92 protein-coding genes and 4 tRNA genes are annotated in these 100759 nt (G+C 58.7%); 55 read left to right on the top strand and 41 right to left on the bottom strand.

Translation table 11 applies throughout. The features are described from left to right. A partial coding sequence (locus tag GH784_RS20145; protein WP_246670473.1) for an energy transducer TonB occupies positions 1-613 on the top strand: 613 nt, incomplete at its 5' end. Between the two features lie 133 nt (positions 614-746). Here GH784_RS20145 and GH784_RS20140 read toward each other — a convergent pair. Further along, positions 747-822: transfer RNA gene (locus GH784_RS20140), tRNA-Lys, on the bottom strand. 155 nt (positions 823-977) lie between these two features. Next, positions 978-1232, bottom strand: coding sequence for a GlsB/YeaQ/YmgE family stress response membrane protein (locus GH784_RS20135; protein ID WP_003515453.1), 255 nt, complete (start codon positions 1230-1232; stop codon positions 978-980). A 123-nt stretch (positions 1233-1355) separates the two neighbouring features. Between GH784_RS20135 and GH784_RS20130 the strand changes: the two genes are divergently transcribed. From GH784_RS20130 to GH784_RS20110, 5 genes are all read left to right on the top strand, one after another. After that, complete coding sequence (locus tag GH784_RS20130; RefSeq protein ID WP_065660903.1) at positions 1356-4025, top strand: mechanosensitive ion channel family protein; 2670 nt, start codon at positions 1356-1358, stop codon at positions 4023-4025. Positions 4026-4115: 90 nt separating this feature from the next. Further along, positions 4116-4439: a hypothetical protein gene (locus GH784_RS20125; RefSeq protein WP_233283645.1), complete on the top strand. Its 324-nt coding sequence runs from the start codon at positions 4116-4118 to the stop codon at positions 4437-4439. Beyond that, complete coding sequence (locus tag GH784_RS20120; protein WP_065702474.1) at positions 4436-4678, top strand: hypothetical protein; 243 nt, start codon at positions 4436-4438, stop codon at positions 4676-4678. The genes GH784_RS20125 and GH784_RS20120 overlap by 4 nt, the downstream gene beginning before the upstream one ends. 11 nt (positions 4679-4689) lie before the next feature. Continuing rightward, positions 4690-7203: a GcvT family protein gene (locus GH784_RS20115; RefSeq protein ID WP_003515448.1), complete on the top strand. Its 2514-nt coding sequence runs from the start codon at positions 4690-4692 to the stop codon at positions 7201-7203. 162 nt (positions 7204-7365) lie between these two features. After that, positions 7366-8199 (top strand): response regulator, encoded by an 834-nt coding sequence (locus GH784_RS20110; RefSeq protein WP_003515447.1) that lies wholly within the window; start codon positions 7366-7368, stop codon positions 8197-8199. 31 nt (positions 8200-8230) lie between these two features. Here GH784_RS20110 and GH784_RS20105 read toward each other — a convergent pair whose 3' ends face one another. From GH784_RS20105 to parE, 3 genes are all read right to left on the bottom strand, one after another. After that, a complete protein-coding gene (locus GH784_RS20105) occupies positions 8231-9787 on the bottom strand; it encodes a phospholipase D family protein (protein ID WP_065702475.1) in 1557 nt (518 codons plus the stop codon). A gap of 90 nt (positions 9788-9877) precedes the next feature. Further along, positions 9878-10768 (bottom strand): NAD-dependent epimerase/dehydratase family protein, encoded by an 891-nt coding sequence (locus tag GH784_RS20100; RefSeq protein ID WP_065702476.1) that lies wholly within the window; start codon positions 10766-10768, stop codon positions 9878-9880. A gap of 64 nt (positions 10769-10832) precedes the next feature. Further along, complete coding sequence (gene parE / locus GH784_RS20095) at positions 10833-12953, bottom strand: DNA topoisomerase IV subunit B (RefSeq protein WP_013636223.1); 2121 nt, start codon at positions 12951-12953, stop codon at positions 10833-10835. Positions 12954-13162: 209 nt separating this feature from the next. Here parE and GH784_RS20090 point away from each other — a divergent pair, with 209 nt between their 5' ends. The 4 genes from GH784_RS20090 (at position 13163) to GH784_RS20075 (ending at position 17394) form a co-directional block, all read left to right on the top strand. Next, positions 13163-14047 carry an alpha/beta hydrolase gene (locus GH784_RS20090; protein WP_065702477.1) on the top strand — a complete coding sequence of 295 codons (885 nt, stop codon included), beginning with the start codon at positions 13163-13165 and terminating at the stop codon, positions 14045-14047. A gap of 214 nt (positions 14048-14261) precedes the next feature. After that, positions 14262-15032: a triose-phosphate isomerase gene (tpiA, locus tag GH784_RS20085; protein WP_003515430.1), complete on the top strand. Its 771-nt coding sequence runs from the start codon at positions 14262-14264 to the stop codon at positions 15030-15032. A 115-nt stretch (positions 15033-15147) separates the two neighbouring features. Continuing rightward, a complete protein-coding gene (gene secG / locus GH784_RS20080; RefSeq protein WP_065702549.1) occupies positions 15148-15606 on the top strand; it encodes a preprotein translocase subunit SecG in 459 nt (152 codons plus the stop codon). 150 nt (positions 15607-15756) lie between these two features. Further along, the gene (locus tag GH784_RS20075; protein ID WP_035198927.1) at positions 15757-17394 is read left to right on the top strand and encodes a CTP synthase; all 1638 of its coding nucleotides are present in this window, start codon (positions 15757-15759) and stop codon (positions 17392-17394) included. 66 nt (positions 17395-17460) lie between these two features. Here GH784_RS20075 and GH784_RS20070 read toward each other — a convergent pair whose 3' ends face one another. Both GH784_RS20070 and fumC read right to left on the bottom strand, forming a co-directional pair. Beyond that, positions 17461-18393, bottom strand: a complete 933-nt coding sequence (locus GH784_RS20070) for an alpha/beta hydrolase (protein ID WP_065702478.1) — start codon at positions 18391-18393, stop codon at positions 17461-17463. 208 nt (positions 18394-18601) lie between these two features. Beyond that, the gene (gene fumC / locus GH784_RS20065; protein ID WP_026330925.1) at positions 18602-19993 is read right to left on the bottom strand and encodes a class II fumarate hydratase; all 1392 of its coding nucleotides are present in this window, start codon (positions 19991-19993) and stop codon (positions 18602-18604) included. Positions 19994-20401: 408 nt separating this feature from the next. Here fumC and GH784_RS20060 point away from each other — a divergent pair, with 408 nt between their 5' ends. Then, positions 20402-22339 (top strand): L,D-transpeptidase family protein, encoded by a 1938-nt coding sequence (locus tag GH784_RS20060; RefSeq protein ID WP_083211496.1) that lies wholly within the window; start codon positions 20402-20404, stop codon positions 22337-22339. Between the two features lie 235 nt (positions 22340-22574). On the opposite strand, the gene GH784_RS20055 is transcribed toward GH784_RS20060, so the two are convergent. Continuing rightward, a complete protein-coding gene (locus GH784_RS20055; protein ID WP_065702480.1) occupies positions 22575-23276 on the bottom strand; it encodes an HAD family hydrolase in 702 nt (233 codons plus the stop codon). A 192-nt stretch (positions 23277-23468) separates the two neighbouring features. On the opposite strand from GH784_RS20055, the gene rpiA reads away from it, so the two are divergent. The 4 genes from rpiA to GH784_RS20035 all read left to right on the top strand — a co-directional run bounded on the left by rpiA (position 23469) and on the right by GH784_RS20035 (position 27931). Further along, positions 23469-24164 carry a ribose-5-phosphate isomerase RpiA gene (gene rpiA / locus GH784_RS20050; protein WP_003515412.1) on the top strand — a complete coding sequence of 232 codons (696 nt, stop codon included), beginning with the start codon at positions 23469-23471 and terminating at the stop codon, positions 24162-24164. A 16-nt stretch (positions 24165-24180) separates the two neighbouring features. Beyond that, entirely contained in the window at positions 24181-24747 is a 567-nt protein-coding gene (locus tag GH784_RS20045; protein ID WP_013636215.1) for a DUF2059 domain-containing protein, read from the top strand. A gap of 168 nt (positions 24748-24915) precedes the next feature. Continuing rightward, complete coding sequence (gor, locus tag GH784_RS20040) at positions 24916-26304, top strand: glutathione-disulfide reductase (RefSeq protein WP_065702481.1); 1389 nt, start codon at positions 24916-24918, stop codon at positions 26302-26304. Between the two features lie 250 nt (positions 26305-26554). Next, positions 26555-27931 (top strand): class II 3-deoxy-7-phosphoheptulonate synthase, encoded by a 1377-nt coding sequence (locus tag GH784_RS20035; RefSeq protein ID WP_003515403.1) that lies wholly within the window; start codon positions 26555-26557, stop codon positions 27929-27931. A 67-nt stretch (positions 27932-27998) separates the two neighbouring features. Here the strand turns inward: GH784_RS20035 and GH784_RS20030 are convergent, their stop codons facing one another. From GH784_RS20030 to GH784_RS20005, 6 genes are all read right to left on the bottom strand, one after another. Next, positions 27999-29738 (bottom strand): TadG family pilus assembly protein, encoded by a 1740-nt coding sequence (locus tag GH784_RS20030; RefSeq protein WP_065702482.1) that lies wholly within the window; start codon positions 29736-29738, stop codon positions 27999-28001. 1 nt (position 29739) lies between these two features. Further along, positions 29740-30162, bottom strand: coding sequence for a TadE/TadG family type IV pilus assembly protein (locus tag GH784_RS20025; protein ID WP_003515401.1), 423 nt, complete (start codon positions 30160-30162; stop codon positions 29740-29742). A gap of 146 nt (positions 30163-30308) precedes the next feature. Beyond that, positions 30309-31154 (bottom strand): RadC family protein, encoded by an 846-nt coding sequence (gene radC, locus GH784_RS20020; protein ID WP_065702483.1) that lies wholly within the window; start codon positions 31152-31154, stop codon positions 30309-30311. Between the two features lie 12 nt (positions 31155-31166). Next, complete coding sequence (gene map, locus GH784_RS20015) at positions 31167-32000, bottom strand: type I methionyl aminopeptidase (RefSeq protein WP_025593534.1); 834 nt, start codon at positions 31998-32000, stop codon at positions 31167-31169. Between the two features lie 31 nt (positions 32001-32031). Then, a complete protein-coding gene (gene sfsA, locus GH784_RS20010) occupies positions 32032-32751 on the bottom strand; it encodes a DNA/RNA nuclease SfsA (RefSeq protein ID WP_065702484.1) in 720 nt (239 codons plus the stop codon). Between the two features lie 30 nt (positions 32752-32781). Next, entirely contained in the window at positions 32782-34641 is a 1860-nt protein-coding gene (locus tag GH784_RS20005) for a PHA/PHB synthase family protein (RefSeq protein ID WP_065702485.1), read from the bottom strand. A 138-nt stretch (positions 34642-34779) separates the two neighbouring features. Between GH784_RS20005 and GH784_RS20000 the strand changes: the two genes are divergently transcribed. Then, positions 34780-35202 (top strand): hypothetical protein, encoded by a 423-nt coding sequence (locus tag GH784_RS20000; protein WP_080863740.1) that lies wholly within the window; start codon positions 34780-34782, stop codon positions 35200-35202. Positions 35203-35587: 385 nt separating this feature from the next. Here the strand turns inward: GH784_RS20000 and fnrN are convergent, their stop codons facing one another. Continuing rightward, positions 35588-36313 carry a transcriptional regulator FnrN gene (gene fnrN / locus GH784_RS19995; protein WP_003515395.1) on the bottom strand — a complete coding sequence of 242 codons (726 nt, stop codon included), beginning with the start codon at positions 36311-36313 and terminating at the stop codon, positions 35588-35590. 212 nt (positions 36314-36525) lie between these two features. Between fnrN and hemN the strand changes: the two genes are divergently transcribed. The 8 genes from hemN (at position 36526) to GH784_RS19950 (ending at position 44638) form a co-directional block, all read left to right on the top strand. After that, positions 36526-37875, top strand: a complete 1350-nt coding sequence (hemN, locus tag GH784_RS19990; protein ID WP_065702486.1) for an oxygen-independent coproporphyrinogen III oxidase — start codon at positions 36526-36528, stop codon at positions 37873-37875. A gap of 114 nt (positions 37876-37989) precedes the next feature. Further along, positions 37990-38274, top strand: coding sequence for an acyl carrier protein (locus tag GH784_RS19985; RefSeq protein WP_019566223.1), 285 nt, complete (start codon positions 37990-37992; stop codon positions 38272-38274). Positions 38275-38363: 89 nt separating this feature from the next. Then, positions 38364-38843: a hotdog family protein gene (locus tag GH784_RS19980; protein ID WP_003515392.1), complete on the top strand. Its 480-nt coding sequence runs from the start codon at positions 38364-38366 to the stop codon at positions 38841-38843. A gap of 209 nt (positions 38844-39052) precedes the next feature. Next, positions 39053-40249, top strand: a complete 1197-nt coding sequence (locus tag GH784_RS19970) for a beta-ketoacyl-ACP synthase (RefSeq protein ID WP_003515391.1) — start codon at positions 39053-39055, stop codon at positions 40247-40249. Positions 40250-40261: 12 nt separating this feature from the next. Beyond that, positions 40262-41545, top strand: coding sequence for a beta-ketoacyl-ACP synthase (locus GH784_RS19965; protein WP_003515389.1), 1284 nt, complete (start codon positions 40262-40264; stop codon positions 41543-41545). Positions 41546-41697: 152 nt separating this feature from the next. Then, entirely contained in the window at positions 41698-42726 is a 1029-nt protein-coding gene (locus GH784_RS19960; protein ID WP_065702487.1) for a zinc-binding dehydrogenase, read from the top strand. A gap of 4 nt (positions 42727-42730) precedes the next feature. Beyond that, positions 42731-43660 carry a lipid A biosynthesis lauroyl acyltransferase gene (locus tag GH784_RS19955; protein ID WP_019566226.1) on the top strand — a complete coding sequence of 310 codons (930 nt, stop codon included), beginning with the start codon at positions 42731-42733 and terminating at the stop codon, positions 43658-43660. A 279-nt stretch (positions 43661-43939) separates the two neighbouring features. Then, positions 43940-44638 (top strand): hypothetical protein, encoded by a 699-nt coding sequence (locus GH784_RS19950; RefSeq protein WP_013636202.1) that lies wholly within the window; start codon positions 43940-43942, stop codon positions 44636-44638. Between the two features lie 43 nt (positions 44639-44681). Here GH784_RS19950 and GH784_RS19945 read toward each other — a convergent pair whose 3' ends face one another. Next, on the bottom strand, positions 44682-45485 hold the full coding sequence (locus GH784_RS19945) for a TSUP family transporter (RefSeq protein ID WP_065702550.1): 804 nt from the start codon (positions 45483-45485) through the stop codon (positions 44682-44684). Between the two features lie 179 nt (positions 45486-45664). Here GH784_RS19945 and GH784_RS19940 point away from each other — a divergent pair, with 179 nt between their 5' ends. The 5 genes from GH784_RS19940 to recJ all read left to right on the top strand — a co-directional run bounded on the left by GH784_RS19940 (position 45665) and on the right by recJ (position 51840). After that, positions 45665-46624, top strand: a complete 960-nt coding sequence (locus GH784_RS19940; RefSeq protein WP_065687344.1) for a nucleoside hydrolase — start codon at positions 45665-45667, stop codon at positions 46622-46624. A 300-nt stretch (positions 46625-46924) separates the two neighbouring features. Then, positions 46925-48145, top strand: coding sequence for an LL-diaminopimelate aminotransferase (locus GH784_RS19935; protein WP_003515379.1), 1221 nt, complete (start codon positions 46925-46927; stop codon positions 48143-48145). Between the two features lie 61 nt (positions 48146-48206). Further along, positions 48207-49517 carry a homoserine dehydrogenase gene (locus tag GH784_RS19930; RefSeq protein WP_003515377.1) on the top strand — a complete coding sequence of 437 codons (1311 nt, stop codon included), beginning with the start codon at positions 48207-48209 and terminating at the stop codon, positions 49515-49517. A gap of 186 nt (positions 49518-49703) precedes the next feature. Beyond that, on the top strand, positions 49704-49928 hold the full coding sequence (locus GH784_RS19925; RefSeq protein WP_025593517.1) for a hypothetical protein: 225 nt from the start codon (positions 49704-49706) through the stop codon (positions 49926-49928). 103 nt (positions 49929-50031) lie between these two features. Next, positions 50032-51840, top strand: coding sequence for a single-stranded-DNA-specific exonuclease RecJ (gene recJ / locus GH784_RS19920; protein ID WP_083211497.1), 1809 nt, complete (start codon positions 50032-50034; stop codon positions 51838-51840). 129 nt (positions 51841-51969) lie between these two features. On the opposite strand, the gene GH784_RS19915 is transcribed toward recJ, so the two are convergent. From GH784_RS19915 to GH784_RS19890, 6 genes are all read right to left on the bottom strand, one after another. Continuing rightward, positions 51970-52044: transfer RNA gene (locus GH784_RS19915), tRNA-Glu, on the bottom strand. Positions 52045-52495: 451 nt separating this feature from the next. Next, a tRNA-Glu gene (locus tag GH784_RS19910) sits at positions 52496-52570 on the bottom strand. Positions 52571-53017: 447 nt separating this feature from the next. Continuing rightward, a complete protein-coding gene (locus GH784_RS19905; RefSeq protein WP_003515372.1) occupies positions 53018-53791 on the bottom strand; it encodes an amino acid ABC transporter ATP-binding protein in 774 nt (257 codons plus the stop codon). 12 nt (positions 53792-53803) lie between these two features. Next, a complete protein-coding gene (locus GH784_RS19900; protein WP_013636194.1) occupies positions 53804-54961 on the bottom strand; it encodes an amino acid ABC transporter permease in 1158 nt (385 codons plus the stop codon). Between the two features lie 3 nt (positions 54962-54964). Beyond that, positions 54965-56161, bottom strand: coding sequence for an amino acid ABC transporter permease (locus GH784_RS19895; RefSeq protein WP_065702488.1), 1197 nt, complete (start codon positions 56159-56161; stop codon positions 54965-54967). A gap of 107 nt (positions 56162-56268) precedes the next feature. Then, positions 56269-57291: an amino acid ABC transporter substrate-binding protein gene (locus tag GH784_RS19890; protein ID WP_003515366.1), complete on the bottom strand. Its 1023-nt coding sequence runs from the start codon at positions 57289-57291 to the stop codon at positions 56269-56271. Between the two features lie 376 nt (positions 57292-57667). Between GH784_RS19890 and GH784_RS19885 the strand changes: the two genes are divergently transcribed. Continuing rightward, positions 57668-58855, top strand: coding sequence for a cystathionine beta-lyase (locus GH784_RS19885; protein ID WP_065660920.1), 1188 nt, complete (start codon positions 57668-57670; stop codon positions 58853-58855). Between the two features lie 2 nt (positions 58856-58857). Here GH784_RS19885 and GH784_RS19880 read toward each other — a convergent pair whose 3' ends face one another. Together GH784_RS19880 and GH784_RS19875 are read right to left on the bottom strand one after the other, a co-directional pair. Beyond that, complete coding sequence (locus GH784_RS19880) at positions 58858-60027, bottom strand: FAD-dependent monooxygenase (RefSeq protein WP_065702489.1); 1170 nt, start codon at positions 60025-60027, stop codon at positions 58858-58860. 29 nt (positions 60028-60056) lie between these two features. Further along, positions 60057-60302, bottom strand: coding sequence for a zinc-finger domain-containing protein (locus GH784_RS19875; protein ID WP_003495891.1), 246 nt, complete (start codon positions 60300-60302; stop codon positions 60057-60059). A 170-nt stretch (positions 60303-60472) separates the two neighbouring features. On the opposite strand from GH784_RS19875, the gene GH784_RS19870 reads away from it, so the two are divergent. The 3 genes from GH784_RS19870 to GH784_RS19860 all read left to right on the top strand — a co-directional run bounded on the left by GH784_RS19870 (position 60473) and on the right by GH784_RS19860 (position 62572). Then, positions 60473-61249, top strand: a complete 777-nt coding sequence (locus GH784_RS19870; RefSeq protein ID WP_025593509.1) for an alpha/beta fold hydrolase — start codon at positions 60473-60475, stop codon at positions 61247-61249. 143 nt (positions 61250-61392) lie between these two features. Continuing rightward, entirely contained in the window at positions 61393-62217 is an 825-nt protein-coding gene (gene cysE, locus GH784_RS19865; RefSeq protein ID WP_003515358.1) for a serine O-acetyltransferase, read from the top strand. Between the two features lie 151 nt (positions 62218-62368). Continuing rightward, a complete protein-coding gene (locus GH784_RS19860) occupies positions 62369-62572 on the top strand; it encodes a DUF3126 family protein (protein ID WP_003515356.1) in 204 nt (67 codons plus the stop codon). 54 nt (positions 62573-62626) lie between these two features. Here GH784_RS19860 and GH784_RS19855 read toward each other — a convergent pair whose 3' ends face one another. After that, positions 62627-64021 (bottom strand): cytochrome P450, encoded by a 1395-nt coding sequence (locus GH784_RS19855; protein ID WP_065702490.1) that lies wholly within the window; start codon positions 64019-64021, stop codon positions 62627-62629. 111 nt (positions 64022-64132) lie between these two features. On the opposite strand from GH784_RS19855, the gene GH784_RS19850 reads away from it, so the two are divergent. Beyond that, positions 64133-64798, top strand: coding sequence for a TetR/AcrR family transcriptional regulator (locus GH784_RS19850; protein ID WP_065702491.1), 666 nt, complete (start codon positions 64133-64135; stop codon positions 64796-64798). Positions 64799-64894: 96 nt separating this feature from the next. Here the strand turns inward: GH784_RS19850 and fdhA are convergent, their stop codons facing one another. After that, positions 64895-66085 carry a formaldehyde dehydrogenase, glutathione-independent gene (fdhA, locus tag GH784_RS19845; protein WP_025593503.1) on the bottom strand — a complete coding sequence of 397 codons (1191 nt, stop codon included), beginning with the start codon at positions 66083-66085 and terminating at the stop codon, positions 64895-64897. 304 nt (positions 66086-66389) lie between these two features. Continuing rightward, positions 66390-67262: an ATP-binding protein gene (locus GH784_RS19840; RefSeq protein ID WP_065702492.1), complete on the bottom strand. Its 873-nt coding sequence runs from the start codon at positions 67260-67262 to the stop codon at positions 66390-66392. Positions 67263-67469: 207 nt separating this feature from the next. Here GH784_RS19840 and yajC point away from each other — a divergent pair, with 207 nt between their 5' ends. The 5 genes from yajC to GH784_RS19815 all read left to right on the top strand — a co-directional run bounded on the left by yajC (position 67470) and on the right by GH784_RS19815 (position 72317). Beyond that, positions 67470-67817, top strand: coding sequence for a preprotein translocase subunit YajC (gene yajC, locus GH784_RS19835; protein WP_003515350.1), 348 nt, complete (start codon positions 67470-67472; stop codon positions 67815-67817). Positions 67818-67896: 79 nt separating this feature from the next. Continuing rightward, positions 67897-70461 (top strand): protein translocase subunit SecDF, encoded by a 2565-nt coding sequence (gene secDF, locus GH784_RS19830; RefSeq protein ID WP_065702493.1) that lies wholly within the window; start codon positions 67897-67899, stop codon positions 70459-70461. Next, entirely contained in the window at positions 70461-70853 is a 393-nt protein-coding gene (locus GH784_RS19825) for an Mth938-like domain-containing protein (protein WP_003515346.1), read from the top strand. Before secDF ends, GH784_RS19825 begins: the two co-directional genes overlap by 1 nt. 23 nt (positions 70854-70876) lie before the next feature. Further along, the gene (locus GH784_RS19820; RefSeq protein WP_019566236.1) at positions 70877-71722 is read left to right on the top strand and encodes a phytoene/squalene synthase family protein; all 846 of its coding nucleotides are present in this window, start codon (positions 70877-70879) and stop codon (positions 71720-71722) included. A 160-nt stretch (positions 71723-71882) separates the two neighbouring features. Then, the gene (locus tag GH784_RS19815) at positions 71883-72317 is read left to right on the top strand and encodes a hypothetical protein (RefSeq protein ID WP_065702494.1); all 435 of its coding nucleotides are present in this window, start codon (positions 71883-71885) and stop codon (positions 72315-72317) included. A 38-nt stretch (positions 72318-72355) separates the two neighbouring features. On the opposite strand, the gene GH784_RS19810 is transcribed toward GH784_RS19815, so the two are convergent. The 3 genes from GH784_RS19810 to lipB all read right to left on the bottom strand — a co-directional run bounded on the left by GH784_RS19810 (position 72356) and on the right by lipB (position 75235). Then, positions 72356-73291 carry a DMT family transporter gene (locus tag GH784_RS19810; RefSeq protein ID WP_038491061.1) on the bottom strand — a complete coding sequence of 312 codons (936 nt, stop codon included), beginning with the start codon at positions 73289-73291 and terminating at the stop codon, positions 72356-72358. A 75-nt stretch (positions 73292-73366) separates the two neighbouring features. Then, a complete protein-coding gene (locus tag GH784_RS19805) occupies positions 73367-74434 on the bottom strand; it encodes an NAD(P)-dependent alcohol dehydrogenase (RefSeq protein WP_003515339.1) in 1068 nt (355 codons plus the stop codon). 69 nt (positions 74435-74503) lie between these two features. Beyond that, positions 74504-75235, bottom strand: a complete 732-nt coding sequence (lipB, locus tag GH784_RS19800) for a lipoyl(octanoyl) transferase LipB (RefSeq protein ID WP_065702552.1) — start codon at positions 75233-75235, stop codon at positions 74504-74506. A gap of 189 nt (positions 75236-75424) precedes the next feature. Between lipB and GH784_RS19795 the strand changes: the two genes are divergently transcribed. Both GH784_RS19795 and GH784_RS19790 read left to right on the top strand, forming a co-directional pair. Continuing rightward, positions 75425-75509 (top strand) — tRNA-Leu (locus tag GH784_RS19795). A gap of 558 nt (positions 75510-76067) precedes the next feature. Further along, complete coding sequence (locus tag GH784_RS19790; protein ID WP_003515332.1) at positions 76068-76493, top strand: PAS domain-containing protein; 426 nt, start codon at positions 76068-76070, stop codon at positions 76491-76493. Positions 76494-76570: 77 nt separating this feature from the next. Here GH784_RS19790 and GH784_RS19785 read toward each other — a convergent pair whose 3' ends face one another. Next, a complete protein-coding gene (locus tag GH784_RS19785; RefSeq protein ID WP_003502827.1) occupies positions 76571-76738 on the bottom strand; it encodes a Thivi_2564 family membrane protein in 168 nt (55 codons plus the stop codon). A gap of 121 nt (positions 76739-76859) precedes the next feature. Between GH784_RS19785 and GH784_RS19780 the strand changes: the two genes are divergently transcribed. Beyond that, a complete protein-coding gene (locus tag GH784_RS19780; RefSeq protein ID WP_003515329.1) occupies positions 76860-77288 on the top strand; it encodes an OsmC family protein in 429 nt (142 codons plus the stop codon). A gap of 3 nt (positions 77289-77291) precedes the next feature. Here GH784_RS19780 and GH784_RS19775 read toward each other — a convergent pair whose 3' ends face one another. The 3 genes from GH784_RS19775 to GH784_RS19765 are packed head-to-tail and all read right to left on the bottom strand — an operon-like array spanning position 77292 to position 80423. Further along, on the bottom strand, positions 77292-77786 hold the full coding sequence (locus tag GH784_RS19775) for a peptide deformylase (protein ID WP_065702495.1): 495 nt from the start codon (positions 77784-77786) through the stop codon (positions 77292-77294). A 17-nt stretch (positions 77787-77803) separates the two neighbouring features. Next, on the bottom strand, positions 77804-78106 hold the full coding sequence (locus GH784_RS19770) for a hypothetical protein (protein ID WP_013636181.1): 303 nt from the start codon (positions 78104-78106) through the stop codon (positions 77804-77806). 13 nt (positions 78107-78119) lie between these two features. Then, positions 78120-80423 (bottom strand): FdhF/YdeP family oxidoreductase, encoded by a 2304-nt coding sequence (locus tag GH784_RS19765; RefSeq protein WP_065702496.1) that lies wholly within the window; start codon positions 80421-80423, stop codon positions 78120-78122. Between the two features lie 370 nt (positions 80424-80793). Here GH784_RS19765 and mgtE point away from each other — a divergent pair, with 370 nt between their 5' ends. Together mgtE and GH784_RS19755 are read left to right on the top strand one after the other, a co-directional pair. Next, the gene (gene mgtE, locus GH784_RS19760; RefSeq protein WP_013636179.1) at positions 80794-82221 is read left to right on the top strand and encodes a magnesium transporter; all 1428 of its coding nucleotides are present in this window, start codon (positions 80794-80796) and stop codon (positions 82219-82221) included. A gap of 85 nt (positions 82222-82306) precedes the next feature. After that, a complete protein-coding gene (locus tag GH784_RS19755; protein ID WP_003515319.1) occupies positions 82307-82693 on the top strand; it encodes a MerR family transcriptional regulator in 387 nt (128 codons plus the stop codon). A 159-nt stretch (positions 82694-82852) separates the two neighbouring features. On the opposite strand, the gene GH784_RS19750 is transcribed toward GH784_RS19755, so the two are convergent. Together GH784_RS19750 and GH784_RS19745 are read right to left on the bottom strand one after the other, a co-directional pair. Continuing rightward, positions 82853-83818, bottom strand: coding sequence for a heparan-alpha-glucosaminide N-acetyltransferase (locus GH784_RS19750; protein WP_065687350.1), 966 nt, complete (start codon positions 83816-83818; stop codon positions 82853-82855). A 69-nt stretch (positions 83819-83887) separates the two neighbouring features. After that, positions 83888-84580: a DUF599 domain-containing protein gene (locus GH784_RS19745; protein WP_013636176.1), complete on the bottom strand. Its 693-nt coding sequence runs from the start codon at positions 84578-84580 to the stop codon at positions 83888-83890. Positions 84581-85086: 506 nt separating this feature from the next. Here GH784_RS19745 and cobU point away from each other — a divergent pair. The 5 genes from cobU to ccoP all read left to right on the top strand — a co-directional run bounded on the left by cobU (position 85087) and on the right by ccoP (position 89248). Beyond that, positions 85087-85608, top strand: a complete 522-nt coding sequence (gene cobU, locus GH784_RS19740) for a bifunctional adenosylcobinamide kinase/adenosylcobinamide-phosphate guanylyltransferase (protein ID WP_065702497.1) — start codon at positions 85087-85089, stop codon at positions 85606-85608. Positions 85609-85851: 243 nt separating this feature from the next. Further along, complete coding sequence (gene ccoN, locus GH784_RS19735) at positions 85852-87474, top strand: cytochrome-c oxidase, cbb3-type subunit I (protein WP_003515308.1); 1623 nt, start codon at positions 85852-85854, stop codon at positions 87472-87474. 10 nt (positions 87475-87484) lie between these two features. Continuing rightward, on the top strand, positions 87485-88216 hold the full coding sequence (gene ccoO, locus GH784_RS19730) for a cytochrome-c oxidase, cbb3-type subunit II (protein WP_003515307.1): 732 nt from the start codon (positions 87485-87487) through the stop codon (positions 88214-88216). 12 nt (positions 88217-88228) lie between these two features. Then, on the top strand, positions 88229-88381 hold the full coding sequence (locus GH784_RS19725; RefSeq protein ID WP_003502810.1) for a CcoQ/FixQ family Cbb3-type cytochrome c oxidase assembly chaperone: 153 nt from the start codon (positions 88229-88231) through the stop codon (positions 88379-88381). 3 nt (positions 88382-88384) lie between these two features. After that, the gene (gene ccoP / locus GH784_RS19720) at positions 88385-89248 is read left to right on the top strand and encodes a cytochrome-c oxidase, cbb3-type subunit III (protein ID WP_003515305.1); all 864 of its coding nucleotides are present in this window, start codon (positions 88385-88387) and stop codon (positions 89246-89248) included. A gap of 48 nt (positions 89249-89296) precedes the next feature. Here ccoP and GH784_RS19715 read toward each other — a convergent pair whose 3' ends face one another. Both GH784_RS19715 and GH784_RS19710 read right to left on the bottom strand, forming a co-directional pair. After that, positions 89297-89653 (bottom strand): VOC family protein, encoded by a 357-nt coding sequence (locus GH784_RS19715; RefSeq protein WP_003515303.1) that lies wholly within the window; start codon positions 89651-89653, stop codon positions 89297-89299. Positions 89654-89664: 11 nt separating this feature from the next. Next, on the bottom strand, positions 89665-90069 hold the full coding sequence (locus tag GH784_RS19710; RefSeq protein ID WP_065702499.1) for an SRPBCC family protein: 405 nt from the start codon (positions 90067-90069) through the stop codon (positions 89665-89667). 120 nt (positions 90070-90189) lie between these two features. Here GH784_RS19710 and ccoG point away from each other — a divergent pair, with 120 nt between their 5' ends. The 5 genes from ccoG (at position 90190) to gndA (ending at position 96302) form a co-directional block, all read left to right on the top strand. Next, a complete protein-coding gene (gene ccoG, locus GH784_RS19705) occupies positions 90190-91773 on the top strand; it encodes a cytochrome c oxidase accessory protein CcoG (RefSeq protein ID WP_065702500.1) in 1584 nt (527 codons plus the stop codon). Continuing rightward, positions 91770-92270, top strand: coding sequence for a FixH family protein (locus GH784_RS19700; protein ID WP_003515295.1), 501 nt, complete (start codon positions 91770-91772; stop codon positions 92268-92270). The genes ccoG and GH784_RS19700 overlap by 4 nt, the downstream gene beginning before the upstream one ends. Further along, entirely contained in the window at positions 92267-94558 is a 2292-nt protein-coding gene (locus GH784_RS19695; protein ID WP_083211499.1) for a cation-translocating P-type ATPase, read from the top strand. Before GH784_RS19700 ends, GH784_RS19695 begins: the two co-directional genes overlap by 4 nt. After that, positions 94555-94713 (top strand): cbb3-type cytochrome oxidase assembly protein CcoS, encoded by a 159-nt coding sequence (gene ccoS / locus GH784_RS19690; RefSeq protein WP_003515291.1) that lies wholly within the window; start codon positions 94555-94557, stop codon positions 94711-94713. The genes GH784_RS19695 and ccoS overlap by 4 nt, the downstream gene beginning before the upstream one ends. A 158-nt stretch (positions 94714-94871) precedes the next feature. Continuing rightward, the gene (gene gndA / locus GH784_RS19685) at positions 94872-96302 is read left to right on the top strand and encodes an NADP-dependent phosphogluconate dehydrogenase (protein WP_003515289.1); all 1431 of its coding nucleotides are present in this window, start codon (positions 94872-94874) and stop codon (positions 96300-96302) included. A gap of 68 nt (positions 96303-96370) precedes the next feature. Here the strand turns inward: gndA and GH784_RS19680 are convergent, their stop codons facing one another. The 3 genes from GH784_RS19680 to GH784_RS19670 form a co-directional block, all read right to left on the bottom strand. Continuing rightward, positions 96371-96697, bottom strand: coding sequence for an RcnB family protein (locus GH784_RS19680; RefSeq protein ID WP_003515287.1), 327 nt, complete (start codon positions 96695-96697; stop codon positions 96371-96373). Positions 96698-96889: 192 nt separating this feature from the next. Continuing rightward, positions 96890-97921, bottom strand: a complete 1032-nt coding sequence (gene mgrA / locus GH784_RS19675) for an L-glyceraldehyde 3-phosphate reductase (protein ID WP_013636166.1) — start codon at positions 97919-97921, stop codon at positions 96890-96892. A gap of 123 nt (positions 97922-98044) precedes the next feature. Further along, complete coding sequence (locus tag GH784_RS19670; protein ID WP_065702553.1) at positions 98045-100510, bottom strand: beta-mannosidase; 2466 nt, start codon at positions 100508-100510, stop codon at positions 98045-98047. Positions 100511-100577: 67 nt separating this feature from the next. On the opposite strand from GH784_RS19670, the gene GH784_RS27295 reads away from it, so the two are divergent. After that, positions 100578-100759 (top strand): hypothetical protein (locus GH784_RS27295; protein WP_210251783.1); only part of this gene is annotated, 182 nt, incomplete at its 3' end.

Here is a 100759-nt window from a genome sequence, read left to right as displayed (position 1 = left end):
TTTTTATTTTGATGTATTTATGATTTTTCTGTGTGTATCGTGGACTTTATTATTTTGTATATATCGATTGCTGAATCAGCGAAGAGTTTTTACTGACAAAAATATTTTTTCAAAAAATGACGTTAATTGGTGGATGGGCTGGCTGATCGCTTTCCGACATAGGATAATGGATTTGATCAAGCGTTCGTTTTTATTCTTCTGCGGCCTCAAGCTGCCGGGTATCGTGGCACTGGCCACCCTGTACGCGGGTTTTCTGACGCAGGCTTTGGGCCAGTCGCGGGTCTGCAACGATCCGACTCCGACCAGCAACCTCAACGAAATGTTCGATGCGATTTACGCATGCTGGGTGCCGCCGGAAGACACGGAGGGGCTTGTCGTGACGCTTCAGTTCATTCTGCATAAGGATGGGCAGATAAGGGGCAAGGTGGTCGTCACAGCCGCGCGCCCGCAGGAAGACAGTCCAAGACGGCAAGCCTTTATCGATTCCGCCATCGACGCGGTGAAGCGGGCAGCGCCTGTTCCTTTCACCGAGGAATTCGCAAGCCGTATTGCCGGGCGGCCCTTGGGGCCACGTTTTATCGGGACAAAAATCATACCCGAAACGAAGTTGTAGGTTGTCTTGGGAGCTAGGTCCGCTGTCGCGGCCGCATGTTTGGGGCGCCGAATGCGAACTGTTTTTTCAGTCCCCGGCGCCGAAGGCGATGCTTTAACTTAGCACCGCAACGTCTTGTCATTTTTGAAGAATTTGGTGGGTGATGTAGGGCTCGAACCTACGACCCGCTGATTAAGAGTCAGCTGCTCTACCAACTGAGCTAATCACCCGACCGACACCGTGTGGCGGTGTGAGGGGGGCTATAAAGGGGAAGTTTCGGCTTGTCCAGCGCGGAAATGAAATTTCTTCGATTTTTGTGACGAAAAAATTTCAGTCGCGCTGGAAAAGGCTGGAAATCCGGGATTTTACGGATTTTTGTCTTTTGCTATCCTCGCCGGAAGGCTCTGCCGATGACGATGAGGATGCAGGCGCCGATGAAGCCGGCGATGAGATAACCGATCCATCCGGTCAAAACGATTCCGAATACCGAGAGAATGGCGTTGGCGACGATCGCGCCGACGATTCCAAGTAGGATGTTCATGAAAACACCCATATTGCTTTTCATGAATTGTTCGGCGAGCCACCCGGCGACACCACCGATGATGATAGCTGCGATCCAGCCAATACCAGCAGATTCCATGATTTCCTCCCATGATTGCTGCACTATTGAAGGTGATGATTCTCCGGGTGAAAAGCAAGGTAAACTCCCGAAAACCTCGCTTTTTGCGGGTGGTTTTCCGCGCGGCAGGCGATAAATAGCCTGATGCTGGGTGAAGATATGAAAGGCATGGATGTGCGGTTGATGTTTGGCGGAATGATTGACGGTAGGCGGATGTTCGGCGGGCCTTTATCCGGCCGGCGGCGAAAGGCCGCCCTGGCTGCAATAATGGTCGCGGTATTCACCCTCCTTGGCAGCTTTCTGTCGTCCGCAACCTTGGCGTCGGCGCAGGATGCGCCAGCGGCCGCACCAGTCGCTATCCAGGCTTCCATCGTCGAGCAGGCGCGCACGGATCTGGAAAAATGGAAGGCCGATATTTCGGCAATCGCCAAACAGGTTGAGGCGGGCGGCAGCGATGACGTGCAGCTGGTGGACCTGAAGGGACGCGCCGATACAATTGCAGCCGATGCTGCCGCCGCCAACACCAAGTTGCGGACCCGCCTGGACCAGATCAAGACGCGTCTCGACGCGCTTGGTGCTGCCCCGGCGGAAGGACAGCCGCCCGAAGCGAGCATGGTGACGGAGGAGCGCTCCCGGCTGACGGCGGAGCGTGCCGAGGTGAATGCCATTGCCGGCGAGGTGGAGAGCACTGCCACCAACGCCGCGCAGATTTCCAACAACATTACGGCGGTTCGGCGGGCGCTTTTTGCCGCGACCTTGTTCAAGCGCACCGAAGTCTCTTCCCAGACGCTGGGCGACGCCTCTTCCGCCTTCGTGAGCGAGCTGACCAATCTCAACAACGCCTTCAGCAGCTGGGCGGGTTTCGTCTGGAACTACAAACGCCTGCCGATGTTCGGGGCGGTGATGCTGTCGATCATGGCGGCGCTGTTGTTTCTGGTGGGCGGTTATCGCTTTTTCGGCAGCCGCATGGAAAGGCGGGCCTTTTCCGGCGAGCCTTCCTATCTGCGGCGGCTTTCGGTGGCCTTCTGGTCAACCATGGTGCAGTCGCTGTCGCTTTTCCTGTTTCTGGTAACCTCGGCGTTTTTCCTCGATAATTTCAACGTTCTTCGTTCTGATATCGCGCCGATCCTGTTCGGGGCCATGGCAGTTACTGGTTTCGTCTATTTCGTGTCGCGGCTGAGCTACGCTATCTTTGCGCCGACGCAGCCGGAATGGCGTCTGTTGCAGGTTTCCAATCGCGGAGCGCACACGCTGTCCTCGGCCGTGCTTTTGATGGCGCTCGTCAACGGTCTCGATTATCTGTTTGGCACGATCAGCGAGACGCTCTATTCGCCGCTGATCGTCACCGTTGCCAAGAGCTTCATTGCCTCCATCATCATTGGCATCATCCTGCTCACCGTGTCGTTCCTGCGCCCGGTGATCGGTGAGGGGCAGGACTACGAGACCGGCAACCAGCGCCTGCCGCGCTGGCTGGTCATTCTGCTCAGGGTCGGCGGGCTTGTTCTGATCGGTGCCTGTCTGACGGGTTATGTGGGGCTGGCGCGGTTCCTTGCCACGCAGATCGTCGCCACCGGTGCGGTGCTCGCAACGATGTATATCGGCATTCTTTCCGGCAAGGCGATTTCGCGACAGGGCGCCTTTTCCGAATCCCTGGCCGGGCGTTATCTCGGGCGGCGCTACGGTCTCGGCCCGGTTGCGCTGGATCAGGCCGGTCTTGCGGCGGGGCTCGGCATCTATGTCATCGCACTCGCCTTCGGCGTGCCGCTCATCCTGTTTTCCTGGGGGTTCCAGCCGGGCGATATCGAAAGCTGGGCCTATCGTCTGCTGACCGGCATCACCGTCGGCAATGCCTCCATCTCACTGATCGGCCTGTTCGGCGGCGTCCTTGTCTTTGCCATCGGCTATATCATCACACGCTGGTTCCAGAAGTGGCTGGACAACAACGTCATGGCGCGCGGGCAGGTGGATGCGGGCGTGCGCAACTCGGTCAAGACCGGCATCGGTTATCTCGGTATCGCGGTTGCGGCCATTTTCGGCGTCTCTTCCGCCGGTCTTAACCTCTCCAGCCTGGCGCTGGTGGCGTCTGCCCTTTCGGTCGGTATCGGTTTCGGCCTTCAGAACATCGTCTCGAACTTCGTCTCCGGCCTCATCCTGCTGGTCGAGCGTCCCTTCAAGGTGGGTGACTGGGTGGTGACAGGCACGACGGAAGGCACCGTCAAGCGGCTTTCGGTGCGCGCGACCGAGATTGAAACCTTCCGCGGTCAGTCGATCATCGTACCGAACTCGGAATTCATCAATTCCTCGGTCGGCAACTGGACACACCGCAACCGTATTATGCGTGCGGAAATTCCGGTCTCCGTTGCCTATGAATCCGATCCGCAGCAGGTGATGGATATTCTGCTGGAACTGGTGCGCACCCAGCCGCCCGTACTGCGCAACCCCGAACCGCACGTGGAATTCCTCCGTTTCGGCGACTTCTCGCTGGATTTCGAATTGCGTTTCCACCTCGCCGATCTTTCGAATGGGCTTGGCGTGAAAAACGCGCTGAGGATCGCGATCCTGAAACGCTTCCGCGAAGAGGGGATCGCCATCCCGTTCCCGCAGCGTAACCTCAACATCCACGTGGAAGGCGATGCAAATCCGCAAATGCTGGCGGCGCTGCTTTCGGAAGAGGGTGACAAGGCGGTGGCGGCGCATACGGGCGCGGCGGCGCCTGCCGCGGCAACTGCACCGGAAAAGGATGCGGGCAAGGCGGGTGACAAAACCGTGGTGGAGCCGAAGGCGACGTTGAAGGCGGCCGGCAAGGACAGTTAATCTGCGGCTACCGCGGCTGCGGCGACGCAGCCGATACGGGCGTTGACGGGCGCGGGGAGTTATCCTCGCGCCCTATTTGCATAGTGGCGGATGAGACGCCCGGGGGGAAACAAAGGCGACGTCCAGAAGACTGTGGATGGCGCGGACGTTGCCGCGACCACAGGCCCGCAGGGCCAGCAGCCGGCGGCCGAAAACATGGCCGGCAATGACAACACCATTCGCAGCACGAACAGTTCCGGCCTTTTTTCCGATAGCCAGTTTGCGAGGCCGCTCGTCATAGGCATCAACAGCGTTTCCATCGGTATGCGCAACAGCACGCCCGCATGGCTGGACGCCACGGCAAAAGCTGCCTCTGGGAAGGACCTAAAAGACCGCGCCAAGATTTGTGCATCTTCGCAGGTGGTTGCGAAATGAGACTGGCTATTTTTCTCTTCGGTATGTTTTTCCGTTTCTGGCAAATGCGCAGGATATGTGCGCCACCGTCGTCTTCAAAAGGCGACGGTGGTTTGAAACCCGCCTCCAGCGACGGCATTTTCTCCCCTGTCGCAGCACCCTATGGCCATGTCGCAATCAGGCGGCTGAACGGCCGCCGGGCGCTTCATATTCCATCCCATCGATTTGGCAGCACGACAGGCAATGCCGGCGCTTTTTAGGGGTTCTGTAAATGAAGACACATGCACGGGCGGTGGTGATCGGTGGCGGCGTCGTCGGCGTTTCGACGCTTTATCATCTTGCCAAGAAGGGCTGGAGCGACAGCGTCCTTATCGAGCGCAAGGAACTGACCTCCGGTTCCACCTGGCACGCAGCCGGTCTTTTGCCGCTGTTCAACATGAGCTACTCGGTCGGCCAGATCCACAAGTATTCGGTGAAGTTCTACGAGGAGCTTCAGGAAGAGACCGGCATGAATGTCGGTTTCTCCAAGGTCTCGAACATTCGTCTCGCCCGCACCAAGGATCGCTGGGACGAATATATGTATTATGCCGGCATTGCCGAGACCATCGGTGTGCGGGTCAACATGCTGACGCCTGAGCAGGTGAAGGAAATCTGGCCGCTTTGCGAGACGGACGGCCTGCTGGGAGCCATCCAGCACCCCGATGATGGATATATCCAGCCCGCCGACCTGACGCAGGCGCTGGCGAAGGGCGCGCGAGACCGTGGCGCCACCATCTATCGCAACACCACCGTCACCGCCATCGAGCAGCTGGAAGACGGTCACTGGAAGGTGACGACGGATAAGGGCGAGATCATCGCCGAACATATCATCTCCTGCACCGGCTCCTTTGCCCGCAAGACCGGCGAGATGGTCGGCATCAATATTCCGGTCATCCCGGTTGAGCACCAATATATCGTCACCGAGCCGCATCCGGCCATTCTGGAGCGCCGCCGTCAGGGTCTGCCGGAAATGGGCGTTCTGCGTGAATCGGATTCGGCCTGGTACATGCGCGAGGAGGCCGGCGGTCTGATCCTCGGCCCTTACGAAGTCGGCGCTCCGGTCTGTTATGTCGACGGTCCCTCTGACGATAGCGAATATGAGCTGTTCCAGGAGGAACTCGACCGGCTTATGCCGCATATCGAAACGGCGATGGTGCGCGTTCCGGCTTTCGGTGAAGTCGGTATCAAGAAGGTCTATAACGGCGCTATCGCCTATACGCCTGATGGCAACCCGATCGTCGGTCCGGCACCGGGCCTGAAGAATTTCTGGCTGAATGAAGGCCACTCGTTCGGCATCACCGCTGCTGGTGGTGCTGGCTGGCAGCTTGCCGAATGGATCGTTGATGGTGAGCCTACACTCGATCTGATGGGTGTCGATCCGCGCCGCTTCGGCCCTCACGCAACGGAAGGTTACCTCATTGCCAAGAATGAGGAAGCCTATGCCAACGTCTTCACCATGCATTACCCTGATGAAGAACGTTCCGCTGCCCGTCCGCTGAAGACGACGCCGGTTTACGACCGTCTGAAGAAGCTTGGCGGCGTGTTCGGTTCCGTTTACGGCTGGGAGCGTGCCAACTGGTATGCGCCGGAAGGTTATGCGCTGCGCGAAGAGGACCTCGGCGTCGGTGCGGATGTCATCACCAGCCACAACTATGCGCCGCCACTGGATGATGGCCGTATCGTTGAGAAGTGGTCGTTCCGCCGCTCGAACTATTTCGAACATGTCGGCAACGAGGTGAAGAACGTCACCCAGAATGTCGGCGTGCTTGACATGTCGGCCTTCGCCAAGATGGAAGTTTCCGGTCCCGGCGCGCGCGCCTGGCTGGACAGCATTCTCGCCAATATCGTGCCGAAGAAGCGCGGCCGTATTGCGCTGACGCACCTTCTGACGCCGAATGGCGGCGTGAAGGTGGAGTTCACCGTCTATGAATGGGCGCCGGGCCGGTTCTATCTGGTGTCCGCCGGTGGTCTTGAAGCGCACGATCATGACGTGCTTCAGCGCCTTGCGCCCACCGACGGTTCCGTCGTGCTGCAGCCCATCACCCAGAAATACGGCGTGCTGGTGCTTGCCGGTCCGAAGTCGCGCGATCTCCTGAAGAAGCTGACCCGTACCAGCCTCGAGAACAAGGATTTCCCGTGGCTGACGGCGAAGCAGATCTCCGTGGGTGTGGCGACGGCGCATGCGTTGCGCGTCAACTTCGTCGGTGAACTGGGTTGGGAGCTGCACCATCCTATCGAAATGCAGAACTACATCTTCGACCGGCTGATGGAAGCGGGCGCCGAATTTGGCATCAAGCCATTCGGTATTCGTGCGATGGTGTCGATGTCGCTTGAAAAGTCGTATCGCAACATGGGCCGCGAGCTTTCGGTCGAATATAACGCCTATGAATCAGGTCTCGACCGTTTCCTGCGTCCGGAGAAAAACTTCATCGGCCGCGATGCGCTGGTGGCATACAAGGAAGCCGGCTTGAAATCGGTGTTCTCGACGCTGACCGTTTCGGGCAATACGGATGTGGATGCGCGTGGTTCTGAAGCCATCTTCGATGCAGATGGCGCACTTGCCGGCCGTGTGACGAGCGGCGGCTTTGGCTGGCGTATCGGCAAATCGATTGCGCTTGCCATGCTGAAACCCGAATATGCCACGATTGGCACAAAGCTGAAAATCCGCATTCTCGGCACGCTTTATGATGCCGAGGTGGTGGAAGAAAGCCCCTTCGATACGGAAAACGCGCTGCTGCGCGCCTGAGGGATTTTCCTGGAAGCATTCGAAACACGGCCCTCCCTCGGGGGCCGTGTTTTCTTTTGGGTAAGCATGTATGCCGACTGTTTTCGGGCAAAAGTGTTATTAATCATTCTGAAAAATACGCCTGCTAATTTCCCGTGAAAGACGACGGGGGACTGGGACAAAATGAATTTTCTGGGCATTACGGGCATGCAATATTCGGGTGTGCCATTTACCAATTGCCGCATTTTGCTTGCGGAAGATACCAATGTGTTCACCCAGATGGTGAGCATGCGCCTGAAGGAATTGCTGGGCGTTTCCGTGGAGGTGTGCCGTAACTTCGAGGAGTTGCAGGCGTGCTACGAACACTCGGCCGAACCCGTGACGCTTGCGATTTCCAACATCAATCTTCCGGGGGCGGAGAACGGCGAGGCGCTGGAATATCTGATCGATCTTTCGATCCCTACCATCGTTTTCACCAGCACGTTTCATGAGGCGACCCGCGAGACGCTGATCGCCAAGAATGTGGTCGACTACATTCTGAAAGACAATATCTTTGCCGTGGACATGCTGACGGAATCCATCTGTCGGTTCCTCACCAACCACCGCCACCATGTGCTGATCGTGGATGACAGCCCAACGGCGCGGGCGCTGCTTTCCAGCCGCCTCAAGCGTTATAATTTCCGCGTCAGCCTTGCCGATAGCGGTGCGAAGGCGCTCGAAATCCTGAAGGCCAATCCCGATATCGGGCTGGTGGTGACCGACTACAATATGCCCGATATTGACGGTTTCGAACTGACACGGCGCATCCGCACCGTGCGCGGTTCGCACGAGTTGCGCATCATCGGCGTTTCCTCTTCCACCAACCGGCTTTTGTCGGCGCGGTTCCTGAAGGCGGGTGGCAACGATTTCATGCTGCGGCCCTTCATCGACGAGGAATTTTATTGCCGCGTCAACCAGAACCTCGACACGCTGGTGCAGATACAGCTGGCCAAGGCTGGCGTGAGACCGGCGGCCTGACCGGACTTTTCGTTATCAAAGCCGCGATAAGTCAAAGCTGAGACTCGAGCGGCAGGAAACGCATGATGCCCGCGACGATCCGGCGGCTGATGGCAGCGTCCGGTTCGCGTCGGTATGTCTTCGGCTGGCCGTGTTCTTCGGTCATCCAGACGATGCGATTGCCGTTGTCTATATCCAGCTCGAAGCTCATCGAGCGGCGGATCTCTTCGCTGAATATCTCGTCCATGCGCGCAACCAGCGGGGCTGAGGTGAAAACGACGCCCATTTCCGTGTTGAGAGAAGCAGAGCGCGGATCGAAATTGAGCGAGCCGATATAGCCGGTCTTGCCGTCGCGGGAGAAAGCCTTGGTGTGGAGGCTCGCCTGTCCTGAACCTCGAAGCGTAAAGCTTGGCTGGTCCGCCTGTGCACGCAGTTCATGCAGTCGCACCCCGCCCAGTAGAAGCGGCTTTCGATACCGTGCGTAACCGGCGTGAACGGCGGCAACATCTGTTGCAGCCAGCGAGTTGGTGAGGATGGCAACCGAGACGCCGCGCTCGGCAAGGTTTGCGAAAATGTCCAAGCCCTGTTTGCCGGGAATGAAATAAGGGGAGGTGATGTGCAGGCTGTCATTTGCCGCCTGCATCAGCGGCAGCAGGCTCTCCATCAGGAAGTTGTGGCCGTTGCGGCGTTTTCCCGCTGCTTTTTCCGGCGGGTCGGCAAGCACGTCGGCTTCATCGACCCAGTGCAGGCGGTCCGACATCAGGAAATGACCGCTGCCATATTGGTTTTCGACGCGCTCGAGATAGGGTTTGGCAGCCTCGCTTTTCGGCAGCGCAGCAAGCTCGCGTCTTAACCTGGCAAGCTTGCTCGGCCTGCGAGCCAAAAGCGAGCGCACGGGAACGGAAACGGCGCTGTTCCAGTAGTCGTCGAAGATTTCGGTGGCATCCGCAACGATCCTGCCGAAACCGAGAATGTCGAAATCATGGAAATTGGCTCGTTCGGCGGCGTCGAAATAGGCGTCGCCAATATTACGGCCGCCAACGATCGCGGCGCGTCCGTCGGCAATCCACGCCTTGTTGTGCATGCGCCGGTTGACGCTTCGGAACCGGAGGACCAGTTCCATGCTTCGATACAGGATGTTTTCCCGCGCCCTGGTTGGGTTGAAGAGCCGCAGTTCGATATTGGGATGGCTGTCGATGGCGTGGAAGATGCGGTCGGACATCGAGACGCCGAGATCGTCCAGAAGCAGCCTCACGCGCACGCCGCGATCAGCCGCTGCAATGACCTCGCGCATCATCAGCCGACCGGTCAGGTCGGCATTCCACATGTAATACATCAGATCAAGGCTGCGGCCGGCCGCCCGCGTCGCCGCCATGCGCACTGCAAAGGCATCCAGATTGGAATGCAGCAGGCAGAGCGCGTTTTTCTCGTTCCAGCCATTCCTTATCGACTGCCAGTGGCGGTCGAGCCCGGTCGCATCCTCGGCAACGGGCAGGGCAGTTGAGGGGCGTTTGGGAATGGCCTTTTCCCGCTGCTTGCCGATCACGACAACCACGCTGGTTCCTATGACCAGGAAAAGGATGATGATGAAGACCCAAAATGCAGTCACTTGTTTTGATCGCTCCCGCCCCGAAGAGTATCAGGCGCCGTGAAAACGCGCGAGGGGGGAAAGCGTTCACGCAGGCCGTGCCTTGGTACGCTATTCGGATTTCCTGTTGATAGCCGCACCCACAGGCAGCACCTCCATGCTGCGGCGGCTAAGTTGGGCGAGCACCTCTTCGAAGCTATAATGGGAGGTCCAGCCGAGCGATTTTTTGGCCTGCAAAGGCGAATAGATGCGGTCGATGGTTGCAGGCAGCGCCCATGCCCTCTGCGCAAAAGCGTCGGCTAGGGCAGGCACCCGCTGCCGCAGGATTGAGGCTGCGTCGCTTGCGAGGTCGCTGCAATCGCAAGCGGAAAACGGCGTTGCACCCGATATGATATAACGCTGGAAATCGTCGCCCGTATTGGTGAGTGCCAGTAGATGGGCGTCGGCCACGTCGCGGATATCGACGCCGCGATGCAGCCTGTAACTTGCCATCACATCAGCAGGCTCCGGGAAGCTTCTGGACATCCGCAGAACGCGTACGGCGAGATGCGGACCAGCGATTTTCTCCGGCGCCTGCTCGGCTTCTAGCTTGCTGCGGTGGTAGATGCTCCTTGGCCGGGGCGGCGTGTCTTCGTTTATGAAGGTGCAGGTTCCGGCAAAAACGGCCTCGCCATAAAGCGCGGTGGTGCTGGTGAAGACGAGACGTGGTACGCCTGCATCTATCGCCGCTGCCGCCAGCAGGCGGGTGCCTTCGACATTGATGCGCCGGAACTCCGCGTCGGGAACGACGCCGACATGCGGCGCGTGCAGCGCTGCGGTATGGATCACCGCATCCGCCCGCGTCATAGCCGAACGCAACAGTCCCATGTCGGCGAAATCGCTGACAATGTGGGTGGTGGAAAAGGGAGAGCGGTCGATACCGATCACCTCATGTCTGCTGGCAAGAGCGCTGAAAATCGCGCGGCCGACCCGACCTGAGCTACCCGTCAGCACGATCCGCACGATGTTGCCTCCACATCACCCCTGAAGGCGGCGCCGGGCGCCGCTTTTCACGGTTCTTTCGAGCTTAGATATCCAAATTATCCGCGAAGGCAGCGCGTTCCTGAATGAAGCGGAAGCGGGCATCCGCCTTGGTGCCCATCAGATTGTCGACCGCCTCGCGGGTGCCTTCGAAATCCACGTCGTCGATCTCGACGCGCAGCAGGGTGCGCTTTTCGGGATCCATGGTGGTTTCCTTCAACTGTGCCGCCATCATTTCGCCAAGGCCTTTGAAGCGGCCGATTTCGACCTTCTTGCCCTTGAAGACGGTTTCCATCAATTCGGCGCGGTGGGCGTCGTCGCGTGCATAGGCGCTCTTGGCACCCTGACGGATGACGTAGAGCGGCGGCACCGCGAGATAGAGGTGGTTGCCACGAATGAGTTCCGGCATTTCCTGATAAAAGAAGGTGATGAGCAGCGAGGCGATGTGAGCGCCATCGACGTCGGCATCCGTCATGATGATGATGCGTTCGTAACGCAGATCCTCTTCGCGGTACTTGGTGCGCGTGCCGCAGCCCAGCGCCTGGATGAGATCGGCGATCTGCTGGTTGGCGGAGAGTTTTTCACGGCTGGCGCTGCCGACGTTGAGGATCTTGCCGCGCAGCGGCAGGATGGCCTGATTGGCGCGGTTGCGCGCCTGCTTGGCCGAGCCGCCAGCCGAGTCACCCTCGACGATGAAAAGCTCGGCATTCTCAGCCGTGTTCTGCGAGCAGTCCGCCAGCTTACCGGGCAGGCGCAGCTTGCGCACCGCGGTCTTGCGGTTGACTTCCTTTTCCTTGCGGCGGCGCAGGCGTTCTTCGGCGCGCTCGATCACCCAGTCCAGCAGCTTCGCCGCTTCGCCCGGATTGCCGGTGAGATAATGGTCGAAGGGGTCGCGTAGCGCGTTTTCGACGATGCGCTGGGCCTCGACGGTCGCGAGCTTGTCCTTGGTCTGGCCGACGAATTCCGGCTCGCGGATGAAGACGGAGAGCATGCCCGCTGCCGAGATCATCACGTCATCGGTGGTGATTTCCCTGGCTCGCTTGTTCTGGGTCAGCTCCGCATAGTTCTTCAGGCCCTTGGTGAGTGCGATGCGGAAACCGGCCTCATGCGTACCGCCTTCAGGCGTCGGGATGGTGTTGCAATAGGAATGGATCTGCGTGTCGCCGCCATACCAGGTCACAGCCCATTCCAGCGCGCCGTGGCCACCGGTCTTTTCGGTGCGGCCGGAGAAAATCTCGCGGGTGACAGTGAATTCCTTGCCGAGCGTGGCGGCCAGATAGTCCTTCAGACCACCGGGGAAATGGAACACGGCCTTTTCGGGGATTTCGCCACCGGCGGGCACCATGCCGGGATCGCAGCTCCAGCGGATCTCGACGCCGCCGAAGAGATAGGCCTTGGAGCGGGCCATGCGGAAAATACGGGCCGGTTCGAATTTTGCGTGATCGCCAAAGATCTGCGGGTCCGGATGGAAACGCACGCGGGTGCCGCGTCGGTTGTGCACGTCACCCAGTTCTTCGAGACCGCCAATCGGCGCGCCGCGCGAAAAGCGCTGGCGGTAAAGCTTGCGGTTACGGGCGACTTCCACTTCCAGAAGATCGGACAGCGCATTGACCACGGAAACGCCGACGCCATGCAGGCCGCCGGAGGTCTCATAGGCCTTGCCATCGAACTTGCCGCCGGCATGCAGCTTGGTCATGATGACTTCGAGCGTCGACTTGCCCGGAACCTGCGGATGGTTTTCCACGGGAATGCCGCGTCCGTTATCGGTGACGGTGAGGAAACCCTCGGTATCGAGATGGACCTCGATGAAATTGGCGTGGCCTGCGACGGCCTCGTCCATGGAGTTGTCGATGACTTCGGCAAAGAGGTGGTGCAGCGCCTTCTCGTCGGTGCCGCCAATATACATGCCGGGCCGCATGCGCACCGGTTCCAGCCCTTCGAGCACGCGGATCGACGAGGCACCGTAATCGTCACCGGACGGGGACACGGGCGCTGGGGGCGGGGGCGTCGTGACGGCCGCAACGGCTGCTGGTTTCGGCTGCACGTTCACGTTCGCGGCTGCGGACACCGGGGCCTTCACGGGTTTTGCCGTGTCCTCGTTCTTTTCCGTTTCGCTGTTTGGTGCCACCGGAAGACCGGAGAAGAGATCGTTGCTATCGTCCATCATGTCCAAGGTTCAAAAAAGCGTGTCGTCAGAATTTCGCCAAGCGAATCAGTATGCCAATAGGGGCGAGTATAGCGCCAAACGTGCAGGGCGTGTGGCCTAACGCGGCGCACCCTATGCCACGACTATGTCAGGGTTTCGCAACAGGAGGATTGCGCTGCCGCCCTGGCAATGGCAAGTCTCGCAGCCACGAATGAACGGTTAACCAAGTCATGTCCACAGCTCATTTCACGTTTTGTACTCTTTTCTGCCTGACTGTTGCGGCGATGCCGGGCGGCGCCGGGGCGGCGGACGGGCCGCTGCGGCCGTTCAAGGACGAGCTGTTTTCCAGCCAGACAGTGCTTTCCACGGCCGATGGCGGCGCATCTGAGGTGATCGATTATCAGGAGATGCGCGATATCAACGGCCGCGACGAGGTACCGGAACGCCGGGTGAAGCGGCAATATGTGGATATGGCGCCCAAGACAGCGCAGGCGATGGAATCCGTGGCGGTTGAGGGCAGGGCGCTTGAGGTGGGCCGCGTCGGGCCATCATCCGGGCAGGCCTTCACCGTGATCTTCATTCACGGGCGCGGCGGCGACCGGCGGCTTGGCATGAACGACTATACGTTCGGTGGCAATTTCAACCGGCTGAAAAATCTGGCTGTCGCCAATGGCGGCACCTATTATGTGCCGAGCGTACGATCCTTCGATGCCAATGGCGTTGCCGACGTTTCCGCGCTGATCGCCTATGCTGCTAGCAAATCCGGCGGCAAGCCGGTGGTGTTGGCCTGCGCCTCCATGGGCAGCTTCATCTGCTACGGCATCAGCCGCGACAAGGCGACGGTCGGCAATCTCAAGGGCATGGCGATCCTTGGCGGCGCGGTCGATCCCGACTTTCCGAAGAGCGCCTTTGCGAAAGCCAAAAAGCCGGTGTGGTTCACCCATGGCAGCGCCGACAAGGTCTATTCCGCCGACAGTCAGGCGACCATCATCTTCCGCACCTTGCTGAAGGCGGGAGAGCCGGCGCGCTTCACGCTTTTTGAGACAGGCACGCATGGAACGCCGGTGCGCATGACCGACTGGCGGGCGGTTTTGAACTGGATTTTGAGCCGATGAGGTCCAGTTTTGGTTCGACAGGCGCGAATTTCGGCAAATTGACCGACGTTTTGAAGCTTATGACTGCTTTTTTGTACCAATTGTCATCAGCTGCGTTTAAGGAAATATTCCGGGATTTCCGGCAGGGTTTCTGTCGCGATTAGGGGCCGCCTGGCGGCTGAGGTAAGGGGTGTTCGCGCAAGCGGCTCTCCGAGACAAAGGGAATGGGATACGCATGACGCCGAATGTTCGACCGCTTGTAGCCGGAAACTGGAAGATGAACGGCACCCGTTCGTCGCTCGATCAGATCAAGGCCATGGCAGAGGGCGTCAAGGGCGCGCTTTCCGAAAAGGTGGATGCGCTGATCTGCCCGCCATCGACGCTTCTTTATGTGGCAACCGCGCTCTGCGACGACAGCCCGCTGATGATTGGCGGACAGGATTGCCACCAGAATGTTTCCGGCGCGCATACGGGTGACATTTCCGCCGAGATGATTGCCGATTGCTTCGGCACCCATGTCATCGTCGGCCACTCCGAGCGCCGCACCGACCATGCCGAGACGGATCATCTGGTCCGTGCCAAGGCCGTTGCCGCCCACCAGGCCGATCTTATCGCGATCGTCTGCATTGGCGAGACGGCGGATGAGCGCAAGGCGGGCCAGACGCTCGATATCCTCAAGCGCCAGCTCGCCGGATCGCTTCCGGACGAGGCAACCGCCGAAAACACCGTCATCGCTTATGAGCCGGTCTGGGCCATCGGCACGGGTCTGACGCCGACCACGCAGGATGTACGCGAGGCCCATGCCTTCATGCGCGACGAGCTGGTCAAGCGCTTTGGCGATGAAGGCAAGACCATGCGGATTCTTTACGGCGGCTCGGTGAAGCCTGCCAATGCGCTGGAACTGATGGGTGTCGAGAATGTCGACGGCGCACTGATTGGCGGCGCGAGCTTGAAAGCCTCCGACTTCCTTTCCATCTATGCGGCATACGAGCAACTGACGGCTTGAGACACGCTTTCCTGCCACAGTGGCGGGAAAGGGACTTGGAATAAGCCTTCGCCTCATGTAAAGAGCCGCGAAACCTTCTTTGTAGTGCTCCGCGCGGGGCATGGAATGGATTGTCATGCAGACCGTTTTGATTGTTATTCACCTCATGATCGTGCTGGCGCTTGTCGGCGTGGTTCTGATCCAGCGTTCCGAAGGCGGCGGCCTCGGCATCGGCGGCGGTTCGGGCTTCATGTCCGCGCGCGGAACGGCCAATGCGCTGACCCGCACGACGGGTATCCTTGCCGCGCTGTTCTTCGTGACGTCGCTCGGACTTGGTCTTCTGACCCGGTACGAATCGCGCCCGACGGATATTCTGAACCGTATTCCGGCCACGCAGGGTCAGGGCAACGGCATTCTCGACACGCTCGGCCCGGCACAGACGCCGGCAACGCCGGCTCCGGCTGAGAATGGCGTTCCGACCAACAGCGGCGCTGCAGCACCTGCGCAGACCGGGCCTGCGCCGGCCACTGCTGGTGAAGCCGCTCCGGCACCGGCCAAGCCCGCCGATCCGAACGCAGTTCCGACCGGTCAATAAGCCCGGTTATGATTTAACGCTCCGGCAGGCCAAAAGCCTGCCGGTTTTCTTTTGTTCGCATTTCGCCACATCCCATTGCCAATTCGTCAACAGCGAATTTGCAACAGCATGAAATTTGGGCTGGCGGAATCAGAGGTAAAAAGGTATCCGGTGAATCCCATGGCGCGATATGTATTCATCACAGGCGGCGTGGTCTCCTCTCTCGGTAAGGGCATCGCAGCTGCGGCACTCGGAGCATTGCTGCAATCCCGTGGTTATCGGGTGCGGCTTCGCAAACTTGACCCCTATTTGAACGTCGATCCCGGCACGATGAGCCCGACACAGCACGGCGAAGTGTTTGTGACGGACGACGGTGCCGAGACGGACCTCGACCTTGGCCACTATGAACGCTTTACGGGGCGTTCGGCGACCAAGACCGACAACATCACCACTGGTCGCATCTACAAGAACATCATCGACAAGGAACGCCGCGGCGACTATCTCGGCGCGACCGTTCAGGTCATTCCGCATGTCACCAACGAGATCAAGGATTTCGTGACCGAAGGTAATGACGAGTACGACTTCGTCATCTGCGAAATCGGCGGCACAGTGGGTGATATCGAGGCGATGCCGTTCATGGAGGCGATCCGCCAGCTCGGCAACGACCTGCCGCGCGGCACCGCAATCTATGTTCACCTGACGCTGATGCCTTACATTCCGGCGGCCGGCGAATTGAAGACCAAGCCGACCCAGCATTCCGTGAAGGAGCTGCAGGCGCTTGGCATTCATCCCGATATCCTGCTGGTGCGCGCCGACCGGGAAATCCCGGAAGCGGAACGCCGCAAGCTTTCGCTGTTCTGCAACGTGCGTCCTTCCGCCGTCATTCAGGCGCTGGATGTTGCCAACATCTATGACGTTCCGATCGCCTACCACAATGAAGGTCTCGATTCGGAAGTGCTGGCCGCTTTCGGTATCGAACCGGCGCCGAAGCCGCGTCTGGAACAGTGGGAAGAGGTCTGCAACCGTATCCGCACGCCGGAAGGCGAGGTAACGATTGCGATCGTCGGCAAATATACCGGCCTCAAGGACGCCTACAAGTCGCTGATCGAGGCGCTGCATCACGGTGGTTTTGCCAACCGCGTCAAGGTCAAGCTGGAGTGGATCGAGTCGGAAGTCTTCGAAAAGGAAGATCCGACGCCCTATCTCGAAAAGGTCAACGGCATTCTGGTGCCGGGCGGTTTCGGCGAGCGCGGTTCGGAAGGCAAGATCATGGCGGCGCAGTTCGCCCGTGAGCGCAACGTGCCCTATTTCGGGATCTGCTTTGGCATGCAGATGGCAGTCGTGGAAGCGGCGCGTCATCTGGCCGGCATCGAGAATGCCTCCTCCACCGAATTCGGTCCGACGGCTGAGCCCGTCGTTGGCCTGATGACCGAGTGGGTAAAGGGCAACGAGCTGGAGAAGCGCTCCACCAAGGGCGATCTAGGCGGCACCATGCGTCTCGGCGCTTACAAGGCAGCGCTGAAGAAGGACACGAAGATCGCCGAAATCTACGGTTCCACGGATATTTCCGAGCGCCACCGCCACCGTTACGAGGTGAATGTGGACTATAAGGACCGGCTGGAAGAGTGCGGCCTCGTCTTCTCGGGCATGTCTCCTGATGGTGTGCTGCCGGAAACGGTGGAATATCCTGACCATCCCTGGTTCATCGGTGTGCAATACCACCCGGAACTCAAGAGCCGCCCGCTCGACCCGCATCCGCTGTTTGCCAGCTTCGTTGAAGCGGCGGTGGAGCAGAGCCGGCTGGTTTGATGGTTTGAATGATACGGAGAGGGCCGCTTTTGCGGCCCTTTTTTATTGGGGTGCGCACAGAAGGCGTCAGGCCAGAAGGTTGTGCTTCCTCAGCCATGCCTCATACCATCCAGGCCATTCTTGCGTGGGGGTTCCGGGCTTGCCCATGCCGAAGCCGTGGCCGCCAGAAATGATTGGGTGAAATTCGACATCCACATCCGCCTTCTCGCACGCCTGCTGCATGATACGGCTATTGGCGGGATTGGAAATCCGGTCGTCATCCGCCTGCGTGAGGAAGACCGGAGGGCAATCTTTGCTCACATGGCTTTCCACTGACCACTCTCGTGTTGCCTCGTCTGTCGGGTGCCTGCCGATAAGTGACCTCCGGGTCGATGTATGGTCATAGGGCGCTGCAAGCGTGATGACCGGATAGATCAGGGCCGCAACATCCGGCCGGGCTGATTGCCTGTCGATGTCATCGACTGCTTCGTAAGACGCAAAAGCCGAGCGGGCGGCGGCCAACCCCATCAAGTGCCCACCCGCAGAAAACCCAAGTGCGCCGATCCTGTACGGATCGATCTGCCGGTCCGAAGCGCGTGCACGCACCAGACGAAATGCGCGCTGCGCATCCTGAAGCGGTGCCAGCGGTCCAGCAGCCCATCCTTCAATCGGCAGACGGTAGGTGAGGACAAAAGCATAAATGCCTCTGGCCGCGAGCCAGCGTGCGGCGGGATAGGACTCCTTGCCTTCCTCGATGCGTTTATATCCACCGCCACCTGCAATGATCATTGCGGAACCATTTGGCTTTGCGGGAGCGAACACCTCCAGGCTCGGTACGGCAATGTTGGTGACAGCGCCTTTTTTGCTTATATCCGGGACGCCGTTCGGACCACTGCCTCCCGGAGGCGGGCCGGGCCAAAGCGAGATCCATTGCCGATCGCCTTGCGCAAACAGACTTGGGACTTTCATGGCCGTGGCGAGGAAGGCACCACCAAGAAGCAGGCTGCGGCGGCAGATCATGATGTCATCCTCAATCGTGCACCTGGTTTCGGCATTCTCTGCGGAAGAACAGCTTACGGGGACGATTTAAAAACACCAAGAGTGGTCAGTACAGGGACATCCCAATGCTTTGACCCTACACCACGGTCTCATCGCTCATCCGTCAATCGAACAAACAAAAAACGGGCCCGAAGGCCCGTTCTCTATGCCAGCGATAATCCCGACCGGCTTACTTCGGGCCGATCATGTTTTCCGGGCGCACATACTGGTCGAATTCCTCGTTCGTGAGGTATCCGCCGCCGACGGCCTCGTCGCGCAGTGTCGTGCCGTTCTTGTGCGCGGTCTTGGCGATCTTGGCGCAGATGTCGTAGCCGAGCTTGCTGTTGAGAGCCGTGACGAGCATCAGCGAGTTCTCGACGCCCTTCCTGATGTTGTCTTCGCGGGCTTCGATGCCGACGACGCAGTTGTCGGTGAAGGAGACGGCGGCATCGCCCAGAAGCTGGACCGACTGCAGGAAGTTGTAGGCCATCATCGGATTATAGACGTTCAGTTCGAAGTGCCCCTGCGAGCCTGCGAAGGAGAGCGCGGCATTGTTGCCGAAGATGTGGGCGCAAACCTGCGTCAGCGCTTCCGACTGCGTCGGGTTGACCTTGCCCGGCATGATCGATGAGCCGGGTTCGTTTTCCGGCAGCGACAATTCGCCAAGACCGGCGCGCGGGCCGGAGCCGAGGAAGCGGATGTCGTTGGCGATCTTGAACAGGGCTGCTGCTGCGGCATTGATCGCGCCATGCGAGAACACCATGGAATCGTGCGAGGCAAGCGCTTCGAACTTGTTCGGCGCCGTCACGAACGGCAGGCCGGTGATCTTGGAAATCTCTTCGGCAACCTTTTCAGCGAAACCGACGGGGGCGTTCAGGCCCGTGCCGACCGCCGTGCCGCCCTGGGCAAGCTTGGAAAGTGCGGGCAGGGTGAGTTCGATATTGGCAATCGCCGAGGCGACCTGCGCGGCATAACCGGAAAACTCCTGGCCGAGCGTCAGCGGCGTGGCATCCTGCGTGTGGGTGCGGCCGATCTTGATGATCTTTTCGAACTGCTTGACCTTGGCTTCCAGCGCCGTGTGCAGGTGCTTGAGGGCCGGCAGCAGGTGGTGAACGATCTCTTCCACGCAGGCGATGTGCATCGCCGTCGGATAGGTGTCGTTCGAGGACTGGCTCATATTGACGTGGTCGTTGGGGTGAACCGGCTTCTTGGTGCCCATTTCGCCGCCGAGCATCTCGATTGCGCGGTTGGAAATCACCTCATTGGCATTCATGTTGGATTGCGTGCCGGAGCCGGTCTGCCAGACGACCAGCGGGAAATGTTCAGTCAGCTTGCCGTCGATGACTTCCTGTGCGGCTGCGATGATGGCGTCGCCTACCTTGGGGTCGAGGCCTGCAAGCGCCATGTTTGCACGGGCGGCGGCCTGCTTGACGATGCCGAGCGCGCGAACGACAGAGGCGGGCTGCTTTTCCCAGCCGATCTTGAAGTTGCCGAGCGAGCGCTGCGCCTGCGCGCCCCAATAGCGATCGGCCTGAACTTCAATGGGTCCAAATGTATCGGTTTCCGTCCGTGTGGCTGTCATCAATCTTGCCTTTTTACTCGTTTTCCTCCGCCAAAACGGCACTTCGCCCGCCTTGCGCGCGCCGATATATAGAATCATCGCGCTGGCAATGAAAGCGTTGCGAGGCATGCCTGGCAGATATTTCCCTTGGGACAGGGCGATTTTGGCGCTCATCCTGCCCGGTTAAGAAAAAGACCTTGGCGTGTCATTTTTACTACGTCGATAAAAGCCCGGAAAACCGGGGTTTCACCGGCTTGGAACGGCTTGGCCAACCACGGCAAAGTGAATGAAATAAATAGAAATTTAACCATTCTCGCCAATTCTGGAAATTACGTTTTTATGGTTTTGGCCGTAATATGAGGTTCATTTCGGGTGCGTTCTGGACTTCGGCGTTTTCTTTTCAACGGGCCGTCTATCGGCTAGACAAGCATGAAACTGGATGCTCCGTCTTCGTTGGCGGCGCTGGGTGCTACGAGGATCAAATTGCAAGTCACATCTGGAAAAACATCGGCAGCGCTGGTGCTGGCTCTCGGTCTTTCCGTTTCCACCGCTCTTCCCGGCAGCGCCGGCGCGGTAACGCTGATGGACCTTTTGCGTGGCGGGCCTGGCAAGGTTGCGCGCGATCGCGGTGAAATGCCGCCAGCCGGTATCGTCACCTCGCCGCCGACGGTCGGACCGAGCGCCGATGCATCCGATCCCGAGCCTCTGCCGCGTGTTTCCGGTCCACGTTATTACGATTACAAGGCCGATACCGCACGCGCTGTGAACACCGCCAATTTCGGCGATGGTCTTGCCAATGTGAAGTTCAGCGCCACCCCCGAAATTGGCAAGGCTCTGGAAGCCTATTACGGTGCCGGCGGCAAGGCGCTCTGGGTTTCGGAAGGCGAGCTGACTGCCCGCGCGAACGCCGTCATGGCGTTTTTGGAGACTGTTGGCGAAAGCGGCCTCGATCCGGCCGATTACAGCATTTCAGTACCCGCAAAGGACGTAACCGCCAGCATCAGCGCAGGCGCGAACGCATCCGGCACGCCGGTGGAAGTGGCTTCCGCATCGACCTCCGACGCCTATCAGCGCGCGCAGATGCAGTTCGAGCTTGCGCTTTCCGCCAAGGTTCTGGCCTATGTGCAGGATACGACGCGTGGCCGTGTCGATCCGAACCGGCTGTCCGGTTACCACGATTTCAAGCGCAAGACGGTGAACCTTGCGCCCGTGCTGAAGCTTGCAGGCCTCAGCCCCGATATCGCAGCCTATCTGCGCAGCCGTGAACCTTCGAACGCCGAATATCTGGCGCTGAAGGCCGAACTGGCCCGGTTGCGCAGCGAGGGTGATGCGGCCAACACGGTCAAGGTTCCCGCCGATCTGGTGCTGAAACCCGGCAACAGCAGCGGCGACATGGCGAGCGTCGTCAAGGCAATCGAACATCGCGCTTCGCCTGCCTTCAAGGCGGAACATGCGGCGATCATTTCCGGCTACCAGCAGACGCCGGGTTATACGCCTGATCTCGTTGATCTGGTGAAGGCATTCCAGAGCGAAAACGGCCTGAAGGCCGACGGCGTCATCGGCCGCGCGACCGTGCGTGCCATGGTCGGCGAAAGCAACGACGCCCGGATTGCCAAGGTGCAGGTGGCGATGGAGCAGATCCGCTGGCTGCCGGCCGATCTCGGCCAGCGCTACGTCTTGATCAACCAGCCCGCCTTCATGGCCTATTACCACAATGACGGACAGGAACAGTTCGGCATGAAGGTGGTAGTCGGCTCCAAGGCCAACCAGACCTACTTCTTCCAGGACGAAATCCAGACCGTCGAATTCAACCCCTATTGGGGCGTTCCGCAGTCGATCATCGTCAACGAGATGCTGCCGAAGCTGCGCCGCGATCCGTCCTATCTCGACCGTCTGGGTTATGAGGTACAGGTGGGTGGCCGTGCGGTTTCTTCCACCAGCGTCAACTGGTTCGGCTCCACCAACGCCATTTCGGTGCGTCAGCCGCCAAGCAGCGACAATGCGCTGGGCGACCTGAAAATCCTGTTCCCGAATGCGCATGCCATTTACATGCATGATACGCCTGCCAAGAGCTTCTTCAACCGCGATATGCGGGCGCTGAGCCACGGCTGTATCCGTCTGGTCGACCCGCGCCGCATGGCGGCCGCTGTTCTTGGCACCAGCGTCGACAAGGTCAACGAGCAGATTGCAGCGGGCAAGAACCGCGCCGTGCAGGTGCCGGTGAAGATACCGGTCTACGTGGCCTATTTTACCGCCTGGCCGGACAAGGCCGGCAAGGTGCAGTTCTTCGACGACGTCTACGACCGTGACAGCTACGTCCAGAAGGCGTTTGCGGTAACGACGAAGGCGCGGGCCGCGTCGATTTGATAGAAATCACATTGAGAAAAAGAAAGCGCCGGAAACGGCGCTTTTTTTGTTTGATGGCAAAGTCGCCACATGAATGGTGGCGTTAAACGGCAGCATCCGCACTCCGCCATCCCGGACTTGGTCAGGGGTCCAGTGCGATCAGGTCTTTGATCGCGAAAGAGTTGTATCACGGCGCAGACGCGCCGTGGCTCGATGCCGGATCAAGCCCGGCATGACGGTGGAGAACAGCTCCGTCTCAAGCCGCAGCGGCGCCCTTTGAGACCAGCTGCTCGAACAGCGCGGGCGTCAACGCAGTGAAGTCATCTATCACGACATCCGGTTCGAGTTCGGCCATCGGCACATCCGAATAACCGAAGGTGACGCCGATCGAGGGGACGGCCGCATTTTTGGCGGCGAGAATGTCGTTGATGCTGTCACCCACCATGACCGAGCGCTGCGGGTCGCCGCCAGCCTTTTCGATGGTGCCGAGAATATGGCGTGCATCAGGCTTGCGGAAAGGGAAGGTGTCGCCACAGGTGATGGCGGCGAAATATCGGGTGAGATCCAGTTTTTCGAGCAGCGGGAGCGCAAGGATTTCGGTCTTGTTGGTGCAGACCGCGAGCGTGATGCCAGCTGACGAAAGCGCATCCAGTACGCTGACGATGCCGGGGTAGGGGCGGCTGTCGCCGGGCATTTCCGCGCGATAATGGTCAATGAAACGCTCGTACAGCGGCTCCAGTTCGGCTTCCGGCAATTCTACCTGACGCAGCGCGAAGGCCCGCTTGATCATCACGCGCGCGCCCTGGCCGACGAGATGCGTCAGGTCGTCATAGGTAACGGGGGCAAGACCAGCTGCGGCGATGGTGTGGTTGAGGCTCGAAACGAGATCGGCGGCGGTGTCGACGAGCGTACCATCGAGGTCGAAGATGGCGAGCGGGGAGAGCGGGCGGGATGTCACGGGAACTGGCCTCTTGAGAGAATGCTTTTGGCGATGATATCGGTGCGTTCGTTGTGGCCAAGCCTAGGCAAACGGCTTTGTCTTTGCAACCGCGCCACAACGTTCTGTTCGTTGCCTGCAAAAATGCTTTCGTTTGGCTTTCGACCCGTGTAAACAGCACGGCGACGACAAAGCTACCGGAGTTTCAGGCACATGGATGCCCGCCAGATGAAGATCAAGGCCGCCGAGGCCGCATTGTCCCATGTGCAAGACGGGATGCGACTTGGTATCGGCACGGGCTCTACAGCTGAGGAATTCGTCAGGCTTCTGGCGGAAAAGGTTGCTGCCGGCCTGAAGGTCGAAGGCGTGCCGACATCCGAGCGTACCGCGCGCCTTTGCGTGGAGCTTGGTGTGCCGCTGAAATCCCTCGATGAGTTGCCGGAACTGGACCTTACCATCGATGGCGCGGACGAAGTGGATCACGGCCTGCGACTCGTCAAGGGTGGTGGCGGTGCGCTTCTGCGCGAAAAGATCGTGGCGGCGGCATCCGCCCGCATGATCGTCATCGCCGACCAGAGCAAGGTTGTGGAGACGCTTGGCGCCTTTCCGCTTCCCATCGAAATCAATCCGTTCGGTCAGGTGGCGACACAGATAGCCATCGAGAAACTGGCGGCGCGGTCCGGCCTGTCGGGCGACCTGACGATGCGTTCGTCGGGCGACGGCGCCTTCATGACGGATGGTGGACACCTCATTCTCGACGCATCTTTTGGCCGTATTCCTGATGCAGAAGCGCTTGCACGCGAGCTGAACACTATCCCCGGTGTTGTCGAGCACGGACTTTTCATAAATTTGGCATCGCTTGCCATCATTGCGGGTCCTGAAGGCGCCCGCGTGATGCAGGCAGTATAACAGGAGCGAGATTTTCATGATCAAACTAGCGGGACTGGGCAAAGCTGCCGCTGCTTCGATCCTCATTTCCGGCATCGTGTTCGGTACTGCCGCACGCGCTCAGGAAATTTCGGAAGCGCATATCGCTGCCGCACGGCAGGCGATCGCCTCTCTTGGCGTTACTGACCGTTTCGATGATATCCTGCCGGGTCTGGCGGAACGTCTGAAGGCCGAACTCATTCAGGCATCGCCGAATGTGCAGGACGCGATCACCGCGACTGTCGACGCCAAGGCACTTGAGCTTGCGCCGCGCCGCGCCGATCTGGAACGCGAGGCAGCACTCACCTACGCGCGCGCCTTCTCCGTCGAAGAGCTGAACGCCATCTCCACCTTCTACAGCAGCGAAGCCGGCAAGAAGCTTCTGAAGGACGGCCCTATCGCCACGCGCGAACTGATGAAGGCTGCCGACATCTGGGCCGCGGGCATCAACCGCGATCTGAACACCTCCAGCATGACCGAATTGCAGAAGGTGGCCGGCGCTGATCTGAAGCCGCTTCCGGCCGATCAGGGCAACACCGGTGGCGCTCCGGCTCACAAGCCCTGAGTGAAATAGATAGAGCGTCGGGTCCCAAAGCTCACGTTCAGAAATATTCAAAGCCCGGCCGCAAGGTCGGGCTTTTCATTTGTGCATCGCAGCACCTATATGTGCCATGAATACGCCACAGCCCGCCTTGAGGCCGATGGCACGTGGTTTTGATCAGGGGTTTTGACTATGACAGCTTATGACTACGATCTTTTCGTTATCGGTGGCGGCTCGGGCGGCGTTCGCAGCGCTCGCGTTGCCGCCTCACTCGGCAAGCGTGTGGGAATTGCCGAGGAATACCGTTACGGCGGAACCTGCGTCATCCGTGGTTGCGTGCCGAAGAAGCTGTTCGTTTATGCCTCGCAATTTCCGGAGCATTTCGAGGATGCCGAAGGTTTCGGCTGGAGCGTTGGCGAGCGTCGTTTCGACTGGAAAAAGCTGATCGAAGCGAAAGACAGGGAAATTACCCGTCTCGAAGGGCTGTACCGCAAGGGTTTGGATAACGCCAAGGCCGATATTTTGGACAGCCGTGCAGAGCTTGTCGATGCGCATACCGTGAAGCTGACGAAGACTGGTGAGACCTTCACGGCCGAGCGTATCGTGATTGCCGTTGGCGGTACGCCGAACGAACACAAGGCGCTGCCCGGCCACGAGCTGACGATCTCCTCCAACGAGGCTTTCGACCTGGAAGAACTGCCGAAATCGATCCTGATCGCTGGCGGTGGTTACATCGCCGTGGAATTCGCCAATATCTTCCACGGACTCGGTGTCGAAACGACGCTGATCTATCGCGGCAAGGAAATCCTTTCGCGCTTCGATCACGATATGCGCAAGGGCCTTCATGAAGCGATGGAAGCCAAGGGCATTCGCATCATTCTTGAAGACGTCATTCAGGAAGTGAGCAAGGACGGTGCGGGCGGCTTTGTGGCACGCACGAAGCAGGGCAACTCGCTGCATGTCGGCCTGGTGATGCTGGCGCTCGGTCGCGATCCGAATACGCATGGTCTAGGCCTTGAAAATGCCGGTGTGAAGGTGGATGCGCGCGGCGCGATCATCGTAGATGAGTATTCGCGCACGAACGTTCCTAGTATCTTCGCACTGGGTGACGTCACCGATCGGGTACAGCTGACGCCGGTGGCGATCCACGAGGCCATGTGCTTCATCGAAACCGAGTACAAGAACAACCCGACCAAGCCGGACCACGAGCTTATTGCCACTGCGGTGTTCTCGCAGCCGGAAATCGGCACGGTTGGACTTTCTGAAGAGGAAGCGGGCAAGAAATACCCGGAACTGGAAGTCTATCGCGCGCAGTTCCGTCCGATGAAGGCAACGCTGTCCGGGCGTCAGGAAAAGACGATCATGAAGCTGATCGTCAATGCCGCCGACCGTAGGGTCGTCGGCGCGCATATTCTCGGCCACGAGGCGGGCGAAATGGCGCAGCTCCTCGGCATCACGCTGAAGGCCGGATGCACCAAGGACGATTTCGATCGCACCATGGCGGTTCATCCGACAGCGGCCGAGGAACTGGTGACGATGTATTCGCCAAGCTACCGCGTGGTGAACGGCGAGCGCGTGTAACGCCGTCGCTTGCGCGACGTGATCACGTCTCCGCCTTGCTCGCCACCACTTGAAAACCGTTGTTTTCCGGGTGGTGGCGGGTTTATTAAATCGTTTGAATTGACTTTTATGCACGTTAAACGCCCAAAACGGGCGGAATGGGCCCGATGGCCCTGACATCGGCTATGCAAAGCCTGTGCTTGGAGCTATAAGCCGCTCAATTTTTCGAGGCGGTCGTGCACAAATGCGCGGGCGAGAAAAGGGTAAGGACATGGCACAGAATTGGACACCCGGCAGTTGGCGGCAGAAACCGATCCAGCAGGTTCCCGAATATCCTGACGCGGCAGCGCTTGCGGCGACGGAAGCCACGCTTGCGACCTATCCGCCGCTCGTTTTTGCCGGTGAAGCCCGCCGCCTGAAAAAGCAGCTTGCCAATGTGGCAGACGGCAACGCCTTTCTGTTGCAGGGTGGCGATTGCGCCGAAAGCTTCCTCGAGCATGGCGCGGATAATATCCGCGACTTCTTCCGCGCTTTCCTGCAGATGGCTGTCGTCCTGACCTATGGTGCGCAGCTGCCGGTGGTGAAAGTCGGTCGTATTGCCGGTCAGTTCGCCAAGCCCCGCTCTTCGAACGTGGAAGTGCTCGATGGCGTGACGCTGCCGTCCTACCGCGGCGACATCATCAACGGCATCGAGTTCAATGAGACCTCGCGTGTGCCGAACCCCGAGCGTCAGCTCGACGCGTACCGCCAGTCGGCGGCGACGCTTAACCTGCTGCGCGCTTTCGCAATGGGCGGCTACGCCAACCTTGAAAACGTCCACCAGTGGATGCTCGGCTTCATCAAGGACAGCCCGCAGGCGGATCGTTACCGCAAGCTGGCTGACCGGATTTCCGAGACCATGAACTTCATGCAGGCAATCGGCATCAGCGCAGAAAACAATCCTAGCCTGCGCGAAACCGATTTCTTCACCAGCCACGAGGCTCTGCTGCTCGGTTACGAAGAGGCGCTGACCCGCGTCGATTCGACCTCCGGTGACTGGTATGCCACGTCGGGCCACATGATCTGGATCGGCGACCGCACGCGTCAGCTCGACCATGCGCATGTGGAATATTTCCGCGGCATCAAGAACCCGATCGGCCTGAAGTGCGGACCGTCGCTGACGCCGGATAATCTGATCGAGCTGATCGACGCGCTGAACCCTGCAAACGAGGCCGGCCGTCTGACGCTGATCTGCCGTTTCGGCCACGACAAGGTGGCGGACAGCCTGCCGAAGCTCATCCGTGCCGTGGAGAAAGAGGGCCGCAAGGTGGTCTGGTCCTGCGATCCGATGCATGGCAACACCATCACGCTCAACCACTACAAGACGCGTCCGTTCGAGCGCATCCTGTCGGAAGTCGAAAGCTTCTTCCAGATCCACCGTGCCGAAGGCACACATCCGGGCGGCATCCACATCGAGATGACCGGCAAGGACGTGACCGAGTGCACCGGCGGCGCCCGCGCCGTAACGGCGGATTCGCTGTCGGATCGTTACCACACCCATTGCGATCCGCGTCTCAACGCCGATCAGGCACTGGAGCTGGCTTTCCTTCTGTCCGAGCGCATGAAGAGCGGCCGGGACGAGAAGCGTCTGGCAATTGCTACTGCCTGACAGAGGCAGATCAAACAAAAAAGCCGCCGGATACTGCCGGCGGCTTTTTTTATGGTTGTCGGCCTGATTACTGGACGAGTGCCGGCTGCTGGCAGCGAACGTCGGTGACGCGCACATCGGCTTCGCCGATCTTGACGCCGAGTACCAGCAGCACGTTGTAGAGCAGCTGATCCACGGGCGCCGTGACTGCCGCGAGCGTGTTGGCAAGCGCTGACTGGATGCCCGCCAGACCTCCCAGATCGATATTAAGGAAGAGAAGCCTGATATCCAGATTGAGGTTCTTCAGCAGTGAACTGACAAGAGTGGTAACGGTATCCTTGGTGGAAACACTCTTGATCTTGGCCTGGGTGATATCCGACTGGGTAAAGGTCAGCTTGGTCTTCGTCATGTTCGTGGCATTGATGAGGGCGCTGCCATTGATGGCGAGCAGGGCCGAATCCACGATCGCCGTCTTGGTGACGCGCGGATCCTTGCCGAAATTGGCAAAGGCCGTGGTATCGACATTGCCAAGCGCGATTTCTGCGACGCCGGGAACGACTTCGACATCGACCGTACCCTGTCCGCCGCCCGTGCAGCGAATGTCGGCGAGCCGCGCTTCGGCATGGGCGACTTCCACATAGAGCGGAATATTGACCTTCAGACCGGCAATCGCCTGAAGCCCGTCAACCACGACACTGACCGCCAGACGGGTTTGTGCGGTGCGCACCACCGTGCCCTGGCCGCCGACGGCAAGCGACGGCGTTTCGACGGGTGGCTCACCGATGGCGAGCGTCGTCTTGACCGAGGCGAGACCGAGAAGATTGGCGTTGAGGTTGAGCGCCAGCTGGTTGCCGCCATTGCCTGCCACGGCAGCGGCGTTGAGAAGATCGAAGACGCCTGCGGTGACCTTGAGGTTTTCGCCGCTACCGATCAGCTTGTCCGAGAACGGGCCGAGATTGAGGATTTCTTCAAGCTTGAGCTTGATGTTGCTCTTGTTAGCGGTTTTTGCCAGCGTCTTCAGAATGTTGGCCACAGCCGGCTGCAGGCCGGTGGTCTTCGTCAGCGCGTCCAGGAATTTGCCGTAGGTGATTTCCGTCTTCAGGACATCCTTGTAGGTGCTGGCTGTCAGGTTGAGATCGACAGCCAGCGCTTCGACGACATGCAGCGCGTTGACATCAGCAGCCACAAGCGCCTGGTAATCCATAACCTTGAGCGAGACCGTGGTGCCGAGCAGGCCGCCGAGCAGGCTGTTCAAAATGCCTTCATCGAGGCTCGCCAGTCGCGAGCCCACCGAAAATGCCGCGATCTTTTGGGATGAGGCCGTTCCGGCCGCGGAAATCTTGGGCGGCGTGGTGAAGGCGGAAGCAAAGAATATCTGACCCTTTTCGACGATATTCACTTTCATCGCATTGGTGGGAAGTGCATTTTCGACGAAACGCTGGCCGACAGGCAGGGTCGCGTCCGGCTCATAGTGACCTTTGACGACTTCGGCATAACCGTTGCTCTTGGCAAATTCGTTCAAGGGGTCGAAAGGTTGAAGACCGTCCACGGTCAAGAGGCCATTCGGTGTCTTGACCCCGAGATTCATGCCGTTGAGGGCGAAATATTGCTGGACCGCCTTTTCGGGATCAGCGGCATTGGCCGCCGCTGATATGGCCGCAAGATCGGCGGTCTGCTGCAATTGCCGCTTCTGCAGGGTCAGATAGCCATAGTCGACGCCAAGCGCCAATATGCCGATGAAAAGCGGTGCGGTAAGCCCGGCCGAGATGGCGATGTTGCCTGTGCGATCCTTCAGGAAACGGGGAAGCAAAGAAGAGATATTTTGCATGTCATGCTCCTCCGATCCGGATTGTGGAAAAACGCCGAATGACCGGCTCTGGCAGGGTGTAGCTGTAGAGGCTCCAGATCGGCAGATCACGGGCGTCATATTCCACCTTGACCGTGAATTGGTTGGCATTGGCGGGATCGGTGGCGACGTTGACCGTGAAACGCGTCTTGTCCATGAAGGCGTAGCTGAGGTCACTTTTGGTGACGAAATCACGGGCCAGCTGCTGGCGCTCGGTCGTATTCAGTCCGGCAACTGCCGTCCTTGCCGCGTCGGCGGCGATCTGCTGCACAGAATAGGCGGCCATCAGGTAGATACCGTAGGCAATCATTGTCAGCAGGACGAGAAAGAAAATCGGCGCGACGATGGCGAACTCGACAGCGGACGAGCCGGATCGATCACGAAGGAAATGCACTCCATTACGCATAAAGCACCCCCGTTTCTTCAGGCACCAAAGTCAGATGCCTTTATTCTTATTTTCGGAAATGCTAATTTATAGGTGTTAATTTTGTATTGATGTCGCTCTTATGGGTTGCAGGCCGGGAAAGGCCTTCGCGTTGATACCCATGGATTTCAGATCAGCCGAAGCCCTTTGAAGCTGGCGTGGCCGTCTTTGCCGATGATGATGTGGTCGTGCACTGCTATCCCCAGCGGCTTTGCCGTATCGATGATGGTTTTGGTCATCTCGATATCGGCACGCGAGGGGGTAGGGTCTCCACTCGGATGATTATGTATTAAAATCAAAGCTGTAGAGGAAAGTTCGAGGGCGCGGCGCACCACTTCGCGCGGGTAAACCGGCGTGTGGTCCACGGTTCCCTGACCCTGCACCTCGTCGGCGATCAGGACGTTGCGCTTGTCGAGGAACAGGATGCGGAATTGTTCGCGGGTTTCATGGGCCATGGCGGCATGGCAATAGTCGATGACGGAAGACCAGGAGCCGAGAATCTGCTTGTTGCGGATTTCGCCCTTCAGCATGCGCTGGGAAACGGAGGCGACGAGCTTCAGATCGAGCGCCACGGCCTCACCCACGCCCTTCACCTCCTGCAACAGCGGCAGCGGCGCGCCGAGCACCCCGCCAAGGGTACCAAAGCGGGCGATCAACGCTTTGGCGATGGGTTTGGTATCACGCCTCGGTATCAGCCGGAAAAGCAGAAGCTCCAGCAGTTCGTAATCGGCAAGGGCGGTATCGCCGCCGTCGCGATAACGCGCCCGCAGCCTGTCCCGATGGCCGTGATAGTGTGCGATCTCCGCTTCCGGCTCCGCAACGGCTGCGGGGTTTTCCGAGGCCTTCTTCACCGCACTTCGCGGTTCGGCAAAGAAGCCGCGCTCATCCGTTCCGTCGAACAGATCGCCGTTTCCCGCCTGAAAGCCGGAGGTCGATGGAAGATCGGCGGAAGGCGGGGCAGGGCGTTTTGCCATGGCGGTCTGGCCTTATGCGAGTGGCGGCAGGCCCGGACGGTCAAAGCCGCCCGGCGACAGTGTGAAGATTTCGCAACCGGTCGCGGTTACGCCGACCGCATGTTCGTATTGTGCGGAAAGGGAGCGGTCGCGCGTTACTGCCGTCCAGCCATCGGAAAGTACCTTCACATGCGGCTTGCCGAGGTTGATCATCGGCTCGATGGTGAAGATCATGCCCTCGCGAATCTCCGGGCCTTCGTCCGGGCGGCCGTAGTGCAGGATATTGGGGGTGTCGTGGAACAGGCGTCCAACGCCGTGGCCGCAGAAATCACGCACCACCGAGCAGCGTTCCGCCTCGGCATAGGCCTGAATAGCCGCGCCGATCGCGCCGGTGCGCGCACCCGGTTTCACTGCCGCGATGCCGAGCATCAGGCATTCATAGGTCACTTCCATCAGACGTTCAGCTGCGCGCTTGATCGTGCCAACCGGATACATGCGGCTCGAATCGCCGTGCCAGCCGTCCAGAATATAGGTCACGTCGATATTGACGATTTCGCCTTCACGCAGCGGCTTTGCGTCCGGAATGCCGTGGCAGACCACATGGTTGATAGAGGTGCAGACGGATTTCGTATAACCGCGGTAATTCAGTGTTGCCGGCAAAGCGCCATGGTCGGCGCCGAACTCGAAGACGAAACGGTCGATGGCATCAGTCGTCACACCCGGCTTGACGATTGCCGCCAGTTCGTCGAGGCAACGCGCCGTCAGCTGGCACGCCTTGCGCATCCCGTCGAAATCCTCAGGGGTATAAAGGCGGATGACGCCGGTATTCTTGAGGGGGGCGGAGGCTGCGTCGATATAGGTGACCATCATAGTGCTTTCTGTCTCTTTACGTCCCTGTTCATAAAACAGCCGGACGCCATTCGTCCATCTTAACCGTTCCCGTGACTGAAATTTGTGCCGGGGAAACGTCGCATTTCACCGCATAGGCCTCCACGCCGCGCGACATGGCTCGCTGAAACGCCAGCGCATAGACCGGATCCAGATCATCGCAGATGCGCATCCGGTCGCAATCGTTGCGCTGAATGAGATAGAGCATCACCGCGCGGTGACCTTCCTCCGCTGCGTCGCCCAGCTCCTCCAGATGTTTGGCGCCGCGTTTGGTGGCGGTATCAGGGAATTCGGCCAGACCTTTTTCGCGCATGAAATGAACGTTCTTTACTTCCACATAGGCATCCGGCCGCCCAATTTCGGAAAGCAGGAAATCGATGCGGGAATTGCGGCCGTATTTCTGCTCGCGCCGGATCGTCGAATAGCCGGCAAGCTGCGGGATACGGCCATTGAGAATCGCTTCTTCCGCCAGCCGGTTCGGCATGCCGGTATTGATGCCGACCACGGTGCCATCGGCCTCGACCATTTCCAGCATATGCCGGTACTTGCGGGTTGGGCTGTCATGCTCGGACAGCCAGATACGCGAGCCGGGCGTGGTCAATCCGCGCATGGAGCCGGTATTGGGGCAGGAGCCTGTAATCGCCGTGCCGTCCTCCAGAACAGCGTCGAAGAGGAAACGCTTGTAGCGGGCGATCAGCGTGGCGGGAACGAGTGGGGGCGTGAAGAGCATGTGGCCTGAAAGGTGAGAGGTGGGGGCTGGTCAGGACAGGACGTAGGTTCCGGGTGCATCACCGAGCACTGGTCGCTTGCCGTCTCCCGGCGCCCTTGCCTTTACCTTCTCGCCATTCTGGCTTTCGATCCAGTTTTGCCAGTGCACCCACCATGATCCCTTGTGGGCCGTGGCTGCGGTCTGCCAGGCATCGAAGTCTCCGGATGGTGATGCGCCTGTCCAATATTGGTATTTTTCGGATTGCGGCGGATTGACCACACCGGCTATGTGGCCGGAAGCGCCGAGCACGAATTCCACGGGGCCGCCGAACAGTGCCGCCCCCGTGAAGACCGATTTCGCTGGCGCGATATGGTCGTCGCGGGTGGCTAGATCATAGACGGGGATTTTTATGTCGCCGAGGTTGATCCGCTTGTCCGCCACGCGCATCAGCCCGCGGGCGAGATTGTTGTCGAGATAACAATTGCGCAGATAGAAGGAATGGCAGGCAGCGGTCACCCGGGTAGAATCTGAATTCCAGTAGAGGAGATCGAAGGGCAGGGGTTCCGTGCCGCGCAGATAATTATCGACCATATAGGGCCAGATGAGATCGGAGGCGCGCAGCATGTTGAAGACTGTGGCCATGATCGAGCCATCGAGATAACCGACGGCCTGCATGTGCCTGTCGAGCGCGGCGAGCTGGCCTTCGTCGATGAAGACCTTGAGGTCACCGGCATGGATGAAATCCGTCTGGGCGGCGAGAAGTGTGGCGCTGCGAATGCGCTCATTGCCTTCCTGCGCATGCAATGCCAGGGCCGAAGACAAAAGCGTGCCGCCGACGCAATAGCCGATGGCGTTGATCTCTTTTTCGTCGGTTTGCTCCTCGATCGTGTCGAGGGCAAAATCGATACCTTCGCGGATATAGTCCTCCCAGCCCTTGTCGGCCAGCCTGGCGTCCGGGTTGATCCACGAGACCATGAACACGCTGTGACCCTGATCGAGACACCATTTAACGAAGGATTTCTGTGGGTTGAGATCGAGGATATAAAATTTGTTGATCCATGGCGGCACGATGAGCAGCGGCCGTTTGAAGGCCTTTTTCGTCGTCGGCGCGTAATGGATGATCTCGCAGAGCGGGCTTTTGGCAACCACCTTGCCTGGTGTGATGGCGATGTTCTGGCCGATGACGAATTTGCTGTAATCGGTCTGGCGCAGTTTCAGATGGCCGTGGCCGGCCGCGACATCTTCGGCAAGCTGTGCCATGCCCTTGACGAGATTGGCCCCGCTGGACGCGACCGTCTCGCGGAAGACCTGCGGATTGGTGAAGACGAAGTTGGCCGGCGAGAGGGCTTCCGTCACCTGGCGCATGTAAAACAACGCCTTGGTGCGGGTGTGCTCGTCCAGCCCTTCGGCTTCCATAACCATCCGGTCGGCAAAACCGACGGTGGTCTGATAGGCTTTGAGGAGAAAATCGAAAAATGGATTGGCCTGCCAGTCCGCGTCGGCAAAACGCCTGTTCTTTCGCTCTGCCGGGCCGGTCTCCGCGGCCTTTTCCGAGCGGGAATCGGCATCTTCCGAAAACTGCGCCACCGATTTTGTCCACAGATCGTAATAGCTGGAAAGCAGATGGGTCTGCGCTTCGAGCGAGCGCTTCGGTTCAGCCATCCAATATTCGGCGACGTCGGACAGCGTCTTGACGAGGTCGGTCATCGGATCGGCGCTGGTCTGCGGAATTTCACCGCGTTCGCGGGGTGCCAGCCATTCGGACGCGGCTTTGCCGAGATTTTCCAGCGCGCGGGCGATGTTGACCGCAAAGGCTTCCGGGTCGCGGATCAGGTAAGCCTCGGCGGAGGTGGCGTCGAAACCGGGCGTTTTGCCACCCTTTTTCTCTGCCCCGCCGTCAACACCTGCCATGCGCTGTCCTCCACCAAATTTGTGTTTGCACATTCTGCATGAAAACGAATACAAGTTCCACCAGCAAGGGGAGGCCACGAAGAGCCGAACCGCAGTCGAATTCGATATCGGCGATATCCTTACAGGCGGAACATGACGATGGGCAAGCACATGGGTACATGGGGAAGATTTGCGGAAAATGCTGGAAGGATCGCCCTTCTTTCGCTTTCCGGCGCCATGCTCGTTACAGTACTTGCCGCCTGCAAGACCCCGGCACCGATCGTCGCACCGGCCCATATGCCCCACCCGCAAGCCCAAATCGTCGGCCCGCGTCCCGTCAGCGACAATGTGGTGAGCCAGAGACGCGATACCGGCACCTATCCAAGCTTTTCAGCACCGATTACGGCTGCCGGCAGCCAGATGGGGGATGACGAGGCGTCCAAAATGGAATCGAACCTGTCGCGCCTCGGTGCTGCACGCCGCAACGGCCAGATTTCGGAAGCTGAATACAAACGCCGAGTCGCGGAATTGCGGGCGCTTGGCGAAAACCAGAAGCCGGTTGCGACGCCTGCTACGCAATGAGGTTCTTCCGTTCGTCGTTCTGGGGCCTTTACCGAGAATCGACAACCTGTGGATCTCGAGATTCGCTCGGCACAAGGCCGAGGATAACGGCAATCCTTGTGCTTCATTCTGTTACCAAGCCGTTCTCATAACCCCTTATTTACCCTGCCTTTGAACCATCTGCTTACTGAAGATGTTAAGCGGATGGATGCGCTTTGCCGCTTATGATGCGGTCATAACAAACAGGCCGCTGAAAAAGCGGTAGACAGGGTGAAATATCATGAGATGCATCGCTGCTTTGCTGGTTCTTGCCGGTTTTGCGCTCGCACCCGCGCAGGCGCGGGCGCCGTACATCAACATCGGAACGTCAGCGCCGCAGGGACGATGAAAAGTTGAAAAACGCCGGTCAGTCGTTTCCGGCGGCTTCGCTGAGCATATCGAGGTCCGGCACTGTAATATGACGGTTGTTCTCGATGCTGATCGTGCCTTCCTTGCGCAGCTTAGTCATTTGCCGGCTAACTGTTTCGATGGTGAGACCAAGGAAGTCAGCTATGTCTGCGCGCGATAGCGGCAGGTCGAACGTTGATTTATCGTCCTTTTCCGGATCGATATGCGTGGCTATCATATATAGGAAGCTGGCAACCTTTTCCTGTGCCGATTTTCGGCCAAGTGTCAGCATCCAGTCGCGCGCCTCATCCAGTTCCTTCAGAGACTGGCTGTGAAGCTTACGTTCCATATCCGGCACTTCGGAAACCATGCGGTCGACGATGCGGCGCGGGAACAGGCAGATTTCCACATCGGTTGCGGCTTCCGCCGTCATCTTGCTTTCCGCCATGAACGGGCGGCCGAGAAAATCCGGCGCAAATTGCAGGCCGACGATCTGCTGGCGGCCATCCGACATCATCTTCGAGAGCTTCACCACGCCGTTGAGAATGTTGCCGTAGGAGCTGACGAGCTCCCCCTGGGCAAGCAGCTCGTTGCCCGCTTCCAGCTTCTTACGGCTGGAATGACGGTTGAGGTCGCAGAGCTGCTGCGGCGTCAACGTGCTGCAAAGACCACCGTGACGCGCCTCGCAGGAGCGGCATACGACGGGATATTCCGAATTGTGGATGGTCTTCTGTAGCGTGTCCATCAGCCTTTTCCGATGCTGGCTTTAAGGGACGAATGCGACCGCAGGTGTAAAATCCGGTCTTTTCGAAGGCTTGCGCCGCGTAGTCGTCGCCCCCGCGTCTACTTTAGCAAGAACTTAAGGTGCAATTTGATTGAAGTCAAAGTTGCAAACTGTCGCAGCCGTTACTGAAGGGGAGGAAATCGACATTTTCTTGATAAAAGGCAAATCCGGGGATGAATACCGAACTTCTTCGCAAATATTCGGGCGCCGTGCCGCGTTACACAAGCTATCCTACCGCGCCGCACTTTCACGAGGGAATCGATAATGGCACCTATCGCCGCTGGCTCGGCGAGCTTGGTCACCGGAACCGGATATCGCTTTACCTGCATATTCCCTATTGCGACCGGCTGTGCTGGTTCTGTGCCTGCCACACCAAGCACACGCTGAAATACGAGCCGATTGCCGTTTATCTTGAGGCACTTAAGCGGGAGATAGCAGCCGTCGGCTCGCTTGTTTCCCCCGATGCAGTGGTCAGCGCGGTGCATTTTGGCGGCGGTTCTCCCACTATGCTGCGGCCTGAAGACATGGTGGGCCTGATGGACTGCCTAAGACGCCATTTCACCTTTGGTCTGGCGCCCGAAATCAGTGTGGAAATGGACCCGAACGATCTTGACGAAAGTCGCTATGACGCGCTTGCCGTCATCGGCATGACGCGCGCGAGCCTCGGTGTGCAGGACTTTGATGACAAAGTGCAAAAAACCATCAACCGGATTCAGACCTTCGAGCAGACGGAATCGGTGGTAGATGCCGTGCGGGCAAGGGGCGTTCACTCGGTCAATTGCGACATTCTCTATGGCCTGCCGTTCCAGACCTGCGAGACATTGCAACAGACGGTTGACCAGATCATCTCACTCGACCCCGACCGGATCGCGCTGTTCGGTTATGCGCATGTTCCGTGGATGAAAAAACACCAGTCGCTGATCCCTGAACAGGCGTTGCCAGATATTGCCGAGCGCTACCGCCAGATGACGATGGCGGCGGAGATGCTCGGCAAGGCGGGTTACAGGGCAATCGGGATCGATCACTTCGCCAAGCCCGCCGACACTCTGAGCCGGGCGGTCGAGACGGGGGAGCTGCGGCGGAATTTTCAGGGCTACACCACTGACACGGCCGATGCCCTGATCGGGCTTGGTGCATCCGCGATCGGCCGGTTGCCCCAGGGCTACGTGCAGAACATGGTGGCGACGGGGGAATATCAGCGGATGGTGGGCGAGGGTGGTTTCGCGGTTCTCAAGGGAATAGAATTGTCCGAGGAGGATCACCTGCGCTCCTATGTCATCGAGCGGCTGATGTGCGATTTTTTGCTCGATCTGGGCGATTTGAAGCGGCGTTTTGGCAAGGCCAGCCATTCCGTCAGCATGGAGGCGCAGCTTTTCGCTGGCGGCGACAGGGACGGTGTGGTGCGGATGGATGGCGATGTTTTTGCCGTGACGGAGGCGGGAAAACCCTTTGTCCGTCATATCGCGGCAACCTTCGACGCCTATCTCGGCAGCGGACGCGGCCGTCATTCGGTTGCTGTTTAGGCAACAGTTTTAAGGCAAATTTCAAAGTTACGTCACGAAACCATTGGCTTTTTTGTGCGACTTGCCTATGTGGTGCGTCAGACAGGATATTTAATACGAACGACAATAAGGATTATGGGCGTGACAGCTACATTCGACAAGGTTGCCGACATTATCGCCGAAACCAGCGAAATCGACCGCGAAACCATTACGCCGGAAAGCCACACGATCGACGATCTGGGCATCGACAGCCTCGACTTTCTGGATATCGTTTTCGCCATCGACAAGGAATTCGGTATCAAGATTCCGCTCGAGCAGTGGACGCAGGAAGTCAACGAAGGCAAGGTTACCACCGAAGAATATTTCGTGCTGAAGAACCTCTGTGCCAAGATCGACGAATTGCGCGCAGCCAAGGGCTGAGGCGATAATGCCCGCTTCGAGCGGGCATTTCTTTTTCTGGACCTGACCTTCAGGGACGGGTCGTAACCGACCAGAAACGGGCCGGACGGATGCTGCTTGAATATTTTCAGATGATCGACAAGGTCGAAGCCGTGGACATGGCGACGCGCACATTGAAGGCGCGGTCTGTCGTTCCCGACAAAAGCCCGGTTTTCGAGGGACATTTCCCCGGCATGCCGCTGGTTCCGGGCGTGCTTCTGATCGAGACCATGGCGCAGGCTTCCGGCATGATGGTTCTGGCGTTCAGCGATTTTTCCGCCATGCCCTTCCTGATGTCGGTTGACGGCGCCAAGATGCGCACCTTCGTGGAGCCGGGCGCGGTTCTCGATATCGAGGCGGTGCTGGAACATGACGGTTCGGGTTTTGCAGTCACCAAGGCGAAGATCACTTGCGAAGGCAAGAAGGTCTGCGATGCGCAGCTGAAGCTCAGGACAATGCCTTTCAGCGAAATTCCGCTCGCGCCTATCGTCAGGAAGCGGGCCGAGGAAGTCGGCCTGATGGCGGCGATTGTCGCGGATGCGCAAAAATAAGCGCTTCCGCTGATGCCGGGAGACGGCATTTTTCCCCTAGACCCGGTTTTGATTCACGAAAATCGTGGGCTTGTGCTGGCGGATCGGGCCTTCACCATTGCCAATCCGCATCGCGCGCTTTATTCCGCAACGCATGGAGTGGTCGTTTGCGACCGCTGTTGGATAGCCGTGACCGCTTCAATGGGTCAGGCTGCAAAGGATGACAGACGATGAAATCTGACAATGATGTGGTGATAACCGGGGTCGGCATCGTGACCTGTCACGGCGTCGGCAGCCAGGCGCATCTTGCGCTTCTTTCGGGAACTGCGGCGCCGGCAACGGTGATCGAGACCGAAAAGTTCAAACCCTATCCGGTTCATCCCATGCCGGAGATCGACTGGTCCACGCAGATTGCCAAGCGCGGCGACCAGCGCCAGATGGAAAACTGGCAGCGTCTCGGCGTTTTTGCCGCCGGCCTCGCGCTTGATGATGCAGGGCTGAAGGAAAACCCGGAAGCCTGCGCTACCATGGACATGATCGTGGCTGCCGGCGGTGGCGAGCGCGACATCAATGTCGATACGCTGATTGTCGATGAGGCGCTGAAGCGCAACGACCGCGAAGTGCTGCTCAACGAGAAGCTAACGACGGAATTGCGTCCGACCCTGTTTCTCGCCCAGCTTTCCAATCTGATGGCCGGTAACATTTCCATCGTTCACAAGGTCACAGGGTCCTCCCGTACCTTCATGGGCGAGGAAGCAGCCGGCATTTCCGCAGTCGAGACTGCGTTTCACCGTATCCGTTCCGGCGAATCCAGCCACGCCCTGGTGGGCGGCGCCTTCTCGGCCGAGCGCCCGGACATGATCCTGCTGTTTGAAGCGATCGGCGCGCATGCGCAGGGCGATTGGCAGCCGCTTTGGTCGCGTGGCGGCCAGGACGGCGGCGGCATGATTTCCGGTTCGCTGGGAGCCTTCCTGGTGCTGGAATCGCGCAAGCACGCCAGTGAACGCGGCGCACGCATCTATGCCCGCATCGACGCCATCGAGGGCGATCGTGGTAGCCGTGATGACGGCAAGATGGAAAAGCGCATGGAACGGCTGCTTGCCCCTGCAAAGGACAGTGCTGCGACCGTCGTGTTTTCCGGTGCGAGCGGTTACGACGCCGTGACGCAGCGTGAAAAGAATATTCTCGAAAAAGCTTTGCCGCAGGCCGTCATTCGCGGTTTCGGCGGTATCACCGGCCATGGACTTGAAGCACAGTTCCCGCTTGGGCTGGCGCTTGCTGCCCTGACGCTTGAAAGCGGCGCGAAGGTTCCTACTTTCGATGGCGCCGCGGAAAAGCCTATGGGCGAGGCGGCCAGCGAAGCGGTCGTCACCACCGTCGGCCATGTTCGCGGCGAAGGTGTCGCCGTTCTGTCCCGTGACGTGTGAGGAGAAAAGACCATGACTTCCAACTTCAAGGATCATCTCGGTCGCCCGATCGTTGCAGTCACCGGTATGGGCATCATCACATCGCTCGGGCAGGGTCTTGCCGATAACTGGGCGGCTCTGACTGCGGGCAAGTCGGGCATCCACAAGATTACCCGCTTCCCGACGGAGGGGCTTTCTACAAGGATCAGCGGCACCGTCGATTTCATCGACATCCCGGTTCCGAATTCCGTCGAGCGCTCTTATGCCTTTGCACGCGAGACAACCATTGAGGCTTTGGCGCAGGCCGGCATATCGGGCGATTTCGATGGCCCGCTGTTTCTGGCTGCACCACCGATCGAGCCGGAATGGAGCGCGCGTTTCGAGCTTGCCGACCGGTCTCCGCCGGCCGCCCAGCCGGGTGATGCCTATGAACGGTTCCTGACGGCTTTCCGTCAACGTCCGGACCCGGCGTTTCAGGAAGCGGCTCTTTTCGGCGCGATTTCGGAGCGTCTTTCGGACCGCTTTGGTACACGCGGCCTGCCGGTCACGCTCTCGACGGCCTGTGCATCCGGCGCGACCGCAATCCAGCTTGGTGTCGAGGCTATCCGCCAGGGCCGCACTGAGCGCGCGCTGACGGTTGCTACAGACGGTTCGGTCAGCGCCGAAGCGCTGATCCGCTTTTCGCTTCTTTCGGCGCTGTCGACCCAGAATGAGCCGCCGGAAAAGGCATCCAAGCCGTTCAGCAAGGACCGCGACGGTTTCGTGATCGCCGAAGGTGCGGCAACGCTGGTGCTGGAATCGCTGGAATCGGCAATTGCGCGCGGCGCGAAGGTTCTCGGCATCATCAAGGGCGCCGGCGAGAAGGCCGACAGCTTCCACCGCACGCGTTCCTCGCCAGATGGCGGCCCGGCGATCGCGACGATCCGCGCCGCACTTGCGGATGCGGGTGTTGCTGAAAGCGATATCGGCTACATCAACGCCCACGGCACCTCGACGCCGGAAAACGACAAGATGGAATATGGCTCGATGCTTGCCGTCTTCGGCGAAGGCCTGAAAGACATTCCGCTGTCATCCAACAAGTCGATGATCGGCCATACGCTGACGGCGGCCGGTGCTGTGGAGGCGGTGTTCTCGTTACAGACCATGCTGACCGGCACCCTGCCGCCGACGATCAACTACAACAACCCCGATCCGACCATTTCGCTCGATGTGGTGCCAAATGTGAAGCGGGACGCGACGGTCAATGCCGTGCTTTCCAACTCCTTCGGGTTCGGCGGGCAGAATGCCAGCCTTGTCATGACGCGTGAACCGGCTTAACCGGTTCCGCCAGAAGACAGGGGCGTTTCCGGCCTGAACGAAGCCCGGGAACGCTCTCGCTGGTGTGACTACACATTCCGACCGCAAAACCGTTACAGAGTTTTGCTGGAATTACTCTTGAGATAGACGCCTCCGGGCGAAGGACTAAAAACATGCGCGCTCTTCAACTCGTGGACGACCGGAAGCTCGAAAAAGTGGACCTGCCTGAACCCGATGCACCAGGTCCGGGCGAGGTGACGCTGCGCATCAAGGCCGTGGCGCTGAACCACATCGACGTCTGGGGCTGGCGCGGCATGGCTTTTGCCAAGCGCAAGATGCCGCTGACCATCGGTGCTGAGGCTTCGGGCGTAGTGGAGGCCATTGGCCCGGGCGTTTCGAATGTGCTGCCTGGCCAGCTCGTCGCGATCTACGGCGCGCGCACCTGCGGGATCTGCAAGCCGTGCCGTGAAGGCCGTGACAATCTTTGTGAACATGTTCAGGGCGTGCACGGTTTCCATCTCGACGGCTTTGCGCAGGAAAAGATCAATATTCCCGCCCGCCAGCTCGTTCCGGCGCCGCATGGCGTCGATGCCATCGGCGCGGCTCTGGCGCCTGTGACCTTCGGCACGGTCGAGCACATGCTGTTTGACAATGCCAAGCTGGAATCGGCCGAAACGATCCTCGTGCATGCCGGCGGTTCCGGTATCGGCACGGCGGCGATCCAGCTGGCCAAGAAGATGGGCTGCACCGTCATCACCACCGTCGGCTCCGACGACAAGATCGAACGGGCGAAGGCCCTGGGTGCCGATCACGTCATCAACTACCGGACCGACCGTTTCGAAGGCGTCGTGCGAAAGCTGACGAAAAAGAAGGGTGTAGACGTGGTGTTCGAGCATGTCGGCAAAGACACCTGGGCGGGATCGATGTTCTCGCTGAAGCGTGGCGGCCGTCTCGTCACCTGCGGCTCAACCTCAGGCGTATCGACCGATATCAACCTGATGATGCTGTTCCAGCAGCAGCTGAAGCTGCTCGGCTCCTTCGGTTGCCGCATGGAAAACATGGCCAACGCCATGCAGAAGATGGCGCGCGGCATCGTTCATCCTGTTATCGACACAGAAGTCACCTTCGAGGATATCGACCGGGCGCTGGAGCGCATGGAAACGCGCCAGGTATTCGGCAAAATCGTTCTGCGGATGGATTGACGCCTTGAAACTGTTCATTACGCGGATCGTCCTGAAGCTGGACCATTTCCGGCAATGGCTGATTGCGACGTTTGCCTTCGGCCTTCTCAATCTGCTGAAGATATTTCCAGCTGACGCGGGAATTCGCGCTGCAGACAGGCTGGCGCGCTTCGTGGGGCCGAAAACTGGCCGCCACAAGCTGATGCTCTACAATCTGGCGCGCGCCTTTCCGGAGAAATCCGAAGAGGAGCGGCTTACCATCGCAATGGACAGCTGGGGCAGCATGGGGCGGCTTGCGGCGGAATATGTCTTTCTCGACAGGCTGTTCGATTTCGATCCGGAAAATAGCGAGCCGGGCCGTATCCGGGTCGAGGGTATTTCGACCTTTATCGAGCTTCGCGACAACCCGCGGCCCTTCATCGTATTTACTGCCCATAGCGGCAATTTCGAATTGTTGCCGGTGGCCAGTTCTGCCTTCGGTCTGGATGTGACGGTGCTGTTCCGGCCGCCGAATAATCCTTTCGTGGCCGACAAGGTGTTCAAGTTCCGCAAGGAACGCATGGGCAATCTCGTGCCGTCGCATGCCGGCTCTTCCTTCGCGCTTGCGCGGCAGCTGGAAAGGGGCGGCGGTGTCGGCGTGCTCGTCGACCAGAAGTTCGGCAAAGGCTTGACGACGAAGTTCTTTGGCCATGAGGTGCGCACCAACCCGCTTCTTGCCAAGCTGGTGCGGCAGTTCAATTGCGATGTCTATCCCGCCCGCTGCGTGCGTCTGCCTGATAACCGCTACCGGCTGGAAATAGAGCCGAGGGTTGAAATTCCGCGCGATGAAAAAGGAAATGTCGATATTCAGGCGACGGCGCAGCTTTTGAATGACAAGGTGGAAAGCTGGGTCCGCGAATATCCCGAACAATGGCTGTGGTATCACGACCGTTGGGACGTTAAACACCAGATCTGATTATTTGCAGCGCGGCCGAATTTCTAGTGATTTTTTACAGAATTCGGCCGTAAAATTGCGTTTTTAAGTATTTTTACTTATTAGTGGAACCTTATTTTTCGTTCATGGATTATCGAAATTGAAAAAATAGCAGTAGCTATGATAGTTTAGAGATTAATCCCTGCGGCGGACCTGCGTGTCGTTACGTCATTTTTTACTGCACAGACGCTACAATGAGGGGATAAGTGTCTATCCATTCGGATTGGGAGCGGGCTGTTTGCCCGTTCAGGGAGAGTTGGGTTGAAAGATTTGATTGAGCTGTTCTGGCTGCGTTATACGGAACTGCAATCAGCGGTTGGTAAGAACGAGGCCGACAAGATCGCAGTGCTGGAGCGTGAACTGGAGCTGCTGCTTGATCGGGTCATCGGGCGTAAGACCGGCAGTTCCGAGGACATTCGTGAGCAATTCCGTTTCGCCATCGACCTCCTCAATCACGAGGCGGAAGACCTCGGCTGCGTGCAGCGCAATTCCGATCTTTTGAGAACGCTGGTCGACCGCTATGTCGGCATGCCGCTCAAGGCAAAGGTGATCGGCGACGAGGACGAGGACATCCTGGAGTGGCACCACCGCCATCTCATTCTCGATGAGGATATGCTGAACGACCTCGACGAGCCCGTGGTCGTCGTCTCTCCCGGTTATCGGGTATCATTCTCCAATGGGATCGATGCTTTTCCGCGCAATACGCCGGAAGGGCCTTTGGGATGTCATATCGCCGAGCTTGTCGGAGTGCACCGTTTTCAGAACGATCTGCGGGAGAGGCTCGACAATTGCTTCAAGGGCGGTACGTCGAAATACACCTATGCCGAAGATCACGACGGCCATACGATCGTAAAATCGCTTGAAATGTCGCCCTGCTATTCCTCCAACTACAAGCTGGTTGGCGCAATGGTGGTCATCCGCGAAATCGCCGATCGTAGGCGCCGTCGCGCCACGGCATAAATTCACGGTCCGAACGCAAGCGTCGAGCCGTGTCCTTTTCCTGTCATTTCGGGAAGATGGTTTCCCAGATCGTGGCGATTGACCATGCGGATGATGCATCCGCAAGAAGCTTCGTCGCCATTGCCAGACAGGAAAGAACCAAAAGCGGGCGGATGATCTTCGCGCCGTTTTTCATCGCGAAACGCGATCCGATCTGCGCGCCGACGAACTGGCCGATGCCCATGGCGATGCCAAGCTTCCAGAGAACCGCGCCTCCAGCCGCAAAAACAACAAAGCCGCCGAAATTCGAACCCAGGTTCAGAAGCTTGGTATGGGCGGTTGCCTTCAGCATGCCGAAGCCGGCAAGCCCCACGAAGGCAAGCATGTAGAAGGAACCCGCGCCGGGGCCGAAAACGCCATCATAGAAACCCACGAGCGGTGCGGCGGTGAGGCCGAACACGAAAGGCGTGATGCGGCGATGGCTGTCGATATCGCTGAGCTGCGGCTTGAAGGCGAAATACAGAGCAATCGCGATCAGCAGAAAGGGCATGATGGTGCGCAGGAGGTCTGACGGCACGAAGGCGGCGGTGAAAGCACCGAGTCCGCCGCCGACCATCGCCATGATCGCCATCGGCAATTGTTCCCTCAGATTGACATGGCCGCGGCGGGCATAGGCAATGGTGGCCGACGCCGAGCCGAACTGCGATTGCAGCTTGTTGGTGCCGAGCGTATCGAGCGGTGGAATTCCCATGATCAGCATGGCCGGGATAGTGATGAGACCGCCGCCGCCGGCGATGGAATCGATAAATCCGGCAAAAATGGCGACGCAGAAAAGAACGAGGAAAACGTTGAAGGCGATGTCTTGCACTTGGCATGTCCAGGCGGGCTTAAGGGAGAGGGCCTCTTCTTTCACCGAAAAGATCGCCACGCAATATTTTTCTCTCCGATCCGGGACGGGCAGGGGGATTGCGGTGTTGCCGCTTATGGTTATGTTTCCGTGGCGCACCGCCAGACGCGGCGATGACGAGACATCAGGATGAGGGCATTATGCATAAAGTGATATTCGATACGGACCCCGGTGTAGATGATGCCATGGCGCTTCTTTTCCTGCACCGTCACCCCGATATCGATCTGATCGGCGTCACCACCGTCTTCGGCAACGCGCCCATCGACATCACCACCCGCAATGCGCTCTTCCTGAAACGGGAATGGCAGATGACGGCGCCGGTAGCGAAAGGTGCGGGCGTGACCTTCGATCCGGCCCGCAAGGAAGGCCACTGGCCGACTTTCATCCATGGCGAAAACGGTCTCGGCGATATCGATATTCCAGAGACCATCGATCTGCCGCTCGATCCGCGTCCCGCGCATCGCTTTATTATCGAGACGGTCAAGGCCAATCCCGGCGAGGTGACGCTGATCGCTGTTGGTCGCATGACCAATCTGGCCTTGGCGCTGCGCGAAGAGCCGGATTTTGCGGCATTGGTGAAGCAGGTGATCGTCATGGGCGGCGCCTTCGATATCAACGGCAATGTGTCCCCGGCGGCCGAGGCCAATATTCACGGTGATCCGGAAGCGGCCGATCTCGTCTTCACCGCGCCCTGGCGCGTGGTCGTCGTCGGCCTGGACGTGACGACGAAAACGGTGATGACCAGCGCCTTCATGGCCGAGATGGCAGAGGCGGGCGGCAAGCCGGTGCAGCTGCTTTCCGATCTGTCGCAATTCTACATCGATTTCTACAAGACCCGCACCGGCGATGGCATGGTGGTGCATGACAGCTGCGCCTGCGTTTACCTTGTCGCGCCCGAACTGTTCGAGACCCGCAGCGGCCCTATACGCGTCGTCTGCGGCGGGCTTGCCGATGGCCAGACCATTCAGAAGCCGGATGGCCGCGCCTTTCCGCCGGGCGACTGGGACGGGCATCCGAGCCAGCTCATCTGCACCGATATCAAGCCGGAGCAGGTGCTTTCCGTCATTCGCGCGGCAATTGTGAAGGGCGAGCGCGACTGAACGGCCGGAATGGCCGTTCTTGAGCATGGTCTGCCTTGCATTTTCCAAGAATCTGGCGTTATGCAGGTTTCCTGATTACATTGCGCAATTCGCCTTGCCTGTGGTCTGAAAAGGCCGCGCCGGAGCCACAAGGCGGATGATCGCGATGCCGCGTGGACCGAGAAAACCGCTGTAGGTTTTCTTGTGCTTTGCGGTACAATGAATAGCGCCCGCCGGATCGGTTCGTGTCGGCGGCGTTTAACAACAAGAACGAACTTCGTTATGGGCCGGCAGAACCGGTCCATTTCCATGAGGAAAGTGATGGAAGAGTTTCATAAGGTCCGGCGTCTGCCGCAATACGTCTTCGAACAGGTCAACCGTTTGAAAGCGAGCGCGCGAGCGGCCGGGGCCGATATCATCGATCTCGGCATGGGCAATCCCGACCTTCCGACCCCAAAGGCGATCGTCGACAAGCTGTGCGAAGTCGTTCAGGACCCTCGCACCCATCGCTATTCCTCGTCCAAGGGCATTCCCGGCCTTCGCCGCGCGCAGGCTGGTTATTATGCCCGCCGGTTCGGCGTGAAGCTGAACCCCGATACGCAGGTCGTCGCGACCCTTGGTTCCAAGGAAGGTTTCGCCAATATGGCGCAGGCCATCACCGCGCCTGGTGACGTGATCCTGTGTCCGAACCCCACCTATCCGATCCACGCTTTCGGATTCCTGATGGCGGGCGGCGTTATCCGTTCCATGAATGTGGAGCCGGACGAGAGCTTCTTCGGGCCTCTGGAGCGGGCGGTGCGCCACTCCATTCCGAAGCCGCTGGCGCTGATCGTCAACTATCCGTCGAACCCGACGGCGCACGTTGCCTCGCTCGATTTCTACAAGGACGTGATCGCATTTGCGAAGAAACACGAAATCATCGTGCTTTCCGACCTTGCCTATTCGGAAATCTATTTCGACGACAACAATCCGCCGCCTTCGGTTCTCGAAGTTCCCGGTGCAATCGACGTTGCGGTGGAATTCACCTCCATGTCGAAGACCTTCTCCATGCCCGGCTGGCGCATGGGCTTTGCCGTTGGCAATGAGCGGCTGATCGCGGCGCTGACCCGCGTGAAGTCCTATCTCGATTACGGTGCCTTCACGCCGATCCAGGTTGCGGCGACGCACGCGCTGAACGGCGACGGCTCCGACATCGCGGAAGTACGCAGCGTTTATCGCCGCCGTCGCGACGTCATGGTCGATACGTTCGGCAAGGCGGGCTTCGAGGTTCCACCGCCGGCGGCAACGATGTTCGCCTGGGCGAAGATCCCGGAAAAGTTCCGCCATCTCGGCAGCCTTGAGTTTTCCAAGCTTCTGGTCGAGAAGGCAGACATTGCCGTTGCTCCCGGCATCGGCTTCGGCGAAATGGGCGATGATTACGTCCGCCTCGCGCTCGTTGAAAACGAGCATCGAATTCGTCAGGCAGCGCGCAATCTGAAGCGTTTCCTGTCGAGTGCTGACGAAACGATGCACAATGTCGTTTCGCTCAATGCCCACAGATAAGGGCAACCGAAGGCGGCCGGGCCCCGGCCGTCACCATCACCAGCAAATCAGGAACATACCCATGGCAGATTCATTGAGAATCGGCATAGCGGGGCTCGGCACTGTCGGCGCTTCGCTCGTGCGCATCCTCCAGCAGAGAAGCAACGAACTTGCGATTACCTGCGGACGCGCGATTGAGATTATTGCAGTGAGCGCGCGCGACCGTTCGCGTGACCGCGGCATCGATCTCAAGGGTATTACCTGGTTCGATACGCCGGAGCAGCTTGCAAACGAAGCCGATATCGACGTGTTGGTGGAACTGGTCGGCGGTGCTTCCGGCCAGGCGGAAAAAGCTGTGCGCGCGGCACTTTCGCGCGGTCTCCATGTGGTGACAGCCAACAAGGCGCTGCTTGCCAAGCACGGCGTCGAGCTGGCCACGATTGCCGAAGACAAGGGTGCGCTTCTCAATTTCGAAGCGGCTGTGGCCGGCGGTATTCCCGTCATCAAGGCGCTGCGTGAATCTCTCACCGGCAACAACGTGTCGCGCATCTACGGTATCATGAACGGCACCTGCAACTACATCCTGACCAAGATGGAGAAGGAAGGGCTGTCGTTCGAGGTCTGTTTGAAAGAAGCGCAGCGGCTGGGTTATGCCGAAGCCGATCCGGCCTTCGATATCGAGGGTAACGACACCGCCCACAAGCTCGCCATTCTGACGACGCTTGCCTTCGGCAACAAGATTTCGGCCGACGACATCTATCTCGAAGGCATCACCAACATCTCCAGCGAGGACATTCAGGCGGCCGCCGAGCTCGGTTATCGCATCAAGCTTCTCGGCGTGGCGCAGGTGACCGAATCCGGTATCGAGCAGCGGGTGCATCCGACCATGGTGCCGCTCGATTCCGTTATCGCGCAGGTTGATGGCGTCACCAATGCGGTGGCGATCGAGTCCGATATTCTTGGCGAGCTTCTGATGGTTGGCCCAGGTGCGGGCGGCAATGCCACGGCCTCTGCCGTGCTCGGTGACATCGCCGATATCGCCAAGAGCCGTCCCGGTGCCCAGCAGGTTCCGGTGCTCGGCCGTCCGGCGAAGTCGCTGACCGATTATCGTCGCGCCAAGATGAAGAGCCATGAAGGCGGCTATTTCATCCGGCTGACGGTGAAGGATCAGGCGGGCGTCTTCGCCTCCATCGCTACCCGCATGGCGGATAACAACATCTCGCTGGAATCCATCGTGCAGCGCCAGCGCGTGCATGTGGAAGGCGCGCCGCAGACGATTATCCTCGTGACCCACGCGACGATGGAAGATGCGATCCGCAAGGCCGTCAAGGCGATCAAGAACGAGAAATATCTGGTCAGCGAGCCGCAGGTCATCCGCATCGAGCGGACCTGAGACGCTTTACGATTTTTCTGAATTTGAGGGCCGCGCCACCACATGGAGGCGCGGTCTTTTTTCTCCCGAAACCCATTTTGGCGGCCACCGGATAAGCCGCCATAAAATTTGAGGGATCGCCTCAGAACCGCTGGAAAACAACGCGATTCGGCTCTATGGTTAATCATGTTACCAAGCGAGGGAGGCGTGGCTGTGACATCGATTATCCTTTTCAAGGACAGTAAGCGCGAAAGCGTTCTGGCCGCCCATCATCGGGCGCGGCCTCACAATGCCAACGACAATATTCGAGGCATGGAATTCGATATTGCCGAATATGAGCGCAACTGGTGTTCACTTGCGGTGTTTTCCCTGTTGCTGCTGGTCGGCGCGGTATCGATCGTCAGCCCGTTTTTCTCGATTTTCTCGGTGTGAAACCTCATACGGGCGTTTTTGCTTGAAAAAGGCGCCATCGCCATTTAGCCCGTTGTCATGACAAGGCGCGGATACGCATTCGCATGACAGGACGATGGACAGGATGGCAATGATGGAGCCGGCCGATACGGTGGTCCGCGCATTTCTAAGCGTGGAGCGGTCGGCGACAGACCAACGTTGGGTTTCGCGGCTGGATCAGGCCGCACAGAACCGTGCGCTGGCCATGTCCCAGATCCATGCTATTCCCGAACTGATTGCCCGGGTGCTGGCCGGGCGAGGGGTGGGGGTGGATGAGGCTCTCGCTTTCCTCGATCCGACCATTCGCTCATTGATGCCCGACCCGCATGTGCTGACAGATTGCGAAAAGGCTGCCGAAAGGCTGGTCCATGCCATCGAGACCGGCGAGAAGGTGGCGATCTTCGGCGATTATGACGTCGATGGCGCCGCGTCTTCCGCGCTGATGTATCGGTTTCTCGCGCATTTCGGGCTGACGCCGGAAATCTATATTCCAGATCGTATTTTCGAGGGTTATGGGCCGAACCCGGCGGCGATGCAGCAGCTTGCCGCCAATGGCGCGACCCTGATCGTGACGGTCGATTGCGGCTCCACCAGCCATGAATCTCTGAATGCCGCAAAGGATGCGGGAACAGATGTGGTGGTGATCGATCACCACCAGGTCGGTTCGGAACTGCCGCCGGCGGTGGCGCTGGTCAATCCCAACCGCGAAGACGATCTTTCGGGGCAGGGGCATCTCTGCGCCGCAGGCGTGGTGTTTCTGGTTCTGGTCGCCACCCTCAGGCTGTTGAAGGACAGGCGCAACAGACAGGCGTTCACGATCGATCTGCTGGCGCTGCTGGATATAGTCGCACTCGCAACCGTATGCGACGTGGTGCCCTTGAAGGGGCTGAACCGCGCCTATGTGGTAAAGGGGTTGATTGCCGCGCGCCATATGAACAATGCCGGGCTGGCGGCGCTGTTCAGAAAGGCGGGGTTGGGCGGGCCGGTGACACCTTATCATTTCGGTTTCCTGATCGGGCCACGAATAAATGCCGGTGGCCGTATTGGCGATGCCGCACTGGGTAGCCGTCTGCTTACACTCGACGACTCGTCACAGGCGGACGTGATTGCCGAAAAGCTGGATGAGCTGAACCGCGAGCGACAGGCGATGGAAGCCGTGATGCTGGCGGAAGCCGAAGCGGAAGCGCTTTATGAGTATGGCGACGGGTCTGGCGCTGGCGTCATCGTTACCGCACGGGAAAACTGGCATCCTGGCATCGTTGGACTGCTCGCCTCACGCCTCAAGGACCGTTTCCGCCGCCCGGCCTTTGCCATCGCTTTCGATCCCTCTGGCAAGGGTACAGGCTCCGGCCGCTCGATCAATGGTTTCGATATGGGCAGAATGGTCCGCGCCGCTGTGGATGCCGGCCTGCTGGTCAAGGGTGGCGGTCACGCCATGGCCGCGGGCCTGACGGTGGAACGCGCCAATCTCGGCAAACTCCGAACCTTCTTCGAAGAAGCTGCCGCAAAGACGGTGAGCGAGCTGGTGGAAAGCAGCGTGCTGAAGATCGACGGTGCGATTGGCGCGTCTGGCGCGACCCTGCAGCTTGTCGATCAGCTGGAACAGGCTGGTCCTTATGGCTCCGGCCATTCTCAGCCCATTTTTGCCGTACCTGCCCACCGGCTGCGTGATGTGCGTCTGGTCGGCACCTCACACGTCAAGATCACGCTGGAGGCCATGGATGGTTCACGGCTGGACGGCATCGCATTCCGCGCCGCAGAGGCCCCTCTGGGGCAGATGCTGCTGAATGCGCGTGGCAGGTCCATCCACGTGGCAGGCACCGTGGGTGCCGATCTCTGGCAGGGCCAGAGGCGTGTGCAGCTGCGTGTTCTGGACGCGGCTTTCGCGCCCTGACAGTCGGCACAGATCGAGACTTGATTTTACGGGAAAAGCTGAAGGACGGCCGGAAACGGCATGAATTCTCTATCTCACACATCACGTGAAGATTTGAACGCATAATACTGATTTTCAAGGAGAAGCAAGTGGCACGCCCTAGGGGAGTCGAACCCCTCTTTTCAGAATGAAAATCTGACGTCCTAACCGATAGACGAAGGGCGCGTGCGCTTGTGGTGTGGCGCCCTTATAGTCAGGCTCCCGTTGCTCCGCAAGCGGAAAAATTGATTTTTTCCGCTTCGTGACGAGTTTTTTTATGGAGGCCGGACCGGCTGTGGAAAACTGCGCCGGGACTGGCCAAGGCCTTGAAATTTCGCCGCTATCGCTGCGCGCCGGCAATGCCTTCATGACTCGTGGAAGGCCTCGGGGTGTGGTTTTCCAACCCATAGCTGGCATCTGCTGCCCGCCAGAATGAACCGACGCTGTGATTTGGCTGGAAGGTGAAAGGCAAGCCGGTCGATTTGCCCGCTGGCGATTCATCCGGCTTGCCTTCCATCGGGGGGACAGCACTCTAACGTACCGCCCGGGAATCGGTTCCGGCGCATCAATCAAGCGTGACGAATTCGCTATCTGCGAAGCTGCTTTATATTTTCGAAGGGGGAAACACGAAGTCAAGTGGCACGCCCTAGGGGAGTCGAACCCCTCTTTTCAGAATGAAAATCTGACGTCCTAACCGATAGACGAAGGGCGCGTGCGCTTGTGGTGTGGCGCCCTTATAGTCAGGCTCCCCGTGGTCCGCAAGCGGAAAAATGCATGATTTGACAAAAAAATGACATTGGCTGTCAGAACCCTTGGAAAACAAGGATTTCCGTTTCGTAACAAATGGTTAAACGGAGGTCGGCTTGGCAGTTTCAGTGCTTCTCGCGGATGAAGAACAGTGTGAAACGACGATTTGCAGAGGTCGGTGATTCACTCAACGGGGCTTCTGGTGCGAAAGAAGTCATCAAAATGAATGGCGAACCTTGCCAAACATTCCGGCGTCACCCTTGGGTATTTCCCGAGATCCGCAACCGCTCGATTTTGTTGACTTAGATCCTTAGGACAAGCCCATGGATGAGGTCGAGCGTGGAGAGGCTGTCGTCAAATGAAAACGGGGCCGAAATGGCCCCGTTCCATGATGTTAGCTGATTGCAGCGTCTCAGTGCAGGATCTGGCTGAGGAACAGCCTCGTGCGCTCGTGCTGGGGATTGTCGAAGAATTCGGCAGGCGAATTCTGTTCGACGATCTGGCCCTGGTCCATGAAGATGACGCGGTTTGCGACCTGGCGGGCAAAGCCCATTTCGTGGGTCACGCACAGCATCGTCATGCCGTCTTCGGCAAGGCTGACCATGGTATCAAGCACTTCCTTGACCATTTCCGGGTCAAGCGCTGAGGTCGGCTCGTCAAACAGCATGATCTTCGGCTTCATGCACAGCGAGCGGGCGATCGCCACGCGCTGCTGCTGACCGCCGGAGAGCTGGCCAGGGTATTTATGCGCCTGTTCGGGGATCTTGACGCGCTTCAGATAGTGCATCGCCACTTCTTCGGCTTCCTTCTTGGGCATCTTGCGAACCCAGATCGGCGCCAGCGTGCAGTTTTCCAGAATCGTCAGGTGCGGGAAGAGGTTGAAGTGCTGGAACACCATGCCGACTTCACGACGCACCTCATCGATCTTCTTCAGATCGTTGGTGAGTTCGATACCGTCGACGTTGATCGTGCCCGACTGATGTTCTTCCAGCCGGTTGATGCAGCGGATCATGGTCGATTTGCCCGATCCAGAAGGGCCGGCGATGACGATACGCTCGCCCTTCATCACCTTCAGGTTGATGTCGCGCAGGACGTGGAAGTCGCCATACCACTTGTTCATGCCGACGAGTTCGATTGCCACGTCCGTTGTCGAAACGGCCAGTTTTTTTGTTTGGGTTTCTGCCATTTTGAGCGTCCCTTATCGTTTATGCCCGGTGTCGAGGTGCCGTTCCATGAACAGCGAATAACGCGACATGCCGAAGCAGAATATCCAGAATATGAAACCGGCGAAAATATAGCCCGTCATTGCGGTAACGGGTGTCGCCCAGTTCGCATCCGATTGGTTGAGTGTGACAATGCCAAGCAGGTCGAACATGCCGATGATCGAGACCAGCGACGTGTCCTTGAAAAGACCGATGAACGTGTTGACGATGCCCGGAATGACGAGCTTCAGCGCCTGCGGCAGCACGATCAGCCGGGTTTTCTGCCAATAGTTCAGGCCGAGCGAGTCTGCCCCTTCATATTGCCCCTTCGGGATGGCCTGCAAGCCGCCACGGATCACCTCCGCCATATAGGCGGACGAGAAGAGCGACACGCCGACCAGAGCGCGCAGGAACTTGTCGAAGGTCCAGCCGTCGGGAAGGAACAGCGGCAACATGATGCTGGCGAAGAACAGGACGGTGATCAGAGGAATACCTCTGATAACTTCGATGAAAAGCACGCACAGCATTTTGATTACCGGCAGGTTCGACCGGCGGCCAAGCGCCAGAAGAATGCCGAAGGGCAGGGACACTGCAATTCCGAAGAAAGACAGGATCAGGGTAACCATCAGGCCGCCCCAGAGCTGCGTTTCCACCACCGGCAGGCCGAAGACGCCGCCGATGAGGAGGAAAAACGCAATGACTGGCAGGATGATGAAAAGCGCCAGCGCATTGAGCCGCTTGAACGGCGCTTTCGGAATGAGCATTGGCACCAGGAGGATGGTGAACATGACCATCACAAGGATAGGACGCCAGCGTTCATCGATCGGGTAACGGCCGAACATGATCTGGCCGAACTTCGCCGAAACGAAGGCCCAGCATGCGCCGGACTGGCCATCGGCCAGCGCACCGCCCTGGGAGGCGGTGAGGCAGGCGATGCGATCCGTACCGGTCCATACCGCGTCTACGAACAGCCACTTGAAGATTGGTGGCAAAAGATAGGCGAGGAACGCGATGGCAAGAACCGTAAGGACGGTGTCCTTCGGCGTGGCGAAAAGTTTAGTGCGCAGCCAATGGCTGATACCAACCGCGCTTGAAGGCGCGGGTTTGGCTTCTTCAATGGTGTGGCGCACGAACGCGTGATTGCTGATCGTCATCTATTATCTCTCCACCAGGGCCATTTTCGCGTTCAACCAGTTCATGACCACGGCCGTGAGAATGGACAGCGAGAGATAAAGAACGAGCCAGATAGCGACAACTTCGACCGCCTGTCCCGTCTGGTTCAGGATCGTACCGCCAACGGAGACGATGTCGGCGAAACCGACCGCGACCGCAAGCGACGAGTTCTTGGTCAGGTTGAGATACTGGCTTGTCAGCGGCGGGATGATGATGCGCATCGCCTGAGGAACGACGATCAGACGTGTCGTCGTGCTGGCGCGAAGACCCAATGCCTCCGCTGCCTCGGTCTGCCCTTTTGCCACGGCCTTGATGCCACCGCGAACGATCTCGGCGATAAAGGAAGCGGTGTAGAAGGAGAGCGCCAGAAACAGCGACATGAATTCAGGTGCGACGACCGAACCACCCGCAAGGTTGAACCGCCCGGCAATCGGGTAATCGAATGTCAGGGGTGAGCCGAGCGCGAGGAATGTCGCAGCCGGAAGGCCGATGATGAGAAGTGTTGCGGTGATGCCGGTGCGGAACTGCTCGCCGGTTCTTTCCTGCCTGGCCTTCGCCCAGCGATAAATGAAGACGCTGAGGACGATGGCGACCACAAAAGCGAGCGGTATCAGCCACGTCCCTTCGCCCCAGAGAGGCTTTGGAAAGAAGAAGCCACGATTGTTGAGGTAGGTTCCAAGCGGAAGCTGCAGCGAATCGCGGGCCTGAGGCAGAACGGAGATGACGCCCTTGTACCAGAAGAAGATGACGAGCAGGGGCGGGATGTTGCGGAAGATTTCCACATAGGCCTGCGCCAGCTTCGAGATCAGCCAGTTGTTGGACAGACGGGCGATACCGACGATGAAACCGATGATCGACGCGGCGATGATGCCGAAAAATGCGACCTGAATCGTGTTGAGAATACCAACGAGCAATGCCCGGCCATAGGTCGCATCGCTGGTGTAAGCGATCAGCGACTGGCCGATATCGAAGCCGGCTCTTCCATTAAGGAAGCCGAAGCCGGACGAAATGTTTGACCGTTGAAGATTTGTGATCGTATTCGTCACGATGATCCAGACGAAGGCGGTCAGGATGACGACTGTCAGAACCTGATAAAAAATTCCGCGTATGCGTGGATCGTAAATGAGTGACGACGCGCTTTGCGCGCGCGATCGTTGCGAACTGACCGCGTTGCCTGCCATAGGCACCTTTCCCTTTTATATGCTCTTTGCGAGCTTATTCTATAATTTCAAGTGGAGGCCGGGCATTGCCCAGCCTCCCTTCAGTCCTTAGCCAACGATAGTGCCGATCAACGAACCGGCGGTGCGTATTGCAGGCCGCCCTTGGTCCAAAGCGCGTTCTGGCCACGCTCGATCTTCAGCGGCGAGCCGGCGCCAACGTTACGGTCGAAGACTTCGCCGTAGTTGCCGACCTTCTTGACGATGTTGTAGGCCCAGTCGTTCGTCACGCCGAGATCGGTACCGATCTTGGTGCCTTCTTCAGTGCCAAGCAGACGCTTGATATCAGGGTTGGCGCTGTTCTTCTGCTCGTCGACGTTTTTCGACGTGATGCCCAGCTCTTCGGCGTTGACCATCGCGTAGTGAACCCACGTCACGATGTCGAACCACTGGTCGTCGCCCTGGCGAACGGCCGGTCCAAGCGGCTCCTTGGAGATGACTTCAGGCAGAACGATGTTGTCATCGGGGTTCTTCAGCTTGAGACGGATAGCGTACAGACCGGACTGGTCGGTGGTGTAAACGTCGCAACGGCCGGAATCATAAGCCGAAGTCGCATCGGATTCCTTTTCGAAAACAACCGGGTTGTACTGCAGGTTGTTGGTCTTGAAGTAGTCGGCAAGGTTGAGCTCGGTGGTCGTGCCGGTCTGAACGCAGACGGCGGCGCCGGAAAGCTCAAGCGCGGACTTCACGTTGAGGCCCTTCTTGGCGATGAAGCCCTGGCCGTCATAATAGTTGACGGTACGGAAGTTGAAGCCGAGCGATGTGTCGCGGCTGATCGTCCAGGTGGTGTTACGGGTCAGAACGTCGACCTCGCCAGACTGGAGAGCCGGAAAACGGTCCTTGCTCGAAAGAGCGACAAATTTAGCCTTTGTAGGATCGCCGAAAACCGCAGTGGCAATACCGCGGCAATAGTCCACGTCGATGCCGGACCATTCGCCCTTGTCATCGGGATTGGAAAATCCCGGAATGCCAGCGCTCACGCCGCAGGTGACGAAACCTTTCGACTTCACGTCCTGAAGCGTCGCAGCCGAAGCGACCGAGGCTCCTCCCAAAACTGCTGCGCCGATAACGGCCGACAGAATTGCCTTTTTCATTTTTCCCAACCTTTGTTTGTTATCGTCAATCGGAAGAGGACCGGCATATTGTTTTTGCCCCAGCTCCCCCCTTCAGCAGATCTTTTCGATCCGCTTTTTCTATCACAATCGTAATTGGCAGCGGGGTCAAGACATGCTGACAATAATTGTGCCTATAAAACGGAATTTTCCAAATTTTGGTCGGGAAGTGTGCAAAGGGTGAAAATATAAGCATATTTTTGCGGAAAAATACACTTGCACGATTTTTGTATACTTCTTGTATGCTGTTGCCGGGTGGATCAATCCTCCCATCTACGAATGTTCTGCGGGACTTGACCTTGCCTCCGGCTCTCCGCATTGTCGCTCGCGTCAATATCCCTTCGAAAGCTGATCTGAAATGACCAAGACCAATGACCTGCTTTCCACCGCAGGTATGAATACGCGCCTGACCCATGGCGGCAACGATCCCGCCGACTGTTTCGGTTTCGTCAATCCGCCCATCGTGCGCGGTTCTACCGTGCTTTTCCCCGATGCCGAGACGCTTTCGACCGAAAACCAGAAATACACCTATGGCACCCACGGCACGCCGACGACCGATGCGCTATGCAATCTCGTCAACGAGCTGGAAGGTTCTTTCGGAACCATTCTCGTGCCATCGGGCCTTGCAGCGATCACCGTGCCGTTCCTAGCCTATCTTGGCGCCGGCGATCATGCGCTGATCGTCGATTCGGTTTATTTTCCCACACGCCGCTTCTGCAACACGATGCTGAAGAAGCTTGGTGTGGAGGTGGAGTATTACGACCCGGCCATCGGGACGGGTATCGAAGCGCTGATCCGCCCGAATACCAAGCTGGTGCATCTTGAAGCGCCGGGTTCCAATACCTTCGAGATTCAGGACGTTCGGCTGATCACCGAGATCGCCCACAGGCACGATTGCGTCGTGACGATGGACAATACCTGGGCGACACCGCTTTATTTCAAGCCGCTCGATTTCGGTGTCGATGTTTCCATCCATGCCGCCACCAAATATCCGTCAGGTCATTCCGATGTCCTGATGGGCTTTGTTTCCGCCAATGAAAAGCACTGGAAGACGCTTTATCAAGCGAACACCAATCTTGGCATCTGCGTGACGCCTGATGACGCCTATCAGATCCTGCGCGGCATGCGCTCCATGGGCATTCGGCTTGCGCACCACCAGAAAAGCGCCCTCGACATCGCCACCTGGCTGGAAAGCCGCGACGACGTCGTGAGCGTTCTGCATCCGGCGCTGCCGAGCTTTGCCGGGCATGAACTCTGGAAGCGCGATTTCAAGGGCGCGAGCGGCGTATTTTCCTTCGTGCTGAAGGCCGAAGAGGGCAAATACAAGCAGACTGCGGCGGCATTCCTGAATGCGCTGACCTTCTTCGGGCTCGGCTATTCCTGGGGTGGATACGAATCGCTTGCCGTGTCGGTGTCGCTTGTCGACAGGACGATTGCCAAAGGCCCGTCGGAAGGTCCGGTCATCCGTCTGCAGATAGGGCTTGAAGATATCGCCGACCTCAAGAAGGATCTCGAGGCCGGGTTTGCTGCGGCAGCCGAGGTCTAACCTCAGCCTTTGGCGCGGTAGCCGTATAGCCAGTCGAAGTCCTTCAGGAAGGCTTCCCTCGGACGTGTCGAGAAGACGAAGTCCCGGGCAAGCCGAACCGGGCCTGTGGCGTGATAGGCGAAACGATTGAGAGAGGCCCGCTTGCGGGCCTTTTCTATGCGCGGCAGACGCAGGGCTTCGAAGGCGGCAAGGGCCTGTGGTACGGGCAGGGATGTTCCGGTCAATGTGCCCGCCAGTTCAAATGCATCCTCGATGGCCATCGCCGCCCCCTGTGCGGCAAAGGGCATCATCGCGTGGGCAGCGTCGCCGATCAGCACCGTATCGCGACCATTGTGCCAGCGTCCGGGACCGGCCTGATAAAGTGGCCAGAAGGTCGGATTTTCCGACGATGCCAGCAGCCGAACGATATCCGGGCTCCAGCCGCGAAACTGCGCGAGCAGCATGGCTTTCTGTTGGCCGCTCGATTCCGCCCGCCATGTTGCGCCGGGATCGGCGCCGAGCGCGATGGCGACGATGTTGAAGCCGCCGACTTCCTTCAGCGGGTAGGCGACGATATGGCCACCCGAACCGAGATAGGCGGTGACGGCGCTTTTGTTGATGGCTGACGGCACATCTTTTGCCGCGACCGTGAAGCGCCAGGCAATATTGCCGGAGAAGGTGGCTGTGGGGGCGGAGGGGACAGCGAAACGGGCCGCGGACCAGACACCGTCTGCGCCGACGATCAGGTCGTGATCGCGGAACGTGGTTGCAGCGATGACGTCTGTCGTCGCGTTTTCGATACGTTTGCCAAGATGCAGGCGGCAGAGCGGATTGCGCGTTACCGCATTGAGAAGCGCGTTTTGCAACGTCGAGCGATGCAGCACGCCGTAAGGTGCGCCCCAGCGTGTGCGGGCCGTCGCATCCACGGGCAAGGACAGCAACGTGGCAAGCGATTTGCCATCGGCCAGATCGACACTGACCGGCTCGGTCCAACGCGCCTCTATCTCAGCCATCACGCCGAGTGCGGCAAGGATGCGGGCGGCATTGGGCGATACTTGCAGGCCCGCACCGACTTCCGTCAGTTCGCCGGCCTGTTCAACGATGTCAGAGCTGATGCCCTGGCGGGCAAAAGAAAGCGCTGCGGTGAGACCGGCGATGCCGGCACCGACGATGGCTACGGATTTGATGGGCATGTCGCGCCCCGATCAGGAAAGGTGGAAGGTCAGGCGGCCTTCACATGGAAGACGCAGCCTGGAGGATTGGTCTGCTCTGCCTTCAGCGACGGATTGTAGCGGTAAAGGGTGGAGCAATAGGAACAGACCTTCTCGTTGTCGTCGCCCATGTCGATGAAGATGTGGGGATGATCGAAAGGCACCGAAGCGCCGGTGCACATGAATTCCTTGACGCCGATCTCGATCACGCTGTGTCCGCCATCGTTCTGGAAGTGGGGAATGGAATGCCCGGCCATGTTCGTCTCCAAATGCAATATCGTGGTTAAGCCGCAGGTCGTCATCGAGCATGGGCTTATTGCTGCGGATATGTAGCCTCAAACGCATTGCATCTCCATAAAAATCGTCAGGAAAACATGTTCAAAATTGCGATTTCCTGCCATATGGTCCGGCAAAAAGGATGTCCTTGATGAATCTCAACATGCCGCAATTTTCCGATTTTTCCCATGACGGCCTTCGCCTTGCCTATTTCGATGAAGGTGATCCGGCGGGCGATCCGGTTCTGTTGATTCACGGCTTTGCCTCCAGCGCCAACGTCAACTGGGTGCATCCAGGCTGGCTGAAAACGCTTGGTGACGCCGGTTACCGGGTGATTGCTATCGACAATCGCGGCCATGGCGCAAGCGACAAGCCGCATGATCCGCAAGCCTATTATCCGCCCGTCATGGCCGGCGATGCGGTGGCGCTGCTTAATCATCTCGGCATCGCGGAGGCTCATGTGATGGGCTATTCCATGGGCGCACGCATTTCGGCCTTTCTGGCGATGGCACATCCGGAGCGTGTCCGCTCACTGGTTTTCGGCGGACTTGGCATCGGCATGGTGGAAGGTGTGGGCGACTGGGATCCGATCGCTGAAGCGCTGCTGGCCCCCTCGCTCGATGTCGTCACGCATGAGCGCGGCCGCATGTTCCGCGCCTTTGCCGACCAGACGAAAAGCGACCGGCTGGCACTCGCCGCCTGTATCGAGACGTCGCGTGTCCTCGTCAGCCGCGAACAGGCCGCAAAGATAGATGCGCCGACGCTGATCGCGGTCGGAACCAATGACGATATCGCCGGATCGGGTGCCGAACTTGCGGCGATCATGCCGCATGCGCGCGCTATCGACATTCCCGGCCGTGACCACATGCTGGCCGTTGGCGACCGGGTGTTCAAGGCGGCGGTTCTGGAATTTTACCGCAGCCTTTGATGGGTGGCGGCAAGAAACGGTTTTTCATGCTGCATGAAGAAAAACTGAAGCCTTGCCGCCTTTAAAGTCGTCATTCGAATCCCATTTCTTATGCACGTCTTTTTCTGTATAAAGAACGACTACTGCAAACGAGGAGACCATTCATGGTCGCACGTACCGAGGCCCGTCAGCCGGAACAGCTGGCGATCGTCGATCCGATCTGGGGCAGCTTGCTGCATGAAGCGCGAAGCGCCGTGGCGCAGGACCCGCTGCTTTCGGCTTTCCTTTATTCGACAATCCTCAATCACCGGTCTCTGGAAGAATGCGTGATTTATCGCATCTGTGAACTCCTCGATCATCCCGATATGCAGGCCGTTCTTCTGCGCCAGACCTTTCAGGACATGCTGGATGACTGGCCCGAATGGGGCAGCGTGCTGCGCGTCGATATTCAGGCGGTTTACGATCGCGATCCGGCCTGCACGCGCTTCATGGAGCCGCTCCTTTATTTCAAGGGGTTTCAGGCCATCCAGACGCATCGCCTTGCCCATTGGCTGCTGCAAAAGGGCCGCAGGGATCTGGCGCTTTATCTGCAAAGCCGCTCGTCCAGCATTTTCCAGACGGATATCAATCCGGCAGCACGCATCGGCAAGGGTATCTTCCTCGATCATGCCACCGGGCTTGTGGTCGGCGAGACGGCCGTTATCGGCGACAACGTTTCCATCCTGCATGGCGTGACGCTTGGCGGCACCGGCAAGGAGGGGGCGGACCGTCATCCGAAGATCGCCAATGGCGTGATGATCGGAGCGGGCGCGAAAATCCTCGGTAATATCGAGATCGGCAGCTGCTCGCGCATCGCCGCCGGTTCTGTGGTGCTGAAGCCGGTCCCGCCGAAGACCACCGTTGCCGGTGTGCCGGCGCGGGTGGTGGGAGAGGCAGGGTGTTCCGAACCCTCGCGCCTGATGGATCAGGTCATCGGAGCCGATATCTGACGGGTCCGATATTTTCTCAATTGTCCGTGTGGAAGGCTCCGCGTGAAAGACATGGCCTGTGAAAGACATTGGCGATGTGCCGCTTTCACTTTACTTTCGCCTTTGTCCCATGCCAAAAGCGGCGCAACCCGAACCGCACAGGAGAATAGTGGTGAAAGCCGACGAAATCAAAAAACTCGACGCCTATTTCAAGCGCACCTTCAATGAAAAGATGGTTGTGAAGGCGCGTCCCCGTAAGGACGATTCCGCCGAAGTGTATCTTGGCGAAGAGTTCCTTGGCGTTGTCTACATCGATGACGAGGACGGCGACCGCTCGTACAACTTCTCCATGGCAATCCTCGACGTCGATCTTTGATCGTCACTGCCCGGTGACGGGTGTTTTCCCGGATTAATGGTCGCCCGCGGTGGTTCACGCCGCGGGCGATTTGTTTTTGCGGTCGGTGATACGCATCATCAAGCGGCTTTGCGGCCGCAACGTCACCCTCATCAGTGGCTCTGCCGGACTTGCCGATCTGTTTTCGAGATGGACGTTCTGCAACAGCACCGCCAGGATCGACACGGCCTCCATCATCGCAAATGCGTTGCCGATGCAGACACGCGGACCTGCACCGAAGGGCATATAGGCGTAACGGTGGCGCGCCTTGGTCTTTTCCGGCTCGAAGCGGGAGGGGTCGAAACGTTCCGGTTCGTCCCACAGCGCCGTGTGCCGGTGGACAGCGTAGATCGGCACATAAAGAACGGTTCCGGCAGGAATATCATGGTCGCCGAGCTTGAAATCCTGCAACGCCGTGCGGGTGACCACCGGGGCAGGTGGGTAAAGCCGCATCGCCTCGGAAAATACCTGTCTGGTATAGGTCAGTTGGGCGATGTGCTCTGCGGCGACGGGATTTGCACCCGTGACGGCTGCGATTTCCTCAACGACTTTCCGCTCCACGTCGCTGTGTTGCGACAGCAGATTGAACGTCCATGCCAGACCGAGCGCAGTCGTTTCGTGACCGGCGGTGATGAAGGTGAGCAGATTGTCGATGATTTCCTTGTCGCTCATCATGCGTCCCGTCTCGGGGTCCTTGGCCTGAAGTAGCATGGACACCAGATCGTTTCTCTCGACAGGGTTCTGCCGCCGGTCCGCAATCACCGTCGACAGGCTGGAGCGCAGATAACCGACAGCGGCCCGGGCCTTGCGCCGACCGGGGTGAGGGAGCCATTCCGGTGCGCCCAGCATGGCGAGCGCGAAGGTCCAGCCTGTCGGTTTCAGATAGTCGGTGATGCTTTGCTCCACGCGCCCGATATCGATCCCGTGGCCGCCGGACATCATGGTCTCAACGATGATGTCGAAGGTTGTCCGCATCATTTCATGGCCGATATCGATGTCACCGAAAGGAGATGCGCGCCAGCGCCTGCCGGTTCGCTCCGCCGCCTCGATCATGACGGGCAGCAGTTCCAGCAGCTTTTCGTGCCGGAAGGCGGCGGCAACGGATTGCCGTTGCCATTTCCAGTGATCGCCATCGGCGGTCAGAAGGCCCTGTCCGAGAGCGGGGCCAAGCGCGCGGCGCACGTCCTCACCCTTGCCGAGCAGATGGGCGTTCTTGACGAGGGCCTCATGAATAAGGACAGGATCGGCAAGATGGACGCGCATCGTACCGCCGACACGGATAAACACCGCCGGTTCGTTGAAAATCTCCGGTGGCAATGCGTTCAGCGGATTGCGGATGAGTGAGAGGGCCAAACGTGCTGTGGCGAATTTCGATACGGGTGCCGCAGCGGATGTATCCGGGGGCGGGGTGCGAAGGTCGGTTCCGGGCATGGACAGGTCCTTTATTCGCGTTGAACACTCAAATTTATTTGTTAAGGTGTGTACCTTATTTTATTCATTTAAGGTGTGCACCTTAGGTTTCAATAGCGGGGTCCGATATCAATGAATAAAAGCGAGGCCGGACGATCGACGGGGCGTCCTTCCCCCACACGACAGAGAATAATCGCTGCCACACTCCAACTATTTAACGAGAGGGGGCCTGATCACGTAACCACAGCCGAGATCGCGAGGGCAGTAAATATCAACGAGGGTAATCTTTATTATCATTTCCGCACCAAGGAGGCATTGGTGCTGGCGCTGTTTGCCCTGTTCGAGACCGACGCGCTGGCGGTTGTCGCAAAGATTGACGAAGAGGACGAAGTTGCCGCATCGACATATGCTGGCGTTCTGCGGCTCTGGTTTTCGCTGGTGTGGAACTACCGCTTTCTGTTTCGTGATTTTGTCGGCCTTCTTTCCTCCGCGCCTGCGCTGGTGGAGCCGGTTCGCGGCATAAGCGCGGCAATGCGACTTGCCGTTGATGATATCGTCAGCCGGATGGAGAGGGCAGGGCTTGCAGAGATTCCAGAAACCGAGCGGGCGGCGCTGCTTACAAATCTCTGGATCGTCTCGACCTATTGGGCGGCTTATCTCAACCTTCAGGAAGGGGTCACCGAATTCGGGCCGCAGCAACTGGACTGGGGACTTCGGCAGGTGTCCAGCCTGTTTCGACCCTATCTCTCACCATTGGCCACCTCCGAGCTGGAGGCGATGCTTGAAGTTGATCCATGATTTCACCTGATGGTGATAATGTGGATGCGGGCAAAAACGCCCGCGACAATATCTGTCGCGGGCGTTTCCCATCTCGGGGGTCTTAAGCCGCCGATATCAGGCCGACTTCAGCAGATCGCCGTGCGGATCGAGCACGAACTTGGTTGCGGCGCCCTGGTCGAAGCTTTCATATCCCTGTACGGCGTCGTCGAGTGCGATGATCTTGGCATTGACGATGTCGGCAATGGGCAGGCGGTCGTGCAGGATCGACTGCATGAGCTGGCGATTGTATTTCAGCACCGGCGTCTGGCCGGTATGGAAAGATTGTGCCTTGGCCCAACCGAGACCGAAGCGAAGCGACAGGCTGCCCTGTTTTGCTGCGGCATCGACCGCACCTGGGTCTTCGGTGACGTAAAGGCCGGGAATGCCGATCGAGCCGGCGGCACGGGTGATTTCCATCATCTGGTTAAGAACGATGGCCGGCTGTTCGCCGCCCGAATGGCCACGCGCTTCGAAACCGACGGCATCGATGGCGCTATCGACCTCGTTGGTGCCGACGATCTCGGCAATCATGTCGCCCAGCCGGTCACCCTTGGAAAGATCGACGGGCTCGAAGCCGACCTTGGCGGCGTGCGCGAGGCGATCCTTGTTGAAATCACCGATCATGACGACGGCGGCACCGAGAATACGGGCAGACGCGGCAGCCGCCAGACCGACCGGACCGGCGCCCGCGACATAGACCGTGGAGCCGACACCGACGCCGGCCTTGACCGCGCCATGAAAGCCGGTCGGCAGGATGTCCGAGAGCATGGTAAGGTCGCGGATCTTGGACATCGCCCTGTCGCGGTCGGGAAATTTCAGAAGGTTGAAGTCGGCATAGGGAATGGTGACGTATCTGGCCTGTCCGCCGATCCAGCCGCCCATGTCAACATAACCGTAGGCGCCGCCGGCACGGGCGGGGTTCACCGTCAGGCACACACCGGTATCCTGCGACTTGCAGCAGCGGCAGCGACCGCAGGCGACGTTGAACGGCACCGAGACGATATCGCCGATATCAAGCATCTCGACGTCGACGCCTTTTTCAATGACTTCGCCGGTGATCTCATGGCCAAGGACCAGGCCGGGCATCGCCGAGGTGCGGCCGCGCACCATATGCTGGTCCGAACCGCAGATATTCGTGGAAATAACCTTGAGAATGACACCGTGCTCGATACGGCGGCCATCCGGCGCCTCCAGCTTCGGATCATCGATGTCGCGGACCTCGACCTGGCCGGGGCGCAAATAGACGACGCCTCTGTTTTTGCTCATATCCATCTCCTCCTTGGGTTGAACACCAATACCGGCCCGCTCCTCCGCGGACAGGATATCGTCAAAACTCATGCGCGGACCCGTATGCGGCTCGCGTGGAATCTCAATCGGCGAAGGGATGGAAAGAAGAACAATCGGCGCGTCTGGACAAACTTCGCCTGCCTCTTGATCACCGCCCGCCGCAGATACCCGGCATTACGCCGAATATGTGCAGCAAACCATTTGGCGGGCGATGTGGCGGTCGGGAATACGACAACGCCTATATCCGCAACGACACCGGCTCTCGCCAGATGTCACGGTGGCGTTATCTGTCGATTGATTTTCTCAGGCGCCCGGCGGCATCCTGAATATATTGCCAGGCGACGCGACCGGAGCGGCCGCCGCGCGTGGTCGCCCATTCCAGCGCCTCGTGATGCAGGGTTTCGCGATCAAGGCCGAGATCGAAATGTTCGGCATAGCTGTCAATCATCGTCAGATAGTCTTCCTGGCCGCATTTGTGGAAGCCGAGCCACAGGCCGAAGCGGTCCGACAACGAGACCTTTTCCTCAACAGCTTCCGAAGGGTTGATGGCGGTCGATTGCTCGTTCTCCATCATGTGGCGCGGCAGAAGATGACGGCGATTGGACGTGGCATAGAACAGCACATTGTCCGGACGCCCCTCTATGCCGCCATCGAGGGCTGCCTTCAGCGACTTGTAGGCCGTGTCGTCGTGATCGAAGGAGAGGTCGTCGCAGAAGACGATGACGCGTTCGCCGGAAGCTTTCAATATATCCAGCAAGGCGGGCAGGGTGTGGATATCTTCGCGATGCACCTCGACCAGCTTAAAGGGAACGCCGCTTGCGGCGCGCACATCTTCGTGAACGGCCTTGACCAGCGAGGATTTGCCCATGCCGCGTGCGCCCCAGAGCAGCACGTTGTTGGCGGGAAAACCATCGGCAAAACGCAGCGTGTTCTCGTGCAGGATATCGCGCACATGATCGACGCCGCGAATGAGTTTCAGCGCAATGCGGTTCGGACGCGAGACCGGCTGCAGAAAGGAATTGACCGGCGTCCAGACAAAGCAATCCGCCGCATTCCAGTCGTTCACGGCAGGTGCCGGGCCTGCCAACCGTTCCATGGCGACGTTAAGCCGGCGCAGTTCGGCAAGAAGCAGGGTGGCCGTCTCTTCTCGAATCATGGTGTTTCTTCCGCTTATCCGATGTTCATAACGATGTTTTCAACCCGGCCTAGCATGGCGTTTCAGGCCCATAAAGGTTAAGAGGTCCGGAATCGGTACGGCGTGGCTTCTGCATCTGTTGCATTCCCGGCGTTCCCCACTATATTCCGGCGGCTTGAAAGCTGGGGCGGCATACGAGGTCGTGCTGTAATCGTTGAGGAGTTTTATATGTTCATTAGTCAAGCTTTTGCCCAGGACACGGCGGGCGGCGCGTCTGCATTCGGTTCCGGCCTTGAGATGCTTTTCCTGTTTGCACCGCTTATGGTGGTCTGGTACTTTTTCCTCATTCGCCCGCAGCGCGCGCAGATGAAGAAGCGTCAGGAAACGTTGACCAATATTCGCCGTGGCGATCAGGTCGTTCTTGGTGGCGGCATCGTTGGCAAGGTGACCAAGGTCATCGACGACAATGAACTCGAAGTCGAAATCGCCGAAGGCGTGAAAATCCGTGCCGCTCGTGCTTACATTGCCGAAGTGCGCGTGAAGGGCGAAGTGGTCAAGACGGAAGCCGCTTCCTGATCCTGCCGGATAATTGAACGTCCGCTTCCGAATTTGACGGGTTGCGCATCGCGCAACCCCAACCCTGACCGAGATCGAAATGCTTCATTTTTCCCGTTGGAAAACAGTCTTTATCTGGTTGCTTGTGCTGGCAAGCGTCTTCATCGCATCTCCCAACCTGTTTTCGGACAAGCAGCTGGAGGGCATGCCTGCCTGGTACAAGGACAACAAGGTAACGCTCGGTCTCGACCTTCAGGGCGGCTCGCACATCATGCTCAAGATCGAGCGTTCCGACATCGTCAAGGAACGGCTTGAAACGATCGTGGGTGACGTGCGCACGCAGCTTCGCGACGCCAACATCCGCTATTCGGGGCTTACCGGCAACGGCCAGCAGATCCAGGTTCGCATCAGCGATCCCGCTCAATATGAAGCGGCGAAAACCGCGCTTCGCGACCTGACGCAGCCGGTGTCCGCCGGAACGCTGGTCGGCGGTTCCATCACAGAAGTGACGATGAACGACGGCGGCGACAATCTGCTGCGGCTCAACCTGACCGATGAAGGCGTGGATTATCGCCTGTCCTCGGCCGTATCGCAGTCCATCGAAGTCGTGCGCCGCCGCGTTGACGAAGTCGGCACCACCGAACCTCTCATCCAGCGTCAAGGTTCCGACCGCATCATCGTACAGGTGCCGGGCCTCCAGGATCCGCAGCGCCTGAAATCGCTTCTCAACCAGACGGCAAAGCTGTCCTTCCGCATGGTCGATACCACCATGCCGGTGCAGGAAGCGATGAATGGCCGTCCGCCCGCGACCTCAGAGGTTCTTTATTCGCAGGACGATCCGCCGGTTCCCTATCTGGTGGAACGCCGCGCGCTCGTTTCCGGCGACAACCTCGTCGATGCGCAGGCAAGCTTCAACCAGCAGACCAACGAACCCGTCGTCACCTTCCGTTTCGACAGCCGCGGTGCGCAGCGCTTTGCGCAGGCGACGCAGCAGAATGTCGGCAAGCCTTTCGCCATCGTGCTCGACAATCAGGTCATTTCCGCACCTGTCATCCGTGAGCCGATCATCGGCGGTTCGGGACAGATTTCCGGCAGTTTCTCGGTTCAGGGCGCCAACGACCTTGCAGTCCTGTTGCGTGCGGGCGCACTTCCGGCCACGCTGACCGTGGTTGAGGAACGCACCGTCGGTCCGAGCCTTGGTAACGACTCCATTACCGCCGGCCTCACGGCAAGCGCCATCGGCGCCGTCGGCGTCCTCATCTTCATGTTCGTCTTTTATGGCTTCTTCGGCCTGCTTGCGAACATCGCCCTCATCGTCAACGTGGTCATGCTGATCGCCGTCCTCAGTGTGATCGGATCTACGCTCACCTTGCCCGGTATTGCGGGTATCGTCTTGACGATCGGTATGGCGGTGGACTCCAACGTTCTGATCTACGAGCGAATACGCGAAGAGGTGAAGAGCGGAAAACCGCTGATCCAGTCACTGGATAATGGTTTCACGCGCGCCTTTGCGACCATTATCGACGCCAACCTGACGACGCTGATCGTTGCAAGCGTGCTGTTCTACATGGGCACGGGTCCGGTCAAGGGCTTTGCCGTCACGCTTGCGGTCGGTATCATCACCACCGTCTTCACGGCCTATACGCTGACGGCCTGGATGTTTGGCTACTGGGTTCGCCGCAGCCGTCCGAAACATCTGCCGAAGGGTGTACGCACCGCCATGTTCGACGGTCGCGACATTCCGTTCATGCGTTATCGCCGTGTGGTTTTCATGATCACCGGTGTGATCATGCTCGCCTGCGTCGGCGGCTTCATCGCCAAGGGCCTGAACCTCGGCATCGATTTCCAGGGCGGCTCGGTTATCGAAGTGCGCGCCAAGCAGGGTGAGGCCGATCTTGCAGATATTCGCGAGCGTCTGAACCAGCTGAACCTCGGTGAAATCCAGGCACAGAATTTCGGCACGCCGCAGGACGTTCTCATACGCATTCAGGCGCAGGACGGCGGCGAAAATGCCGAGCAGTCGGCAATCACCCTGGTGCGCGGCGAGTTGCAGGACAAGTATGATTTCCGTCGCGTGGAAGTCGTTGGTCCGGCCGTGTCCGGTGACCTGACCGTGACCTCCACGATCGGCGTTGTGCTCGCCATGGCGGCGATCATGATCTACATCTGGGTTCGCTTCGAGTGGCAGTTTGCACTGGGTGCGGTCATTTCGATGGTGCACGACGTGGTCTTCACCATCGGCCTGTTCGTCTTCCTGGGTATAGAGTTCAACCTGACCAGTATCGCGGCGATCCTGACGATCATCGGTTATTCGCTGAACGATACGGTGGTCATCTACGACCGTGTCCGTGAAAACCTCCGGCGATACAAGAAGATGCCACTTTCGATGATCATCGACGTATCGCTGAACCAGACCCTTTCGCGCACGATCCTTACCGGTCTGACCGTGCTTCTGGCACTGCTGGCCCTGTATCTGTTCGGTGGCGAGGTCATTCGTTCCTTCACCTTCGCAATGTTGTTCGGCGTCGGTATCGGCGTTTTCTCCTCGGTCTATATCGCGGCTCCGGTGCTGATCGCCTTCAAGCTGCGTCCCGACAGCAAGGATGCGGAAGACGAGAAGGATGAGAAGTCCGGCAATGCCATCGGCGGCAAGCCTGCCGTCTGATGGCCGGCGGGATTGAAATACGCCCGGCCCATTTTCCCGGCCGGGCGCCCATCGATGCCTATGGCAATGGCGGTTTCCGTTTCGCAGACATGTCGCACCGCGGCTCTCTCCTGTTGTTGCCTTCCGGCATTCACGGCTGGAGCCCGGTTGATGTGAAAGAATTGACGCTTGAGCATTTCGACAAGGTTCTGGCTGATGCGCAGGATATCGAAGTTCTTTTGATCGGCACGGGTGATGGCATGCGGGTCTTGCCGAAGGAATTGCGCGAAGCCTTCAGGCAAGCGGGCATTTCGGTCGATCCGATGAGCACGGGTGCTGCCGTTCGCACCTATAATATCATGCTTTCGGAATCGCGCGCCGTGGCTGCGGCGCTGATTGCCGTCGAAGGCTGACAGGACGTTTCGCGCGGGGAAACATGGCACCCACAGAGAATCTAGACGTCTGCCTCGCGACGCTGCGCGACACCGATCGCGACCGCTATCTCGCGTGCCTTCTGTCTCCGGCCGACAAGCGCGCAGCGCTTGCCGCGCTTTACGCCTTCAATGCCGAAATTGCCCGAATCCGCGATTCCGTGCGCGAGGCGCTGCCTGGCGAAGTTCGTATGCAATGGTGGCGCGATCTCCTTGATGGCAATGCGCATGGGGACAGCCAGTCTCACCCCGTTGCTGCCGCTCTTTCGTTGGCGATCGAGCAACATCGCCTGCCGCGACCGGTTCTTGCCAATATGATCGAGGCGCGCATCTTCGATCTTTATGACGATCTGTTCGTGGATCGTAACGCGCTCGAAGGCTATGCGGGGGAGACCGCCTCGGCACTGATCCAGCTGGCGAGCCTTGTGCTTTCGCCGGAAGACACTCCAGCAAGTGCGGAAGCTGCGGGACATGCGGGGGTTGCGCAGGCCATGGCCGGCATTCTAATGCTGATGCCGCTGCACCGTCGTCGTGGGCAGGTCTACATTCCCGCGGATATGCTTGCAGCTGCCGGGCTTGATCGCGAGACGTTTCTAGAAGGCGACGACAAACAACGCATCGGCATCGCCATCGAGATTTTTGCAACGCACGCGCTTGATCACATCGAGAAGGCGAGACGCGCCAAGATGTCCCGGAATGTCTTTGCGGCCTATCTTCCCGTTGCCTTGTCCGGCCCGGTCATCGCCGCTGCCAGAAAGGCGGGAGCGGGCGTGTTTGAAGGCGAAGTGCAACTGTCGCAGCTTCGCCGGCAATGGCTGCTGGCAAAGGCGTCTTTCCTCAAGCGTTTCTGATCGCTCGAACTGCACATCGCGCAGACAGATCGGAGCAATTTTCGCGTCGAGGCCGAAGAGCCACACTTCACGCAAGCCTCGGTGTTTAAGAGCTTGAGCCGGGTTCGCATCGTTTCGATTCGCGAATCGCGATGTTTCGGTGCTGAGGGAGCCTTCCCGCATGAATATGGCGGTCTGGATAATCGTTTTCGTGCTGCTTGCGGTCTTCGCTGTTTATGCCTGGCGCATGACACGGGCAACGGATGAGGACAATAACCACGATGTGGGGCAGGCGATCATGGATTTTGCCCGCGCGTTTCCCACCGAGGCGATCAGAAGCCTGCATATGACGGTGGATGGCGGCGCAGCCTTCGTGCGGTTGCACGACAACAAGGCCGGCTTCATGCGCAATATGGGATCCCATTATGTGTGCCTGATGATCGATCCCGAGCGGATAAGGGTCGAAAGTCTGGAAAGCGGTGACGGTTTCGTCGTTACGTTTTTCGATACGCCGAAATATAGCGGCTCATACCGCTTCAAATCCGCCGGAGAGGCCGCCGAGGTTTCGCTGTGGCTGCTCGGTAGCCTTGTGGAGGCGCAGGACCATCACGACTAAGGACCGCAGCCCTCGGGCGCCTGAAAGCGTTCTGGGTGTCATTGTCCGTCGAGCGGCGGGTTCGCTTCCGTCTGTACACGCTCGCGCCAGATGATGAAAAGGCCGGATGCAACGATGATAAGGATGCCGAGCCATTTCGATGGCGTCGGAAAATCCGAAAACAGCGCATAACCGAGAACCGTCGCCGAGATGATTTCGAAATACTGGAATGGTGCCAGAAGCGACAGCGGCGCCAGCCTGAAGGCCCTGACGATCAGGAGATGCATATAGCCGGATATCGACCCTAACACGATGAGCAGGGTGAGGGTGAAGCCGGATTGCGGAAGCGAGATCGCGAAATCCTTGTCACCGTAGGCGTCGCCGGCCAGAAGGGCTGCCGCCATGAACACCGTGCCGGCAATGCCGGACATGGTCTGCATGACAAGCGGACTGTCGGCATCGCCGATAGCGCGGTTAAGGAACAGGTAGAGCGTGTAGAGAAATGCGCAGGCGACCGGCAGGAGCGATGTCCAGCCGAAAATCTCAAAACTCGGCTGAATGACGATCAGAGCGCCGCCGAAACCCACCGCAATCGCTGTCCAGCGTTTCCAGCCGACCCTGTCGCCGAGGAAAAGGGCCGACATCATCGTCAGCATGAATGGCTCGACGAAATAGATGGCAAAGACATCGGCGAGTGGCATGTATTTGACGGCGGCGAAGAACATCAGGCTGGCACTGGCATGCAGCACGCCGCGCAGGCAGTTCATCCACGGTCGTCTGGCGCTGAACAGCGCTTTGGGTGAGACCAGCAGCAGCAGGGGCAGGGTGCACAGAAGCTGGAAAAAGAAGCGGTAGAAAGTGACCTGCGCCGGTGACATTCCGCCGCTCACCGCCATGTATTTGGCGATGGCATCCATGACGGGCAGCACGAACATGCAGCCCGCCATGATCATCATGCCCTTGGCGACATCGTTCAAACCGGTCTGGCTGGTCATGGGTAGGGCTGCGCTTTCAACCAAAAGGTCTGACGAGGAAACAGGAGCGCCAGAGGGCGCTCCCCCTCGACGAGGTCAGGCGGCCTTCTGGCGTGGCAGGCTCTTCATATCAATGACGAAGCGATAACGCACATCGCTTTTTATCATGCGTTCATAAGCCTCATTGATCTGATCGATATTGATCATCTCGATTTCGGCGGCGATGCCTTTTTCGGCGCAGAAATCCAGCATTTCCTGGGTTTCGGGAATGCCGCCAATCATCGAGCCGGCGAAGGTCTTGCGGCCGGGGATGAGGCTGAATGCGTGCACCGATAGCGGCTTCTCAGGCGCTCCGACCTGCACCAGTGCGCCATCCCGCTTCAGCAACGCAAGATAGGCGTTGATGTCGTGATCGGCGGCAACCGCGTCGATGATAAGATCGAGGCTGGAAGCCGCTTTCTTCATCTGGTCGGCATCGCGTGAAACGATCACCTCATGGGCACCGAGCTTTTTCGCGTCTTCTGCCTTGCCGGGGGAGGTGGTGATCATCACGACCGTAGCGCCCATGGCATTGGCGATCTTGACTGCCATATGGCCGAGGCCACCGAGACCGACGACGCCGATACGCTTGCCGGGACCTGCATTCCAGTGCCGCAGCGGCGAATAGGTGGTTATGCCGGCGCAGAGCAGGGGTGCTGCGGCTGCTGGATCGAGCCCTTCGGGGATCCGCAGCACATAGCGATCATCGACGACCACATGGGCGGAATAACCACCAAGCGTATGTGCGCCGCCGCCCATGGCCTTGTCAGGCGAGTTATAGGTGCCGGTCATGCCGTTTTCGCAATATTGCTCCAGCCCTTCGGCGCAGCTTGCGCATTCACGGCAGCTGTCGACGATACAGCCGACGCCGACGCGGTCACCCGCCTTGAATTTCGTGACCTGCGCGCCCACCCGACCGACGCGGCCGATGATTTCGTGGCCGGGGACGCAGGGGTAGAGAGAACCCGGCCATTCGCTGCGGGCCGTATGGATATCGGAGTGGCAGACGCCACAGAACTCGATTTCGATTTCGACATCGCGCGGGCCGGGATCGCGACGCTTGATGGTCGCGAGCTTCATCGGCGAAGAACCGTCATCGCAGGCATAGGCTGACGTTGTGAACATTGTCGTTCCTCCTCTTGTGGTGATCGATATTGCATGCACTGGCAGGCGATAAAAAAGTTGCGGCGGGTTTCAGCCGCCGGAGCCGGCTTCGGGCACTGCCGGGCCAAAGACCTCCTCAAAGGCTTCTCGCAGCAGAACATCGACATCGCCGATCATAACCGGCAATCCAAGATCGACAAGGCTGGTCACGCCATAGGCGCTGATGCCGCAGGGAACGATGCCGGAAAAATGCGCGAGGTCGGGATCGACATTGATCGACAGCCCGTGAAAGCTCACCCATTTGCGCAACCGGATGCCGAGCGCGGCGATCTTGTCCTCGGCCATGCTACCATCGGGAAGCAGGGGTTTTTCCGGACGCCTGACCCAGACACCAACCCGGTCTTCGCGCCGTTCGCCATGGACATTCATCTTGTCGAGCGTGCGGATGATGACATTCTCCAGCGCGGCAACATAGGCGCGGACATCCTGGCGCCGGCGTTTCAGGTCGAGCATGACGTAAACGACGCGCTGTCCCGGCCCGTGATAGGTATATTCGCCGCCGCGACCGGTGGCGAAGACCGGAAAACGCTCCGGCTCGATGAGGTCGGCAACATCGGCGCTGGTGCCTGCCGTGTAGAGTGGCGGGTGCTCCAGAAGCCACACGAGTTCGTCGGCCACGCCATTGGCTATGGCGGCAACTTCGCGTTCCATCTCTTCTATTGCCAGTTCGTAAGGCACGAGACCTTCCGAGATTCGCCAGCGAACAGGCGGCGAGCCGGGAACGGGCAGCATATTTGTCTCGATATCCGTGCGTGTGAGCATGAAAAAGTCCTTTCCACAGCCTTCTCGCAAAATGATGAGAAGGCTGCAACCCCAGCATTTCCGGGCTTCCTGCATATAGGGTGGGCCAGGCCGATTTTTAATTTCAAAAAACTGTCACGACGCTCTTGTGCACCCAAAATCCTTTTGCTACATGCACCCCCGTCGGCGCAAGTCGACGCCTACCACGATGCGGTCGTGGCGGAATTGGTAGACGCGCAGCGTTGAGGTCGCTGTGGGGCAACCCGTGGAAGTTCGAGTCTTCTCGACCGCACCAAAGAAACCCGCTTCGGCGGGTTTTTTCTTTTTCTGCCAATTGTTTGGCTTTGCTCCTCCCAAAAAAGAAGAAGCAGTTACGTCGATTAAATACGCCTCGGGCGACTTCGACTTGTTTCGTCTCGGCAGCCCGGGCTGTAAAATTTCAGGGCGTCAGACTATCGATCTTGCCGCCATTCGGATGAGATGTTTGCGGCTTAGCGTCTCCCCGCGCGATTGCCGTCACCGACCCGGTAGGGGTCGCCATCCATGACCTGGTCCATCCGCCATTCGTTTCCGCGATAAGGGCTTTGCCACGTCTGGCAGCCAGCTAGAAAGACAGTTGCCGACAGCAACCCAAAAGTAAGAGCGGTTCGCAGCATATGAGCATCCTTCGACATTTCATCTTGCAGTCATGTAGGTGCAAGCGGTTGGCTTTGCGACGCTTTTTTTTGAAATTGTCGTGCTTTCGAAACCGGCATCCGGATCAGGCGCCATTAAATTTCGGTGGATATCGATACACGTTGTAGTAGCCGGTTAAATACCCCCTCAAAACAAGGGGTGGAATATTAGAGGTCTGATGTTAGCGTTTGTCAGAAAAAAAGGTCTGGAGGTTTTCGTGCAGGGGGACAAGGCGGATTCAGACAATGCGCTCGGCTATTATATGTGGAGCATTTCCGACAATAGGTTGATCATGGACACCGTCACTGCGGAGTGTCATGGCTTTTCCGAAGCGGTGGCATCGCGAGGTGTGTCGATTGAGGATATTCTCGAAAGAATAGATGTGGAAATGCGCGATCAGGTGGCGCGGGCAATTTTCGAAAGCATCACTACCGGCGTGTTTTTCGACCAGCGTTACAAGGTGCATCTGCCAGATGGTTCCATCCGCTGGATCGTGGCGAAGGGCAGGGCGATTTTCGATGCTGAAAATACGCCGTTTCTTGGTCTCGGCAGCGTTCGCGATATCACTCTCAAAAAAACCTACCAGTTCGAGCCGCGCCAATAGCTATCGAGTGTCATGAAAAATGGCGCAAAAAAGAGGCGGCTTTCGCCGCCTTTTTCTGTTCGCACGCTACCGGGATATCAGAAGACGGCGAGATATTTCAGCAGCGAAATAATGCCGATGATGATGACGATGACTTGCGCGATCTGTTTCGCGCCGCCGCCGACGGGCAGTCGTGCGATGAGCCACAAGACGAGCACGATCACCAGGAAGGTGATCAGAATGCTGACGAGCGTAGATGTAACCATAGGTCCCAGCTCCCTGTATAATAAAGGTTCAACGGTCGTTCACCGTTGTGTGAGTAAAAAGCGCCAGACAGGTTTTGGTTCCATGCGATTGGTTGCACGCGATTAAATTAGGAATATTAGAATGATAGATGGTGGAAAGGTGAAGTTAAGGCCGGTTGGCGCCACCGCCAAGGTCGGGCGGCTTGGTCGCCCACTGATTTCGACAGTGACCGGCGGCGCCCTGGAAATTGTTACGGGTGTCTCTGAGCCGGGCTTCAATCCGATCGACCTCCTTTATTCGTCGCTTGCGGCATGCCTGGCGCTCAGCGCCCGCATTGCGGCGAGCCGCATGGGGTTGCTGGACGGCTTCGAGAGCGTGCTCGTTGACGTTTCCGGTGAGAAATCCGCGCAGGAGCCCTATCGCATCATCCGTTTCGATATCAGGATGGAGATTGCCGGGAGTTTCGATGAGGCGACGCGCGCCGCAATTGCCCATGCGGCCGAAGATATCTGCACCGTCAGCAACACTTTGAAGGGCGACGCGGACTTTGCTCTTTCGATCGCTAGCTGATCGTCACGGCTTTCGGGATTTTTCCCATTTCTTCACAAGCCGGTCGCGTTTCAGCTTCGACAGGCGCTTCAGCCAGAACACACCATCCAGCTGGTCGATCTCGTGCTGGATGCAGATGGCGTGAAATCCCTTGGCGCTCTCTCGATGTTCCACGCCCGCTACGTCCTGAAACCTCACCTCGACCTCAGACGGACGTTCCACCTCCTCGGTGAAGCCCGGCATTGAGACGCTGCCTTCCACATGCCGCATGGTCTGCGCGGAGTGACTGACGATTTCGGGATTGATGTATGTCAACACGGTTCCCGGCGTCAGCTCAAGCACGAAGACGCGCTGTTTTACACCGATGTGAGCCGCGGTGATGCCGACGCCGGGGGCGGCGCGCATGGTGTCGATCAGGTCCGTGACCAGATTTTGCAGGTGGTCGTCAAAAACAGTGACCGGCGCGCAAATCTCGGAAAGGCCGGCATGGGGGTAGGACAGGATCGGCCTGATTGCCAAGGAATGCTCCGTTCGTTTCAGGTTTGAGAGGATAGCGCGGCGAGCGCCTGTCCTTCCGCTGTGACCTCCAGCCAACTGCGCTGGGTGCGGGCGTCGCGTTTCGTCACCCGCACAAAGCGCGGTGACAGGGCGGAGATTTCGCGCAGGACGAGGGCATGCGCAAGTCCCAGCCGATTGGCGATGCTGCGGCTGTCGGTGGCGATATCCATATTGATGGCAAGAAGGATCGCCGCGCACGTGGCCGAAAGCGCCTGCGACGATCCTTGCACGATCTGCTCCACCGCTGCCATGAAAGCCGCTGCAGATTGTTCCTCACCCATCAAGCCATCCTGTTCAAGAGGCGGAACCGGCAAGCAGGCGGAAGGAGACGAGTACCGATTTCGACGTTGGCGTGAAGCTGCCTTCGCCATAGCTTGACAGCGGCACCAGCACGTTCAGTTCGGGATAATATCCGCCGACACTGCCGCGCGGAATATTGTAGGGGACCAACCGGAAATTTTGGGCGATCCGCTCCACGCCATCGCCATATTCGCCGATGACATCGACCCGCTGGCGGGAGTGGGCGCCCAGCGCCTCCATATCCGCAGGATTCATGAAGATGACCTGGCGTTCGCCATAAACGCCGCGATAACGGTCGTCCATGCCGTAAATCGTGGTGTTGTATTGGTCGTGGCTGCGGAATGTCTGCAGCACGAAAAGATTGTCGCCCGTGAGCGCCTGCTGATGCTCAGTCTGTTCGGGAAGCGGGCCGCTATAAAAGACGGCCTTTTTTGCCGGCGTGTTCCATTCCCGTTCGGAGGCCGTGTTGCGCAGGCGAAAACCGCGCGGCACGCGGACGCGTTCGTTGAAATTGTCGAAACAGGGGATGACCCGCTCGATCATGTCTCGGATGAGATCGTAATCCTCGGCAAGCGCTTTCCAGTCGACCTGCGCATTGCCAAGGGTCGCTTGCGCAATGCCGGCAACGATGGCGACTTCGGAGCGTAGTTCCTCCGAGGCAGGCGGATTGATGCCGCCGGAACCATGCACCATGCTCATGGAATCCTCGACCGTGACGATCTGCGGCTTGCCCGCAGAATTACGGTCGATTTCCGTTCGGCCAAGGCAGGGCAGCACGAAGGAGATTTCGCCCGGCACCAGATGCGAATGGTTGAGCTTGGTGGCGATATTGACCGTCAGTTTCTGATTTTCAAAAGCCTTGACGATCAGCGGACTGTCGGGCGTTGCCCGCATGAAGTTGCCGCCGAGCGCGATGAAGGTTTGCGCCTCGCCAGCCAGCATGGCGGCTACTGCTTCGACGGTGTTGTGGCCGGGTTTGCGCGGCATGGCGACGCCGAGTTCTTTTTCCAGTGCGTCTAGCAGCGCCGGCGGCGCTTTTTCATCGATACCGACCGTGCGATCACCCTGAACGTTGGAATGGCCGCGTACCGGGCAAAGACCGGCACCGGGGCGGCCGATATTGCCGCGCAGCAACATGAAGTTGGTGATTTCGCGAACCATGATGACAGAGTGGCGATGCTGGGTGACGCCCATGGCCCAGGTGGCGATGACGGAGCCGGCATTCATGTAGATGCAGGCGGCTTCTTCGATTTCTGCGCGGGTGAGGCCGGACTGGTCGAGAATGCTTTCCCAGCTGGTTGCCTCGACGGCATCACGATAAGCCTCGAACTCGACCGCATGTTCGGCGATGAAGTCGTAATCGATGATGGCAGATTCTCCGGCAGTCCTTGCGGCGTCGTCGGCTGCAAAGATCGCCTTGCTCATGCCGCGCACCACCGCCATGTCGCCGCCTTGCCGGGGCTGGTAATAATTCGTGGCGATCTTGGTGTTGCCGCCGGTGATCATCTCGATCTTGTCCTGCGGATCGGCGAAGCGCTCCAGACCCTTTTCCTTGATCGGATTGAGGACGACGATTTTCGCGCCGCGAAGCGCTGCCCGGCGCAGGTCGCCCAGCATGCGCGGGTGGTTCGTGCCGGGATTTTGGCCGATTACGAAGATCGCGTCTGCCTGCTCGAAGTCTTCCAGGAGCACCGTGCCCTTGCCGACGCCGATCGAGGCTTTCAGGCCGACACCGCTTGCCTCGTGGCACATGTTGGAGCAGTCGGGAAAATTGTTCGTGCCGTAAAGCCGAACCATCAATTGATAGATGAAGGCTGCCTCGTTGGAGGCGCGGCCGGATGTGTAGAATTCCGCCCGGTCCGGGCTGTCGAGGCTATTGAGAACGCCGCCGATTTCGGCAAAGGCGTCGTCCCAGGAGACCGGCAGATATTTGTCGCTCGCCCGGTCGTAACGCATCGGGTGGGTGAGGCGGCCCTGTTTTTCCAGATCGTAGTCAGACCAGCCGCGCAGTTCGGAGACGGTGCGGGTAGCGAAAAAATCCGGCGGTACCCGGGCTTCCGTTGCTTCCCAAGCGACCGCCTTGACGCCGTTTTCGCAGAATTCGAAGGAAGAGCCATGCTCCGGATCGCCCCATGCGCAGCCCGGGCAATCGAATCCATCCGGCTGGTTTGCCTTCAGCAGCGTGCGTGCGCCGGAAATCGGCGCGCCGGATTCCATCAGCCGTTTGCCAACGCTTTTAAGCGCGCCCCAGCCACCTGCGGCGGCGGAAGCCTTGCCGATGAAATCTGTCTTGCTCATTGTCGTGATTTTCCTGAAATTTTCCTGGCCGCCCAGGGATACTTACCGTTTGGCAACGGCCAATCATATATAAAAAAAGCTCTTTCAGAATCGTCTATGGGCGACATATGTCAATCTCTATCTTACCGGTTCCGACGGAACGGCAAGGGCGTTCCGGACGTTGTGCGGATTGAGGTGCACTGCCTGCCGCTGCATCATCATGGAGTGCTGCGCTCTTCGATCATGGTCTTGCGAAAGGGCGCTCCATGCCATTTTCGTCGCAGTTCCGAAGCCCGTTGTTTTTCACCTATCCGGTTGTTGACAATATACTTTTTAACGCCATTCTGCCTGCAAATTCGTGCACTGCGGCATTTAAAGAAGGGGACGCCAGATGACAGACCGTGACGACGATCTTCTCGCGCCCGAAGAGTTGAAACCGACAGAGGCACCCTCCGATATCTACGCCGAGGACGGCTCTGTCCGCTCTGACTTTCTGGCGATGGTGGGGGCAGCGATTGCCGACCGCGATCTGCTTTTCCTGCGCAAGAATGTGGCGCGGCTGCATGAGTCTGAACTCGGCGACGTGCTGGAGTCCATCATGCCGGAGCAGCGCCACGCGCTCGTGCGGTTGCTGGGTTCCGATTTTGACATGACGGCGCTGACCGAGGTGGATGAAGGCATCCGTCTCGATATCGTCGACCAGATGTCGAATGAGCAGATCGCTGCCGGTATTGGCGAGCTGGATTCGGACGACGCTGTCTACATTCTCGAGGATCTCGACGACGAGGACCGCGAGGACATCCTCTCGCAACTTCCGTTCACCGAACGGGTGCGACTGATGCGGGCGCTGGATTATCCGGAAAGCTCTGCCGGCCGTCGCATGCAGACGGAATTCGTTGCCGTGCCGCCGTTCTGGACCGTGGGACAGACCATTGATTACCTGCGTGAGGAGGAGGAGTTACCGGATTCCTTCACGCAGATCTTCGTCATCGACCCCACGTTCAAGCTTGTCGGCGCTCTCGATCTCGACAAGGTGCTGCGCGCCAAGCGTCAGGTGAAGATCGAAACGATCATGCACGAGACCAACCACTCCATTCCGGCCGAAATGGACCAGGAAGAAGCGGCGCAACTTTTCGAACAATACGACCTTCTATCCGCCGCCGTGGTGGACAATAACGGCCGTCTGGTTGGCGTGCTCACCATCGATGACGTGGTCGACGTCATTCAGGAAGAAGCCGAAGAGGATTTGCTGCGCCTTGGCGGTGTGGGCGACGAAGAACTGTCTGACAGCATCACCAGCACCTCGCGCTCGCGTGTGCCGTGGCTTGCGGTCAACCTCCTTACTGCCTTTCTGTCTGCCTCCGTCATCAGCCTTTTCGATGCGACGATCCAGCAAATCATTGCGCTGGCGATTTTGATGCCGACGGTTGCCGGGATGGGCGGCAATGCCGGATCGCAGACCATGACCGTGTCCGTGCGGGCGCTGGCTACCAAAAGCCTAGATATTCACAACGCTGCCCGCATTATCAGGCGTGAAGCGGGCGTTGGCATCCTGAACGGGTTGTTGTTCGGCTGTGCCATCGGCATCGTTGCAGGCGTGTGGTTCCAGGATGTCCATATCGGCGGCATCATTGCTGCCGCCATGTGTCTCAACATGCTGGCGGCGGCGCTGGCAGGCATTCTCATTCCGCTGGTTCTCGACAGGTTCGGGGCAGACCCCGCCGTTTCCTCTGCTGTCTTCGTGACGGCGGTAACGGACATTGTCGGCTTTTTTTCGTTTCTGGGCATCGCTACCTGGTGGTACGGTATTTCGGGATAGGCCAGAACAGGCGAAAGCGGCAGGAAAAATTGACTTTTACGTGAAGGTCAAATAATAATTGTCCGGTTATGAATCGGATAGGCCCTTGGACAAGTATTATAGCATAACCGAACTGACGCGCGAATTCGGTGTTTCCACCCGCACCTTGCGATTTTACGAGGATGAGGGCCTCATTCACCCTGAGCGACGCGGGCGTACGAGGCTTTTCAGGTCTGCGGATCGACGTCTCATTCAGGAAATCCTGCGCGGCCGCCGTATCGGTTTCACGATCGCAGAAATTCGCGAGATCATTCACGTCTACAAGGAGCCGCCGGGCGAATCAGGCCAGCTTGTGCTTCTGATGAAGAAGGTCGATGAGAAGCGCGCCGATCTCAGGCAAAAGCGCAAGGACATCGAAGAGACGCTGGCCGAGCTCGACAATGTCGAAGAGGCCTGCCTGACGCGCCTTGCCGAAATCGGCGTAGGGACCTGATGCAGGTTTCCCGCCGTCGCGCTTGACGTGATGGCCCTGGATTTCCCGCGGAGAAGAAAACCTCTCACTCCGTCATGCTTTTGATTTTACGCGACGTGGATAGATCCTCGGGTCAAGCCCGAGAATGACGCCGAGCGTAGATTGGGCGTGTGTCGTTCTTTACTGCGCCTCAACCGTGCACTGTTGCGCCACGTCGCTGACCTTCGTCTGCTGCTCCGCACTGAGCTTGCCTTCCATCATGATGTCAAACAGGCTTTCCGCTTGCAGCTTTTCAAGCGTGCAGCCGCAGAAACGTTGGCATAATTCCTGGCCGTTAGCCTGCTGGACGCAGCTTTTTTCACAGCTCGATTTGTAAAGCTCCACTTGGTCGACAGGAGGAGGCGGTGCCACAAGTGATACCGCATAAACGAGGCCAATCAGCGCCGGCTGATGAATGAGGTAAAAGGCAAGGCTGTGACGGCCCGCTGTTGCTATCAGATTGCGGGGGGAGCTTGGGTTGCGAAAACGGTCCAGCCAGCTGCGCGGTGTGACGAATTGCGAAACCGCAAGTCCGGCAAGAAAGGGCGCGAGCCACGGCAAGAGCGGCACATAATCGTTCGAGCGCGGCGGCATGGTGGAGAAACCGACCCATGCCAGCCATTTGCTGTTGAAAAAATCCGACTGGACGTATTGCGGCAGCGCAAAGGCAAGAGCCGCGAAAAGCAGCGTTACCAGCGGGGGTGCCCGCAGGAACAGCAGCCCGACAAGGCTTGCAGCGGCTATGTTGTGCAGGATTCCGAAAAAGATGAAGCTATCCGGAAAGGCGACATAGGTAGCGATGGTGATGAGCAGCGCCGAGCCCGCCACCATTGCAAAACGCTTGCCGAAGGACGGCCAGTTTATGGCTTTGCCATGGGCGAGAAACAGGCTGAAACCGGCGAGGAACAGGAACGAGCTGGCAATGGCGCGCGCATAAAGCTTCCACAGGCCGGTGGTTGCCGTACCCGGCTCCAGATAGCCGAAATACTCCAGATTCCATGTGAAGTGGTAAGACGCCATGGCGATGAGCGCCAGCCCGCGCAGTGTATCGAGACTGCCCATGCGGCCCTTGCGGCGGGTGTCGATTGCAGCTGTTTCTGTTTCCATAATTCCCGCTGTTTCAGCTGTCTGAAGCCGTTGTCTACTCAAAGGCTTGGCCCGTGAAGTAAGGCTATTTCAAGGCCCGGGCCTGTCCATGATGGCGCGGCGGGCCTCGGAGAAGAACTGGCGGCGCAACAGCGCCACTATGATGATGACCGTGCTTGCGATGAAGACATAGGGGCTGATGAACCAGCCGAGATAACCGATCGACAGGAAGATCGTCCGCAGCCCATCATTGAAGTTCTTAGCAGCGATGATGTTCATCTTTATGACGTTTTCAGCGGCACGCTCGGCAGCGTCGCGATCCGCGTTGACATCATGGACCATGGGTATGGCGCCGAACAGGATCGTGCAATAATTGAACAGGCGGTAGGACCAGCCGAACTTGAAAAACGAGTAGCCGAAAAGGCAGGTTAGCCCCATGACCTTCAGTTCGAAGGCCGTGCGCCCGGCATACTGCACGAAGGGCAGGTCGCGAAACACGGTTTCGACCCGATCTGTCGCCCCCAGAAGAGCAAAGCAGCCGCCGATGGCAAAGATCGAGGTAGACGCGAAAAAAGCGGTACCATTCTGCAAACCCGCCATGATCTGCGTGTCGATCATCTTCAAGTCGCGTTTGAGAGAATTGTAAATCCAGTCGCGCCGGCGCTCCGCCATCGCCTGATTGAGGCTGGTTCGCGAAAACAGCGTCGTTCCCGTCGTGAGGTGGGTATAGGTGGCCCATAACACGATAAAAACGACGATCGAGATATAGTCCATGACGGTCATCACGGGCAGGTCACCTTGCTGTTTGCGAATCTTCGCGGCCATATTGATTTGAAGGCCATGGCAAGGCAATGGCAGCGGCCTCCATGGGCGAACATTCTCCCGCCGCGTTGCAGCTTCGTCATTTCGTTTTCTGCTAACGTTCCGGTAACCAAGTGGCTTTATCAATCCCGTCGCGGACGGAAAGGTCTGCCGGTTCCGGGTCAAGGTTTTGCGTACCGGTTCCGCTTGATTTTTCGTAGACACCGCTCGCCGATTGACAGAATGACCGTTCGCACCTAGCTTTTTGTCAGGACCGGTGTTTCCGGCATCCGGAGTTGCCAAGGCTGTCATATGTCCCGCATCGTGCGGACAGGTTTTGTCGTCTCCGACCCGGTATCATCGGCAGTCCGGCATGAGTAACCGGGGGACGCCTTTTTCTACGAATCGTTCCCTTCATGTACGGTTGTCTCTGGCTTGCGACACCGCAATGATGCCGGTCCGTCTTATTCTCTTCTTCCAGGTTCTTCATGACAGATAAAAACCGCTCCGTTTTCATTCTAGGCGGCGCGCGCTCCGGCAAGTCCCGTTTTGCCGAGGACCTTGCGGGCAAAGCCAACGGGCGCCTGCATTATCTGGCCACCGGCCGGGCATGGGATGACGAGATGCGCGATCGCATCGACCATCATCAGGCCCGGCGCGGCGAGGAGTGGACGACACACGAGGCGCCCGTTGATATCGCTGCCGTGCTCGCATGGCTGGATGCGCCGGACAATGTCATCCTGATCGACTGCCTGACATTGTGGCTCACCAATCTTATGATGGAGAACGCCGATATCGAGACGGCGTTCGCCACGCTGGCAGCGGCAATCGCTTCCACCAAGGCGAAACTGATTCTCGTCTCTAACGAGGTTGGCCTTGGCATCGTGCCGGAAAACCGCATGGCGCGCGAATTCCGCGATCACGCCGGAAGGTTACACCAGCGCGTCGCGGCCATCGTCGATGAAGTCTATTTCGTCGCAGCCGGGCTGCCGCTGAAAATGAAGGGCTGACGCAAGCCCTATAAAGCCGGTGTCGCGCGTCGGCGTCCGTTCTTTCAGTTTCTATGTACTTCTTATCGCCAAATCCCGGCTCGGTTTTGCCGGTGCTGCGACAGCTTCTCTTTCTTGATCTGGATCAAGGTGGCTTCCCCACGCCGGTGGCAATGCTCCAACCGACGCAAAGGCCCGTTTCCGCTTCGTAAAGCGCGCGCCAAGCCTTTCGTCGGTCTGCTTGCACGTTGGGGGAAACCAACAATGAATTACACGTTAGAAACCGCGATCGTGGCCCTTGGGGCTTTTCTCGCGCTGCTCGGGGCTGCTTTCGCTCACGACAGTCTTTTCGCCGCCCATATGTGGGTGCTGTTCTTTACGCTTCTGGTCAGCACGGTGCTTCTGCTGCGCCGTGTTTCTTTCGCGCCTGTCGATCAGGCCGCGCGCGCCCGGCTGAAATCCGAATATTTCGATGAGGTCGTGAAATACGGCGTCGTCGCTACCGTGTTCTGGGGCGTGGTCGGGTTTCTGGTCGGGGTCGTGGTGGCGCTTCAGCTTGCCTTTCCCGATCTCAACATCGCGCCCTATTTCAATTTCGGCCGGATGCGGCCGCTGCACACCTCCGCGGTGATCTTCGCTTTCGGGGGAAATGCGCTGATTGCCACGTCATTTTACGTGGTGCAGAGAACCTGTCGCGCACGCCTGTTCGGCGGCAATCTCGGCTGGTTCGTGTTCTGGGGCTACAACCTCTTCATCGTCATGGCTGCCACTGGCTATCTGCTTGGTATCACGCAGGGCCGTGAGTATGCCGAGCCGGAATGGTATGTCGATATCTGGCTGACGATCGTCTGGGTCGCCTATCTCCTTGCATTTCTCGGCACGATCCTGACGCGCAAGGAGCCGCATATCTATGTGGCAAACTGGTTCTATCTGAGCTTCATCGTGACGATCGCCATGCTTCATATCGTCAACAACCTCGCCATTCCGGTGTCGTTCCTCGGCGTCAAGAGCTACTCCGCTTTCTCGGGCGTGCAGGATGCGCTGACGCAATGGTGGTACGGCCATAACGCCGTCGGCTTTTTCCTCACCGCCGGCTTCCTCGGCATGATGTATTATTTCATTCCCAAGCAGGTGAACCGCCCGGTCTATTCCTACCGCCTGTCGATCATCCACTTCTGGGCTTTGATCTTCATGTATATCTGGGCCGGTCCGCACCATCTGCACTATACGGCGTTGCCGGACTGGGCGCAGACGCTCGGCATGGTGTTCTCGATCATGCTGTGGATGCCGTCGTGGGGCGGCATGATCAACGGCCTGATGACGCTTTCGGGCGCCTGGGACAAGATCCGCACCGATCCCATCGTGCGTATGATGGTGATGGCGGTGGCCTTCTACGGCATGGCGACCTTCGAAGGTCCGATGATGTCGATCAAGGCCGTCAACTCGCTCAGTCACTATACCGACTGGACCATCGGCCACGTGCATTCCGGCGCTCTCGGCTGGAACGGCATGATCACCTTCGGTGCCATCTATTATCTGACACCGAAACTGTGGGGCAGGGATCGTCTCTACAGCCTGCAACTGGTCAACTGGCACTTCTGGCTCGCCACGATCGGCATCGTCATCTACGCCGCTGTGATGTGGGTGGCCGGCATCCAGCAGGCCTTGATGTGGCGCGAATACGATACGCAGGGTTTCCTCGTCTATTCCTTCGCGGAATCGGTCGCAGCGCTGTTCCCCTATTACGTGATGCGTGCGCTGGGTGGCCTGATGTTCCTCAGTGGCGCGCTGATCATGGCCTACAACGTCACGATGACCATCCTCGGTCGTCAACGCGAGGAGGGCGTCCGCAATGACGCCGCACCTTCGCTGCAGCCCGCTGAATAAGGAGAGGCCGATGTCCATACTCGACAAACACGGCGTCATCGAACGCAACGCCACACTGCTTTTGGTCGGCTCGCTGCTCGTCGTCTCAATCGGCGGTATTGTGGAAATCGCGCCGCTTTTCTATCTCGAAAACACCATCGAGAAGGTGGAGGGCATGCGGCCCTACTCGCCGCTCGAACTGGCCGGGCGCAACATCTACATCCGCGAGGGATGTTATGTCTGCCACAGCCAGATGATCCGGCCGTTCCGCGACGAGGTGGAGCGTTACGGGCATTACAGCCTGGCGGCGGAATCCATGTACGACCACCCGTTCCAGTGGGGTTCCAAGCGCACGGGGCCGGACCTCGCACGCGTAGGCGACCGCTATTCGAATGAATGGCACGTGCAGCATCTGGCCGATCCGCGCTCCGTCGTGCCGGAATCGATCATGCCGTCCTACGCGTTCCTCAAAACCACGCCGTTGAAGATTACGGATATCTCGATGGAGCTGAAGGCTAACCGCGCCGTTGGCGTGCCCTATAGCGACGAGATGATCGAGAAATCAGCGGCTGATCTTCACGCGCAGGCCGATCCGAACGCCGATACGACCGAGCTTCTGGCGCGCTATCCGAAGGCGAAAGTCGGCGATTTCGATGGCGATCCAGCCAAGCTTACCGAAATGGATGCGCTGGTTGCCTATTTGCAGATGCTCGGCACGCTGGTCGATTTCTCGACCTATGACGATGCCGCCGGATATCGGTGAGGAGGCGATACGATGGAAACCTACACGGCCATGCGCCACTTCGCCGATAGCTGGGGCCTGCTTGCCATGACCCTGTTCTTCGCCGGCGTCGTCGTTTTCACCCTTCGTCCCGGATCGAAAAAAGCTGCGGACGACGCCGCCAGCATTCCGCTTAAGGAGGACTAGGATATGTCCGAAAAACACATTGATGACATCAGCGGCGTCGAAACCACCGGCCATGAATGGGACGGTATTCGCGAGCTTAACAATCCGATGCCGCGCTGGTGGGTCTGGACCTTCTACTTCACGATCCTCTGGGCCATCGGCTACACCATCGCCTATCCGGCATGGCCGCTGATCAATGGCGCAACGCAAGGGTTGCTCGGCTGGAGCAGCCGTTCCGAGATCGCTGCCGATATGGCGGACGCCAAACAGGCGCAGAGCGTCTATTCCGACAGAATCGCCAGTTCCTCGCTCGCCGAGATTGAGGCCGATCCGACGCTAAGGCAATTTGCGCTTTCCGGCGGTGCCGCCGCCTTCAAGGTCAATTGCATCCAGTGTCACGGTTCGGGTGCGGAAGGCGGGCAGGGATATCCCAACCTCAACGACGATGACTGGATGTGGGGAGGCAGCGTCGAGGATATCTATACGACGGTAAAGCACGGCATTCGTTTTGCCGACGATCCCGATACGCGCCTGTCGGAAATGCCGGCCTTCGGCGATATCCTCAAGTCCGAGGAAATCCGCGAGGTCGCCGCCTATGTCGTCAGCCTGACAGGAACGCCTTCCAACCCGGCACTCGTAGAACCCGGTAAACAGATTTTCGCCGACAATTGCGCCTCGTGCCACGGTGAGAACGCCAAGGGCAACCGCGAGTTCGGCGCGCCCAACCTGGCCGACGCGATCTGGCTGAAGGCCAGTGGCGAGCAGGGGATAGTTGCGCAGATACGGTCGCCAAAACACGGGGTCATGCCCGCCTGGGGTGAACGGCTTGGTGATACCACGGTCAAGCAGCTTGCGATCTTCGTGCACTCGCTGGGCGGTGGCGAGTGAACGTCACAGCCAACAAATGGAAAGGGCCGCCCGATGCGGCCCTTTTTCTTAGCGATCAGACCAGACGGCCAGTTCGTATCCATCCGGATCGGTGAAATGAAAACGGCGTCCGCCGGGAAAGGCGAATATGGCGACGCTGATCTGCCCACCGGCTGCCTCGACACGCCGGTGCGCATTCTCGATATCGGCGGCGTAAAGAATGACAAGCGGTCCACCCTTGGCTGACACGGGTGCCGTGGTGGTGAAACCGCCGGTCAGCCGGCCGTCGGAAAACTCGCAATATTGCGGGCCGTAATCCTTAAAGGACCAGCCGAAAGCGCCGCCGTAAAATTCCTTGCTGCGCTCGATATCGGCGACGTTGAATTCGACATAGTCGATGCGCCGATCATTCGTATTCGTGGTCATCGTTTTATCCTTCAATCCGTTTCGAGCAGCGACTTCAGTGTTTCCAGATCGACCCGGACCATCTCCGCATCCCGTTCGAAATCCTCGTCCGTCATGTCCGGCAGGCGAAGCAGGGTAAAGCTGACTTCGGCACCGCTGCCATTCGGTGTTACCCGCAGCGCGTTATACACCTTCATGCCATCCGGCAATGTCACGACGTGGTCTATCACGCCGAATTCGTTTAAGGGCGCGAAATTGACGCGGACCTCACCCAGCGGGCCGCCATCGGCGATCCAGTCCTCGCCGTCTGGTTTAAGACCGCCTGCTAGACCGGCGGCCCAGTGCGGCATGTTTTGCGGGTCGGAGGTGAAATCAAAGACATGGCTCCATGGTTTTTCCACCGACAGATGAATGATTTTTGACTGCATGACTGGCATCTCATCCTCCCTGTTTAATGCAGGCCGCAGGCTGCGCCACTTTGTCCGCGCTTGATGTAAGTCAAGGATGTTTCGCCGGTGAGATGGGAGAAAGCAAGGAGATAAAAACGGACTGCAATCATGAACATCTATCCCGTCGGACAGGACCGCCCGCAACAGCCCGTCGAAAGGCTGGAAGCGGAGGCTGTCAATTCCGCAAAAACGCGTAAACCCCTTTATGAAGCGCGCAAGAAAATTTTCCCGAAGCGCGCGGAGGGCCGGTTCCGGCGGTTCAAGTGGCTGGTCATGCTGGTCACGCTCGGCATTTATTATCTGACGCCGTTTCTGCGCTGGGATCGCGGTCCCTATGCGCCCGACCAGGCGGTGCTGATCGATATTGCCAACCGGCGCTTTTATTTCTTCTTCATCGAAATCTGGCCGCAGGAGTTCTTTTTCGTCGCGGGATTGCTGGTCATGGCGGGTCTGGGGTTGTTTCTCATCACCTCCGCCGTGGGACGCGCGTGGTGTGGTTATACCTGTCCGCAGACCGTCTGGGTGGACCTGTTTCTGGTCGTCGAGCGGGCGATCGAGGGCGACAGGAATGCCCGCATGAAGCTCGATGCAGCACCTTTCACTTTCGGCAAGCTGCGCAAGCGGGTGATGAAACATGCAATCTGGCTGGTGATCGGCGTTCTGACCGGCGGGGCATGGATCTTCTATTTTGCCGATGCACCGACGCTGGCGAGAGAGTTCATGACGGGGCAGGCACCGATGATCGCCTATACGACCGTCGCGATACTCACCGCCACGACCTATGTTTTCGGCGGGCTGATGCGGGAGCAGGTCTGTACTTATATGTGTCCCTGGCCGCGCATTCAGGCGGCGATGCTGGATGAGAACTCGCTGGTCGTGACCTATAATGACTGGCGCGGTGAACCTCGCACGAGGCACGCCAAAAAGGCTGCGGCCACAGGGGAGAGCGTCGGCGATTGCGTCGATTGCAATGCTTGTGTCGCAGTCTGTCCCATGGGCATCGACATCAGGGACGGGCAGCAGCTGGAATGTATCACCTGCGCGCTCTGTATCGATGCCTGCGATGGGGTGATGGACAAGATTGGTAAGCCACGCGGGCTGATCGCCTATGCGACGCTGTCCGAATATCAGTCCAACATGGCGCTTGCGACCGGCAACGGTCAGCACGCAATCCGGCCTGCGAATGTGCGCGACGAGGACGGCGGGTTCAAAAACAGCATTCGCCATTTCGACTGGCGCATCGTCTTTCGCCCGCGCACGCTTCTTTACACGGCAATATGGGCTGCAGTCGGCATCGGCTTGCTGTTTGCGCTGGTGACGCGCGAGCGGCTGGCTCTGAACGTGCTGCACGACCGCAACCCGCAATATGTGCTCGAATCGAACGGGTCCATCCGCAACGGCTATACCGTTCGCATTCTCAACATGGTGCCGCAACCGCGCATAATGAGCCTGACGATAGAGGGCATTCCAAGTGCGGTGATGAAGATAAACGGCGTGCCGGATGCAGCCTCTCGCAGCTTCGAGGTGATGGTGGAACCTGACGAGGCGACAACGCTGAAGGTGTTCGTCACCCTGCCGGGCAGTCACGTCGCGCGGGCTGCTGAAAATTTCGAATTCATCGTCAGCGATACGGGCGGCCATGAGACGGCCCGTTACGACGCCGTCTTCAACGCTCCGGGAGTGAAAAAATGACAACGACCAATCGCCAGACGTCCGGTTTCATTTTCACCGGCTGGCATATGCTGGGTGTTATGGTGATGTTTTTCGGCATCGTCATCACCGTCAACATGGTGATGGCCTGGAACGCTGTCACCAGCTGGAGCGGGCTGGTGGTGCCCAATACCTATGTTGCCAGCCAGCAGTTCAACGCCAAGGCCGAGGCCGCCAAGGCAAGGGCCGCCACCGGCATCAAGGGCAGGCTGGTGGTGGATGAAAAGACCGTGCGCTACGAGGTGTTTCATCCAGATACCGGCCCTGTGGATACGGATTCGGTAACGGCGCGTTTTCGCCGGCCGGTCGGCGAGCACCAGAATTTCGACATGGAGCTGACCCCGGTGTCTACCGGGGTCTTCACCGGCCCGCATGACATGCTGCCCGGCCAATGGATCGTCGAGGTCACTGCCGTAAAAGACGGCAGGATCATCGTGCATGAAGGCACGCGGATCGCGGTGATCAGGGGGCGTCAATGAGCTGCTGTGCACCGGGAACGGAAGGGTCGCTTCAACTCGGCGAACCGGTCAACCCACCATCATCAGAGGAGCTGATGCTGGCAAGCCGCGATCTGGGGCAGGGGCTGCGCCAGACAGATCTCAGCGTGCCCGGCGTTTATTGCGGCGCCTGCATCACCACCATCGAAACGGCGCTGCGCCGTCTCCGCCAGGTGGAGCAGGCGCGCGTGAACCTGTCCTCCAAACGGGTGGCGATTGTCTGGAAAGAGGATGTCGATGGCATCAGGACAGATCCCGCCGAACTTGCCCGCGCAATCCTTGCAACCGGATACCGGACGCATCTTTTCGCGAGCGGACAGGATGCTTCGGACGTGTTGCGCTCGCAACTGATCAGGGCGGTGGCGCTCTGCGGCTTTGCTTCCGCCAATATCATGCTGCTGTCCGTGTCCGTCTGGTCCGGGGCCGATGCCGCGACGCGTGACATGTTCCACTGGATTTCGGCGATGATTGCCGCGCCGGCGCTGATCTATGGCGGCCGGTTCTTCTATCAGTCGGCCTGGAATGCGCTGAAGCATGGCCGCACCAATATGGATGTGCCGATCGCGCTCGCCATCACGCTATCCTACGCAATCTCGCTGTGGGAGACGATTCATCATGGCGAACATGCGTGGTTTGACGCGACCGTGTCGCTGCTGTTCTTCCTGCTGATCGGCCGCACGCTTGACCATATCATGCGTGACAGGGCGCGCTCGGCAATTGCAGGCCTGGCCCGGCTTTCACCACGCGGCGCAACCGTTATCGGTGAGGACGGAACGCGGGAATATCGCCCGCTTGGCGATGTGCTACCCGGTATGACGATTGTGATTGCTGCCGGTGACCGGGTGGCGGTGGATGCGATGGTCATTAGCGGAAGCAGCGATCTCGACATGTCCATTGTCAACGGCGAAAGCGCGCCGCGTCGGGTGGAGGCGGGTGATCTGCTTCAGGCAGGCACGCTCAATCTCACCGGTTCGCTCGCCGCGCGGGTGACCGCATCGGCAAAGGATTCGTTTCTGTCGGAAGTGATCGGGCTGATGGAGGCGGCGGAAGGGGGGCGGGCGCGCTATCGGCGGATTGCCGACCGTGCCGCGAGCTATTATTCGCCCGTCGTACATCTTCTTGCTCTCATGACCTTTCTCGGTTGGGGCGTTTTGGGCGGTGACTGGAAGCAGGCGATGCTGATCGCGATTGCGGTTCTCATCATCACCTGCCCCTGTGCGCTTGGCCTTGCTGTTCCGGTGGTGCAGGTGGTGGCGGCAGGCCGGCTCTTTCGGCATGGCATCATGGTCAAGGAAGGCTCGGCGATGGAGCGACTGGCCGAAATCGACACCGTGCTGTTCGACAAGACAGGCACCCTGACGGTCGGGAAGCCGCGACTGGTGGAAACCGGCGATGTGAACCCCGCCACGGTGGCGATTGCGGCTGGCCTTGCCGCCCATTCACGCCATCCGCTGTCCAAAGCCCTGCATGCAGCCTATGGCGGAATTTTATCGGTCTACGAAGCGGTGCGTGAAATTCCCGGCTCCGGTGTTGAGGCTCTCACGCCGGCGGGAACCTACCGGCTTGGCAACCGCCGTTTTGCCTGCCCGGATGAATCGCAAATGGAAAACGGCGACGCGCGATCGGAAGTGGTGCTTTCGCTTGACGGCGGGTATCTGGCGAGTTTCGGTTTCGAGGACAATCCGCGTCCTGGCGCCGTACAGGCACTGCGCAGCCTTTCTGTACAAGGACTGGTGCTGGAAATCGTGTCCGGTGACCGGGTCCCGGCCGTGAAGGCCATGGCGCAGCGTCTGGGCATTGCGAAATGGAACGCCGACCTGTCGCCGAAAGACAAGGCGGGGCGCTGTGGGGCACTGGCAGGCGAGGGACGCAAGGTTCTGATGGTGGGCGACGGTATCAATGATGCGCCTGCGCTGGCTGCAGCACATGTTTCGATGGCACCGGCAACAGCCGCCGATATCGGCCGGCAGGCCGCCGACTTCGTGTTCATGCACGAGAATCTGGATGCCGTTCCTGTCGCCATCGAGACATCGCGGCGGGCCGGACGGCTTATCCGGCAGAACTTCGCGCTTGCCATCGGCTACAATGTCATTGCCGTGCCGATTGCGATTGCCGGTTATGCGACGCCGATGATCGCGGCCATCGCCATGTCGACATCGTCGCTCATCGTTGTTGCAAATGCGCTGCGTCTTGCCGGAACGGCTGAAGCCGTTTCTGCGCAACAGAGCGTGCCGACCGGATTTGCGGGCGAGGGGGCGCAACCGGCATGAACATGTTGATCTATCTCATCCCCGTCGCCCTGTTTCTCGGAGCGCTCGGGCTTTTCGCCTTCCTCTGGTCGGTGCGATCAGGGCAATATGAGGATATGGACGGCGCTGCCTGGCGAGCGCTGGACGATGGCGACGACCGGCCACGACCTTCCTAGGGGAGGCGCGTTGGTTACGACCTTCCCCCGACCTGTCGCAAATATGCAAAGCTGATTTGCGTCATCAAAATTTAATCGTTTCAGTCGCCCCTAGCCTTGCCGTTTGTTCATTACAGTGCCACAACACGACCACCTAAAAGCAAGATGGAGGCACATCCGTGGAACAGGCAGAAATCGGTTTGATCGGTCTCGGCGTCATGGGCTCGAACCTGGCGTTGAACATCGCGGAAAAGGGCAACAAGATTGCCGTATTCAACCGAACCCCTGAAGCGACGAAAAAATTCTACGCCGAGGCTGGGGACTTGCAGGGGCAGTTGATCCCTTGCGAAACCATCGAGGAATTCGTCGCCGCCATTCGTCCTCCGCGCCCGATCATTATCATGATCAAGGCCGGCGATCCGGTTGACCAGCAGATGGAAATCCTGAAGCCGCATCTCTCGAACGGCGACATCATGATCGACGCCGGCAATGCGAATTTCCGCGATACGATCCGCCGTTTCGACAATCTGAAGGATAGCGGTCTGACCTTTATCGGTATGGGCGTTTCCGGCGGTGAAGAAGGTGCGCGTCACGGACCGTCGATCATGGTCGGCGGTACCGAAGATAGCTGGAAGCGCGTCGAGAAGGTTCTGACCTCCATTTCCGCCAAGTATAATGACGATCCGTGCGTGGCATGGCTCGGCAATGACGGTGCCGGTCATTTCGTCAAGACGATCCATAACGGCATCGAATATGCCGACATGCAGATGATCGCCGAAATCTACGGCATCCTGCGTGACGGCCTGAAGATGAGTGCGTCTGAAATCGCCGATGTATTCGGTGAATGGAACAAGGGCCGTCTCAACTCCTACCTGATCGAAATCACCGAGAAGGTTCTGCGCGCTGCCGATCCGATCACCGGCAAGCCGATGGTCGATCTGATCCTCGACAAGGCCGGCCAGAAGGGCACAGGCAAGTGGTCGGTTATCGAGGCGCAGAACATGGGCGTCGCCGCAACTGCCATCGAGGCCGCCGTGGCTGCCCGTATCCTGTCGTCGCAGAAGGACGAGCGCGAAGCTGCCGAGAAGATCTTCGGCCTGCCGACCGTTGCAGCTGCACCGGCTGACAAAAAGGCCTTTATCGCCGATCTGGAAAGCGCGCTTCTGGCCGCCAAGGTCGGTGCTTACGCACAGGGCTTTGCCGTCATGTCGGCCGCATCGAAGGAGTTCAACTGGAACCTGCCGATGCCGACGATCGCCCGCATCTGGCGCGCCGGCTGCATCATCCGCTCAGAATTCCTCGATGAGATCACCTCGGCCTTCACCAAGGATCCGCATGTGGCAAACCTCATCGTGACGCCTGCCTTCTCCGGCATCGTCAAGGACACCGACGCCGCCCTGCGCCGTGTCGTTTCCTACGCGGTTCTCTCCGGTCTGCCGGTTTCGGCACTCGCTTCCGCGCTTGGTTATTTCGACGCCTATCGTCGCGCCCGCGGCAGCGCAAACCTTATTCAGGCGCAGCGCGATTTCTTCGGGGCGCATGGCTTCGAACGCACCGACGGTGTCGACAAGCCGCATGGCCCGTGGGGCAGCGGCGCCGACATTTTCTGATCGGCTATAACGATAAACGACAAAAGGCCCGCGCAAGCGGGCCTTTTTCATATCATCCGTCGATTTACTCAGCGTGCCGCAGAAAGGCCGACGATCAGGCCGGTGACGGCGTTGATGAGCAGGAACTGGTTGTCGACGCGTACCCAGCGCTGGTCGCGACGCGGCTCTGCCAGACGGTAACGGCGATAGTCGCGGCGGTCGACGAAATGACGACGCTCTGCCGGGGAGAGGCGCTGACCGCGATCCCAACGGTGCTTTTTGACGATGACCTTTTTGGTGGTCGTGTGACGCTCGACGGTTACACCGCGATGACGATCGTCGTGGCGGCTTTGTGCCTGGGCCATTGGAGCAGCAAGAACAGTTGCAGCCAGAAGAATGGTGACGAACTTTTTCATGAATGTTTCCTCTCGTGTTTCGATAAGGAGAACTTACGAATAAACGAATGAACGGAAACTGAATTTAAAATTACATTTATGTAATGGTTGTTAATGGTTAGACGGGGACGTTAATCTTTCTGTTGGAGATTTCAGTCCAGTTTTTGCGTCGATCAGGCTGCCCGTTGGAAACCGGGCAGCCTGTTTCAAGTATTAGACGCGTTCAGCGGATTTTGCCCAAAGGTTGATATCCGCGTCCTTTGCGTAACCGTCGATTTCCGCAAGCTCCTCTGTGGAGAAGTCGGCATTGTCGAGTGCCTTCACGCAATCCTCGACCTGTTCGACACGGCTCGCACCGATGAGCGCCGACGTGATGCGACCACCGCGCAGCACCCAGGCGATTGCCATCTGCGCGAGCGTTTGGCCACGCCGCTCGGCAATGCGATTGAGCGCGCGGATGTTTTCGACATTGCGCTCGTTGAGGAAGGCGGGGTTGAGTGACTTGCTCTGCGATGCACGGCTGCCATCAGGCACGCCACCCAGATATTTCGTCGTCAGCATGCCCTGCGCCAGCGGCGAAAAGACGATGGAGCCAATGCCAAGATCTTCCAGCGTATCGACCAGACCGTCTTCCTCGATCCAGCGATTGATCATGGAGTAGCTCGGTTGGTGGATGATGCAGGGCGTGCCGAGATCTTTCAGGATCGCGGCGGCCTCACGGGTGCGTTTCGAGTTGTATGACGAGATGCCGACATAGAGCGCCTTGCCCGAGCGCACGATCTGGTCCAGCGCGCCGCAGGTTTCCTCAAGCGGCGTGTTGGGATCGAAACGGTGGGAGTAGAAGATATCAACGTAGTCCAGCCCCATGCGCTTCAGGCTCTGGTCGCAGGACGATATCAGATATTTGCGGCTGCCCCATTCACCGTAGGGACCGGGCCACATGTTGTAGCCCGCCTTGGACGAGATGATCATTTCATCGCGGTAGCCTCTAAAATCCGTCTTCAGGATTTCGCCGAAGGCAGTTTCGGCGCTGCCGGGTGGTGGGCCGTAATTATTGGCGAGATCGAAATGGGTAATGCCAAGGTCAAAGGCGCGGCGGCAAATGGCCTGTTTGGTCTGGTGCGGTGTGTCGTTGCCGAAATTGTGCCACAGCCCGAGCGAGATCGCCGGTAGCTTCAGGCCAGTCTTTCCGCAATGATTGTATTTCATGGATGTATATCGGTTTTCGGCCGGTTGCCAAACCATGGGTCTTCCTCCACTTGCTGATGAATGGTTGCCGGAGAAGCCGGCAAACCTTTGAAAGATGAGGGCAGGCGCAACGTTGCCTGCCGTTCCGCTAAGGATGGTTAAGCCTTTCGCCGCGTGGTTTCAATGCGAGGATTGGCAGGTATAAAGATCGAAGATACGGAACTGCGGCTGCCCGCTGCCCGCCTTCGGGGTGAAGATGATCCTGCGTGTTTCGCCCGCTGCGAGATCGAACAGATTGTCGGAATAACGCCCGGGCTGATCGGCCTCCAGCATGACGAAGAGGGCAAGACCTGCTGCGGTGACGTCGATTTCGAGCTGGCCGTTTTTCAATGTGCCGGTGGAGAACGTCAGTCCAGCGGGCTGGAGCTCCAGAGACTTGTAGGTGTCGCGCACATGATGGCCTTCGCCTGTCATGCCGTTGGATGCTATGAAGTTCCAGGCAAGAATGGAACCATCAGGCAGGCTGTCCATGTCGATTTCGGTCAGCGTCGCCGCCTTGTCCGTACCGCACGTGCCGTTGGCAGATTTCAGCGGCACGCGGTTACCCTCCATGGTGAGGGCGACAATATTCATGTCGATCTCGACATCTTCCGCCGTGTCGTTGACCATGGAGAAACTTAACCGGCGCCCGTCTTCCGAGGGAATGGCGGAAACCGAGACCGGTTGGAAGAAACGGCGGGCAGCATAATGCAGCGCCTTCCAGCCGCCGCCGTAATCCAGGCTCGACCATGAGGCAACCGGCCAAGTATCGTTGAGCTGCCAATAGAGCGTTCCCATGCAATGGGGTTTCAGCGAGCGCCAGTAGTCGACCGCGGTTCGGATGGCCAGCGCCTGCTGCACTTGGCTCAGATACACGAAATTTTCGAAATCCTTCGGAAAGCGGAAATAGCGGAACATGGTGCCAGCGATGCGCTCATTGCCGCCGACATTCTTCTGGTGCAGTTCGATCACCGGGGAGGCGATGTTCATGTCTTTCTCTTCCGCATAGGTGCGGATGACAGGCATGGAAGTGTAGGACTGAAAACCGAATTCGGAGCAGAAGCGCGGTTTGACCGAGCGGTAATTGTCGAACGATTTGTTTTCGTGCCAGACGGACCAGTAATGCATGTCGCCGGAACCATCCGCATGCCAGGCATCACCATAATCGAGGTAGCCTGAAGCCGGGCTGGAGGGCCACCAGAGTGCTTCGGGGGCGGCTTTTTTCAGCGCCTTTTCGATGGTGCGGTTGAGGCGGTCGTAAGCCACGAGATAACGGTCGCGGTTGTTGCGGGGCTCCTCGAACCATGTGAGGGCACCCACCAATTCGTTGTCGCCGCACCAGAGCGCGATGGACGGATGGGAGGAAAGGCGTTTTACCTGATAGTCGACCTCGTGTTCGACATTGTCGAGAAAGTCTTCGCTGCAGGGGTAAAGGTTGCAGGCGAACATGAAATCCTGCCAGACCAGAAGACCGAGACGGTCACAGAGATCGTAGAACCAGTCTTCCTCGTAAAATCCGCCGCCCCAGACGCGGATCATGTTCATATTGGCCTCGACGGCTGAACATAGAAGGTCTTCGGTTTTTTCGCGGCTGGTCAGCGAATAAAGCGCATCGGATGGAATCCAGTTCGCGCCACGGCAGAAGATTTCCCGACCGTTGATGCGGAAGGCAAATCGGCTACCGGCCTCATCCTTGTCCGTCAGAAGTTCAATGGTCCTGAAGCCGATCCTGCGGGTGACGGTTTCATCCGGCAACTCCACCGCCAACGTGTAGAGCGTCTGTTCGCCGCTGCCCGCCGGCCACCAGAGCGTGGGATCTTCCACGAAGAAGACGTGGCGCACCACCGTCTCACCCGCACCCACGCCGCAATCAAGCCGCAGCCTTTCATCGTTGAGGGAAAGATAGAGCGGAAGGCTCGCCTGACCTTCGGCAAACAGCGTGATTGCCACATGCAGCTCGACGCCGCCCTCGACATGATGTTGTGAGGTGACGACGTGTTCGACCCGTGCCGTATCGAGGCGCTTCAGCAGGATTTTGCCGTAAAGGCCGAGCGGAGCAATCGCGATATTCCAGTCCCAGCCGAAATGGCACTGTGGCTTGCGCAACATGTTGCCGTTGGCAATCGGCGAGTTGCCCTCATGATAGGGAATGTAAAAAGGTTGTCGCGCCTGCCGTTCCGCCCCGGCTGCGATGTTGGAGTGGAAATGGATACGAATGGTGTTTTCACCGGGCCGCACGGCGCGAGACACATCGGGACGGTAACGTCGGAAGCAATTGTCCGAACTCAAGACCGGGACATCGTTGACGAAGACGATCGCGACGGTGTCGAGATAATCTATATCGAGATACCAGCTGGCATCGGCGTCATCGAGGATGAAGGTCCGCTCTATGATCCAGTCCCAATGCGCGACCCATTGCACCGCATTTTCATTGGCACCGTGATAGGGGTCTGGAATGATGCCCGCGTTTTTGAGTGCGCTGTGAACGTCTCCCGGCACGGTAAGGTCGGTCGTATGGTCTCCTTCCAGCGAGGTCAGGCGCCAGAGCCCGGCCAGATCGATGACGGTTTCGGGCGTGGAGGAAGAAATCATGATGGGACCCTGCATGGACGAATTCAAATAGGATAAGCTGGCCAGTATGACGCAGGCTTGTGTCGGAATCTGGGGAAGATGCATGCCCGCCAGCCAGCCGTTATCCAGCTCGCTCAGCTCGGCAATCTCCTCCCTCCGGCAACGTTACCGTAAAACGATCGTTCCGTCATGTCTTCGGAGTGAAACTTCATGCGCGAAAAATGCCCGTTGGTACTATTGGAAAACCACGGGTACGGATGCCTTGATATCTATTGACTTTTATTC

It is taken from the genome of Agrobacterium tumefaciens, from assembly GCF_009649785.1.
Classification (GTDB): domain Bacteria; phylum Pseudomonadota; class Alphaproteobacteria; order Rhizobiales; family Rhizobiaceae; genus Agrobacterium; species Agrobacterium tumefaciens.
The sequence above is the reverse complement of the archived record's forward strand: the minus strand, read 5'-3'. Positions and strand labels throughout refer to the sequence as shown.

Bases quoted from the DNA above. Each gene is read 5' to 3' on its own strand.
- GH784_RS20135 (WP_003515453.1), bottom strand. From the start codon at position 1,232: ATGGAATCTGCTGGTATTGGCTGGATCGCAGCTATCATCATCGGTGGT.
- GH784_RS20130 (WP_065660903.1), top strand. From the start codon at position 1,356: ATGCTGGGTGAAGATATGAAAGGCATGGATGTGCGGTTGATGTTTGGC.
- GH784_RS20125 (WP_233283645.1), top strand. From the start codon at position 4,116: ATGAGACGCCCGGGGGGAAACAAAGGCGACGTCCAGAAGACTGTGGAT.
- GH784_RS20120 (WP_065702474.1), top strand. From the start codon at position 4,436: ATGAGACTGGCTATTTTTCTCTTCGGTATGTTTTTCCGTTTCTGGCAA.
- GH784_RS20115 (WP_003515448.1), top strand. From the start codon at position 4,690: ATGAAGACACATGCACGGGCGGTGGTGATCGGTGGCGGCGTCGTCGGC.
- GH784_RS20110 (WP_003515447.1), top strand. From the start codon at position 7,366: ATGAATTTTCTGGGCATTACGGGCATGCAATATTCGGGTGTGCCATTT.
- parE (WP_013636223.1), bottom strand. From the start codon at position 12,953: ATGATGGACGATAGCAACGATCTCTTCTCCGGTCTTCCGGTGGCACCA.
- GH784_RS20090 (WP_065702477.1), top strand. From the start codon at position 13,163: ATGTCCACAGCTCATTTCACGTTTTGTACTCTTTTCTGCCTGACTGTT.
- tpiA (WP_003515430.1), top strand. From the start codon at position 14,262: ATGACGCCGAATGTTCGACCGCTTGTAGCCGGAAACTGGAAGATGAAC.
- secG (WP_065702549.1), top strand. From the start codon at position 15,148: ATGCAGACCGTTTTGATTGTTATTCACCTCATGATCGTGCTGGCGCTT.
- GH784_RS20070 (WP_065702478.1), bottom strand. From the start codon at position 18,393: ATGATCTGCCGCCGCAGCCTGCTTCTTGGTGGTGCCTTCCTCGCCACG.
- fumC (WP_026330925.1), bottom strand. From the start codon at position 19,993: ATGACAGCCACACGGACGGAAACCGATACATTTGGACCCATTGAAGTT.
- GH784_RS20060 (WP_083211496.1), top strand. From the start codon at position 20,402: ATGAAACTGGATGCTCCGTCTTCGTTGGCGGCGCTGGGTGCTACGAGG.
- rpiA (WP_003515412.1), top strand. From the start codon at position 23,469: ATGGATGCCCGCCAGATGAAGATCAAGGCCGCCGAGGCCGCATTGTCC.
- GH784_RS20045 (WP_013636215.1), top strand. From the start codon at position 24,181: ATGATCAAACTAGCGGGACTGGGCAAAGCTGCCGCTGCTTCGATCCTC.
- gor (WP_065702481.1), top strand. From the start codon at position 24,916: ATGACAGCTTATGACTACGATCTTTTCGTTATCGGTGGCGGCTCGGGC.
- GH784_RS20035 (WP_003515403.1), top strand. From the start codon at position 26,555: ATGGCACAGAATTGGACACCCGGCAGTTGGCGGCAGAAACCGATCCAG.
- GH784_RS20030 (WP_065702482.1), bottom strand. From the start codon at position 29,738: ATGCAAAATATCTCTTCTTTGCTTCCCCGTTTCCTGAAGGATCGCACA.
- GH784_RS20025 (WP_003515401.1), bottom strand. From the start codon at position 30,162: ATGCGTAATGGAGTGCATTTCCTTCGTGATCGATCCGGCTCGTCCGCT.
- radC (WP_065702483.1), bottom strand. From the start codon at position 31,154: ATGGCAAAACGCCCTGCCCCGCCTTCCGCCGATCTTCCATCGACCTCC.
- map (WP_025593534.1), bottom strand. From the start codon at position 32,000: ATGGTCACCTATATCGACGCAGCCTCCGCCCCCCTCAAGAATACCGGC.
- sfsA (WP_065702484.1), bottom strand. From the start codon at position 32,751: ATGCTCTTCACGCCCCCACTCGTTCCCGCCACGCTGATCGCCCGCTAC.
- GH784_RS20005 (WP_065702485.1), bottom strand. From the start codon at position 34,641: ATGGCAGGTGTTGACGGCGGGGCAGAGAAAAAGGGTGGCAAAACGCCC.
- GH784_RS20000 (WP_080863740.1), top strand. From the start codon at position 34,780: ATGGGCAAGCACATGGGTACATGGGGAAGATTTGCGGAAAATGCTGGA.
- fnrN (WP_003515395.1), bottom strand. From the start codon at position 36,313: ATGGACACGCTACAGAAGACCATCCACAATTCGGAATATCCCGTCGTA.
- hemN (WP_065702486.1), top strand. From the start codon at position 36,526: ATGAATACCGAACTTCTTCGCAAATATTCGGGCGCCGTGCCGCGTTAC.
- GH784_RS19985 (WP_019566223.1), top strand. From the start codon at position 37,990: ATGGGCGTGACAGCTACATTCGACAAGGTTGCCGACATTATCGCCGAA.
- GH784_RS19980 (WP_003515392.1), top strand. From the start codon at position 38,364: ATGCTGCTTGAATATTTTCAGATGATCGACAAGGTCGAAGCCGTGGAC.
- GH784_RS19970 (WP_003515391.1), top strand. From the start codon at position 39,053: ATGAAATCTGACAATGATGTGGTGATAACCGGGGTCGGCATCGTGACC.
- GH784_RS19965 (WP_003515389.1), top strand. From the start codon at position 40,262: ATGACTTCCAACTTCAAGGATCATCTCGGTCGCCCGATCGTTGCAGTC.
- GH784_RS19960 (WP_065702487.1), top strand. From the start codon at position 41,698: ATGCGCGCTCTTCAACTCGTGGACGACCGGAAGCTCGAAAAAGTGGAC.
- GH784_RS19940 (WP_065687344.1), top strand. From the start codon at position 45,665: ATGCATAAAGTGATATTCGATACGGACCCCGGTGTAGATGATGCCATG.
- GH784_RS19935 (WP_003515379.1), top strand. From the start codon at position 46,925: ATGGAAGAGTTTCATAAGGTCCGGCGTCTGCCGCAATACGTCTTCGAA.
- GH784_RS19930 (WP_003515377.1), top strand. From the start codon at position 48,207: ATGGCAGATTCATTGAGAATCGGCATAGCGGGGCTCGGCACTGTCGGC.
- recJ (WP_083211497.1), top strand. From the start codon at position 50,032: ATGGCAATGATGGAGCCGGCCGATACGGTGGTCCGCGCATTTCTAAGC.
- GH784_RS19905 (WP_003515372.1), bottom strand. From the start codon at position 53,791: ATGGCAGAAACCCAAACAAAAAAACTGGCCGTTTCGACAACGGACGTG.
- GH784_RS19900 (WP_013636194.1), bottom strand. From the start codon at position 54,961: ATGACGATCAGCAATCACGCGTTCGTGCGCCACACCATTGAAGAAGCC.
- GH784_RS19895 (WP_065702488.1), bottom strand. From the start codon at position 56,161: ATGGCAGGCAACGCGGTCAGTTCGCAACGATCGCGCGCGCAAAGCGCG.
- GH784_RS19890 (WP_003515366.1), bottom strand. From the start codon at position 57,291: ATGAAAAAGGCAATTCTGTCGGCCGTTATCGGCGCAGCAGTTTTGGGA.
- GH784_RS19885 (WP_065660920.1), top strand. From the start codon at position 57,668: ATGACCAAGACCAATGACCTGCTTTCCACCGCAGGTATGAATACGCGC.
- GH784_RS19880 (WP_065702489.1), bottom strand. From the start codon at position 60,027: ATGCCCATCAAATCCGTAGCCATCGTCGGTGCCGGCATCGCCGGTCTC.
- GH784_RS19875 (WP_003495891.1), bottom strand. From the start codon at position 60,302: ATGGCCGGGCATTCCATTCCCCACTTCCAGAACGATGGCGGACACAGC.
- GH784_RS19870 (WP_025593509.1), top strand. From the start codon at position 60,473: ATGAATCTCAACATGCCGCAATTTTCCGATTTTTCCCATGACGGCCTT.
- cysE (WP_003515358.1), top strand. From the start codon at position 61,393: ATGGTCGCACGTACCGAGGCCCGTCAGCCGGAACAGCTGGCGATCGTC.
- GH784_RS19855 (WP_065702490.1), bottom strand. From the start codon at position 64,021: ATGCCCGGAACCGACCTTCGCACCCCGCCCCCGGATACATCCGCTGCG.
- GH784_RS19850 (WP_065702491.1), top strand. From the start codon at position 64,133: ATGAATAAAAGCGAGGCCGGACGATCGACGGGGCGTCCTTCCCCCACA.
- fdhA (WP_025593503.1), bottom strand. From the start codon at position 66,085: ATGAGCAAAAACAGAGGCGTCGTCTATTTGCGCCCCGGCCAGGTCGAG.
- GH784_RS19840 (WP_065702492.1), bottom strand. From the start codon at position 67,262: ATGATTCGAGAAGAGACGGCCACCCTGCTTCTTGCCGAACTGCGCCGG.
- yajC (WP_003515350.1), top strand. From the start codon at position 67,470: ATGTTCATTAGTCAAGCTTTTGCCCAGGACACGGCGGGCGGCGCGTCT.
- secDF (WP_065702493.1), top strand. From the start codon at position 67,897: ATGCTTCATTTTTCCCGTTGGAAAACAGTCTTTATCTGGTTGCTTGTG.
- GH784_RS19825 (WP_003515346.1), top strand. From the start codon at position 70,461: ATGGCCGGCGGGATTGAAATACGCCCGGCCCATTTTCCCGGCCGGGCG.
- GH784_RS19820 (WP_019566236.1), top strand. From the start codon at position 70,877: ATGGCACCCACAGAGAATCTAGACGTCTGCCTCGCGACGCTGCGCGAC.
- GH784_RS19815 (WP_065702494.1), top strand. From the start codon at position 71,883: ATGAATATGGCGGTCTGGATAATCGTTTTCGTGCTGCTTGCGGTCTTC.
- GH784_RS19810 (WP_038491061.1), bottom strand. From the start codon at position 73,291: ATGACCAGCCAGACCGGTTTGAACGATGTCGCCAAGGGCATGATGATC.
- GH784_RS19805 (WP_003515339.1), bottom strand. From the start codon at position 74,434: ATGTTCACAACGTCAGCCTATGCCTGCGATGACGGTTCTTCGCCGATG.
- lipB (WP_065702552.1), bottom strand. From the start codon at position 75,235: ATGCTCACACGCACGGATATCGAGACAAATATGCTGCCCGTTCCCGGC.
- GH784_RS19790 (WP_003515332.1), top strand. From the start codon at position 76,068: ATGTTAGCGTTTGTCAGAAAAAAAGGTCTGGAGGTTTTCGTGCAGGGG.
- GH784_RS19785 (WP_003502827.1), bottom strand. From the start codon at position 76,738: ATGGTTACATCTACGCTCGTCAGCATTCTGATCACCTTCCTGGTGATC.
- GH784_RS19780 (WP_003515329.1), top strand. From the start codon at position 76,860: ATGATAGATGGTGGAAAGGTGAAGTTAAGGCCGGTTGGCGCCACCGCC.
- GH784_RS19770 (WP_013636181.1), bottom strand. From the start codon at position 78,106: ATGGGTGAGGAACAATCTGCAGCGGCTTTCATGGCAGCGGTGGAGCAG.
- GH784_RS19765 (WP_065702496.1), bottom strand. From the start codon at position 80,423: ATGAGCAAGACAGATTTCATCGGCAAGGCTTCCGCCGCCGCAGGTGGC.
- mgtE (WP_013636179.1), top strand. From the start codon at position 80,794: ATGACAGACCGTGACGACGATCTTCTCGCGCCCGAAGAGTTGAAACCG.
- GH784_RS19750 (WP_065687350.1), bottom strand. From the start codon at position 83,818: ATGGAAACAGAAACAGCTGCAATCGACACCCGCCGCAAGGGCCGCATG.
- GH784_RS19745 (WP_013636176.1), bottom strand. From the start codon at position 84,580: ATGACCGTCATGGACTATATCTCGATCGTCGTTTTTATCGTGTTATGG.
- cobU (WP_065702497.1), top strand. From the start codon at position 85,087: ATGACAGATAAAAACCGCTCCGTTTTCATTCTAGGCGGCGCGCGCTCC.
- ccoN (WP_003515308.1), top strand. From the start codon at position 85,852: ATGAATTACACGTTAGAAACCGCGATCGTGGCCCTTGGGGCTTTTCTC.
- ccoO (WP_003515307.1), top strand. From the start codon at position 87,485: ATGTCCATACTCGACAAACACGGCGTCATCGAACGCAACGCCACACTG.
- GH784_RS19725 (WP_003502810.1), top strand. From the start codon at position 88,229: ATGGAAACCTACACGGCCATGCGCCACTTCGCCGATAGCTGGGGCCTG.
- ccoP (WP_003515305.1), top strand. From the start codon at position 88,385: ATGTCCGAAAAACACATTGATGACATCAGCGGCGTCGAAACCACCGGC.
- GH784_RS19715 (WP_003515303.1), bottom strand. From the start codon at position 89,653: ATGACCACGAATACGAATGATCGGCGCATCGACTATGTCGAATTCAAC.
- GH784_RS19710 (WP_065702499.1), bottom strand. From the start codon at position 90,069: ATGCCAGTCATGCAGTCAAAAATCATTCATCTGTCGGTGGAAAAACCA.
- ccoG (WP_065702500.1), top strand. From the start codon at position 90,190: ATGAACATCTATCCCGTCGGACAGGACCGCCCGCAACAGCCCGTCGAA.
- GH784_RS19700 (WP_003515295.1), top strand. From the start codon at position 91,770: ATGACAACGACCAATCGCCAGACGTCCGGTTTCATTTTCACCGGCTGG.
- GH784_RS19695 (WP_083211499.1), top strand. From the start codon at position 92,267: ATGAGCTGCTGTGCACCGGGAACGGAAGGGTCGCTTCAACTCGGCGAA.
- ccoS (WP_003515291.1), top strand. From the start codon at position 94,555: ATGAACATGTTGATCTATCTCATCCCCGTCGCCCTGTTTCTCGGAGCG.
- GH784_RS19680 (WP_003515287.1), bottom strand. From the start codon at position 96,697: ATGAAAAAGTTCGTCACCATTCTTCTGGCTGCAACTGTTCTTGCTGCT.
- mgrA (WP_013636166.1), bottom strand. From the start codon at position 97,921: ATGGTTTGGCAACCGGCCGAAAACCGATATACATCCATGAAATACAAT.
- GH784_RS19670 (WP_065702553.1), bottom strand. From the start codon at position 100,510: ATGCAGGGTCCCATCATGATTTCTTCCTCCACGCCCGAAACCGTCATC.